Source organism: Paraburkholderia sp. 22098, from assembly GCF_052045935.1.
GTDB lineage: Bacteria > Pseudomonadota > Gammaproteobacteria > Burkholderiales > Burkholderiaceae > Paraburkholderia > Paraburkholderia caledonica.
In genome coordinates, this window is record NZ_JBQEPV010000002.1 from 343,552 (window position 1) to 458,894 (window position 115,343).

92 protein-coding genes and 3 pseudogenes (2 of these 95 only partly in view) are annotated in these 115,343 nt (G+C 63.1%); 58 read left to right on the top strand and 37 right to left on the bottom strand.

Annotated elements, in window-relative coordinates:
• Positions 1–1,112, bottom strand: partial view of an ammonium transporter gene (locus ACTJLB_RS04945; protein WP_440782645.1) — the 5' portion only. The gene continues 91 nt to the left of window position 1, outside the view; 1,112 of the gene's 1,203 nt are visible here — the first part of the coding sequence; its start codon is at positions 1,110–1,112; its stop codon lies off the left edge, out of view.
• Positions 1,113–1,516: 404 nt separating this feature from the next.
• Here ACTJLB_RS04945 and ACTJLB_RS04950 point away from each other — a divergent pair, with 404 nt between their 5' ends.
• Entirely contained in the window at positions 1,517–3,199 is a 1,683-nt protein-coding gene (locus ACTJLB_RS04950) for a sensor histidine kinase (RefSeq protein ID WP_440782646.1), read from the top strand.
• A 96-nt stretch (positions 3,200–3,295) separates the two neighbouring features.
• Here ACTJLB_RS04950 and ACTJLB_RS04955 read toward each other — a convergent pair whose 3' ends face one another.
• Together ACTJLB_RS04955 and ACTJLB_RS04960 are read right to left on the bottom strand one after the other, a co-directional pair.
• Positions 3,296–3,622, bottom strand: a complete 327-nt coding sequence (locus ACTJLB_RS04955) for a hypothetical protein (RefSeq protein WP_020070087.1) — start codon at positions 3,620–3,622, stop codon at positions 3,296–3,298.
• A gap of 114 nt (positions 3,623–3,736) precedes the next feature.
• Positions 3,737–4,318 (bottom strand): DJ-1/PfpI family protein, encoded by a 582-nt coding sequence (locus ACTJLB_RS04960; protein WP_020070088.1) that lies wholly within the window; start codon positions 4,316–4,318, stop codon positions 3,737–3,739.
• 219 nt (positions 4,319–4,537) lie between these two features.
• Here ACTJLB_RS04960 and ACTJLB_RS04965 point away from each other — a divergent pair, with 219 nt between their 5' ends.
• From ACTJLB_RS04965 to ACTJLB_RS04985, 5 genes are all read left to right on the top strand, one after another.
• Complete coding sequence (locus ACTJLB_RS04965) at positions 4,538–5,014, top strand: hypothetical protein (protein ID WP_020070089.1); 477 nt, start codon at positions 4,538–4,540, stop codon at positions 5,012–5,014.
• Positions 5,015–5,021: 7 nt separating this feature from the next.
• A complete protein-coding gene (locus ACTJLB_RS04970) occupies positions 5,022–5,159 on the top strand; it encodes a hypothetical protein (protein WP_440782648.1) in 138 nt (45 codons plus the stop codon).
• Entirely contained in the window at positions 5,156–5,611 is a 456-nt protein-coding gene (locus ACTJLB_RS04975; protein WP_392393395.1) for an Rrf2 family transcriptional regulator, read from the top strand. Before ACTJLB_RS04970 ends, ACTJLB_RS04975 begins: the two co-directional genes overlap by 4 nt.
• Before the next feature lie 149 nt (positions 5,612–5,760).
• Positions 5,761–6,408 carry an NAD(P)-dependent oxidoreductase gene (locus ACTJLB_RS04980; protein WP_408410779.1) on the top strand — a complete coding sequence of 216 codons (648 nt, stop codon included), beginning with the start codon at positions 5,761–5,763 and terminating at the stop codon, positions 6,406–6,408.
• 241 nt (positions 6,409–6,649) lie between these two features.
• Complete coding sequence (locus tag ACTJLB_RS04985) at positions 6,650–9,319, top strand: mechanosensitive ion channel family protein (protein WP_440782651.1); 2,670 nt, start codon at positions 6,650–6,652, stop codon at positions 9,317–9,319.
• A 10-nt stretch (positions 9,320–9,329) separates the two neighbouring features.
• Here the strand turns inward: ACTJLB_RS04985 and ACTJLB_RS04990 are convergent, their stop codons facing one another.
• Complete coding sequence (locus tag ACTJLB_RS04990; protein ID WP_440782653.1) at positions 9,330–9,959, bottom strand: cysteine dioxygenase; 630 nt, start codon at positions 9,957–9,959, stop codon at positions 9,330–9,332.
• Positions 9,960–10,097: 138 nt separating this feature from the next.
• Here ACTJLB_RS04990 and ACTJLB_RS04995 point away from each other — a divergent pair, with 138 nt between their 5' ends.
• The gene (locus ACTJLB_RS04995; protein WP_020070096.1) at positions 10,098–10,565 is read left to right on the top strand and encodes an Lrp/AsnC family transcriptional regulator; all 468 of its coding nucleotides are present in this window, start codon (positions 10,098–10,100) and stop codon (positions 10,563–10,565) included.
• Positions 10,566–10,725: 160 nt separating this feature from the next.
• On the top strand, positions 10,726–10,953 hold the full coding sequence (locus ACTJLB_RS05000) for a hypothetical protein (protein ID WP_020070097.1): 228 nt from the start codon (positions 10,726–10,728) through the stop codon (positions 10,951–10,953).
• A 159-nt stretch (positions 10,954–11,112) separates the two neighbouring features.
• On the opposite strand, the gene ACTJLB_RS05005 is transcribed toward ACTJLB_RS05000, so the two are convergent.
• A complete protein-coding gene (locus ACTJLB_RS05005) occupies positions 11,113–13,608 on the bottom strand; it encodes an FUSC family protein (RefSeq protein ID WP_440782839.1) in 2,496 nt (831 codons plus the stop codon).
• Between the two features lie 225 nt (positions 13,609–13,833).
• Between ACTJLB_RS05005 and recC the strand changes: the two genes are divergently transcribed.
• The 4 genes from recC to arfB all read left to right on the top strand — a co-directional run bounded on the left by recC (position 13,834) and on the right by arfB (position 23,811).
• Complete coding sequence (gene recC / locus ACTJLB_RS05010) at positions 13,834–17,211, top strand: exodeoxyribonuclease V subunit gamma (RefSeq protein ID WP_440782656.1); 3,378 nt, start codon at positions 13,834–13,836, stop codon at positions 17,209–17,211.
• Positions 17,208–20,909 (top strand): exodeoxyribonuclease V subunit beta, encoded by a 3,702-nt coding sequence (recB, locus tag ACTJLB_RS05015; RefSeq protein ID WP_440782657.1) that lies wholly within the window; start codon positions 17,208–17,210, stop codon positions 20,907–20,909. Before recC ends, recB begins: the two co-directional genes overlap by 4 nt.
• The gene (locus ACTJLB_RS05020; protein WP_440782658.1) at positions 20,906–23,206 is read left to right on the top strand and encodes an AAA family ATPase; all 2,301 of its coding nucleotides are present in this window, start codon (positions 20,906–20,908) and stop codon (positions 23,204–23,206) included. Before recB ends, ACTJLB_RS05020 begins: the two co-directional genes overlap by 4 nt.
• A 200-nt stretch (positions 23,207–23,406) precedes the next feature.
• Positions 23,407–23,811: an alternative ribosome rescue aminoacyl-tRNA hydrolase ArfB gene (arfB, locus tag ACTJLB_RS05025; RefSeq protein ID WP_020070103.1), complete on the top strand. Its 405-nt coding sequence runs from the start codon at positions 23,407–23,409 to the stop codon at positions 23,809–23,811.
• Here the strand turns inward: arfB and ACTJLB_RS05030 are convergent.
• Positions 23,808–25,133, bottom strand: a complete 1,326-nt coding sequence (locus ACTJLB_RS05030; RefSeq protein WP_020070104.1) for an EAL domain-containing protein — start codon at positions 25,131–25,133, stop codon at positions 23,808–23,810. The genes arfB and ACTJLB_RS05030 overlap by 4 nt on opposite strands.
• A 550-nt stretch (positions 25,134–25,683) precedes the next feature.
• Between ACTJLB_RS05030 and ACTJLB_RS05035 the strand changes: the two genes are divergently transcribed.
• A complete protein-coding gene (locus tag ACTJLB_RS05035; RefSeq protein ID WP_020070105.1) occupies positions 25,684–25,974 on the top strand; it encodes a putative quinol monooxygenase in 291 nt (96 codons plus the stop codon).
• Between the two features lie 96 nt (positions 25,975–26,070).
• Here the strand turns inward: ACTJLB_RS05035 and ACTJLB_RS05040 are convergent, their stop codons facing one another.
• From ACTJLB_RS05040 to ACTJLB_RS05050, 3 genes are all read right to left on the bottom strand, one after another.
• A complete protein-coding gene (locus tag ACTJLB_RS05040; protein WP_006052974.1) occupies positions 26,071–26,328 on the bottom strand; it encodes a hypothetical protein in 258 nt (85 codons plus the stop codon).
• 221 nt (positions 26,329–26,549) lie between these two features.
• Positions 26,550–26,789, bottom strand: a complete 240-nt coding sequence (locus ACTJLB_RS05045) for a hypothetical protein (protein ID WP_020070107.1) — start codon at positions 26,787–26,789, stop codon at positions 26,550–26,552.
• A 215-nt stretch (positions 26,790–27,004) separates the two neighbouring features.
• Entirely contained in the window at positions 27,005–27,682 is a 678-nt protein-coding gene (locus ACTJLB_RS05050; RefSeq protein WP_027804961.1) for a YdcF family protein, read from the bottom strand.
• 308 nt (positions 27,683–27,990) lie between these two features.
• Between ACTJLB_RS05050 and ACTJLB_RS05055 the strand changes: the two genes are divergently transcribed.
• Positions 27,991–28,314, top strand: a complete 324-nt coding sequence (locus ACTJLB_RS05055) for a hypothetical protein (RefSeq protein ID WP_027777282.1) — start codon at positions 27,991–27,993, stop codon at positions 28,312–28,314.
• Between the two features lie 383 nt (positions 28,315–28,697).
• Here ACTJLB_RS05055 and ACTJLB_RS05060 read toward each other — a convergent pair whose 3' ends face one another.
• Together ACTJLB_RS05060 and ACTJLB_RS05065 are read right to left on the bottom strand one after the other, a co-directional pair.
• Entirely contained in the window at positions 28,698–28,952 is a 255-nt protein-coding gene (locus tag ACTJLB_RS05060; protein WP_027777281.1) for a hypothetical protein, read from the bottom strand.
• A gap of 560 nt (positions 28,953–29,512) precedes the next feature.
• Positions 29,513–29,908: pseudogene (locus ACTJLB_RS05065) on the bottom strand (transposase); the annotation flags it as partial.
• Positions 29,909–30,316: 408 nt separating this feature from the next.
• On the opposite strand from ACTJLB_RS05065, the gene ACTJLB_RS05070 reads away from it, so the two are divergent.
• The 9 genes from ACTJLB_RS05070 (at position 30,317) to truB (ending at position 43,171) form a co-directional block, all read left to right on the top strand.
• On the top strand, positions 30,317–31,219 hold the full coding sequence (locus ACTJLB_RS05070) for a LysR family transcriptional regulator (RefSeq protein WP_392393387.1): 903 nt from the start codon (positions 30,317–30,319) through the stop codon (positions 31,217–31,219).
• A gap of 249 nt (positions 31,220–31,468) precedes the next feature.
• Entirely contained in the window at positions 31,469–32,695 is a 1,227-nt protein-coding gene (locus ACTJLB_RS05075; RefSeq protein ID WP_440782659.1) for a pyridoxal phosphate-dependent aminotransferase, read from the top strand.
• 348 nt (positions 32,696–33,043) lie between these two features.
• Positions 33,044–34,162 (top strand): SMC-Scp complex subunit ScpB, encoded by a 1,119-nt coding sequence (gene scpB, locus ACTJLB_RS05080; RefSeq protein ID WP_087752124.1) that lies wholly within the window; start codon positions 33,044–33,046, stop codon positions 34,160–34,162.
• Between the two features lie 64 nt (positions 34,163–34,226).
• Positions 34,227–36,113, top strand: coding sequence for a 23S rRNA pseudouridine(2605) synthase RluB (gene rluB / locus ACTJLB_RS05085; RefSeq protein ID WP_204521010.1), 1,887 nt, complete (start codon positions 34,227–34,229; stop codon positions 36,111–36,113).
• Positions 36,114–36,598: 485 nt separating this feature from the next.
• Positions 36,599–37,057, top strand: coding sequence for a ribosome maturation factor RimP (rimP, locus tag ACTJLB_RS05090; RefSeq protein WP_007182297.1), 459 nt, complete (start codon positions 36,599–36,601; stop codon positions 37,055–37,057).
• Positions 37,054–38,529 (top strand): transcription termination factor NusA, encoded by a 1,476-nt coding sequence (gene nusA, locus ACTJLB_RS05095; protein WP_020070115.1) that lies wholly within the window; start codon positions 37,054–37,056, stop codon positions 38,527–38,529. The genes rimP and nusA overlap by 4 nt, the downstream gene beginning before the upstream one ends.
• Before the next feature lie 94 nt (positions 38,530–38,623).
• Positions 38,624–41,569 (top strand): translation initiation factor IF-2, encoded by a 2,946-nt coding sequence (gene infB / locus ACTJLB_RS05100; RefSeq protein ID WP_310064978.1) that lies wholly within the window; start codon positions 38,624–38,626, stop codon positions 41,567–41,569.
• 195 nt (positions 41,570–41,764) lie between these two features.
• Entirely contained in the window at positions 41,765–42,130 is a 366-nt protein-coding gene (gene rbfA / locus ACTJLB_RS05105) for a 30S ribosome-binding factor RbfA (RefSeq protein WP_027777275.1), read from the top strand.
• Between the two features lie 105 nt (positions 42,131–42,235).
• A complete protein-coding gene (gene truB / locus ACTJLB_RS05110) occupies positions 42,236–43,171 on the top strand; it encodes a tRNA pseudouridine(55) synthase TruB (RefSeq protein WP_440782660.1) in 936 nt (311 codons plus the stop codon).
• 150 nt (positions 43,172–43,321) lie between these two features.
• Here truB and ACTJLB_RS05115 read toward each other — a convergent pair whose 3' ends face one another.
• From ACTJLB_RS05115 to ACTJLB_RS05130, 4 genes are all read right to left on the bottom strand, one after another.
• The gene (locus ACTJLB_RS05115; protein ID WP_020070119.1) at positions 43,322–44,884 is read right to left on the bottom strand and encodes a DHA2 family efflux MFS transporter permease subunit; all 1,563 of its coding nucleotides are present in this window, start codon (positions 44,882–44,884) and stop codon (positions 43,322–43,324) included.
• Positions 44,885–44,915: 31 nt separating this feature from the next.
• A complete protein-coding gene (locus ACTJLB_RS05120) occupies positions 44,916–46,172 on the bottom strand; it encodes an EmrA/EmrK family multidrug efflux transporter periplasmic adaptor subunit (protein ID WP_020070120.1) in 1,257 nt (418 codons plus the stop codon).
• A gap of 100 nt (positions 46,173–46,272) precedes the next feature.
• The gene (locus ACTJLB_RS05125; RefSeq protein WP_440782661.1) at positions 46,273–47,841 is read right to left on the bottom strand and encodes an efflux transporter outer membrane subunit; all 1,569 of its coding nucleotides are present in this window, start codon (positions 47,839–47,841) and stop codon (positions 46,273–46,275) included.
• 49 nt (positions 47,842–47,890) lie between these two features.
• Positions 47,891–48,406 carry a MarR family winged helix-turn-helix transcriptional regulator gene (locus tag ACTJLB_RS05130; RefSeq protein ID WP_087753238.1) on the bottom strand — a complete coding sequence of 172 codons (516 nt, stop codon included), beginning with the start codon at positions 48,404–48,406 and terminating at the stop codon, positions 47,891–47,893.
• Between the two features lie 346 nt (positions 48,407–48,752).
• Between ACTJLB_RS05130 and typA the strand changes: the two genes are divergently transcribed.
• The 6 genes from typA to ACTJLB_RS05160 all read left to right on the top strand — a co-directional run bounded on the left by typA (position 48,753) and on the right by ACTJLB_RS05160 (position 58,594).
• Positions 48,753–50,579: a translational GTPase TypA gene (typA, locus tag ACTJLB_RS05135; protein ID WP_020070123.1), complete on the top strand. Its 1,827-nt coding sequence runs from the start codon at positions 48,753–48,755 to the stop codon at positions 50,577–50,579.
• Positions 50,580–50,886: 307 nt separating this feature from the next.
• Positions 50,887–53,748 (top strand): 2-oxoglutarate dehydrogenase E1 component, encoded by a 2,862-nt coding sequence (locus tag ACTJLB_RS05140; RefSeq protein ID WP_440782662.1) that lies wholly within the window; start codon positions 50,887–50,889, stop codon positions 53,746–53,748.
• 144 nt (positions 53,749–53,892) lie between these two features.
• Positions 53,893–55,182, top strand: a complete 1,290-nt coding sequence (odhB, locus tag ACTJLB_RS05145) for a 2-oxoglutarate dehydrogenase complex dihydrolipoyllysine-residue succinyltransferase (RefSeq protein ID WP_020070125.1) — start codon at positions 53,893–53,895, stop codon at positions 55,180–55,182.
• 151 nt (positions 55,183–55,333) lie between these two features.
• Positions 55,334–56,764 carry a dihydrolipoyl dehydrogenase gene (lpdA, locus tag ACTJLB_RS05150; protein WP_440782664.1) on the top strand — a complete coding sequence of 477 codons (1,431 nt, stop codon included), beginning with the start codon at positions 55,334–55,336 and terminating at the stop codon, positions 56,762–56,764.
• 87 nt (positions 56,765–56,851) lie between these two features.
• Positions 56,852–57,949 (top strand): cell division protein ZapE, encoded by a 1,098-nt coding sequence (gene zapE / locus ACTJLB_RS05155; RefSeq protein WP_020070127.1) that lies wholly within the window; start codon positions 56,852–56,854, stop codon positions 57,947–57,949.
• Positions 57,950–58,120: 171 nt separating this feature from the next.
• A complete protein-coding gene (locus ACTJLB_RS05160) occupies positions 58,121–58,594 on the top strand; it encodes a transposase (RefSeq protein ID WP_408130267.1) in 474 nt (157 codons plus the stop codon).
• 102 nt (positions 58,595–58,696) lie between these two features.
• Here ACTJLB_RS05160 and ACTJLB_RS05165 read toward each other — a convergent pair whose 3' ends face one another.
• On the bottom strand, positions 58,697–59,182 hold the full coding sequence (locus ACTJLB_RS05165) for a DUF2147 domain-containing protein (RefSeq protein ID WP_440782665.1): 486 nt from the start codon (positions 59,180–59,182) through the stop codon (positions 58,697–58,699).
• Between the two features lie 1,031 nt (positions 59,183–60,213).
• On the opposite strand from ACTJLB_RS05165, the gene ACTJLB_RS05170 reads away from it, so the two are divergent.
• On the top strand, positions 60,214–60,954 hold the full coding sequence (locus ACTJLB_RS05170) for a DUF2968 domain-containing protein (protein ID WP_440782666.1): 741 nt from the start codon (positions 60,214–60,216) through the stop codon (positions 60,952–60,954).
• 156 nt (positions 60,955–61,110) lie between these two features.
• Here ACTJLB_RS05170 and ACTJLB_RS05175 read toward each other — a convergent pair whose 3' ends face one another.
• Positions 61,111–61,305: a hypothetical protein gene (locus ACTJLB_RS05175; protein WP_027804963.1), complete on the bottom strand. Its 195-nt coding sequence runs from the start codon at positions 61,303–61,305 to the stop codon at positions 61,111–61,113.
• Positions 61,306–61,631: 326 nt separating this feature from the next.
• Here ACTJLB_RS05175 and ACTJLB_RS05180 point away from each other — a divergent pair, with 326 nt between their 5' ends.
• Positions 61,632–61,856, top strand: coding sequence for a hypothetical protein (locus ACTJLB_RS05180; protein ID WP_020070132.1), 225 nt, complete (start codon positions 61,632–61,634; stop codon positions 61,854–61,856).
• A gap of 29 nt (positions 61,857–61,885) precedes the next feature.
• Here ACTJLB_RS05180 and hfq read toward each other — a convergent pair whose 3' ends face one another.
• Positions 61,886–62,353, bottom strand: a complete 468-nt coding sequence (gene hfq / locus ACTJLB_RS05185) for an RNA chaperone Hfq (protein WP_020070133.1) — start codon at positions 62,351–62,353, stop codon at positions 61,886–61,888.
• A 630-nt stretch (positions 62,354–62,983) separates the two neighbouring features.
• Here hfq and ACTJLB_RS05190 point away from each other — a divergent pair.
• From ACTJLB_RS05190 to ACTJLB_RS05210, 5 genes are all read left to right on the top strand, one after another.
• Entirely contained in the window at positions 62,984–63,121 is a 138-nt protein-coding gene (locus ACTJLB_RS05190; RefSeq protein WP_179214194.1) for a hypothetical protein, read from the top strand.
• 14 nt (positions 63,122–63,135) lie between these two features.
• Positions 63,136–63,663, top strand: a complete 528-nt coding sequence (locus tag ACTJLB_RS05195; protein ID WP_020070135.1) for a sigma-70 family RNA polymerase sigma factor — start codon at positions 63,136–63,138, stop codon at positions 63,661–63,663.
• Positions 63,660–64,523: an anti-sigma factor gene (locus ACTJLB_RS05200; protein ID WP_440782667.1), complete on the top strand. Its 864-nt coding sequence runs from the start codon at positions 63,660–63,662 to the stop codon at positions 64,521–64,523. The genes ACTJLB_RS05195 and ACTJLB_RS05200 overlap by 4 nt, the downstream gene beginning before the upstream one ends.
• A gap of 65 nt (positions 64,524–64,588) precedes the next feature.
• Complete coding sequence (locus tag ACTJLB_RS05205) at positions 64,589–66,166, top strand: FAD-binding protein (protein ID WP_440782668.1); 1,578 nt, start codon at positions 64,589–64,591, stop codon at positions 66,164–66,166.
• 82 nt (positions 66,167–66,248) lie between these two features.
• Positions 66,249–66,659, top strand: coding sequence for a hypothetical protein (locus tag ACTJLB_RS05210; RefSeq protein WP_440782669.1), 411 nt, complete (start codon positions 66,249–66,251; stop codon positions 66,657–66,659).
• On the opposite strand, the gene ACTJLB_RS05215 is transcribed toward ACTJLB_RS05210, so the two are convergent.
• The 8 genes from ACTJLB_RS05215 to ACTJLB_RS05250 all read right to left on the bottom strand — a co-directional run bounded on the left by ACTJLB_RS05215 (position 66,656) and on the right by ACTJLB_RS05250 (position 78,487).
• Positions 66,656–67,684, bottom strand: a complete 1,029-nt coding sequence (locus ACTJLB_RS05215) for a DUF1571 domain-containing protein (protein WP_440782670.1) — start codon at positions 67,682–67,684, stop codon at positions 66,656–66,658. The two genes, ACTJLB_RS05210 and ACTJLB_RS05215, sit on opposite strands and share 4 nt — an antisense overlap.
• Positions 67,685–67,733: 49 nt before the next feature.
• Positions 67,734–69,566 carry an AMP-binding protein gene (locus ACTJLB_RS05220; protein WP_440782671.1) on the bottom strand — a complete coding sequence of 611 codons (1,833 nt, stop codon included), beginning with the start codon at positions 69,564–69,566 and terminating at the stop codon, positions 67,734–67,736.
• 91 nt (positions 69,567–69,657) lie between these two features.
• Complete coding sequence (locus ACTJLB_RS05225) at positions 69,658–70,959, bottom strand: acetyl-CoA C-acetyltransferase (protein WP_440782672.1); 1,302 nt, start codon at positions 70,957–70,959, stop codon at positions 69,658–69,660.
• Between the two features lie 80 nt (positions 70,960–71,039).
• Positions 71,040–71,975, bottom strand: coding sequence for a MaoC/PaaZ C-terminal domain-containing protein (locus ACTJLB_RS05230; RefSeq protein ID WP_440782673.1), 936 nt, complete (start codon positions 71,973–71,975; stop codon positions 71,040–71,042).
• A 2-nt stretch (positions 71,976–71,977) separates the two neighbouring features.
• Positions 71,978–73,432 (bottom strand): 3-oxoacyl-ACP reductase, encoded by a 1,455-nt coding sequence (locus tag ACTJLB_RS05235; protein WP_440782674.1) that lies wholly within the window; start codon positions 73,430–73,432, stop codon positions 71,978–71,980.
• A gap of 116 nt (positions 73,433–73,548) precedes the next feature.
• Positions 73,549–76,047, bottom strand: coding sequence for an acyl-CoA dehydrogenase (locus ACTJLB_RS05240; RefSeq protein WP_440782675.1), 2,499 nt, complete (start codon positions 76,045–76,047; stop codon positions 73,549–73,551).
• Positions 76,048–76,148: 101 nt separating this feature from the next.
• Positions 76,149–76,982, bottom strand: coding sequence for a TetR/AcrR family transcriptional regulator (locus ACTJLB_RS05245; RefSeq protein WP_440782676.1), 834 nt, complete (start codon positions 76,980–76,982; stop codon positions 76,149–76,151).
• A gap of 254 nt (positions 76,983–77,236) precedes the next feature.
• On the bottom strand, positions 77,237–78,487 hold the full coding sequence (locus ACTJLB_RS05250) for an MFS transporter (RefSeq protein ID WP_088175188.1): 1,251 nt from the start codon (positions 78,485–78,487) through the stop codon (positions 77,237–77,239).
• 393 nt (positions 78,488–78,880) lie between these two features.
• Here ACTJLB_RS05250 and ACTJLB_RS05255 point away from each other — a divergent pair, with 393 nt between their 5' ends.
• Positions 78,881–80,041 carry a hybrid sensor histidine kinase/response regulator gene (locus ACTJLB_RS05255; RefSeq protein ID WP_020070147.1) on the top strand — a complete coding sequence of 387 codons (1,161 nt, stop codon included), beginning with the start codon at positions 78,881–78,883 and terminating at the stop codon, positions 80,039–80,041.
• A gap of 10 nt (positions 80,042–80,051) precedes the next feature.
• On the opposite strand, the gene ACTJLB_RS05260 is transcribed toward ACTJLB_RS05255, so the two are convergent.
• Both ACTJLB_RS05260 and ACTJLB_RS05265 read right to left on the bottom strand, forming a co-directional pair.
• Positions 80,052–82,769 carry an ATP-binding response regulator gene (locus ACTJLB_RS05260; protein WP_440782677.1) on the bottom strand — a complete coding sequence of 906 codons (2,718 nt, stop codon included), beginning with the start codon at positions 82,767–82,769 and terminating at the stop codon, positions 80,052–80,054.
• Between the two features lie 28 nt (positions 82,770–82,797).
• Entirely contained in the window at positions 82,798–84,012 is a 1,215-nt protein-coding gene (locus tag ACTJLB_RS05265; protein WP_020070149.1) for a hypothetical protein, read from the bottom strand.
• A 168-nt stretch (positions 84,013–84,180) separates the two neighbouring features.
• Between ACTJLB_RS05265 and ACTJLB_RS05270 the strand changes: the two are divergent.
• The 4 genes and pseudogenes from ACTJLB_RS05270 to ACTJLB_RS05285 all read left to right on the top strand — a co-directional run bounded on the left by ACTJLB_RS05270 (position 84,181) and on the right by ACTJLB_RS05285 (position 86,644).
• Positions 84,181–84,437: pseudogene (locus ACTJLB_RS05270) on the top strand (copper-binding protein).
• 146 nt (positions 84,438–84,583) lie between these two features.
• Positions 84,584–85,177 carry a cytochrome b/b6 domain-containing protein gene (locus ACTJLB_RS05275; protein ID WP_440782678.1) on the top strand — a complete coding sequence of 198 codons (594 nt, stop codon included), beginning with the start codon at positions 84,584–84,586 and terminating at the stop codon, positions 85,175–85,177.
• 2 nt (positions 85,178–85,179) lie between these two features.
• Positions 85,180–85,971: a molybdopterin-dependent oxidoreductase gene (locus tag ACTJLB_RS05280; RefSeq protein WP_088175192.1), complete on the top strand. Its 792-nt coding sequence runs from the start codon at positions 85,180–85,182 to the stop codon at positions 85,969–85,971.
• 58 nt (positions 85,972–86,029) lie between these two features.
• Positions 86,030–86,644: a hypothetical protein gene (locus ACTJLB_RS05285; RefSeq protein WP_020070153.1), complete on the top strand. Its 615-nt coding sequence runs from the start codon at positions 86,030–86,032 to the stop codon at positions 86,642–86,644.
• A 149-nt stretch (positions 86,645–86,793) separates the two neighbouring features.
• Here ACTJLB_RS05285 and ACTJLB_RS05290 read toward each other — a convergent pair whose 3' ends face one another.
• From ACTJLB_RS05290 to ACTJLB_RS05300, 3 genes are all read right to left on the bottom strand, one after another.
• The gene (locus ACTJLB_RS05290; RefSeq protein WP_440782679.1) at positions 86,794–87,636 is read right to left on the bottom strand and encodes an EamA family transporter; all 843 of its coding nucleotides are present in this window, start codon (positions 87,634–87,636) and stop codon (positions 86,794–86,796) included.
• A gap of 6 nt (positions 87,637–87,642) precedes the next feature.
• The gene (locus ACTJLB_RS05295; protein ID WP_440782680.1) at positions 87,643–88,377 is read right to left on the bottom strand and encodes an ABC transporter substrate-binding protein; all 735 of its coding nucleotides are present in this window, start codon (positions 88,375–88,377) and stop codon (positions 87,643–87,645) included.
• 234 nt (positions 88,378–88,611) lie between these two features.
• The gene (locus ACTJLB_RS05300; protein WP_087753214.1) at positions 88,612–89,109 is read right to left on the bottom strand and encodes a low affinity iron permease family protein; all 498 of its coding nucleotides are present in this window, start codon (positions 89,107–89,109) and stop codon (positions 88,612–88,614) included.
• Between the two features lie 219 nt (positions 89,110–89,328).
• Here ACTJLB_RS05300 and ACTJLB_RS05305 point away from each other — a divergent pair, with 219 nt between their 5' ends.
• Positions 89,329–90,189 carry a class I SAM-dependent methyltransferase gene (locus tag ACTJLB_RS05305; protein WP_440782681.1) on the top strand — a complete coding sequence of 287 codons (861 nt, stop codon included), beginning with the start codon at positions 89,329–89,331 and terminating at the stop codon, positions 90,187–90,189.
• Positions 90,190–90,237: 48 nt separating this feature from the next.
• On the opposite strand, the gene chrA is transcribed toward ACTJLB_RS05305, so the two are convergent.
• The 3 genes from chrA to ACTJLB_RS05320 all read right to left on the bottom strand — a co-directional run bounded on the left by chrA (position 90,238) and on the right by ACTJLB_RS05320 (position 94,488).
• On the bottom strand, positions 90,238–91,566 hold the full coding sequence (gene chrA, locus ACTJLB_RS05310) for a chromate efflux transporter (protein ID WP_440782682.1): 1,329 nt from the start codon (positions 91,564–91,566) through the stop codon (positions 90,238–90,240).
• A gap of 222 nt (positions 91,567–91,788) precedes the next feature.
• Positions 91,789–93,267 carry a UdgX family uracil-DNA binding protein gene (locus tag ACTJLB_RS05315; protein ID WP_440782683.1) on the bottom strand — a complete coding sequence of 493 codons (1,479 nt, stop codon included), beginning with the start codon at positions 93,265–93,267 and terminating at the stop codon, positions 91,789–91,791.
• 6 nt (positions 93,268–93,273) lie between these two features.
• Complete coding sequence (locus ACTJLB_RS05320; RefSeq protein ID WP_204520987.1) at positions 93,274–94,488, bottom strand: putative DNA modification/repair radical SAM protein; 1,215 nt, start codon at positions 94,486–94,488, stop codon at positions 93,274–93,276.
• A gap of 256 nt (positions 94,489–94,744) precedes the next feature.
• Here ACTJLB_RS05320 and ACTJLB_RS05325 point away from each other — a divergent pair.
• From ACTJLB_RS05325 to ACTJLB_RS05375, 11 genes and pseudogenes are all read left to right on the top strand, one after another.
• A pseudogene (locus ACTJLB_RS05325) lies at positions 94,745–95,351 on the top strand (2'-5' RNA ligase family protein).
• A 634-nt stretch (positions 95,352–95,985) separates the two neighbouring features.
• Positions 95,986–96,417, top strand: coding sequence for a DnaJ family domain-containing protein (locus ACTJLB_RS05330; protein WP_440782840.1), 432 nt, complete (start codon positions 95,986–95,988; stop codon positions 96,415–96,417).
• 83 nt (positions 96,418–96,500) lie between these two features.
• Complete coding sequence (tadA, locus tag ACTJLB_RS05335) at positions 96,501–97,184, top strand: tRNA adenosine(34) deaminase TadA (RefSeq protein ID WP_440782684.1); 684 nt, start codon at positions 96,501–96,503, stop codon at positions 97,182–97,184.
• A 49-nt stretch (positions 97,185–97,233) separates the two neighbouring features.
• Positions 97,234–98,160, top strand: a complete 927-nt coding sequence (gene ldcA, locus ACTJLB_RS05340; RefSeq protein ID WP_440782685.1) for a muramoyltetrapeptide carboxypeptidase — start codon at positions 97,234–97,236, stop codon at positions 98,158–98,160.
• Between the two features lie 310 nt (positions 98,161–98,470).
• Entirely contained in the window at positions 98,471–99,259 is a 789-nt protein-coding gene (locus ACTJLB_RS05345; RefSeq protein WP_440782686.1) for a GntR family transcriptional regulator, read from the top strand.
• A 354-nt stretch (positions 99,260–99,613) separates the two neighbouring features.
• The gene (locus ACTJLB_RS05350; RefSeq protein WP_087753206.1) at positions 99,614–101,095 is read left to right on the top strand and encodes an NCS1 family nucleobase:cation symporter-1; all 1,482 of its coding nucleotides are present in this window, start codon (positions 99,614–99,616) and stop codon (positions 101,093–101,095) included.
• A 91-nt stretch (positions 101,096–101,186) separates the two neighbouring features.
• Positions 101,187–102,014, top strand: a complete 828-nt coding sequence (locus ACTJLB_RS05355) for an aspartate/glutamate racemase family protein (protein ID WP_408171681.1) — start codon at positions 101,187–101,189, stop codon at positions 102,012–102,014.
• A 193-nt stretch (positions 102,015–102,207) separates the two neighbouring features.
• A complete protein-coding gene (gene puuE, locus ACTJLB_RS05360; RefSeq protein ID WP_020070169.1) occupies positions 102,208–103,158 on the top strand; it encodes an allantoinase PuuE in 951 nt (316 codons plus the stop codon).
• Positions 103,155–103,676: a 2-oxo-4-hydroxy-4-carboxy-5-ureidoimidazoline decarboxylase gene (gene uraD / locus ACTJLB_RS05365; RefSeq protein WP_440782687.1), complete on the top strand. Its 522-nt coding sequence runs from the start codon at positions 103,155–103,157 to the stop codon at positions 103,674–103,676. The genes puuE and uraD overlap by 4 nt, the downstream gene beginning before the upstream one ends.
• A gap of 145 nt (positions 103,677–103,821) precedes the next feature.
• On the top strand, positions 103,822–104,835 hold the full coding sequence (gene alc, locus ACTJLB_RS05370) for an allantoicase (RefSeq protein WP_020070171.1): 1,014 nt from the start codon (positions 103,822–103,824) through the stop codon (positions 104,833–104,835).
• Positions 104,832–105,344 (top strand): ureidoglycolate lyase, encoded by a 513-nt coding sequence (locus ACTJLB_RS05375; RefSeq protein WP_020070172.1) that lies wholly within the window; start codon positions 104,832–104,834, stop codon positions 105,342–105,344. The genes alc and ACTJLB_RS05375 overlap by 4 nt, the downstream gene beginning before the upstream one ends.
• Before the next feature lie 367 nt (positions 105,345–105,711).
• Here the strand turns inward: ACTJLB_RS05375 and ACTJLB_RS05380 are convergent, their stop codons facing one another.
• The gene (locus tag ACTJLB_RS05380; RefSeq protein ID WP_408416827.1) at positions 105,712–106,905 is read right to left on the bottom strand and encodes a urate hydroxylase PuuD; all 1,194 of its coding nucleotides are present in this window, start codon (positions 106,903–106,905) and stop codon (positions 105,712–105,714) included.
• A 185-nt stretch (positions 106,906–107,090) separates the two neighbouring features.
• Entirely contained in the window at positions 107,091–107,444 is a 354-nt protein-coding gene (uraH, locus tag ACTJLB_RS05385) for a hydroxyisourate hydrolase (protein ID WP_020070174.1), read from the bottom strand.
• A gap of 537 nt (positions 107,445–107,981) precedes the next feature.
• Here uraH and ACTJLB_RS05390 point away from each other — a divergent pair.
• Positions 107,982–109,379, top strand: a complete 1,398-nt coding sequence (locus ACTJLB_RS05390) for an 8-oxoguanine deaminase (RefSeq protein ID WP_440782688.1) — start codon at positions 107,982–107,984, stop codon at positions 109,377–109,379.
• 111 nt (positions 109,380–109,490) lie between these two features.
• Here ACTJLB_RS05390 and ACTJLB_RS05395 read toward each other — a convergent pair whose 3' ends face one another.
• Complete coding sequence (locus ACTJLB_RS05395; RefSeq protein WP_007181594.1) at positions 109,491–110,423, bottom strand: LysR substrate-binding domain-containing protein; 933 nt, start codon at positions 110,421–110,423, stop codon at positions 109,491–109,493.
• 249 nt (positions 110,424–110,672) lie between these two features.
• Here ACTJLB_RS05395 and ACTJLB_RS05400 point away from each other — a divergent pair, with 249 nt between their 5' ends.
• From ACTJLB_RS05400 to ACTJLB_RS05415, 4 genes are all read left to right on the top strand, one after another.
• Positions 110,673–112,274, top strand: a complete 1,602-nt coding sequence (locus ACTJLB_RS05400) for an ABC transporter ATP-binding protein (RefSeq protein WP_027777221.1) — start codon at positions 110,673–110,675, stop codon at positions 112,272–112,274.
• Between the two features lie 66 nt (positions 112,275–112,340).
• A complete protein-coding gene (locus tag ACTJLB_RS05405; protein ID WP_440782689.1) occupies positions 112,341–113,447 on the top strand; it encodes an ABC transporter permease in 1,107 nt (368 codons plus the stop codon).
• 28 nt (positions 113,448–113,475) lie between these two features.
• Positions 113,476–114,405, top strand: a complete 930-nt coding sequence (locus ACTJLB_RS05410; protein WP_020070179.1) for an ABC transporter permease — start codon at positions 113,476–113,478, stop codon at positions 114,403–114,405.
• 69 nt (positions 114,406–114,474) lie between these two features.
• A protein-coding gene (locus ACTJLB_RS05415; RefSeq protein ID WP_087753197.1) for a BMP family ABC transporter substrate-binding protein crosses the window boundary here: on the top strand, positions 114,475–115,343 show its 5' portion. It continues 226 nt past the right edge of the window; the window shows 869 of its 1,095 coding nt (coding positions 1–869); it begins with the start codon at positions 114,475–114,477; its stop codon lies beyond the right edge, outside the window.

Genomic DNA, 115,343 nt, shown 5'->3' on the forward strand with positions numbered 1-115,343 from the left:
CCCACCGTCAGGCGGATGGCGCCGTAGACGAGCGTGCCGCCGAGCGAAGCCACGACGATACCGCCCAGCGTGCCGAGCACCTGTGCGCCGAACGAGACGCCGCCCAAGCCGCCGAGCGCCCGCAAACCGAAGATGCCGGCTGCGATGCCGCCCCACGCGCCGCACAGGCCGTGTAGCGGCCAGACGCCGAGCACGTCGTCAATGCGCCAGCGGTTCTGCACGCACGTGAACATGTAGACGAACAGCGCGCCGGCGATGCCGCCCGTGACGAGCGCGCCGAGCGGATGCATCAGGTCCGAGCCGGCGCACACGGCGACGAGCCCGGCGAGCGGCCCGTTGTACGCGAAGCCGGGGTCGTTGCGTCCCGCTAGCCAGGCGGTCAACGTGCCGCCGACCATCGCCATCAACGAATTGACGGCGACGAGGCCGCTGATCTTGTCGACCGTCTGCGCGCTCATTACGTTGAAGCCGAACCAGCCGACGGCCAGCACCCACGCGCCGAGCGCGAGAAACGGAATGTTCGATGGCGGATGCGCGGCAATACCGCCATCGCGGTGATAGCGGCCGTGGCGCGCACCGAGCAGCAACACCGCGGGCAGCGCGACCCAGCCGCCAAACGCGTGAACGACGACGGAGCCCGCGAAGTCGTGGAACGGCGCACCGAACGTCTGGCTGATCCAGTTCTGCACGCCGAAGCGCTCGTTCCAGGCAATGCCCTCGAAGAATGGATAGACGAAGCCGACCAGAACGAACGTCGCGAAGAGTTGCGGATTGAATTTCGAACGCTCGGCGATGCCGCCGGAGACGATTGCCGGAATGGCGGCGGCGAACGTCAACAGGAAGAAGAAGCGCACCAGCGCGTAGCCGTTGTGAGCCGCGAGCGATTCGGCGTTGCCGAAGAACTGCACGCCGTAGGCGATCGTATAACCGATGAAAAAATAGGCGATCGTCGAGACGGAGAAGTCCACCAGAATCTTTACCAGCGCGTTGACCTGGTTTTTCTTGCGCACCGTGCCCAGTTCAAGGAACGCAAATCCTGCGTGCATCGCGAGCACCATTGCGGCTCCGAGCAGGAGAAAGAGGGTGTCGGTCCCGGATTTGAAGCTTTCCATCGATTATTTCCGCTTGTGCCAAAAAGCCGCGCAAGAATGCAAGAAGCGGGCCAAAATGGTGCTATTTAGCGCTGTACCGGTGCAACGAGCACTGCGAGTGAGCTGCACGCACGCGGTCGCGTCGTTTTCCTTCTCAATACGCACCTTCTGCACACATTGAAAGCACAATAGATGTGCGTAAGCGTTCTGTTTTGGCAATGCATGAACCAAGTTGGTTCGTAATTTTTCATCCTGCTTACGGATGCTGCAGAATGTCGAATCGTCCCCGCCGTCCCGTTACCGGTTCCTCGATGCCTTAGCAGGTGACGCTCAGCCGGTGGTGCGCCGCTTTGTTTCGTAAGCAAACGCCGACATAATGTGCCGTACCGCGCACATCTGCCGGCCCACACCTCCAACGCGTGCGCATGCGACTTACCACTAAAGGCCTGCTGCTGATTGCGATTCCTGCTGTCTTCGAACTGGCCCTTCTGTCCGGCCTGGTCAAGGCGCAGTCCGACGCGGCCGAAGCCGAGCGCAGGGCCGCTCACGGCCAGGAGGTGATGCGCCAGACCACGGCGATTCTGGATCCGGTGCTAGGCGAGTCCGTCGCGTTGCGCGGCGCGGTGCTCGCCGCCGACAACCGGTTCGTGACGCCGCTGTCCGTATGGGTCGACGTCGATCGACGCATAGATCAACTCGCCGAACTCGTGTCGGACAATCCGTCGCAGGTCGAACGCGTGGTCCAGGTGCGTCAGGCGGTACAGGCCTATCGGCAATGGTCCGATCGCACGCAGGACATGTTGCATTCGGGCCGTCGCAAGGACGTTGTCAACCGGTTCAGCGAGCTGGCTCAGGCCGACGTGCTCGATCGCTTTCGTCAGCAGTTGGCCGCCTTTCAGACGGAGGAACGGCGTCTGGAGGCTCAGCGTGCGAGCGACGCCGATGCCGCCCGCGAACGGCAGCAGACGCTTGTGGTAGCGGCAGTGTTCGGTTCGTTGCTGTTCGTGGCGCTCTCCGTGTGGCTTTTCACGCGTGGGGTGCGCGGACGGCTTGCGCTTCTCTCCGACAACGCCGGGCGCCTTGCAGGCAACGAGCCGCTTGCGCCCATCGAGCCGGGCCACGATGAAATCGCGCGCCTCGATCTGACGCTGCATGAGACCAGTCGACGTCTGCTTGAAGCGGAGCGAATCCAAGCGCGTTTTCAGGCCGACCTTGCGCGCCGTGCGGACGAACTGTCGCGCATCAACGAAAGCTTGCGGCAGCAGACGCAGGAAAACGAAATGTTCATTTACAGCGTGTCGCATGACCTGCGCGTGCCGCTTGTTAATCTGCAGGGCTTTTCAAAGGAACTGATCCGCGCCTGCGAGGAACTGCGAGCAGCCGTTAGCGACTCGTCGCTCCCGGCGCAGACCCGGCAGCGCATCGAACGGATAGTCGACGAGGATATCGGGGAAGCGCTCCACTATTGGCAGACGGCGGTGCTGCGCGCGTCGCATATCATCGACGCGTTGTTGCGGCTCTCCCGCATTGGACGCGTTGAATACAGGCAGCAGAAAGTCGAAGTGTGCGATATCGTGCAGCGCGTGATCGATGCAATGCAAGGCTCGATTCGCGCTCGCAACGCGCAAGTGCATGTAGGCGAATTGCCGGCTGTGTGGGGCGACCCGACCGCGCTCGAACAGGTGTTCGCCAATCTGATCGGAAATGCGGTGAATTATCTCGATCAGTCGCGAGAAGGCCGGATCGAGATTGGTACGACGCCTGCGCCGCCCGGCGTGCAATCGCTGCGGATTTTCTACGTGCGCGACAACGGGCTGGGCATTCCGGCAATCGCGCTGCCCCGGCTATTCAACGCTTTTCAGAGATTGCACGGCACCGCGGTGGCGGGAGAGGGGATCGGCCTCGCGCTCGTGCGGCGCGTCGTGGAGCGGCATGGTGGACGCGTGTGGGCGGAGTCGACGGAAGGTGTGGGCACGACGTTCTATTTGTCGCTGCCCGAAGCCGGCGCACGGTTGGCATTGGCGGCTGCCGAAGTCCGCGCCGGGGCGCATGCCGCGAACGATCAGGCGATGGCCGATGAACAAGGGAATCTGCGGATGGGGCGTTGAGGCGGGCTGGCAGGTTTCGTCGTGAAGCCTGGCCCGTGAGCGCGGCGTGTGGCGTGCGGCGTGTGGCGTGTGGCGCAATTCAAGCGCCGTCGCCGGTTAGCAGGAGATAAACAGACGGCGCGGTTTCAGGAGCCGCCGGCCGCGCACCGACCAGTAGCAGCCGCACGCAAGCAGAATAGCGACGACGGCGAGCACTTCCTGAAACGTTGGACGCAGCCCGAGCAAACCGTCGAGCGCGAACACACAACGCGCCACGATCAGCAAAGCTGCCCACACGGAGCAGGCGGCTTGCACCAGCATCCTCGTTCCCGCGAGGCGCCGCGCGCGGTTCTCTCGCGACCAGCCGGCCGGCGTGTGCGCGCAGCGAAAAGCAATCGTCATCAGCGTGATGGCGAGAATCACAATCCAGTCGGTTAGTTCCATCGAAGAGCGCTCCCAAGTCAGCCCGTGACTATAGGAAGGCCCTCCAACGCGAACTATAGGACGACTCTCAAATGCCGCGCTTGCCAGCAATAGCCGCGCGGCGCTTGAACTGGCTCAAAGCTCGATACGCGTGCCCAGCAAAACCAGGAACTGACGAAGCCACTCGGGATGAGCAGGCCACGCGGGAGCGGTCACGAAGTTGCCGTCGGTGATGGCGGCGTCGACCGGAATGTCGGCGAACTCGCCGCCAGCGAGTTTGACCTCGGGCGCGCAGGCCGGGTAAGCGGAAATGCGCTTGCCGCGGATCACGTCGGCGGCGGCCAGCAGTTGGGCGGCGTGACAGATGGCGGCGATCGGTTTGCCGGCTTCCGCGAACTGCCGCACGAGTTCGATCACTTTGGGATTGAGCCGCAGATACTCGGGTGCGCGCCCGCCGGCGATAGCGAGTGCATCGTATTGACGCGGATCGGCGTCTTCGAACGACGCGTTCAGCGCGAACAGATGGCCCGGCTTTTCCGTGTACGTCTGATCGCCTTCGAAATCATGAATCGCGGTCTTGATCCGATCGCCTGCTTTCTTGTCGGGGCACACGGCGTCGACGACATGGCCGACCGCCTGCAGTGCCTGAAATGGCACCATCGTCTCGTAATCCTCGGCGAAATCGCCGGTGAGAAACAGAATTTTCTTTGCCGCCATCGTATGCCTCCGATTGATCAATGGAACACAGCTAACCCTGGACGGACCTTGATTGCCCGCAGCCAGTCTACCGCACAACGTTTGACAGAACGGCGACTGCCGCGGCCGGCGAGCCGCGTCGATCCGTCCTGCATGACTGCTTGCGGGGCGCTTCGCGGCAACGGCGTATGATGGGCGCGTTTTCGTCAGCTACGCCGCCTCCGGCGGTTCAAAATACACATGACTTCATCTTTCCGTTCTCCGTTGCTGCGCCGTGCCGCCGTGGTCCTCTTCGTATTCGGCGGTCTCGCGGCTTGCCAGAAGAACGATGCGTCGGCGGGGCAGGTCGCCGGCAAGCTCAACGACGCGGCGCAGGCCGCCGGCCAGAAGCTCGATCAGGCGGCGAGCTACGTCGGCCAGAAGGTCGACGAGACGAAATCCGCCGCGCAGCAGAACCTCGAATCGGCCTCGGCGCCGACGGTCACCATCGACCCGAATGCGCTCGCTTCCAGCGCGCAAGCCAACCTGCAAAACGCGGCCAGTACAGCCAACCTGCAACTCGGTAAAGCGGCGTCGCTGACGGGCCAGAGCCTGGAGAACGCCGGGCGCAAGCTGCAGGAGTGGTCGGCGCAGAGCACGGCTTCGTCGACGAACGCCGCTGCTTCGTCGTCTGGTTCGAACTATGGCGGCGACGCGCAAAAGCAGATGGACAAGTGAGATGCGCATGAGCACGCTGAACCGCGTGCGCCTGCTCGGCCGCGATAACCATGCGTCCAGCAGCGTGTTTGACAGCGCGTTTGACAGCGTCCATAAATGTAATTACCATGGTTACACATTGTCGTCGCAGGACGGGTTGTTGTGAACACGAGTAGCCGGTTTGCGTTTGCGGTGCATGTGCTCGCGTTGCTGTCTCTTCAGGAGGGCGCGCCGCTTTCGTCGGAAATGATCGCGGGCAGCGTGAATACGAATCCGGCGCTCATCCGGCGGCTTCTGACCATGCTTGCCGAGGCGGGCCTCACCACGTCGCAACTCGGCGCGGGCGGCGGCGCGCTGCTGGCTCGCGCACCCGAGCAGATTTCCTTGCTCGACGTGTACCGCGCGGTGGACGACGCGCAGCTGTTCGCGCTTCACCGCGAGGAGCCGAATCCGGCATGCATGGTGGGGCGCAATATTCAGGTCGTGCTGCGTGGAATCATCGACGAAGCACAGCAGGCCATGGAGGCGTCGCTCGCGCAACGAACGCTGGCCGATGCGACCGCGGACCTGTTGCGTGCCGAGCGCACGAGGGAGCGCAAGCGGCGACCGTCTGCGTGACGAGGGCGCTTTCTGCTGCGGCGAGCGTCATTCGGAATGAATGTTTTTCAATAAATGTTTTGCAGGAACCCCGGGGGCCAAGCCCCTGTTTTTTTCGATATATATGTAATCAAGACGGTTACATATAAACCATGACAGGAGCAGTTGAAATGAGCAAACAGTTGAAGATCGCGTTGTTCGGCGCCACTGGCATGATCGGTTCGCGGATCGCGGCAGAAGCAGCGCGTCGCGGGCATCAGGTGACGGCGCTGTCGCGCAACCCGGCGCGCGTGCCGGCCGACGTGCCGAACCTGAAAGCGGCACAAGCCGATCTGCTCGACGCGGCGAGCGTCGGCGCGGCGGTGCGCGGTCACGACGTGGTGGCGAGCGCGTATGCGCCGCCGCAAACCGATGTCGGCTCGCTGGACAAGGCGAGCCGTGCGCTTGTCGAAGGTGTGCGCGCGGCGGGGCTCAAGCGTCTCGTCGTGGTGGGCGGCGCAGGCTCGCTCGAAGTCGCTCCGGGCAAGCAGCTCGTCGACACCGAGGGTTTCCCGGACGCCTACAAAGCTGTCGCGCTGGCTCACCGCGAGGCGCTGAACTACTACCGCAGCGTCGCGGATCTCGACTGGACGTTCTTCTCGCCGGCCGCGATCATCGCTCCCGGCGAGCGCACCGGCACGTTCCGCACCGGCACTGACTCGCTGATTGCCGACGCCCAGGGCAACAGCCGGATTTCCGCCGAGGATTACGCAATCGCGTTCGTCGATGAGTTAGAGCAGGGCCGTTTCGTCCGCCAGATCGCAACTGTCGCTTATTGAGCGTGAGCGTGTGTTTTGTCGCGCGGCACCGGCGGCATCGCGCAACAAACGCACGCCGCACGGCGGGCGATAGCCGATCAGGCGCCGCCTGCAACGGCCGCAACGCGCGTCAGCCCGACCGGCGCCGCGCACGCGGCACACAAGAACGCATGCAAGCGTCCTAACAATCGGTTACGCATGTCCGGTTGCAGGCGGGCAAACTGGGGCTACACTGGCGTCTCCCGTTTTCTCACGGATTGCCATGCAGTCATGCCCGTCGCGGCGTGAGTCTGAGGCTGCGCCGTCAAACGGCGGGCTTTTCGCGATTCACGCTGCATTTCCTCGTGTTTTTGCCCGGATTGGATTCCTGATCCGTCGCGGCGCGTGCCCGCCCGGCGCGAGCCGGCTCAGCGTATGGCCGGTCGCGCTCCTCGTTGCGCTTTTTCTTTGGACCGCGTGGCTTCCCACCAGCGCGCATGCAGCCGACGCGGGCGCCGGCACGCCCGTCATCCCGGCGTTGCAAAGCCTGATCAACAGTGCGACCGTGGCGCCCGCCTCGTCGGCGTCCGGCGCGTCGGCTGCGGAAGCCGCGTCGGCACCGTCGCCCGCTAGCCAGGCGGAAATCGCGCGTTCGCTCGACAGCGTGATCGCCACGCTCGACAACGACCGGCAGCGCAGCGCGCTCGTCGCCCAGTTGAAGAAACTGCGCGACGTGTCGCGAACCGTCGGCCCGCTCGCGCCCGCGCCGGCGCAGCAGAGCCCTGGTCTGCTCGGCGCGATCGCGTCGGGCATTGCGTCGTTCGAATCGGACGTACATGAAGGCCGCACGCCCGTGCGCTACTGGGGCGGGCGCTTCAACGCGGCCGGCAACGAGCTCTACACGATCATCTCGGGCCAGGGCCAGGAAAGCCTCGGCAGAATCCTGTTTTCGATGTTCGCGATGCTGGCCGGCTGGGGCGCATGCGCAGCCGCGCTGATCTATCTGCAGCACAGGCTCTACCGGCGGCTTGGCATCGTGATCGGCCTCAATCCGAATCCCACCACGCGAGAGTTGCTGATCTTCGCGTTGCGGCGCGTCGGGCCGTGGGTCATTGCGTTCGTCGCCGCGCTGCTGTTCGTGCGCGCGATGCCCGATGCGCTCGGCCGCACCCTCGGCATGGTCGTCGCGTATGCGATTGTCGCGGGCGCCGTGTTTTCGGCGATCTGTCTGATCATGTTTTCGCTGTTCGGCTCGGGACACCGGCGAACCGCGGTACGTTTGCTGATCGATCACGCGCGGCGCCTGCTGTTTGCCGTCGGCGTCTGCGGCGCGCTCGGCGATGCGGCCGTGAATTACGACGTTGCGCATCAGATGGGCTCGAATCTGGCCGCGCTGGTTTCGACCGCCGCCAACATGACGGCCGCCGTGCTGACCGGCTATTTCGCGCTCGCGTTTCGCAGGCCAGTCGCCCATCTGATCCGCAACCGGCCTTACGACCAACGCAACGATCATAAAGCCGCGACTGATGCTTTCGACGTGCTCGCCGCGCTCTGGCACGTGCCCGTTCTCGTGCTGGCGACGGCCTCGGTCGTCGCCACACTCGGCGGCTCGGGTTCGAGCGAAAACGTGCTGCAAATTTCGGTGGTGACCGCACTGCTGCTGGTGCTGGCGTTTTTCCTGTCGGCCATCGTTTTACGCATGACGCGTCCACGCAGCGCACGCGCGCGGCGACGCTCTCCGTATCTGACGCGGTTGCTGCGTTTTTGCGGCACTTTGCTGACGCTTTTCATCTGGCTGTTTTTCTTCGAGCTGGCGGCCCGCTTGTGGGGCGTTTCGCTCGCGGCGGTCGTCGAGGAAAACGTGGCCGCACGCGGTATCGCGCATGCGGTGACAGCGATCGTGGCCACCGTGTTCATTGCGTGGCTGCTGTGGATTCTCGTCGACACCGCGATCACCGAGGCGCTCAACCCCGGCAGTGCGCGCAACAAGTCGCGCGGTCCGAGCATGCGGGCGCGAACGATGTTGCCGCTCGTGCGCAATGTGCTGCTCGTCAGCATCATGACGATAGCGGGCATCGTTACGGCGGCGAATCTCGGCATCAACGTGACACCGCTGCTCGCGGGCGCCGGCGTGATCGGCCTCGCGATCGGTTTCGGCGCGCAGTCGCTCGTGACCGACCTGATCACGGGGCTTTTCATCATCATCGAAGATACGATTTCGGTGGGCGACTGGATCGACGTGGACGGCGGCCATGCAGGCACGGTCGAGCATTTGTCGATCCGCACCGTGCGGTTACGCGACGGCCAGGGCGCGATCCATGCAATTCCGTTTTCGCAGATCAAGATCGTCAAGAACCTGTCGCGCGACTTTGCCTACGCAGTGTTCGAAGTGCGGATGTCGTTCTCGACCGACGTCGATGAAATTACTCAATTGATTCGCGAAGTCGGTGCCGATCTGATGGCCGACTTCCGTTACCGTCGCGAGATGCTGGGGCCGATCGAGGTGTGGGGGCTCGACCGTTTCGACCCGAACTGGATGGTGGTCAAAGGGCAGATCAAGACGCGGCCGCTGCAGCAATGGAGTGTGGCGCGGGCGTTCAATCTGCGCCTCAAGCGCAAGATGGACGAGGCCGGCATCGAGATCCCGGTGCCGCAGATGCGCTTGTTCACGTCGTCTAAAGACAGCGAGGGGCAGCCTTTGCACGACGAAGACGTGCTCGGGGCCAGGCCGCATGAGCATGCGAATGCCCGGGCTGATGCCCACGCGGAAGCACGTGCGGGTCAGCACGAGCATGCAGTCGGGCATCAGGAGAAATCGCCGCCGATGCGCGGCGCGCATCCGGCTGTGGTCGCGCGCGATGTGTCGCATGAGCCGCGGCCGGCGCCGCCGCCGACGGGACAGACCGCGCCGATTCCGCCGCAGATTCCCACGGCGGGCGAGGGCAAGGCTTGATTCTCAGGCGCTAGACAAGCGCGGGTGCGACGCGCACTACATCGTTCACATGCGTTCCGATGCAAGCACCCGGCACGCCATACACGTGCAACGACACCGCGGGGGCATCGCTGCAATTGCCCAGCCGATGAATGTTGCCCCGGCCGCTGCGCACAAAAGAAATCGCGCCGCGCGGGCGAGCATGCGAGCGTGTCGCGATGGCGATGTCCTCCGGGCCGTTCCATTCGAAAACAGTTTCGTTCAACGTGCCGTCGAGCACCGCGTATCCACACCACGTGTGATGCGCATGCACTGGACTCGCCTGATGCGGCAACCAGACGAGTGCGGCGATGGTGTAGCGGCCTTGCGGATCGGCGGCGAGCAGATGCCGGCGGTAGTTATCCAGCGATGCCTCACGCTGCCCTGGCTTCAGCATCGCGGGGTCGGCCGCGGCTTGCGCGAGCGCGATTCGCATGCTGCGTGCGAAGAAACTGGAATGCGAAGGCTCCGCAGAAGTTGTGCAGGCGTCGAACATCGCGTCGAGTGCGTTGCACAGTCGTGCGAGAGGCTCGTGATGCCCGGCGTGCCGCGAAGCATGGTGTCCGTGAGGCTGTGCGAACTGATCGGGGAGGCGGGCGGGGGAACGGAGGTCGTGGTCCAATTTCGTTGAGCGGCGTGGCTTGCCGACGTTTTTCAGGTTGGAACATTTATACCGTTTTGTCCGGAGAAAGAGTTTCCATATAATTCCCCGTGCAGTTTGAAAAGTAGAATAATTTCCTAAAGGGGCGAGACGGTGGGAATGGATATCATCGACCGGAAGTTGCTGGAACTGTTGCAGGAAGACGCGACCATGCCGATTGCCGAACTGGCACAGCGCGTGAATCTGTCGCAAACGCCTTGCTGGAAGCGGCTGCAGCGTCTGAAGGAGACCGGCGTGATTCGCGCGCAGGTGGCGCTGTGCGATGCGCGCAAGCTCGGGGTCGGCACGACAGTATTCGTCGCGGTGCGCACGAATCAGCACACGCAGGCGTGGGCGCAAAGCTTCACGCAGGCGGTGCAGGACATTCCCGAGGTCGTCGAGGTGTACCGGATGAGCGGCGAGACGGACTACCTGCTGCGCGTGGTGGTCTCGGATATCGACGACTATGACCGCGTGTACAAGCAGTTGATTGCGGCGGTACCGCTGTACGACGTGAGTTCGAGTTTCGCGATGGAGCAGATCAAGTATTCGACGGCGCTGCCGGTGCGGCCCGCCGCAGTCGTGTAAGGCGAGCCTCGGGCGAAGTGCGCGTTCTCCGCGTACGGGCCGTGGCGGCTCGCTAAGTCTTTCCGCGCTGTCGGCTGCAAGGCGAGTGCAAGGTGGGTCGGCGTAGAATGCCGCCTTCTCCGCTATCTTCCGCGATTCGCCTCGCGGTCCGAGCCGTCTCATGAACAAACCGCCGCGCAAGAAAAATCCGACGTTGGGCATTGCCGTATTCATCGTGGTCGCGGTGCTGCTGGTGATTGCCACGCTGTTCTACAACGCGATCAAGGAAAAGCGCGAGTTCGACAGCAGCAATGCGCCGGCGGTGTCTATTTCATCGGGCGCGGCTGCAGCGACGGCAACGAGCGCGGCGGCCACCGCCATGAAGCCTGCGAGCGGCACAGCACAGTGAGGTTAGGGCGCTCAGCGTGTCTGAGCGCCGGTCTGGCTATGGCGCGGCAAGTCGCGCGAGACGGAAAAGCCGCGATTTGCGTCTCGTAGCCATCGTCGGAGTCATGCCGAAGCCGTGCCGAACAGAGGGCGAGCCAAGGTCGAACTTCAGTCGGCCACGTCACTCATCGGGCAGGCGAATCACACTTGCATCCTTGCGAATCAGCGCCGCCGCTGCCAGCATCTGCTTGCATTGATGCACGAGCAGCTTCATGTCGTGCACTGCTTCCGCCGAGTATTCCTTCGATTTCTCCGCTTCGACCACCATCTTGTCGAGCTCGCGGGTGAGTTGCCTGATCTGCTCGGCCTGATCCGGGGGCGGCGCAGTGCCGGCCTCGGCTTCGGTGAGATTGTCGCGCACGAGGCTCAACGCCCGTTGCAGCGGTTGTAGCGACACGCCGTCGGCCTGTTGCGCGGACGTGCGCAGCAGCGGCGCGGCCGCCGTGATTTGCGAAGCGAGCACATGGCTGCGCACGAGCAGGTCGTTTAGTTCGGGCACGAACTTCTGCGCCGATTTCGGTTCGAGCATCATGCGCTGGAACGCCTGCCCCAGATTCGCAAATGCCACGTGGACGTTCTTGCGCGCGAGTCGATAACGGTAATCGCGATCGAGTGCGGTTGCCGCAGCCGCGGCCGCTGGCGACGCGCCTGCAACGGGCTTTGCCGGTGTGTTGCCGAGCGTCGAAACGCCCGAGCCGGCCAACCCGTGTGATTCCTTGCCCGTGTTTGCGGGAGTGCCGGCCGGTTCTCCGGTCTGCAAACTGGCTTGACCGGCGCCTTCCAGTACCTGGCCGGCAACCGCCAGCATCGGCTTGCCGAATTCGATGGCGGGATCGGCCATTGCCGCGGCCGGCGCCCGCGCGCCGGCTTCTGTCACCGTGGCGACCGAGGCAGCGGCCGGCTTGCCGCTCCACCACCAGCTTGCTTCGAGAAACTGGCGCGTGGCGCCGATCATGTTGTTGACCAGCTTGCCCATCAGGCGATATTCCCAGTACGGGAACAGGTGGCTCGCGGCAATCGCAATCGCGCAGCCCACCACGGTGTCGATCGCGCGTTCACCGATGATGCGCATGCTGCCCGGCGCGAGCAGATGGAACATCAGCAGCACATACGACGAAGTGAACACCACGCTCGCCGTGTAGTTGAACAGCAGCAGGCTATAGCTCATCACCATCGACGCGAACATCACCACCAGCAGAATGTGCGGCTCTTTCACGAAGATCATGAGCGCGATGCTCGCCGTGCAGCCGATCAACGTCCCTACGATCCGCTGCCCGTTGCGCTGTTTGGTCAGCGAGTAGCCCGGCTTCAGAATGATGACGGTGGTCATCACGATCCAGTAGGCGTTGGTGAGCGGCAGCAGGCGGCCGAGCCAGAAGCCGACCGCCACCGCGATCGTCACGCGCAACGCGTGACGGAAGCTGGGCGAGGCCATGGTCAGGTTCGAGAAGATCTGGCCGAACGGCACGCGGCGGCTCGACACGAAACGGTTCAGCGCCTGGTCGAGGCGCAGTTCGGTTTCCGTCGTGCTCGGATCGCTCGACAGACTCCTGCGCATCTTGTCGATCAGACGCGTGGCGCTCCAGACACGGCGGAACGTGGACGACACCGCCGAATACGCCTCGGGATTCTTCGCCGGCAGTTCCTGCTTGCGCATCAGTTCGATCTCGAACTCGATCGCGCGCAGTTCCGCCTTCACGTTGACGCGCGCCCTTGGCGCATGGTTTTGCAGGACAGCGAGTCCTATCTCTTCGAGATCGCTCGCGGCCTTGCGAATCAGGTCGCGGTAGAACACCAGCAGGTCGGTGCCGCCGAAGGTATTGCGCACGAGCGGATAGTCCGTATGCGCACCGACGAACAACTCGTGCAGGTCGACCGTATTGATGAACAGATTGAACAGCATTGCCCGGCGCGGCTCGAGCTTGCCGCTCTTTAACTTCGGCAGATTACGCAGCACGATGTCGCGCGCCGCATCCTGCCGCTCTACCGCGGCGATCTGCTTGTCGATGAGATTGCGATAACACTCGTCCAGGTCGTTGTCGAGGTCGTAGAACGCGGCCCGCGCGAGCAGATAATCGGCGCAGGCGAAAACGCTCTCGGCCAGCGCCTGCTGTTCGATGCGATGCATCATCCAGCGGCTGACGGCAGTCGACCAGTACGTGTACCAGAGACCGCCGAGAAGAATCCACGACGCGTTGACAAGCGCCTGCATCGGCGTGAAATGCTCTTCCAGCGTCATGATCATCATGAACAGCGTGGCAAAGCTGATCTGCGGCCAGCGGTTGCCGTACACCACGATCAACGACAGCACGAACGTGAGCGGCACCACCGTGCACCACAGCGCCACCGGGTTCACGGTGGCAAGACCGGTGGCAAGCGCGGACAGAAAACCGATTACCGAGCACGCCAGCATTTCGTTGTGCTTGTACTTCAGTGGGCCCGGCATATCGACCACACAGGCGCCGAGCGCGCCCGTTGCAATCGTGAAGCCCAACTCGCGGTTGTGGAACACGATCAGGCACAGCATCGCCGGCAGGGACACGCCGACCGCGATGCGCAGGCCGCCATAAAAGTACTGGCTATAAAGGAATTTTTTTATTTCAACCGAATAGCGCATCGACTGCCTGATTCCCATTCACTGACAAGAAGCGGTTGAAGGCGCGAGCCCAGGGACAGCCCAAAACTGCCGACGAGTCTAACTGATTTTGCACCTGATCTGACCTCGTCCATTCGGCCAGGTTCTGCGCGGCGAGCGGCTTTGTTATGCTGTCGCTTCAATGTCTGCCGCGGTTCGCGCGCTTGTCGCAAATGCGGCAACGCCACACCGCCTTGTCCGGGATCCATGCTCCAGCTCTTCTACTCGAACCGCTATCAAACGCTTGTCGGCGCGCTGCTCGACGACCTCGCGCAAGCGCCGTCCGACGCCTGGACCGCGCAGCCGGTGATCGTCCCGAGCGCCGCTGTGCGGCGCAGGCTCGAACTCGATATCGCCGCGCGCCAGGGCGTCTGCGCGAACGTGAGCTTCGGCTATCTCGCGCAATGGTTGTGGGCGCAAATCGGTGGCGTGATCGAAGTGCCGCGCCATTCGCCGTTCGCGCCGGACAGGCTCGTGTGGCGCTGTTATCGCCTGCTGGGCGATGCGCACGGGTCTCTGCCGTGGAACGCGTCGCCGCGTCTTCGCACCTATCTCGATGCCGCGGATCCGTCGATGCGCTACGAACTGGCGCGGCGTGTGGCAACCGTGCTCGACCACTATCTGACCTATCGTCCGGAATGGCTGCTGCAATGGCAGAAGGGCGGCTCCATCTTCGCAGGCGGCGGGGCGGACGACACAGGCCCGCGACTCGTCGGCGCGAGCGATGCGGCGCGCGAGGACGAACGTTGGCAAGCCGCATTGTGGCGCGCTGTGCTGACCGAACTTGCCGGCAACGAACAAACGCCCGACGCCGCGTTGCCGCCCGCATACCGTTTTCTCGATGAGATCGGTACGCTCGACCTGGACGCCATTGCAAAAGCAAACTGGCCGGAAGCGGTGAGCGTTTTCGCGCTGCCCACCATGCCGCCGCTGCACGTCGCATTGCTGCGTGCGCTGTCGCGTTGGGTCGACGTGCGTCTCTACGTCATGAACCCCTGCCGCGAATTCTGGTTCGACGTGGTGAGCGAAGGCCGCGTTCAGGCGCTCGACGCGGCAGGACAGCTTGACTATCAGGAAGTCGGTCATCCGCTGCTTGCGGAGTGGGGTCGTCAAACTCAGGCGCAGTTGCATATGCTGCACGAACTCACCGAAAGCGCGGCTTCCGGCGAGACCGGCGAGTTCTCTGAGAATCCGGAACCGAGCTGGCTTGCCGCCGTGCAAAACGGCATTCTCGATCTGCGCCCGGAGACCGAAGCCGACGAGTTGCCGTACGAGCGCGGCATTGAAGTTCACGTGTGTCACAGCCTGTCGCGGCAGCTCGAAGTGCTGCACGACCGGCTGCTCGGCTGGTTCGACGAATTCGACGATCTGCAACCGTCCGACGTGCTCGTCGCCGTGTCCGATCTGGCCGCTGCCGGTCCGTTGATCGACGCGGTGTTCGGCACTACACCCAGTGGCGATACGCGCCGCATTCCATATCGGATCACCGGCTTACCGCCTTCGCAGGCCAATCCCGTCGCGCGCCTCGTGCTCGACTGGCTGGCTTTGCCCGAGCGCAGCGTCGGTGCACCGGACCTGATCGAATGGCTGCGCGTCGACGCGGTCGCCGTTCGTTACGGCATCGATGCGAGCTCGCTGGAAGCCGCGCAGGAATGGCTCGCGGCGGCCGGCGCGCGTCGCGGACTATCGCCTGCGGAGCCGAGCGGCGAACACGTGCCGGTCGCGCGACATACCTTCGCGGATGCGCTCACCCGTCTGTATCTCGGCTATGCGATGCCGGAGGGCGGGGAGCCGGTCGACGCGTGGCTGCCCGTCGAGGGCGCCGACGGTTCAGACGCGGAGTTGCTCGGCCGCCTGTCGCGTTTCGTCGACGACATCGACAGTTTCGCGGTGCGCTGCGCGACGGAACAGACTCCGGCCGAATGGACTCAATTGCTGCTCGAAACGCTTGCTCAGTGTTTCGACGGCGGCGTCGAATTCGCGGAGTCGCTCGCCGCCGTGCGCGACGCGATCGACAAGATGAGCGACGCCATGCAGGCGGGCGCGCATGACGTCGCGATGCCCGCGGCAGTCGTGCGCGTTGCGCTCACCGAAGCACTCGACGACCCCGCGCGCGGCGGCGTGCCTTGGGGAAGCGTGACGTTTTCGTCGCTGACGAGCTTGCGCGGTTTGCCGTACCGCGTGGTCTGTCTGCTCGGCATGGACGACGGCGTATTGCCGAGCCTCGCCCGTGCGGACGAATTCGATCTGATGGCCGCGTTCGGCAAAGCCGGCGACCGGCAGCGCCGCGACGACGAGCGCAATCTCTTTCTCGATCTGCTGCTCGCCGCGCGCAGCCGGCTCTTTATCGCTTATACCGGCCGCAGCATCCGCGACAATGCACCGTTGCCGCCGGCCGCTCTCGTCGACGAACTGCTCGACCACCTCGCGCAGGTGTCGGCGGGCGAGGGCGCAAGTCCCGCGCAACTTCAAGAAGCGCGCCAGGCGTTTATCGTCGATCACCCGTTGCAGGCGTTTGCGTCGGAGTACTTCACCGCGCAGCCCGATCTGTTTACCTACGACGCCGATCGCGCGGAACTTGCCACCTTGCTAGCGGCGCCGCAGCAGCGAACCGCCGCGCCATTTTTCGATCACCCGTTGCCCGCTGAAGATGCCGCGCCCGTCGGATTCGACGAGTTCGTGCGCTTCTGGCGTCATCCGGCGCGCGCGCTGCTGCGTGACCGCCTCGGCATTGTGTTGTCGGACGCCCAAGGCGAATTGCTCGACACCGAGCCGTTCGAACTCGATTACACAGGACGCGATGCATTGGCCGGGCGCCTGTTGCCCGTGCTGCTCGACGCTGACATAGAAGACGACGATCTCATGTTCGACCGCGTTCGGCGCGTGGCCGAGGCGAGTCCCGAGTTGCCCGGCGGCGCGACCGGCGCCGTGTGGCGCGCGCGAGAACTGGGCGCGTTGCGCCAGCTCGCCGACAGTGTGCGCCGCGAGGTGGCATCGGGCGTCGAACGCTTGCCGTTCGTGCTCGACATCGCGCCGCGTTGGCCCGATAACGCGGACATTGCGGGCGAGCTTTTCGGCGTTCATGACGCGGAGCTTCGCGAGGCCGCGCTGACGCCGCTGCAACTGCACGGCACGTTGAATCTGCTGACTGAAACCGGACAAGTGATTTTTCGCTACGCCAAACCTACTGCACGCGACTATCTTTCTGCATGGCTCGCGCATCTCGCCTATTGCGCGGCGCTGCCCGACGGTCCGCGTCGCACTGTCTGGCACGGCAGCGGTGAGAGCTTCGAGCTCGCGCCCGTCGCTGCCCCGCTCGAAGAACTCGCGCCGCTCGCCGCGCTGTTCAGGTCGGGGCGCAGGCTGCCGCTGCGTTTTTTCCCGAAGAGCGCGTGGGCGAAGGTGAGCGAAAGCGATTCGGCGGCGCAGGGCGTATGGATCAACGACCGCGTGCGCGGCGAGTCCGACGACCCTGCATTGCGCATCGCCCTGCGAGGAACGCCGCTTACGCTCGACGAACCGTTTGGCAGCCTCGCGTCGATCGTTTTCAAGCCGTTGCTGCAGCATCTGCGGAGCGTGTCATGAGCGGCGCGCTGCATCGTCATGCGCTAGCCGCTGAAGAGCTCGATGTATTTGCGTGTTCGCTCGACGGCGTTAATCAGATAGAGGCGTCGGCAGGTACGGGCAAGACGTGGAACATCTGCGCGCTCTACGTGAGGTTGCTGCTTGAGAAGAATCTGAACGCTGACCAGATTCTCGTCGTGACCTTTACGAAGGCCGCGACCGCCGAACTGCACGAGCGCATTCGCGGGCGGCTCGCCGAGTTGCACCGCGCGATTGAAGTGGACGACGACGGAGGCGATCCGTTCATTCGCCGCCTCTTCGAAACGACGCTCGCCCCGGAGCGTGGCATCGACCGTGAAGCGGCGTTGAAGGTGGTGCGTCGAGCGCTGCGCACATTCGATCAGGCGGCGATTCACACGATCCACGCGTTTTGCCAACGGGCGTTGCAGGAAGCTCCGTTCGCTGCTGCAATGCCGTTCGCGTTCGAAATGGAAGCCGACGACGCCGCTTTGCGCTTCGAATTGGCGGCCGATTTCTGGCGCGAGCAGGTCGAGCCTGTCGCGCATGCGCATCCGGCGTTCGCGGCCTGGCTGGTGGCGAAGCGAGCCGGCCCGGCGTCGCTCGACGAACAACTCGCGCGGCGCCTCAAAAAGCCGTTGGCGCAACTGCGTTGGGGCGTGATAGACGCCGAGGCGAGCGCCGATCCGCGAGCCGGCTTCGACGCTGCATGCGAACTGTGGCATGCGGAGCGCGATGCGATCATGGCGCTGCTCGAACAGGCGCAAGACCGTTTGAGCAAGACCACGCATAAGCCCGATCATGTGAGCGCCGCGATCGCCGCCTGGACCGAGTACTTCGCGCAGGGCGATTGCCATGCGCCGCCGCCGCGGGCTGCGCTTAAATTGACGGCTTCCGCGTTGAAGAAAGCCACCAAGGTCAAGTTCGAACCGCCGGAGCATGCGTTCTTCGAGCATGCGGAAGCGCTGGCGGCAGCTGTGGTTGCGGCCGAAGCGGCGCAACGCGTGCGCTGGCTTGCGTTGATGCAGACATGGCTCGACTATGCGCCCGCCGAACTGGTGGCGCGCAAGCGCACGCGCCGCGTCGTTTCGTTCGACGATCTGCTGTCCAATCTCTACCGCGCGCTCGCAGCGCATCCGTGGCTCGCCGATGCGCTGCGAGCACGTTATCCCGCTGCGTTGATCGACGAGTTCCAGGACACCGATCCGCTGCAGTTCGCAATCTTCAGCCGTATTTTTGCGCCGGCAGGTCCGCTCTTTCTGGTCGGCGATCCAAAGCAGGCCATCTACAGTTTTCGCGCGGCGGATTTGCATACTTATCTGGCAGCGCGCGCGTCGGCTTCGGCGCGCTACACGCTTGCCGTCAACCAGCGCTCGACGGCGCCGATCGTCGAAGCTTGCAATCGGGTCTTCGAGGCAAACCCACAGGCGTTCGTGCTCGACGGCCTCGACTATCAACCGGTGCGAGCCGGCGAACGGCGCAGGCCGCCGTTGTCGGACCCGGACGCCGAGGCTGGCGATTTCCGCGTCTGGACGTTGCCGCAAGGCGAGAGCGCATTGACCAAACGCCAGGCCCAGCGCGAAGCGAGTGAAGCGTGCGCGGCCGAGATCGTGCGGCTCCTGCGCGGTGCTCGCGAAGGCACCGTCACGATCGGCGACGCGCCGCTCGCGCCCGGCAACATTGCGGTGCTCGTGCAGACGCACAAGCAGGGCAGTCTGATCAAACGCGTGCTGGCGGCATGGGGCGTCGGCAGTGTGGAACTCGCGCAGGCCTCGGTGTTCGCGACGCTCGACGCAGAGCAGATCGAGCGGGTTCTCGCAGCCGTCGATACGCCTGGCGACCTGCGCCGCTTGCGCGCCGCGCTTGCGACCGATTGGCTTGGTCTGGACGCCGCGGCGCTGTGGCGTCTGGAACAGGTCGCCGACGCACCCGCTGTCGCCGACGATCCCGCGCACGCGGCGGACGCAATGGGCTGGGTCGAACGTTTTTCGCGCTACCGCACGCTCTGGCATGAGCGCGGCTTTGCCGTCATGTGGCGCACCCTGATGCGCGAACTGCGCGTCGCGCAACGGCTCGTGGCAGCGCCGGACGGCGAGCGGCGTCTTACCAACGTCAATCACCTTGCCGAACTCGTGCAGGCGCGGGCGGCCTCGCAGCCGGGCATTGCGCCGACGTTGCGCTGGCTCGCCGCGCAGCGCACCCAAGGCGGCGGCGAGGAGGCGCAACTGCGGCTGGAGTCGGACCGCAATCTCGTGCAGATCGTTACCGTGCACAAGTCTAAGGGGCTGGAATACGCGGTCGTGTTCTGTCCGTTCCTGAACGACGGCGGCTTGCGCGAGCCGCCGTCGTCGGGCTTACCGGACGCACGCGAGTATCACGATGCCAGCGGCGACGCGGTGCTGCACTACGGTTGTGACGACGACGAGGCCGAACGCGCGACCCGTCATGCGGCGCGCGAGCAGGCGGCCGAACGGGCGCGGCTCGTCTACGTTGCGCTGACTCGCGCCGTGTACCGCTGTTATCTCGTCGCGGGCACGTACCTGTCGTCGCGCTCCACGAAAGAGTCGCGACGCAGCGTGCTGAACTGGCTGGTGGCGGGCGGTGGCTACGAGTTCGACGGCTGGCTCGCCGAGCCGCCCGACGAGGCCGCGTTGTCCGCGCGCTGGCAAGCGCTGGCGGGTGGTCCGATCGCATTGCAACCGTTGCCGAAGGTCGAGCGCCGCACGCCGCTCGAAAGCATGCATGAAAGCAGCGCTGACAAGCGCGCGCGCAGCAATCGCCGGCCCTTGCGCGATCAGTGGCGCATGGCGAGCTTCAGCGGTCTGATTGTCGCGGGCAGTAAGGCCGAAGACGCGCAGCCGCCGGTGGAAGAAGTGCGGCCCGATCACGATGAAATCGCCGATGCGCTCGTGGCCACGCCGGTCACGGTGTCCGAGCCGGCGCTGGAGGCGCAGTCCCTTGCCGCCGACGACATTCTCGCGTTTCCGCGCGGAGCCGCGGCGGGCGAATGCCTGCATCGAATGTTCGAACTCGCGGATTTCAGCGATCCGCAAAGCTGGCCGGATGCGATACGCGGCGCGTTGCACGAGCGTCCCGCACCGGCGTCGCCAGAGCTTGCTCCGCGTTTGCCGGCGATGATGCACAAACTTCTCGCAGATGTCGTCAGCACCGAACTCGTGCCCGGCATGACGCTGGCGCGACTCGATCCGCGGCGGCGCCTGAACGAACTCGAATTCCTGTTCGCGGCACCGTCGCTCGACTTCGCCGCGCTGCGCGAATTGCTGGTCGCACACGGCTATCCGGACGTCGCGCTCGAGCCCGGTGTGCTGCGAGGTTTCGTCAAAGGATTCATCGACATGATCGTCGAGCACGACGGGCGGTTCTGGATTGTCGACTGGAAATCCAACCATCTCGGCGATACCGAGCACGATTACGCCGCCGCACCGGTCGAAGCGGCGATGGCGAGCCATGCCTATCACCTGCAGGCGCTGCTTTATACGGTCGCGCTGCATCGTTATCTGAAGACTCGCGTGCGCGATTATTCGTACGAGACGCATATCGGCGGCTATCTGTATCTGTTTGTGCGGGGCGTTCGTCCGCATTGGCGCGACACGGAATCCCAAGCCGGTGTGCACGTGAGGCGGCCTGCGTTCGAACTCGTTGCGCTGCTCGATGCGGCGATGATCGGAGGTGCCGCATGAGCACGTTTAATCAGACTGTGTCGGCGCCGCTTCAACTCGACGATCTCGGTGTCAATCTGCCCGCGCCGGCGGACTTCAGCATTGCGCTGGCGGAAGGCTTCGCCCGGCGCATCGGTGTCCTGGCGCGACGCGGCGGGGCGTCGACGGAAGCCGTCAGATGGGCAGCGCGCGCGGCATTCGCGGCGAGCCGCGCGACCGCGGAAGGGCACGTGTGCGTACCACTGGCCGCGCTCGCGCGTCGGTTCGAGGCGTCCACGGCCGAAGTGCGGATGGCCTTGTTTGCGAGCGGCATGGCGAGCGACGGGTCGCAAGCGGCGTCCGCACTACGTCCTTTGGTGATTGACGCGCAAGGGCGGTTGTACCTCGCGCGTTACTACGAGTACGAGCGGCGTCTCGCGCGGGCGCTGGTCGCGCATGCGGGTGCACCGATGCGTGCGGGTGGGTTGCATAGCGGACGGGGCGTTATTAGCGCGGCGGAGCATGCCGCCGGCACGTTGCCAGCAAGCGTTCGCGGCCGAGCCGGCGGGGAAAAGGGCACGGCCTTCGATAGTGAGGCCGCCGTCGATACGAGCGCGAACGCCGACACCGCCCAAGCCCTCTATCAACGGCTCGTGCGCTACTTCGGCCCCCCCAAAGACGACCAAGTCGACTGGCAGCGCGTGGCCGCTGTCATGGCATTGTCGGGGCGTCTCACCATCGTTAGCGGCGGCCCGGGCACAGGCAAGACTACAACTGTGGTCGGCGTGCTCGCGTGCCTGCTCGACGCGCGCGCCGATCTGCGAATCGCGCTCGCGGCGCCCACCGGCAAGGCGGCGCAACGCATGCAGGAAGCGCTGCTGGCGCGCGCCGGAGATTTGCCGCCTGAACTCGCCGCGCGTTTGCCGCAAACTTCGTACACGCTGCATCGTCTGCTCGGCTCAGGGCCCGGCGGGCGCTTCCGGCATCATCGGGATAATCCTCTGCCTTATGACGTGGTCGTGATCGATGAAGCATCCATGATCGACGTCGCGATGGCTGCCCATCTGCTCGACGCCATTGCACCGCACACGCGGCTCGTGATGCTTGGCGATAAAGATCAGCTCGCAGCGGTAGAGGCCGGCGCTGTGTTCGCCGAACTCAGCGCGCGGCCGGCGTTCAGCGCGCAGGGCGTGAAGCGAATCGCCGGTGCGCTCGGCATCGGCGAGGCGCGACTCGCGCGGTCGCTGCCACGACTGGCCGAAGACGTCGACGAAGAGACGGAGCGCCTTCGGCAAGCTGATCGTTCGGCGCATTACGGGTCGGGCCTTTTCGATGCACCGCCCGACGACCTGTTCGCCGCGCCGGACGTGGCAGGCAACGTCGCCAGCAACTCAGCGAGCAACTCAGTCAGCAACTCAGTCAGCAACGTCGCCGACCCTCGCAGCGCAGATCCATACGGCGCCGATGCATCAGCCGCCAGTGCGCGATTCGGAATGCCTGGCCACGAGTCGCAAAGCCCACTCGCGGATTGCGTCGTCTGGCTGGAGCGAAATTATCGATTCGGGCTGGAATCGCCGATTGGCCGTTTGTCGCTGGCGATTCGCAACGGCGCGGCAAGCGCGGCGCTCGATGTGCTGCTCGACGATGCCACCCAACACTCCGCGTCGCTTTACGAAGACGCCCATGTTGCGCTGGCCGAACGCACTGTCGAGCGCCTCGCGGCCGGCTTCGCACCTTATGCCAATGCGCTTGCCGCAGCGCTCTCCGCGGAAACTCCGGACCCGCTGCCGTTATTCGACGCGTTGAATCGCTTCCGGGTTCTATGCGCGACCCGCTTGGGACCGCGCGGCGTCGATCAGGTGAACGCGCTAATGGCCGCGCAGGTGCGGCGCTCGGCCGGCGTAACGCTTGCCGTCGGCGCGCAGTGGTTCGCCGGGCGGCCGGTGATGGTCACACGCAACGACTACGCGCTGGGGCTCTTCAATGGCGATATCGGAATCGCGCTGCCCGGAACGGGCGGCGCGCTGCGCGTCTATTTCCGGACCGCGGACGGCGGTCTGCGCGCGGTGTCGCCGGCCGCGCTGCCGCCGCACGACACCGCGTTCGCGCTGACCGTGCACAAGTCGCAAGGCTCGGAGTTCGAGCATGCGGTGTTGATGCTGCCGTCCACGTTCAGCAGGGTGTTGTCGCGCGAGCTGGTTTATACGGCGATCAGCCGCGCTCGCGAGCGCGTCGAAGTGATCGGTGCTAGCGCGGTGCTAGCTCAGGCCATCGCCACGCCGACACAGCGAGACTCCGGTCTTGCCGCGAGAATCGAGGAGGCGTCGCGCGGCCGTTAGCCAATGAATCGCGATACTGCCGGCGAGCGCTGCATCGCCAGCCAGGCGCGGGACATGCGTCTGTCCGTTCACGCCGCACCGTTCGGGCTGCGCTAGCCGATGCTGCAGATGCCCCGGCACCTCCCGAATCGCGCGCCAGAGCGCAAAGGTTGCGCCGCTCCCCGCCATCCACATTTGAGTGTTTTCTTCAATCTAGCGTCATGACATCCCGCTATTTCATTCCGCCGAACGAGATCGAACTGACCGCAGTACGTGCGCAAGGAGCGGGCGGTCAGAACGTCAACAAGGTGTCGAGCGCGATCCAGCTGCGCTTCGACGTGCGCGCTTCGTCGTTGCCCGAAGTGCTCAAGATGCGCCTGCTCGCGTTATCCGATCGCAGGATCACGCGTGAGGGCGTGGTGGTCATCAAGGCGCAGGAACACCGGACTCAGGAACTGAATCGGGCGGCGGCGCTCGCGCGGCTCGATGAACTCGTGGAAAGCGTCAGCGTGACGCGCAAGCCGCGCGTTGCGACGCGGCCGACACGCGCATCGAATGTACGGCGTCTCGAGAGCAAGCTAAGGCGCAGCGAGATCAAATCGGGCCGCAGCCGCGTGGACGACTAACGAGGCCGTCCGCCCGCGCGCAACCCTATTGCGGGACCGGCCGGCATCGTCGGCACGAAGTCGACGCACAGCACGTGCGTCTTGCCGTCGCGGTCGAAGGCGAGCGCCGCGGTATAGCAGTCTTCGCCGTCCGCGAGCGAGTAGTGCGGACCCATCATCGCGACGCGTCCGCGTGCGGCCAGCGCGTGCTTGAGATAGGCGCGCCGCGACCAGTTGCTGCAAGCGCTGCTCGCGATCGGTGCGAGCCGCTGGGGCGGCGGCGGCACGAAGGCGGCGGTGACGGATGCCTGGGTCTGCTGACCGTGCTCGTCGGTGATGAACACCCGGCGCGCCTCGCCCAGGTGCCACACGTTGTGCGCGGCCTGCTGCAGGTCGCCCGTCGTCCGGTAAGCCTCGGCGGCGGCCATGACCGCTTCGGCGAAGCCTTCGAAGCCGAGTTGCTTGTGACGCGCATGCGCGCGCTCGTATTCCGCGAACTTGCCCCACATCGACTCGATCTGCGCCGGCACTCTCGCAATGGCCGCCTCGACCGAACCATTGGGTTGGCCGAGCCAGAAACCCTGGACGAAATCGACGTCGGCCTGCATCAGGATCATCAGTTCCTCGTCCGTTTCGACGCCTTCGGCGAGCACCAGCGTGCCGGACTGATGCAGCATCGCGATCAGATGGCCGATCATCGAGTCGTCGCCTTCGCGTTTGCCGGCTCGCGCAACGAGCGAGCGGTCGAGCTTGACGATGTCCGGCCGGAAGCGCCACACGCGGTCGAAGTTCGAGAAGCCGGTGCCGAAGTCGTCGATCGCGATCAGAAAATCGCGAGGCTGCGATGCGGCCAGCATGCTGGCGACGGCGGACTCGTCGTCGGCGGGCTGCTCGAGCACTTCGATCACGATACGTTCCTGCGGCAGGCCGAAGTGCGCGGACAACTCGTCGATGAAAGTGCGCTGCGGCCAGCCGGTCTCGAACACCTGCGGCCGCGTATTGAGGAACAGCCATCCGCTACTGATGCCTTGCTCCATGAAATTGGCGACGTGCAGGCAACGCGCGATGCGGTCGAGTTCGCGGGCGTCGGCCGCCGAGCGGGTGCCCGAAAAGAGAACCTCGGGCGAAACGGGCAGGCCGACCGGATCGAATGCGCGCAGCAGTGCCTCGTAGCCGACCACGCACTGATGCGTGACCGACAGCACCGGCTGAAACACGCTATGCAGCGTGAGCGCGCGCCACGTTGCGGTCCAGCCCGATTCGTCCCGGACCAGATGAGGAAGCAGGCCGCTCAGACTGACGTCGCTGACGGATGGCATAAATACGGGCGAGAGAGCGGACATGGTGGCATCGCGGCAATCGGGTGACGGGGTGCGCACGCAGACTCGGCGCACAGCGGATGCGCAACGTAATACTCAACGCGGACGCCCGCACCGCGCAGTGGGACGAACCCTGGAACGCTGAGAGCAGTGCCAGCCATGCGAACTCCGCGGAGTGGTCAAAATGAGTCTAGCAGCTTGCAAATTGCATGAATGTGCGGGCTGTCACAGAGGAGCGAACCAGCCAGGCCACCTGTGAGATCACGTGGCCACTCGCCGATTACGCAGGCCGCGGCGTCGGGTTTGGCTCGCCGCCGTTCCGGGCTGTGCCGCCTCGCGTCAATCCGGACCGACGGCCATCCGGCATTCGAGAGCTTGCATGAGCCGAGGGTAGCAGGGCGGGCCGTGTATGCCCGCCAAACTTCAGTTCCTGATGCTTATTGCATATTGAACCGATTCGGGCGCGGGTGTTCCTGGGCTGTTCCTTGATCGCACGCGGTGCACGTTGCGGGGTCGCCTGCAGCACCGGCGAGCGGCGGGTATGCTGCTGCTTTTCGTGAGATGGAGAGAAAGGATGTCGGAAATCGCGGTGGTCGCAATTTCAGTGGCGAAACCTGGCTATGAAGAGCAGTTGCGCGAGGCGCTCGAAGGTATTGTCGGACCGACGCGCAACGAGCAGGGCGCGCTTCAGTACGACTTGCATCGCGACGTTCAGGAGCCGCGCCGCTTCGTATTTTTCGAGCGTTGGGAAAGTCAGGAGGCGCTGGCCGCGCACGCCAGATCCGCGCACATCACGGCCTACAAGGCGGCAGTGGCGGACTGGGTGGAACACGCGGAAATTCGCGTTGTGACGAAGATTCTGTAAGTCTTCCGCGCACCCGCAGATTGTCAGGGCGCGACACGTTCGTACGGCGAGTGATTGCCGGGCCGGTAGAGGCCCGAGCGACGCTCGCCGTCGACGTTAATGCGTGGCTTGCGGCACGTCGAGAATCAGGATGATGGTCCAGTCCGCTTCGCCGTCGTGATGATATTGGCGCTCGGCGACGATAAACGGTTGCTGCTTGCCGTCCGGGCCGAGAAACAGCACGTCGCCTTCCATCGGCAGGCATTCGACGGGAGGCAGCGCAAGGAACGCTTCCTGACCGCCGCGCGGCATCAGTTTTTCAATTTTGCGGGATGCTGCTTCGGTCCATTCGATATCAAGCTGGATGTTGCTCATGCTGTCCTCCGCACCAGGGTGCGCACGGTTAGATTCCGGCACGGCGCCGGTCGGTGCGCGACTTTAGCATACCGGGCATCGCGCGCCGGCCGGTGCATCAGACAATAAAAAAGCCGAAACCGGCGATGCCGGCTTCGGCTTTTTCACCTTCGCGGCGAGGCCGCAGGTGCACTCACCCCGTGCGCCAGAAAGCGCCGGCTGCCGGCGTGTCAGACGACCGCTTACGAACTCGACGCGTCGGACTTCATGCCTTTCTTGTGATGCGGCGAGCTCTTGTGATGCTTCATGGGTGCAGGCGCGCTTTCCATGGTTTGCGGGCGATTTTGCAATTCCTGCGCGCGCTGCTCGACGTCGGCTGCCCGTGCCGGGTCGGTGCTCATCGTCACGCCGCTTTCCTGCGCGTAAGCCGCGCCGGTTACGGCACCGAGGGAAATCAGGATCGCGAGGGACACTTTCTTCATTGCTACCTCCGCAGAGTGGTTGTGGACCCAGGTACGTGTCTGTCCATGGGAAGGACAGTTCATTCTAGTCAGCAATATGCGCTCCAGCGGGGTGCTTTGTAACCGCGAACGCGCGGGCTTACATCTTGTTACTTGACGCGTATGCATAGCGCCTGGATATGCGCTCGACGCTTCGCGGTGTTCTCGTCGCGGGGCAGATCGGCAAGCACCTCGCGTCAGAAAAGACCAATGGCGCTGTACACGTGATATTGCGCAATGCCGATAAGCTCGTGTAGCGCGATCTCCGCGTTCACCAGGTTGGAGTAGCGCGGCAGCAGGCCGAGATGGGCGCGGCGCGAGCTGGAGATCAGCGGCTGTGGAAAGAGGCCGAAATGCTGGAAGTCGAGCATCGCGCGCGGCATGTGGTACGCCGAAGTGACGAGTATCAAGGAATCGTAACGTGACTGGCCGACAATAGCGGATACGTTGCGCGCATTTTCGTAGGTCGTCCGGCTACGGTTTTCCAGCACGATGTCAGAGCGCGGCACCTGTTCGCGTAGCAGGTACGGCAGGTAGGTGTCGGCTTCCGTCGCGGGATGCCGCTGCGGATTGCCGCCGCTAATAATCACGCTGCAGACGCTTGCGGCGCGCTTGCACGCCGCGTAGTTCTTAGCGCTGACGTCGATGCGCGTCATCACGTCGCGCGGCGGCACGAGCACCTTGTCGCGGTTGTACACGGTGCCGCCGCCGAGCAGGATGATCGCGGTGCGCGGGGCGAACTGTGCGGGCGTGCTGGTTTGCGCCTGCGGCTGGGCGAGGCGCAGTAAGGGTGCTGTTAGCCACCCGGCCGAAACCAGCCAGAAAAAGGCAATTGTGCAAAAGGCGAGAGGGCGTCGAGCGCGCTTCCATATCACGATTGCTGCAAAAAAAAGCGCTAATAAAATGAATAGAATCAATTTAGATGGGGTAACGTATGTCTTTCGGGATTAAATCTTCGAGCCTGCTATCGCGCCGCAGCGGTTGCATCGTCGGCTCGCAGGTAGAACGCTAACATGCCGTTCTGACGGGGGTTCCGAATCAAGACCAAGGCAGCACCTGGCGGAATTCGGCCGTAGCACTTGCGGCCAGCTTCCAGCCACGGGCGGGTGCCAGGCGCGTCACTGGTGGCGCGGTGACGTGTTGGCATAGATGTGTCATAGCTGCACTTTAAGAAAGAAGTGAGATGACCACGTATTCCAACGAAGCGGTACTCGAAGCGCTGCGGCGAGCGCAATATCGCCAGGTGCCATGGGCCAGACGGCCCGGCGTCTTCCAATATCTTCGCGCGCTAGGCCTCATGGACACAGTTCGGCAGCGCACTGTCGCGCCGGCGCCGGGCTTTCATGCCCCTGTCGACATTGCCGTCCTCACAGAGCGAGGCCGCGCAGAATTCGCCCGGCTCTCACACGACGAGGGCCTTCTCACCTGGACCGCGCAGCGCATGAACGACTACGTTCTTGCCGCAGTAGAAAGCCGTTCCCCGATGCCGCTCGAAGCTCGCACGTAGCTGTTCAGCGCAGCTGGAGCAGGCCTCTACGATCCTTCATGGCCATAACGTCCCTGTTGACCGAATGGCTTGTTGGCCTGCGCGGCTACACGTTCTAGTCGGCCTCCTATGCTTCCGGTCTCCGGCCGCGCCACGCGGACGGAGACCTGTCACGTCTTCCTTGAATCCTCAACCATTCCGCGCTTGCAAGCGCAGATCCGGCGCGAGCAAAAAAAAGCCCGTATCACGAAGATACGGGCGTACCGGAATTACTGCTGCCACGCTGTGCTAATGGCGTTAAGTCAGACCGGTGACGCGAGCCGTGGTTCCCCGATATTCGCTGTCCATTCGCGGCGCCTTCGCTTTCACTTGTGCGCTCGCTGGCGCGCCGCGCACGCCGCGACCTAACGGCGGCGCGACGGTTCACCGTGCGGCGCTTCAGGCCGCGCGCGCACATTGCTCGCGATATCGCCGCGCAAGTCGCCCCGCGGCGTGGGCGGCGTGAACTCGCGGCTACGCGCAGCGCTTTGCTGCCATGCCTCCATCGAAGCCGTCCGATCAGGGCGCCAATTCCAACCTTGCGGGCGTTCTTGCGCGAGCGTCGATGCGGCCATTGATGAAAGCACAATGCCGCACAAAAGCAGTGACATTGGTTTCATGCTGAGCTCCCGTCCAAGCCCCGTGCATACCAGGCATGTTTGCATACCCATAAGGTATGTCCGCAGACGAAAGCGCGCTGTAAGTAATGGTAAATGGATGTTTCATCCGCAACTCCCGAGTTGGTTCGGACGTCTGAGGCAGGCGCAGGCGGAGTCGAACAGGTGGTCGCAACGGCAGTGGAAGCTCGCTCGTCGCGCTAGTGTTTTGCCAAGGGAAGGGGAGCCTGTCGCAGCTGTCGTGAAGAGGCGTGCGAAAAGGGTCGGCGGAAGGAGTCGCTGAAACGCGGAGCCGAGCGACGCCGCACGAAGTGAAGCCGTGGTACCAGGCCGGCTCGAACAGCCGTCCTAATGCAATGTCGGCAGTCAGCCTGCCGGCAATGAAGCCGTCGGAACCGAAGTCCCCGCAACGAAGCTACCGGAACGCAAACCGTCCGAAGCACTATCGTCGTGAATGAAGCCGCCGAACCGAGGCCGTCGAAGAAACCCGCCGGGCAGTCGCCGGGCGGTTCCAGATATGCTTCGGGCGCCCGCAGGCGCCCGGAGACAGACGATTTCGCTTAAGCCATCTTGACCGGCGCGCGCCACGATTCCGGATTGGTCCAGAATGCGCCGCGCAGACGGTCACGGCTCGGCGGTGCCGGCGGCTTCGCCGCGGTCGCGCCAATGCGTCCGCGCAGCGAGATTTCGCGTCCGCTCGTGCCCAGTCGCTTAACTATTTCGGCGAGCGTACCATCGGCTTGCCACTCGTCGAAACGGCGGCGGCAGGTCGGCGGCGACGGATAGCGGCCCGGCAGTTTGGACCAGCCTTCGCCTGTCGACAGCACCCACAGCACGGCGTTGACGACGGCGCGCGCTTCGACGCGCGGTCGACCGCGACGCTCGCTCCGTGCAGGCTCCGCACAGAACAACGCCTCGACCAGCGCCCACTCGTTGTCTCTCAAATCGTCGAACAGCATCATGTTTCACCTCAGCGAAGCTAACTCCGGTGCGCTGCCCCGCGCCGCGCACTCTCCACGCACTCGATAGGCGAGTGCCAAGGGGGTCGGGTTTGCCACGGTCTGCTATGCAGTCAGAAGTCATGGCGCCGACCCTGTGAGCATGTAAATGCAGGATGTGTGCCAAGTTGAGTCCAACCGCCTGAAAGCCCCGTGACAGCGGGCCAGCGCGGGCGCTAGCTAGGGCCGTATGAGAATCCAAAAAACCCATCTCGCAAATCGGGACAATCACCAATCTTGTGCAGCCAGGCCCGCAGCGCGTGCGTTTGCGCCTTATTGCTGCATTGCAGCGGTGTCGTGAAATGGGGTGCTGGGCGGCCACGGACGGGTACAATGCGCATCAAACAATGCCATTGATGAGCCGACTAAATGAATGTCACGCTGCGCCAGCTAAGGGTTTTCATCGAGGTCGCGCGCCTGCAGAGCTTTAGTCGCGCGGGCGATGAGATCGGCTTGACGCAATCCGCGGTGAGCCGTTGTGTGCGTGAACTGGAAGGGGAAATCGGCCTGAAACTGATCGACCGGACAACCCGCGAGGTGCAGCTCACCGACGTGGGCGGCAATCTGGTCGCGAGCGTATCGCGTCTTCTGATCGACCTGGACGACGCATTGCGCGAAATTCGTGAAATCGGCGAGCAGCGTCGTGGGCGCGTCGTCGTGGCCGCAAGTCCGACCGTCGCGTGCCGGCTGATGCCTGGCGTGCTGGCGTCGTGCAGCGAGCGCTTTCCGCACATTGCGCTCGGCTTGCGCGACGACGTGCAAAGCGACGTCGTGCGCAAGGTCAAATCCGGAGAGGTGGATTTCGGCATGGTCATCGGTCCGTTTTCCGCCGACGATCTGTTGAGCGAATCGCTCATGACCGACTCTTTCTGCCTCGTGTGTCGCGACGATCATCCGCTCGCGCGGCAGAAGGAAATAGGCTGGGCCGATCTCGAGGGCCAGCCGCTCGTCATGCTCGATTACGCGTCCGGCAGCCGGCCGATCATCGATGCCGTCATGCACGAGTACGGTGTGAACGCCAACGTGGTGCAGGAACTGGGGCATTCCGCGACGGTTTTTGGGCTCGTCGAGGCGGGCATTGGCGTGAGCGTATTGCCATGGCTCGCGTTGCCGTTGCCCGCGGGCGCCGCACTGGCCGCGCGGCCCCTGGTGCCGCGGGCTGAGCGCACGGTCGAACTGGTGCGGCGTCGCGATCGCTCGTTGTCGCCGGCAGCTGAGGCAGTATGGGATTTGATCCGCGAATTACCGGCGCGGGCCGAGGATCTGACCTGATTTGATCAATGGACAGCACCCTTTCGAGGCTTGCGGCGGCACGAATCTCGGATGCTCGTGACCGTCGCCTTCGTGGCTCGGTGCCCGCGACGTGTGCGTGGCTCGGCGTCTGGACGCTGGACGCCAGGCTAAACTCCCGTCTGCGCTCGCTGCCGGTTGTGCCCGCCCGGAGCGCTCTAGCTGACATTCCCGTTGACGCTTAGCCCTTTGCTTAGCCCTTATCTATCTCGACATCACCTGGAAGCCTCGATGAGCGAATCGGAATTCTCCGTGCCATCCGTCCCTAACGCGCGCGATGCGGTGCGCGCGCTGCGTCCCTCGCAGATCCGTGAAGTGGCCAACGCCGGCTTTGGCGTCGCCGACGTGCTGCCTTTCTGGTTCGGAGAATCCGACCGCGTGACGCCGGCCTTCATCCGCGACGCCGCAAGCGCCGCGCTGTCCGCGGGCGCGACGTTCTACACGCACAATCTCGGCATTGCGCCGCTGCGCTCGGCGCTCGCGGACTACGTGAGCGAACTTCACGGCAAGACGACGCCGGACCATATCGCCGTGACGAGCGCGGGCGTGAACGCGCTGATGCTCGCGGCCCAACTGGTGGTGGGTGCTGGCGACCGGGTGGTCGCTGTCACGCCGCTGTGGCCGAATCTCGTCGAAATTCCGAAAATTCTCGGCGCGCATGTCGAAACAGTCTCGCTCGACTACGGCGAACATGGCTGGCAGCTCGACGTGGAGCAATTGCTGGCAGCGCTCACGCCCGACACCCGCATGCTGCTCGTCAACTCACCGAACAACCCGACCGGCTGGGTAATGACCCGTGAGCAGCAGCAGGCGGTGCTCGCACATTGCCGACAGCACGGTATCTGGATCGTCGCAGACGAAGTCTACGAGCGTCTCTATTATCCGGACCATTCCGACGACGGCGAAAGCGCAGTGGGCGCGCGCACCGCACCGTCGTTTCTCGATCTCGCCACGCGCGACGAGCGCGTGATCTGCGTGAACTCGTTTTCAAAGGCGTGGCTGATGACCGGCTGGCGGCTCGGCTGGATTGTCGCACCGGTGAGCCTGATGGACGATCTGGGCAAGCTGGTGGAGTACAACACGTCGTGCGCGCCGGCTTTCGTGCAGCAGGCGGGAATCGTTGCAGTCGAGCAGGGCGAGCGTTTCACGCAGGAACTGGTGCGCGAATTGAAGGCGTCGCGCGACCATCTCGTGCGGGCGTTGTCGGCCGTGCCCGGCATCGACGTCAAGGCGCCCGCCGGCGCCATGTATCTCTTTTTCTCGATGACGGGCGCCTCGCGCAGTCTGGAACTCTGCAAAGCCATGGTACGGGAAGTGGGCTTGGGGCTCGCGCCGGGCAGCGCATTCGGTCCGCAGGGCGAGGGGTTCCTGCGCTGGTGCTACGCGTGCGACGTGGCGCGGCTCGACGCCGGCGTCGAGCGCCTGAAGCGGTTTCTGACATTGCATCGAACGTCGTAGTCTGCGCGTGGCGCGCGGAAGAACCTCGACGGCAAGCGCACTCCGGCAAATGCAGGCGCGTTGCGCAGGCAGGCGTCGGCTCATGCATTACGCGCCGACGCGGCGGGCATTTTGTCCTTGGGTTCGGCTTTACGCACCGATTGTTTTTGCGTAATATGGCGCTCAGTCACGCGATTCCTGTCCGGAATATCGCTGCTCCGTCCGGCTGGGTTTGGCTCGATAGTCTGTTTCGCCTCCCCCCGGTGCGTGCTCCCATCAATATGACCGATCAGAATCGGGCGAGCGCGTCTTCAGTTCCACATCGTCTGTTTGATCCGGTTCTTTGACCACAGGGTCTGACCTAGCTGCATGAATACCCAAGAGGCGAAGATCGTCCTCGAGACAGCCTTGATCTGCGCGCAGGAGCCGTTAAAACTCGGCGATTTGCGCAAGCTCTTTGCCGACGGCGTGTCGGCAGACACCGTTAGGACTTTGCTCGAAGACCTGAAACAGGATTGGTCGGGGCGCGGTGTGGAGTTGGTCGGGCTGGCGTCGGGCTGGCGGTTTCAAAGCAAGCCCGCGATGCGTTCGTATCTGGATCGTTTGCATCCCGAGAAACCGCCGAAATACTCGCGCGCGGTGCTCGAAACGCTCGCGATCATTGCGTACAGGCAACCGGTTACGCGCGGCGACATCGAAGAGATTCGCGGCGTCACGGTGAACACGCAGGTCGTGAAGCAGCTCGAAGACCGTGGCTGGATCGAGGTGATCGGGCATCGCGACGTGCCGGGACGTCCCGCGCTGTACGCGACAACGCGCCAGTTCCTCGACGACCTCGGTCTGCGGGCGCTAGACGAGTTGCCACCGCTCGCCGACCCGTCGGCGCAACTGAATGCGGATCTGCTGGGCCAGCATGCAATCGAGTTTTCCGACGTCGAATCCGCGGAGACACCGGCGTCGAACGAAGCGAGCGAGCACATCGCGCTCGAACAGCCTGAGGTGACCGGCGCAGAAGCAGCAAGCGGTGCGGATCTGGCGGCAGGAACGGAAATCGCTGCGGAAAACGGTGAGGCACACGAAGCGCAACATGTCGATGGCGTGCAGCTGGATCCCGCTGAGCGGCTGGAAGCGGCGGCTGAGAGAACCGCGAGCGTCGACAGCTACGAGAGCGTTGACCACGTCACACCCGAATTAAAGGCAGCGCCTGAAACGGCGGGCGAACCGGGCGAGGTGGCTACGCCGACGCCTACCGAAGCGGCAAACGTTGCACCGCTATCCGGTGCCGCAGAGTCTGAAGTGAATCAAGATCCGGTCTCCCAGGCCGATCCGGCAATACCCGCGCACGGTTCGGGCGTACTCCGCGATACGGAGCACGCCGCCGAACCGAACTCGACCACGGCGGCGCGCGGCGATCAGGAAGATCGTCGCGATGCTGCACAGGACGCAGGCATTCTGACCGACGACGAACCCGAGTCGCGCAGCGCCTGACGTAACCGAACTTTTTTTGCCGCGCCCGCAATGGGCGCGCGCGACCTGACATTTTGAGGTTGTTTTGACACATACCCACGACACCGATTCGTCCGAATCCGAGCGCGCCGTGCCGTCGGCGCGCGCTGACGAAACGCGCACCACGCAAGCGTCGGCAGGCGAGAGCGAGCGCCCGGCGCAGACCACGGAAGCAGACGGCGAGGACCGTCCGCGCCGCGGCCTGCGTCGCGGACCGCGCAGCCTGATCGCCCGGCGCCGCGCCGGAGCCAAGACGAAAGCCGCGGAAGGTGCGCCTGGGCAGGCCGCGCCGGTCGTCGCAGAGGCTCCGCCGGACGGCGAAGTCGTGGCGAAGGTGCGCATGCCGCGTAAAGAGGCGGGTGCGAAAGGTCAAGGGCCGCGCCGCAATGCGGGCGGTCAGAAACGCGAAGGCCAGCGCGAAGGCGCGCCTCGCGAAGGCGGCTCCCGCGAGACCGCTGCTCGCGAAGGTCAGCGCGAACGCCAGCCGCGTGCAGGCGGTCAGCGCCAGAACCGGCGAGGCGGCGAAGCCCCGACGGCAGCGGCCGACGCGACTCAGGACGACTTGTTCTCGTACGTGACGTCGCCGGCGTTCGACGCCGACAACAGCACGACGGGCGGCGTGCGCGCACCCATGCTGCGCGGTGGCAAGCCGGCCGCGCCCAAGCGCGTGCTGGCTGCCGACGACGACGCGCCGAAGCTCCACAAAGTGCTGGCCGAAGCCGGCATGGGTTCGCGACGCGATATGGAAGAGTTGATCGTCGCAGGCCGTGTGTCGGTCAACGGCGAGCCGGCTCACATCGGCCAGCGCATCATGCCGACCGATCAGGTGCGCATCAACGGCAAGCCGGTCAAGCGCAAGCTCGCCAACAAGCCGCCGCGCGTGCTGCTGTATCACAAGCCGACCGGCGAGATCGTGAGCCACGCCGATCCGGAAGGCCGGCCGTCGGTGTTCGACAAGCTGCCGCCCATGAAAACCGCCAAGTGGCTCGCGGTCGGCCGCCTCGACTTCAATACCGAAGGTCTGCTGATGCTGACCACTTCGGGCGATCTCGCGAACCGCTTCATGCACCCGCGCTACAGCGTCGAGCGTGAGTATGCGGTGCGCGTGGTCGGCGAGCTCGCCGAAGGCATGCGTCAGAAGCTGCTGCACGGCGTCGAACTCGAAGACGGTCCGGCCAACTTCCTGCGTATCCGCGATGGCGGCGGCGAAGGCACGAATCACTGGTATCACGTCGCGCTTGCTGAAGGGCGTAATCGCGAAGTGCGCCGTATGTTCGAAGCCGCGGGCCTGATGGTCAGCCGCCTGATCCGTACGCGCCACGGCCCGATTTCGCTGCCGAAGGGCTTGAAGCGCGGCCGTTGGGAAGAACTCGAAGACAACCAGGTGCGTGCGCTGATGGCGTCGGTGGGACTCAAGGCGCCGAGCGAGGAGCGCGGTAGCCGCGGCTCCGCGCCGGAGCGCAAGCAGCCCGATCCGATGCAGACGTCGATGGGCTTCATCAGCCGCGAACCGGTACTGATGTCGCATAGCCGCTTCGAACAGCAGCCGCGCGGTCAAGGCCGGCGCGGTGCGGCGGGCGGCGGCTTTGGCGGCGGCGCGGGGGCGGGTTTCGGCGGCGGTTACGGCAATCGCGGTGCCGGTCGTGGCGCTGGCGGCTTCGGCGGTCCCGGCGGCGGCACGGGTGGTGCCGGTGGTGCGCGGGGCGGGCGTGACATCGACGGTAATCGCGCGCCTTCCGGCGGCGGCAATCGAGCGGCGGGCGGCGGCAAGCGCGCCGGCGGCAATGGCCCGAACCCCGGCGGCGGCAATCGTGCGCCGGGTGGCAATCGTCCGAATTCGGGCGGCGGCAACCGCGCGGGTGGCGGCAACGCCAGCCCGGGCGGTGCTAACCGAGGTGGCGGCGCGCCTCGCGGCCGTTCGCGCGGGCGGTAATCTCGCGGCATCGGCTGGCGTTGCGCATGCGTTATAACGATATGCAACGCTCGCCGTCATGACTCGGTGTACGTCTTCCGTTGCCTGGAAACGCTTGGACACGTGACGCACGAGGGCTGTGCAGGCGGAAGTAGGGGCAGGTTGTCTCGCCCCAGCTTGCAAAAGTCGCGAGGCGTCGCCATATCGTCCAAAGATCCCCATGAAATCAGGCGGAAATGCGCTTGGCACGGCGTTCTGCGGTTTGCGTTTGTCCTGAAAAATGGCTACAATCGCGAAGTCGCTGGGCGTGCGGCTTTTCATGTGCGGCTCAGGTGCGACCACCGGTAATAAGATGATGGGCGTTTAGCCCATTTTTTTTTGCCGCTCAGTTCATCGTGGTTCGTCATCTCGGGTAGCACGAACGTGCGCCGGCCAGGCGCGCGGCCCGCATTGGTTGTTTGCAGAACAAGCGGCAGGCTCGCTGCGCGAACATCTAAGAGGGCACTGTGCAACTGACGGAACTGATTGAAACCACGGTCGTGGGACTCGGCTACGAGCTCGTCGATCTCGAGCGCACCGGGCGCGGCATGCTGTGTATTTATATCGACCAGCCGGCCGGCATCGCGATCGAAGACTGCGAGAAAGTCACGCGTCAGCTCCAGCACGTACTGACGGTCGAAAATATCGATTATGAGCGGCTCGAAGTATCGTCGCCGGGGCTCGACCGTCCGCTGAAAAAACTGGCGGATTTTGAACGCTTCGCAGGCAGCGAAGTGGTAATCACATTGAAAAAGCCATTGGACGGACGGAAATCGTACCGGGGTATTTTGCATGCTCCGCAAGGCGAGACCATCGGTCTGGAATTTGAAGGGAAGGAAGGCGCCGCGATGCTCGATTTCACGCTCGCGGACATGGACAAAGCACGCCTCGTTCCGAAAGTTGACTTTAGGAGCCGCAAACAATGAGTCGCGAAGTGTTGATGCTGGTGGATGCGCTGGCACGCGAGAAGAACGTCGATAAAGACGTGGTATTTGCCGCGCTCGAAGCGGCCCTCGCTTCGGCCTCCAAGAAACTCTTCGACGAAGACGCGGATATTCGCGTCCATATCGACCGTGAAAGCGGCGAGCACGAAACGTTTCGTCGCTGGAAAGTGGTGCCTGACGAAGCCGGTCTGCAAGAGCCCGATCAGGAAATCCTGCTGTTCGAAGCACGCGAGCAGAAGCCCGAAATCCAGCTCGACGAATACATCGAAGAACCGGTGCCGTCGATCGAATTCGGCCGTATCGGCGCGCAGGCAGCCAAGCAGGTGATCCTGCAGAAGGTGCGGGACGCTGAGCGTGAACAGATCCTGAACGACTTCCTCGAGCGCGGCGAGCACATTATGACCGGCTCGGTGAAGCGTCTCGACAAGGGCAACTTCATCGTCGAAACCGGCCGTGTGGAAGCACTGCTGCGCCGTGACCAGCTGATCCCGAAGGAAAACCTGCGCGTGGGCGACCGCGTGCGTGCCTATATTGCCAAGGTCGATCGCACTGCGCGCGGTCCGCAGATCGAACTGTCGCGTACGGCGCCCGAATTCCTGATGAAGCTGTTCGAGATGGAAGTGCCGGAAATCGAACAGGGACTTCTCGAAATCAAGGCGGCGGCGCGCGATCCAGGCGTGCGCGCGAAGATCGGTGTGGTCGCTTATGACAAGCGCATCGATCCGATCGGCACCTGCGTCGGTATTCGCGGTTCGCGAGTGCAGGCCGTGCGTAACGAGCTCGGTGGCGAAAACGTCGACATCGTGCTATGGTCGGAGGATCCCGCTCAGTTCGTGATCGGCGCGCTCGCGCCGGCAGCCGTCCAATCGATCGTCGTCGACGAAGAAAAGCATTCGATGGACGTCGTCGTGGACGAAAACGAACTGGCGGTCGCGATCGGCCGCAGCGGCCAGAACGTGCGTCTTGCCAGCGAACTCACCGGCTGGCAGATCAACATCATGACGCCGGACGAATCTGCACAAAAGCAGAATCAGGAACGTGGCGTTTTGCGTGACCTGTTCATGGCGCGTCTCGATGTCGACGAGGAAGTTGCCGACATCCTGATCGACGAAGGCTTCACGAGCCTCGAAGAGATTGCCTATGTGCCGCTCAACGAAATGCTCGAAATCGAAGCGTTCGACGAAGACACCGTCCACGAACTGCGTAACCGCTCGCGCGACGCGCTGTTGACGATGGCAATCGCGAATGAAGAAAAGGTCGAAAATGTAGCGCTCGACCTGAAGAGCCTGGACGGCATGGACGCCGACCTGCTCGCGAAGCTGGCCGAACATCAGATCCAGACGCGCGACGAACTCGCGGAGCTGGCTGTAGATGAACTGGTCGAGATGACCGGAATGGAAGAGGATGCCGCTAAGGCGTTGATCATGAAAGCACGTGAACATTGGTTCCAGTGAGAAATGACCATGGCGCACTAAATTGAACGCGGCCGTCAGGCCGCATGACCCGATGCTAACCGCAAGGAATCGGTCCTTGCATTAAGAGGAATGAATGGCGAGTAACAACGTAGCCCAATTTGCCGCGGAACTGAAAATGCCTGCAGGCGTGCTGCTCGAGCAGCTGCAGGCGGCAGGCGTCACAAAAGCGAGCGAAGCCGACTCCTTGTCCGAAACGGACAAGGCGCGTCTGCTCGACCACTTGCGCAAGTCTCACGGCTCGACTGATGCAGACAAGCGCAAGATCACGCTGACGAAACGGCATACGTCGGAGATCAAGCAGTCCGATGCGACGGGCAAAGCTCGCACCATTCAGGTCGAGGTGCGCAAGAAGCGCACTTTCGTCCGCCGCGACGAAACCTCCGCTGATGGCGGAGATGCATCGAATCATGTGGCCGAGGCCGCCGAAGTCGACGATCTGGAACTTCAGCGTCGTGAAGAAGAAGCGCGTCACGCAGCCGAGTTGCTCGAGCAGCAGGCTCAGGAACTGAAGGCGCGTCAGGAGCAGCTCGAACGCGAAGAGGCCGAGCGCCAGGCACGCGAGCAGGCTGCGGAAGCCGAGCGCCGTCGCGCCGAAGAAGAGGCGGCGAAGAAGCGCGCAGCGGCTGCGGCCGAGGCGGCAGCTCGCGAGAAGGCGCAGCCGGCACCGCAAGTTGCGAAGGTCCAAACGGCGCCTGCCAAACCGGCGGAGCCGGTCGTCGCGAAAGACACCGAGCAGGACGACGAGCGAGCCGCTGCGGAGCGCGCCGCGCAACGCGAAGCCGCCAAGAAGGCGGAAGATGCAGCACGTCAAGCTGCGGAAAAGGCGCGCGCCGAGCAGGAAGAAATCGCCAAGCGCCGCGCGGCGGCCGAAGCCGAAGCGCGCGCGATTCGCGAAATGATGAACACGCCGCGCAAGGCGCAGGTCAAGGCACCGGAACCGGCACCGAAGCCCGCAGAGCCGGCCAAGGCTGCTGAAGCCAAGGGCACGCTGCACAAGCCGGCGCGTCCGGCTGGCGAAGCGCCGGCACGTCCGGCTGCCAGGAAGCCGGCTGCCGCGGCTCCGGCCGCCACGACCACGCCGTCCGTTGGCGACAAGAAGAAGCCGGGCGGCAAGGGCGGCTGGCAGGACGACGCAGCCAAGCGCCGTGGAATCAAGACGCGCGGCGATACGAGCGGCGGCGTCGACCGCGGCTGGCGCGGCGGCCCGAAGGGTCGCGGCAAGCATCAGGACCAGAACACTACGTTCCAGGCGCCGACCGAACCGATCGTGCGTGAAGTGCACGTGCCGGAAACCATCACCGTGGCCGATCTGGCGCACAAGATGGCAGTGAAGGCGTCTGAAGTCATCAAGTCGATGATGAAGCTCGGCCAGATGGTCACCATCAACCAGATGCTGGACCAGGAAACGGCGATGATCATCGTCGAAGAACTGGGCCATCACGCGGTTGCGGCCAAGCTGGACGATCCGGAAGCCATGCTGGTCGAAGGCGAAGTGTCGGATGCGGAAGCATTGCCGCGTCCGCCGGTCGTCACGGTCATGGGTCACGTCGACCACGGCAAGACCTCGCTGCTCGACTACATCCGCCGCGCAAAGGTTGCAGCGGGCGAAGCCGGCGGCATTACGCAGCACATCGGCGCTTACCACGTCGAAACGCCGCGTGGCGTGATCACGTTCCTCGACACGCCGGGCCACGAGGCCTTTACGGCCATGCGTGCCCGCGGTGCGAAGGCAACGGACATCGTCATTCTGGTGGTCGCCGCCGACGACGGCGTGATGCCGCAAACGAAGGAAGCGATCGCTCACGCGAAGGCAGGCGGCGTGCCGCTCGTCGTCGCGATCAACAAGATCGACAAGCCGGATGCGAATCCGGACCGCGTCAAGCAGGAACTCGTCGCAGAAGGCGTCGTGCCGGAAGAATACGGTGGCGATTCGCCGTTCGTGTCGGTGTCGGCCAAGACCGGCGCGGGCATCGACGATCTGCTGGAAAACGTGTTGCTCCAGGCGGAAGTGCTGGAACTGAAAGCACCGGTCGAAGCCCCGGCCAAGGGTCTGGTTATCGAAGCGAAGCTCGACAAGGGTAAGGGTCCTGTTGCAACGATCCTCGTCCAGTCGGGTACGTTGAACCGCGGTGACGTGGTGCTGGCAGGTAGCGCTTACGGTCGTGTGCGAGCCATGCTCGACGAAACCGGCAAGCCGACCAAGTCCGCTGGTCCGTCGATCCCGGTCGAAATCCAGGGTCTGTCGGAAGTCCCGCAAGCAGGCGAAGAAGTCATCGTCATGCCGGACGACCGCAAGGCGCGTGAAGTGGCGCTGTTCCGTCAAGGCAAGTTCCGCGACGTCAAGCTGGCCAAGCAGCAGGCCGCGAAGCTCGAGAACATGCTGGAGCAGATGGGCGAAGGCGAAGTGGCGTACATGCCGCTCATCGTCAAGGCCGACGTGCAGGGTTCGCAGGAAGCGTTGGTGCAGTCGCTGCTCAAGCTTTCCACCGACGAAGTGCGCGTGCAGATCGTGCACGGCGCCGTGGGCGGCATCAGCGAGTCCGACGTCAACCTGGCAACGGCTTCGAAGGCGGTCATCATCGGCTTCAACACCCGTGCTGACGCGCAGGCTCGCAAGCTGGCGGAAGCCAACGGTGTCGACATTCGCTACTACAACATCATTTACGACGCAGTGGATGAGGTGAAGGCCGCGATGTCCGGCATGCTGGCTCCGGAGAAGCGCGAAGTCGTCACCGGGACGGTCGAAGTGCGTCAGGTCTTCAAGGTGCCGAAGATCGGCGCGGTGGCCGGCTGTATGGTCACGGACGGCTACGTCAAGCGCTCGTCGTCGGTGCGCGTGCTGCGCAACAACGTCGTCATCTTCACGGGCGAGCTCGATTCGCTCAAGCGTTTCAAGGACGACGTGAAGGAAGTCCGCCAGGGCTTCGAGTGCGGTATGTCGATCAAGAACTTCAACGACATCGTCGAAGGCGACCAGTTCGAAGTCTTCGAGGTCACCGAAGTCGCGCGTACGCTGTAAGTCGCGCGTACGCTGTAAGTCACGCGGCACGGTTCCACGGGGCGGAGCGGGCATCAACGCCCACTCCGCCCGTTGTTTTTTGGAGCCGCCGTTTCGCCTGTCCGCGGCCGTCGCGCCGCGCGAATGCCGCGATTTGTCGAGTTTCGCGGCCGCGAACCAATTTTTTGCATCCGCCAAAACGGATCACACAACACCATGCCTAAAAAACGTTCTTCACCCAATCGCAACGTGCAGATCGCCGATCAGATCCAGCGCGATCTGTCGGAACTGCTGCGCGAGGTCAAGGATCCGCGCATCGGCATCGTCACGATTCAGAGCGTCGAACTGACGCCGGACTACGCACACGCGAAGGTCTATTTCACGACGTTGACGGGCGACCCTCAACAGACGCTCGCAGCGCTCACGCATGCGGCGGGTCATCTGCATAATCAGCTGTTCAAGCGCCTGCATATTCACACGGTGCCGACGCTGCATTTCCATTACGACCAGACGATCGAGCGCGCCGTTGAAATGTCCCGTCTGATTGACGAGGCGAACGCCAATCGCGCGAAAGACGACTAAGCGCAGTCGGCGCACGCGTCCCAAGCCGCGCCACGCTGCGTGCAAGGCTCGGGTCGTCAAGGCGCAATATGCTGCTCCGGATTCCATAGAAACCCGTCTTCCCACATGACCGCACCTCAACGTCCCCGCGTGCCGCGCCGCGCGCTCGACGGCGTGCTGCTGCTCGACAAGCCGCTCGGCCTGTCCAGCAACGACGCACTGATTCGCGCGAAGCGCCTCTATCTGGCTAAAAAGGCTGGACATACCGGCACGCTGGATCCGCTCGCGACCGGCCTGCTGCCGCTGTGTTTTGGCGAGGCCACCAAGTTTTCGCAAGATCTGCTCGAGGCCGACAAGACCTACGAGGCCACCATGCGCCTCGGCGTTCGCACCACCACTGGCGACGCCGAAGGGGAGCCAGTCGACACGCGCGCGGTGACGTGCGACGAGGCGGCGGTTCTTGCGGCCCTGCCGGCATTTGTCGGCGAAATCGTTCAGGTTCCGCCGATGTACTCGGCGCTCAAGCGCGACGGCAAGCCGCTCTACGAATACGCGCGGGCCGGGCAGACAGTCGAGCGGGAAGGGCGCCAGGTGACGATTCACTTGCTCGAGTTGCTCGCTTGCGCGCTGCCCGATGTGACGTTCCGCGTCACCTGTAGCAAAGGCACGTATGTGCGTACGCTGGCAGAGGACATCGGAGAGGCGTTGGGTTGTGGGGCTCATCTGATTGCCCTGCGGCGCACCGGCGTCGGCGCGCTGACGCTTGAGCATGCGGTGACGCTCGACGCGCTTTCAGATGCAACGGAAAGCGAGCGTGACGCGTGGCTGCAGCCGGTCGACGCCTTGCTGTCGACGTTCCCATCGGTGTATCTGGACGAAGATGCAACGCGGCGCTTTTTGCACGGTCAACGGCTGAAGCTTTCCGAGCTGAGTCTGAGCGGCGAAGCGGCGAATGCGCAGCGCGTGAGGGTCTACGCCGCGCAAGGGCGTCTGCTGGGCGTCGCAAAACAGGGTGAGGGCGTGCTCGCGCCTGAACGCCTCGTCGTGACGACGGCGAACTAGTCCCGTCACGCAAACCGAAAGCGCGTCAGATACGCGTTCCGGCACGCAACTCGATCGAGCTGATTGCGCCGCTGCAATGAAAAAGGCGGGACCGTTATAAAGCGGCCCCGCCTTTTTTGCATCTCGTCGTTCAGGGAATGAAACGCGAGATCAATGCGCCGCCGCGGCAGCGGCACCGGCGTCGCCGCCGGCCTTCTCCGGTTTCGTGACCCAGATCAGCGCGATCAGCGCCACGAAAATTCCGGCGGAAATGAAGAAGATGTCGTTCACGCCGAGTTGCGCGGCCTGTTGCGTGGCCATCGAATTGAATAGCCCATACGCTTGCGGCTGACTGAAACCCGCAGCGCCCATCTGGCGGATCGACTCGTCGAACACCGGGTTGTAGGCGTTGGCGCGCTCGGTCAATTGCGCGTGATGCATGATCGTCCGATGGTCCCAAGCCGTCTGGAAAATCGACGTGCCAATGCCGCCGCACATAATCCGCACAAAGTTCGACAAGCCCGATGCCGCCGGTATGCGATTACCCGGCAAACCGGACAATGTGATCGAAACCAGCGGAATAAAGAAGCCGGCCATGCCGATGCCTTGAATCAGCGTGGGCAGTAGCAGCGAGTAGGTGTCCACGCCAGTCGTATAACGCGAGCGCATCCAGAAGCACAGCGCAAATACGAGAAACGACAACGTCGCGATATAACGCGGATCGGTGCGCGGCAGGACCTTGCCTGTGATCGGCGACAGCAGCACGGCGAAGAGACCAACCGGCGCCATGACGAGACCGGCCTCGGTAGCCGTGTAGCCGATATCGGTTTGCAGCCACAGCGGCAGCAGAACCAGATTGCCGAAGTAAAGCCCGTAGCCGACCGACAGCGCAATGGTGCCGCCCGTGAAGTTTCGCTTGCTGAAGAGCGACAGGTCGACCACCGGATGCTCGGCCGTCAGTTCCCACACAATGAAGAACGCAAGCGCGATCACCGCGACCAGCGTCAACACGACGATGGTCGTAGACGAAAACCAGTCGAGGTCCTTGCCCTTGTCGAGCATGACCTGCAACGAGCCGACCCAGACGATCAGCAGGCCGAGACCGACACCGTCGATCGGCGCCTTTCTGACGACGGAATCGCGGTTGCGAAAGATCATCCACGTCGCGAGCGCGGCGATCGCGCCGACCGGAATGTTGACGTAGAAAATCCAGGGCCACGAGATGTTGTCCGAAATCCAGCCACCAAGGATAGGGCCGGCGACCGGCGCGATCAGCGTGGTCATCGCCCACATCGATAACGCCATCGGCGCCTTGGCGCGCGGATAACTCGCGAGCAGCAGCGTTTGCGACAGCGGAATCATCGGGCCGGCCACTGCGCCTTGCAGCACGCGCGAGGCGAGCAGGAAGGGCAGAGTCGGCGCGAGGCCGCACATCCATGACGAAATCACGAACAGTACGATCGACGCCATGAACAGGCGCACCTGGCCGATGCGGTCAGTGAGCCAGCCCGTGAGCGGCACGGAGATCGCGTTGGCGACCGCGAACGACGTGATCACCCACGTGCCCTGATCGGCCGACACGCCGAGGTCGCCTGATATCGACGGAATCGAAACGTTCGCGATCGACGTGTCGAGCACGTTCATGAAAACGGCGAGCGACACCGCGATGGTGCCGATCACCAGTTGCGCGCCCTCGAGCGGCGGGTGAGGGGCTTGCGCCTGAGCCTGAGCCATTCAGAAAGCCTTGTATGAGTCGCCGCGCGGCTTACATCAATTTTGCAGATGCGGGCTTGCTGGATCCGGACTGCGCGGCTTTATGCGTGCCTGCATTCGGACCGGCGTTTTCCGCGATGATGCGAGCGATTTCCGCGTCGGCTTCGTCGCCATATTTAGCAAACACGTCCGTCTGATAGACGGTGTTCTGTGCGTTGCCCAACTGGCCGCCGTTCTCGTCCTTGATGCTCACGTCGGCCTGCATCGACAGGCCGATACGTAGCGGATGCTTTTCCAGTTCCTGCGGATCGAGCGCGATTCGCACCGGCAGACGCTGCACCACCTTGATCCAGTTGCCAGTGGCGTTCTGCGCGGGCAGCAGCGAGAACGCCGAACCCGTGCCCGCCGAGAAACCCACCACCTTGCCGTGATAGACGACCGACGAACCGTAGACGTCGGCCGTCAGTTCGACCGGCTGGCCGATGCGCATGTGCTTGAGCTGCACTTCCTTGAAGTTGGCGTCGACCCAGACGGCGCCGAGCGGCACGATGGCCATGAGCGGCGTGCCCGGCGAGACGCGCTGTCCGACCTGGACCGAGCGTTTCGCGACATAGCCGGTGACCGGCGCCGGCAGCGTGTTGCGCGCATTGTTCAGATACGCGTCGCGGACCTTCGCGGCGGAGGCCTGCACGTTCGGGTGATTCGCGATCGTGGTGTTGGCGGTCAGCGCGCGGTTCGATGCCAGTTGCTGCTGAGCGGCTTCGACGGCGGCTTGCGCGCTCTTGACGGCGTCACGTGCGTGCGAAATTTCTTCCTGCGACACCGCGCCGGTTTGCGCAACCGTCAGACGGCGCTTCAAGTCGTCCTGAGCGCGCGAGAGGTCGGACTGGCGCTGCGCAACTTGAGCCTGGTACTGGTTGTCGTCGGCGAAGAGACCGCGCACCTGGCGCACCGTCTGCGCAAGATTGGCTTCTGCCTGATCCAGCGCGACGCGGGCGTCGGCCGGATCCAGCACGACGACCGGGTCGCCGGCCTTGACCGTTTGCGTATCGTCGGCGTTCACCGCGACCACGGTGCCCGTGACTTGCGGCGTGATTTGCACGACATTGCCGTTCACGTACGCGTCGTCGGTGTCTTCGTGAAAGCGCGCCACGAGGAAATAGTACAGGCCATAGGCGATCGCGGCGATCAGGATCACGATGACGAGCAGCGTCATCATGCGCTTGCGTTTGCCGCTGTTCGCCGGTTGTGCCGGTTTGTTCGGCTGTGCCGGTTGGTTGTTAGCCGCGGGCTGTTGGGGGGTGCTCATTGATGTGCTCCGGGTTCTCTCAAACGTCGTCGTTTATTTGGATGTTCGTGTGTGGTCTGTTGCGGTCGATACGGTTGCGTGACGGCGCGATCAGTTCGCGTCAGTTCACAGCGGCGGTCGTAGCCGGGGCGGATGACACGCCCGCCGCCGACGTGGAGACCGGTGCCGCTGAGCTCGATGCTGCTGCGGCCGGTGCCGGCGCGTCAGTCGGCACAACCAGGCCTGTCTGCGTCGCGTCGAAACCGCCGCCCAGCGCCTTGACGAGCCCGATCTGCATGTCGCGGCGACGCATCTTGAGCGTGGTAACCGTCTGTTCGGCGGAAAGGCGGTTCTGGTCGGCGGTCAACACCTGCAGTTGCGGAGACAGGCCGGCCTTGTAGCGGATCACGGCCAGTTCGTATGCCTTCGTCGATGCGTCGAGTGCGCGTTGAGCGTCGCCCGCTTGCTGGTCGATCGAGCGGATCGACGACACCTGCGTCGCGACATCCGACAACGCACTGATCAGCGTCTGGTTGTAGTTCGCCACGTTCAGCTCGAAATCCGCATAACGGCCCTTCAATTGCGAGCGCAGCGCGCCTGCGTCGAAGATCGGAAGGTGAATCGCCGGACCGAACTGGATCTGACGGCTGCCGGCTGTGAGGAATCGGCCCCAGCCGAACGCGTCGAAGCCGAAGCCGGCTGCGAGGTTCACGTCCGGAAAGAATTCCGCCTTCGCTTCCTTGACGTCATGCATCGCCGCTTCGACTTGCCAGCGCGCGGCGACAATATCCGCGCGACGCGCGACCAGATCGGCCGGCAGATTGTCCGGCAGCGCGACTGTATTGCCGACGCCGAGCGCAGGCTGTGCAATTTGCAGGCCGCGATCCGGGCCCTTGCCGAGCAGCGCGCCCAATTGATAACGCACCACGGTGATCTGGCCGTCCAGATCGCTCAGGCTCGCCTGGCTCGACGCGATATTGCCCGTTGCGGTCTGACGCTCGACGTTCGTATCGAGACCGGCTGCAACGCGACCGTTCGTGATGCGGCCGATATCCTGGCGGTTGGCGATTTCGCGTGCGGCGATGTCGCGCAGCGCATAGAGCTGGGCAAGCTGGTTATACGTGCTCGCCACGGACGCCGCGAGCGTCACGCGCGCCTGCTGCATGTCGGCCTCGGCCGCTTTTTCCTGCGACACAGCCTGGCCGAGGCGCTGACGGTTCTTGCCCCACAGGTCTAGATCCCACGAAGCGCTCGCGAGCACGTTGTTCTCGCTATACCAGGTGCCGCCGTACGGAGGCGGGTAGAGCGCGTTGCCCGAGAACAGTTCGCGTGTCCACGAATAGCTGCCGTTGATTTTCGGGTAAAGCGCCGAGCGCGAGGTTTCGATGTACGACGACGCCTTTGCGAGACGCGCCTGCGCCTGCGCGATTGACGGGCTGCCTTCCAGCGCTTCGGCAATCAGCTTGGGCAACTGCGGATCGCCGAACTGGTTGGCCCAGTCGAGCGACGGCCACTGGCCGCTCTGGCCCGCGAGGCTCTGGGTGGACTCATATTGCGCCGGCGACGAAATCTGCTTGTCGCTTTTGACACCGAAGTAGTTCGCGCACCCAGTGAGGGCGAGCGCTGCCACCGCGGCGGCGACAGCGGCCCGGCTCGAAAACGCGGGCGCGGACAGGGAAAGGGATTTCATCGCTCGACTCTTTGAGTGGAATGTAATGATGGACGCTGCAAGCAATTTCTTACGATTTGCTGTCGTAATTGCTTGCCGCATCACGGGTCAGTCCCGTTTGTTCGCCAGAATTGAGCAGCACGCGACGTAGCATGCTCTTCAGAAAGCCCACTTCTTCCGGAGTGAAGCCGGAGAGCAGGTCATCCAGTACACCGTTGAAGATCTTCGGCATTTTGGCCGCGATCGCATGCCCTTCCGGCGTAAGTGCAAGACGTACGACGCGCCGGTCTTCGTTGCTGCGCACCCGCGTGAGCAGGCCGCGCTTTTCGAGGCGATCGATCAGGCGCGTGACGGCGCTTGCGTCAATGCCGTATTCGCGCGCGAGTTCGGCCGCCAGCAGGCATTTCCCGCTCGCCACCATGAACAGGATGCTGCCTTGCTGACTGGTGATGCCAAGCTCCGCCATGCTGCGCTGGGTAACCAGGTTCGACATGGTCGATTTCACGCGCGACAGCAGATAGCCGACACTTTCGCCTAGCTGGTATTCGCTGATCTCAGGCGCTGGGGTGGTGGACGGCTCCGTCATGATTCTCGTGCGAATGCAATGGTTGACTAGGCACAATTATAAGAGTCGGATGATTGACGCGGCAAGCGTTATTACAGCTTAGGCAAGGAAATATCCGCGCTCAAGCAAGAATCGGCGCGTTTTCGCGTAGGGGTGAGGACAATTGGACGTCAGATCTACTCATGCGGGAGTGGGGCCGCAGCGCTTCCTATCAGGGAATACCAGAAAGCTTCACCGGTGCGTGCTATAATGTTGGGTTCCCAAAAGTGCGCATTGGGCTTGTCGTGGTTTTTATCCTCACATTGCTCTTATACGAAGAGCGAAGCGGCATGAGCAAGCGGCGCACTCAACTGTCTCCAGGTTTCCTATGACCCGCGCCCTACGCAACATCGCCATCATTGCCCACGTCGACCACGGCAAGACTACGCTCGTCGACCAGCTCCTCCGCCAGACCGCCACGTTCCGTGACAACCAGCAGGTTGCCGAGCGTGTGATGGACTCGAACGACATCGAAAAAGAACGTGGCATCACGATTCTTTCGAAGAACTGCGCGGTCGAATATGAGGGCACGCACATCAACATCGTCGACACCCCGGGCCACGCGGACTTCGGCGGTGAAGTGGAGCGCGTGCTGTCCATGGTCGATTCGGTGCTGCTGCTGGTGGACGCCGTCGAAGGCCCGATGCCGCAAACGCGCTTCGTGACCAAGAAGGCACTGGCGCTCGGTCTGAAGCCGATCGTGGTGATCAACAAGGTGGATCGTCCGGGCGCGCGCATCGACTGGGTGATCAACCAGACGTTCGACCTGTTCGACAAGCTGGGCGCGACCGACGAACAGCTCGACTTCCCGATCGTCTATGCGTCGGGCCTGAACGGCTATGCCGGTCTGACCCCGGACGTGCGTGAAGGCGATATGCGTCCGCTGTTCGAAGCCGTGCTCGAGCACGTGCCGGTTCGCGCGGCCGACCCGGAAGGCCCGCTGCAACTGCAGATCACCTCGCTCGACTACTCGTCGTATGTCGGCCGTATCGGCGTGGGCCGTATCACGCGTGGTCGCATCAAGCCGGGCATGGCCGTTGCCGTGCGTTCGGGTCCCGATGGCGCGATTCTGAACCGCAAGATCAATCAGGTCCTGTCGTTCAAGGGTCTCGAGCGCGTGCAGGTCGAGTCGGCTGAAGCTGGCGACATCGTGCTGATCAACGGTATCGAAGAAATCGGCATTGGCGTGACCATCTGCTCGCCGGAACAGCCGGAAGCGCTGCCCATGATCACCGTCGACGAACCGACGCTGACCATGAACTTCCTCGTCAACTCGTCGCCGCTCGCCGGCCGCGAAGGCAAGTTCGTCACGAGCCGTCAGATTCGTGACCGCCTGATGAAGGAACTGAATCACAACGTCGCGCTGCGCGTCAAAGAAACCGGCGACGAAACCACGTTCGAAGTGGCGGGCCGCGGCGAACTGCACCTGACCATTCTCGTGGAAAACATGCGCCGTGAAGGTTACGAGCTGGCCGTGTCGCGTCCGCGCGTGGTGATGCAGGAAATCGACGGTGTGAAGCACGAGCCGTACGAGAACCTGACCGTCGACATGGAAGACGCGCATCAGGGTGGCGTCATGGAAGAACTGGGCCGCCGCAAAGGCGAAATGCTCGACATGGCGTCGGACGGCCGTGGTCGCACGCGTCTCGAATATCGTATTTCGGCGCGCGGCCTGATCGGCTTCCAGTCGGAATTCCTCACGCTCACGCGCGGTACGGGCCTGATGAGCCACACGTTCGACTCGTATCAGCCGGTCAAGGAAGGCTCGGTTGGCGAGCGCCGCAACGGCGTGCTGATTTCGCAGGACGACGGCGCAGCAGTCGCTTATGCGCTGTGGAAGCTGCAGGACCGCGGCCGTATGTTCGTGTCGCCGGGCGAGCCGCTGTACGAAGGCATGATCATCGGCATTCACAGCCGTGACAACGACCTGGTCGTGAACCCGATCAAGGGCAAGCAACTTACCAACGTCCGTTCATCGGGCACCGACGAAGCAGTGCGCCTCGTGCCGCCGATCCAGATGTCGCTGGAATACGCGGTCGAATTCATCGACGACGACGAACTGGTCGAAGTCACGCCGCAATCCATCCGTCTGCGTAAGCGCTACCTGAAAGAGCACGAGCGTCGCAGCGCGAGCCGCAAGGGCGCGGTAGATTAAGCAGCGCGCAACGGCCTCTGGCCTTCGCTTGAGCTGTTAGTGAAAAGCCACCTTCGGGTGGCTTTTTACATTTCCGGAGCGCATTCGCGTTATTGGAAATTGCCGCTGAAGCCCGTCGCTGAAGGCCCGGGCGGCGATCCGTCTGCTATCTGCGATATCCGTTATGTGATATGCTCCCCGGGTGCAAAGTTTTAGGTCCTTCCAAGCAAGACTTGATTCGCGCAATCCGCTAAACGGTCAGGCCGTGTCGCGGAAGGTTCTGTAACCCGCTATTTCTCGAGAAACTCGAAGAAAGGTGAGCGTAAAAATGATGAAGCAATTCCAGTCGAACTCTTATCTGTTCGGCGGCAATGCTCCGTACGTAGAAGAAATGTACGAAGCATATCTCGACAACCCGGCGTCAGTGCCCGAGAACTGGCGCAGCTATTTCGACGCGTTGCAGAACGTTCCTGCATCGGATGGCACCAATGCCAACGACGTGGCCCATGGCCCGATCGTCGAATCGTTTGCACAACGGGCCAAGGCCAACGCCTTCATCCCGCGCACGGCAACCGGTGGCGAAGACCTCGCTACCGCGCGAAAGCAAGTCTATGTGCAGTCCCTCATCGGCGCATATCGCTTCCTCGGCTCGCAATGGGCCAATCTCGATCCCCTGAAGCGCCGCGAACGTCCCGCTATTCCCGAGCTCGAACCCGCGTTCTACGACTTCACCGAAGCCGATATGGACGAGGAATTCAGCGCCACGAATCTGTATTTCGGATTTGAGCGCGCTTCGCTGCGCGAGATCGTCAAGGCATTGCGCGACACGTATTGCGGCACGATCGGCGCCGAGTACATGTACATCAGCGATCCGGAACAGAAGCGCTGGTGGAAGGAAAAGCTGGAGTCGATCCGCTCCACGCCGAATTTCTCGAACGAGAAGAAAAAGCACATCCTGAATCGCCTGACGGCCGCTGAAGGCCTCGAGCGCTTCCTCCATACCAAGTACGTCGGCCAGAAGCGCTTCTCGCTGGAAGGCGGCGAAAGCTTCATCGCGTCGATGGACGAAGTCGTGCGTCACGGCGGCGCACGCGGCGTGCAGGAAATCGTCATCGGCATGGCTCACCGTGGCCGTCTGAACGTGCTGGTCAATACGCTCGGCAAGATGCCGGCTGACCTGTTCGCCGAATTCGAAGGCAAGCACGTCGACGACCTGCCGGCGGGCGACGTGAAGTACCACAAGGGCTTCTCGTCGGACGTCTCGACCGAAGGCGGCCCGGTTCACCTCTCGCTCGCGTTCAACCCGTCGCACCTCGAAATCGTCAACCCGGTGGTAGAAGGTTCGGCGAAGGCGCGTATGGACCGTCGCGGCGACGACAGCGGCCTGCAAGTGCTGCCGGTGCAGATCCACGGCGACGCGGCTTTTGCCGGTCAGGGCGTCGTGATGGAAACGCTGAACCTCGCGCAAACGCGCGGTTACGGCACGCACGGCACGTTGCACATCGTCATCAACAACCAGATCGGCTTCACGACGTCGGACCCGCGCGATTCGCGCTCCACGTTGTACTGCTCGGACGTCGTCAAGATGATCGAGGCGCCGGTGCTGCACGTGAACGGCGACGACCCCGAAGCGGTGGTTCTGGCCACGCAACTGGCTATCGACTTCCGGATGCAGTTCCACAAGGACGTCGTGGTCGACATCGTCTGCTTCCGTAAGCTGGGTCACAACGAGCAGGACACGCCGGCTGTCACGCAGCCGCTGATGTACAAGACCATCGCGAAGCATCCGGGCACGCGCGCGTTGTACGCCGAGAAGCTGGTGCAACAAGGCGTGATCACAGCCGAAGAAGGCGAGGAATTCGTCAAGGCCTACCGCAAGGCGATGGACGAAGGCCATCACACGGTCGACCCGGTGCTCTCGAACTACAAGAGCAAGTACGCGGTGGACTGGGTGCCGTTCCTGAACCGCAAGTGGACCGACGCGGCCGACACGGCTGTGCCGCTCGCGGAACTGAAGCGCCTCGCTGAGCGCATCACCACCGTCCCGAAAAACTTCAAGGTTCACCCGCTCGTCGAGCGCGTTCTGAACGACCGTCGCGCAATGGGCCGTGGCGAAGCGAAGCTCGACTGGGGTATGGGCGAGCACCTCGCGTTCGCGTCGCTGGTCGCCTCCGGCTATGCGGTGCGCCTGACCGGCCAGGACTCGGGCCGCGGCACGTTCACGCACCGTCACGCGGTGCTGCACGATCAGAACCGCGAGCGCTGGAACGACGGCACTTACGTGCCGCTGCAGAACATCGCCGAAGGTCAGGCGAAGTTCACGGTGATCGACTCGGTGCTGTCGGAAGAAGCGGTGCTCGGCTTCGAATACGGTTACTCCACGGCTGAACCGAACACGTTCGTCGCATGGGAAGCGCAGTTCGGCGACTTCGTGAACGGCGCGCAGGTTGTGATCGACCAGTTCATTTCGTCGGGCGAAGTAAAGTGGGGCCGCGTCTCGGGCCTGACCATGCTGCTGCCGCACGGCTATGAAGGCCAGGGTCCGGAGCACTCGTCGGCGCGTATCGAACGTTTCCTGCAACTGTGCGCAGATCACAACATGCAAGTGGTCCAGCCGACCACGCCGGCGCAGATTTTCCACCTGTTGCGCCGTCAGATGATCCGGTTGTTCCGCAAGCCGCTGATCGTTGCTACGCCGAAGTCGCTGCTGCGTCATAAGGAAGCCGTCTCCGATCTGTCGGAACTGGCGAAGGGTTCGTTCCAGCCGGTGATCGGCGAAGTCGAAGAAACCATCGACGCGAAGAAGGTCAAGCGCGTGCTGGTGTGTTCGGGCCGCGTGTACTACGACCTCGTCGCGCATCGCCGCGAAGCGAAGGCGAACGACGTTGCGATCGTGCGTATCGAACAGCTGTATCCGTTCGCTCACAAGCAGTTCGAAGCGGAGATCAAGAAGTACGACAACGCGACGGAAGTGGTCTGGGTGCAGGACGAGCCGCAGAATCAGGGACCGTGGTTCTACATCGAGCACCATCTGAAGGAAGGCATGAAGGAAGGACAGAAGCTGGCATACAGCGGCCGTCCGGCTTCGGCTTCGCCGGCAGTCGGTTACTACGCGAAGCACTACGAGCAGCAGAAAGCGCTGGTCGAAGGCGCTTTCGGCCGCCTCAAGAGCGCGTCGATCGCTAAATAAAGAGAACAGACGAACCGGGAAAGCGCAGCGCGCTTTCCCGCGCCGCGTTCAGCGACCGCATAAAGGTCCAGACGCGGTAGACATGGTTCGCAGGCGGTCGTCGTTCACCGCGCCGTCACCCGATACGTATTCAGGATATTCATAATGGCTATTGTTGAAGTCAAGGTTCCCCAGCTGTCCGAGTCGGTCTCGGAAGCCACGATGCTGCAGTGGAAGAAGAAGCCCGGCGAGGCTGTTGCCCAGGACGAAATTCTCATCGAAATCGAGACCGACAAGGTCGTGCTCGAAGTGCCGGCACCCTCGGCCGGCGTGCTCGCGCAAGTCATCGCGAACGACGGCGACACCGTCACGGCCGATCAGGTCATCGCCAAGATCGACACGGAAGGCAAGGCAGGCGCCGCCGCTGTCGAAGCGGAAGTGAAACCGGCTCCGGCCGCCACGCCCGCTCCGGCCGCCGCACCGGCGCCGGCTGCTCAAGCCGCATCCGCAACGGGTGCGAACACCGCTGCTTCGCCGGCTGCCGGCAAGCTCATGGCGGAGAAGGGCTTGTCGTCGGGCGACGTCGCCGGCACGGGCCGCGACGGCCGCATCACCAAGGGCGACGTACTGACGGCAGGCCAGGCCGCTCCGGCTGCGAAGCCCGCCGCGCCTGCACCGGCTGCCGCACCGAAGGCCGCCCGGCCGTCGCTGCCGGACGTCAAGGGCCCGGCATCGGCCGACCAGTGGCTGAAGGACCGCCCGGAGCAACGCGTGCCGATGTCGCGTCTGCGTGCGCGTATCGCCGAGCGTCTGCTCGAGTCGCAGCAAACCAACGCCATCCTGACCACGTTCAACGAAGTGAACATGGCGCCGGTGATGGACTTGCGCAACAAGTACAAGGACAAGTTCGAAAAGGAACATGGCGTGAAGCTCGGCTTCATGTCGTTCTTCGTGAAGGCGGCTGTTCACGCGCTGAAGAAGTTCCCGCTGGTGAACGCGTCGATCGACGGTAACGACATCGTCTATCACGGCTATTTCGACATTGGTATTGCTGTCGGTTCGCCGCGCGGTCTGGTGGTGCCGATCCTGCGCAATGCAGATCAGCTGAGCCTCGCCGAAATCGAGAAGAAGATTGCCGAATTCGGCCAGAAGGCGAAAGACGGCAAGCTGTCGATCGAGGAAATGACGGGCGGTACGTTCTCGATCTCGAACGGCGGTGTGTTCGGTTCGATGCTGTCGACGCCGATCATCAACCCGCCGCAGTCCGCGATTCTCGGCGTGCACGCAACGAAGGAACGCGCCGTGGTCGAAAACGGCCAGATCGTGATCCGCCCGATGAACTACCTGGCGCTCTCCTACGACCACCGGATCATCGACGGCCGTGAAGCCGTGCTGTCGCTCGTCGCCATGAAGGATGCGCTGGAAGACCCGGCGCGCCTGCTGCTCGACCTGTAAGCGCTGCTTTTATCGGTGCCGGCTTGCGATCGCGCGAGCCGGCGCCATATAAAGCATCAGGCAAGCACCACGTCTTTCGCATTCCGCAGTACAGGAACGACCCGCGCCACGAAGTGTGGCCGCGCGCCGTTCCGTCATCAAAAGGATTGTCATGTCCAAAGAATTTGACGTCGTCGTGATCGGCGCAGGCCCTGGCGGTTACATCGCCGCCATCCGCGCAGCGCAGCTCGGCAAGACCGTCGCATGTATCGAAAAATGGAAGAACCCGGCCGGCACGTTGAAGCTCGGCGGCACGTGTCTGAACGTGGGTTGCATTCCGTCGAAGGCGCTGCTCGCGTCGTCGGAAGAATTTGAAAACGCATCGCATCACCTCGCTGACCACGGCATCTCGGTGGAAAACGTGAAGGTCGACATCTCGAAGATGATGGCCCGCAAAGACGGCATCGTCGAAAAGATGACGAAGGGCATCGAATTCCTTTTCCGCAAGAACAAGATCACGTGGCTCAAGGGTCACGGCAAGTTCACCGGCAAGACGGACGCCGGCGTGCAGATCGAGGTGAGCGGGGAAGGCGAAACGGAAGTGGTTACGGCGAAGAACGCGATCATCGCCACGGGTTCGAAAGCACGCCATCTGCCGAACATTCCGGTCGACAACAAGATTGTCGCCGACAACGAAGGCGCACTCGCTTTCGACACGGCACCGAAGAAGCTCGCCGTGATCGGCGCAGGCGTGATCGGACTCGAACTCGGCTCGGTGTGGCGCCGTCTGGGCGCGGAAGTGACCGTGCTCGAAGCGCTGCCGGAATTCCTCGGCGCGGCTGACCAGGCGCTCGCGAAAGAAGCGGCCAAGCAGTTCAAGAAGCAGGGTCTCGACATTCACGTCGGCGTGAAGGTCGGCGAAGTGTCGACCACGGAGAGCAGCGTCACAATCAATTACACGGACAAGGACGGCAACGCGCAGAAGATCGAAGCCGACCGCCTGATCGTGTCGATCGGCCGCGTGCCGAACACCGACAACCTCGGTCTCGAAGCGATTGGCCTGAAGGCCAACGAACGCGGCTTTATCGATGTCGACGATCATTGCGCGACGGCCGTGCCGAACGTCTACGCGATCGGCGACGTGGTTCGTGGCCCGATGCTCGCGCACAAGGCCGAAGACGAAGGCGTGCTGGTCGCTGAGATCATCGACGGTCAGAAGCCGCATATCGACTACAACTGCATTCCGTGGGTGATCTACACGGAACCGGAAATTGCGTGGGTCGGCAAGACGGAACAGCAACTGAAGGCGGAAGGCCGCGAAGTCAAGACGGGCCAGTTCCCGTTCATGGCGAACGGCCGCGCGCTGGGCATCAACAAGGCGGACGGTTTCGTCAAGATGATCGCCGACGCAAAGACCGACGAACTGCTCGGCGTGCACATCATCTCGGCGAACGCATCGGACCTGATCGCGGAAGCCGTGGTGGCGATGGAATTCAAGGCGGCGTCGGAAGACATCGGCCGCATTTGCCATCCGCACCCGTCGCTGTCGGAAGTCATGCGCGAAGCGGCACTCGCCGTGGACAAGCGCGCACTGAACATGTAATCGCGCACGCCTGACTGAACGTACTCTGGCATCACCACAAAGGCGGGCGGGTTCACTCCCTCCCGCCTTTCTTTTCGCAGCAACACGATGAACGTCACCGAATACTACGAAAAAGAACTGCAGACGCGGGGCTACCAATCCGACCCGGCGCAACGCGCGGCGGTCGACCGTCTGCAGCGGTGCTACGAAGAGTGGGTCGAGTACAAGTCGCGCCGCTCGAATGCGTTGAAAAAGCTCATCAACCGCCCGGACCCGCCGCGCGGCGTGTACATGTGGGGCGGAGTAGGGCGCGGCAAAAGCTTCCTGATGGACAGCTTCTACATGATCGTGCCGGTGCAGCGCAAAACGCGGCTGCATTTCCACGAATTCATGCGCGAAGTGCATCGCGAACTGGAAGAACTGAAAGGCCAGGCCGATCCGCTCGACGAACTCGCACGACGCGTTGCGAAGCGCTACCGGCTGATCTGCTTCGATGAATTTCACGTGTCGGACATTGCCGATGCGATGATCCTGTACCGCCTGCTCGACAAGCTCTTTGAAAACGGCGTGCAGTTCGTGATGACGTCCAACTACGACCCCGACACGCTGTACCCTGACGGCCTGCACCGCGACCGCATGCTGCCGGCCATCGAGCTTATCAAGGAGAAGCTCGACGTGATCAACGTCGATGCAGGCATCGACTACCGGCAACGCACTCTCGCTCAAGTGGAGGTGTATCACACGCCGCTCGGCGCGGCCGCCGACAAGGCGTTGCGCGACGCGTTCGCGCGCCTCGCCGCGGTCCCTGACGAAAGCCCGATCCTGCATATCGAAAAACGCGAGTTGAAGGCGCTGCGCAAGGCCGACGGCGTTGTCTGGTTCGATTTTGCGACGTTGTGCGGCGGTCCCCGTTCGCAGAACGACTACCTTGAATTGGCGAGCCGTTTCCACGCGGTGATTCTGTCAGCGGTGCCGCAGATGTCGGCGCGCATGGCGTCGGAAGCGCGCCGCTTCACGTGGCTGATCGACGTGTTCTACGACCACAAGGTGAAGCTGCTGATGTCGGCGGCGGTGCCGCCCGAGGAGCTTTACGTCGATGGACCCATGGCTAACGAATTCACGCGCACGGTGTCCCGGATCGTCGAAATGCAGAGCAAAGAGTATCTCGATGCGCCGCGCCGGATCGTCGATACGTCGCTGACCTGAGCAGGGCCCGGTCTGTTTTTGGAAACCCGCGGGCGCTCCTTTTGCGATAGCTCACGCCGCTTCGGCCTAGCGGACTAGGTCGAAAGGCGTATTTTCAGGATTCGGATTGCTCTGATGTTCCGTGTTTGGGCGAGTGGCTATCTTTGTCGAGTATCTGACAAAGGAGAAACCATGAACCCCTACCGCGATATGAACGACGAAGAGTGGCAACGCATTGCGCCGTTGCTGCCCGAACTGCGCCCGCGCTCTGAGCTACGCGGACGCCCGCTTGCCAATACCCGTTCTGTTCTGAACGGCGTGTTGTGGGTAATGTATAGCGGCGCTACCTGGTCTGCCATGCCGCGCAAATACCCGTCTTATCAAACCTGTCATCGCCGCTTCAAGGCCTGGTACGAATCAGGCGTATTAAAGCGCGTCATGGAGCAGTTGTTCGGCACAGCGAGTGAAGAACTTTGCGCAATGATGGAGGCGCGCATGCGCACGCACCTGAGCGCGGAACAGAAAAGCGTGGTCGCAGTAGAAAAGGCGCCGGTGCCGGCAGCGCCCACGGCGCATACGTCGCCCACGTTGCAAAAGCCGGCACCGGCCAAGCCCTTGCCGTCTTCCCCGTTTGCTTTCGCGTCGCCCTTCAAACACGCTGCATGACGACTTCAATCACGCGAGATCTCGTAAAAACGGCCGCACGATAATATCGTCGGCCGTTTGTCTTTGTCTTTTGGATTGATCAGCGCGGGCCGCGCTCATTCATTATTGCTGACGAACCCACGTTTGCGATCGGCCAAGCAACGACACGCCGATGTATCCGCGCACTACGAGCTTATTGCCGCCTTCTTCCAGACGCATTTTGCACTTGTATAGCTTGCCATTTTCGGGGTCGAGGATCTGCCCGTGATCCCAGGCTTCACCGTCCTTTCTCATGTCGCTAATAATGGTCATGCCGAGAATAGGCTGGTCCTTGCTCGCGTCGGTACATGCAGTACAGCGGCGATCTGGCTGGTCGTTCGGACCGAGACCCTTGATTACCTTGCCGCTTAGCGTGCCACTGCCGTCCTGGGAAATCTGCACGAGTGCCTTTGGCTGGCCGGTGTGATCGTCGATAGTCTGCCAGGTGCCTACCGGAGTGTCCGTTTGCGCCATCGCGGTGACGGCGCTGGCGAGAAGTACGCCGGCAAACGCTGCATGTTTCGCTGTGCGAAGCGCGACCGCGCGAGCGCGTTGAGTGAACTGCATCATTGTCTTCCTCCTTGTTAAAAGACAGCGCGATCGTGGTCGCGCAGCGTTTTTGGCATCGCGTGAAGCCGTATCACGAGACCTTGGACTCGCGATCTCGCGTGATGCTTCGGGTTCTCCTGACGCCAGCGGCGCTAGCCCGGTTTGCGGCTTCGCATGGCCGCTTCGTGTCGTCAGCGCAGAATACGTTAAGTGTGCGTCAAAGTGCGGCTGTCGTTTGATAGTGGAACCTCTAATCAGACTGCGGCACTTTGCGGCTGTATTGAACTGATACCAGAGCATGGCTTCGATATGCGGCCTGAGCGACGTGCTTTCGACGGGTGTTTTTGCCGGACGCTTGTAGCACCTGAAGGTCCAGCACTGCAGTGGTTCGTATCGTCGGTCGGAGGGCTGAAGTGATCGACGAAGCTCTCAGCGGCGGGTGAGGGCCCGCATGCAAATAAACGTGCGTCGTATCGAACGAAACAGACGGCGTAACACTGTGCGCAGGCACGCGAAGCCTGTGTGAACGCAGGGCAGCTCTGCGACATTGGACTTAGCCCGAGTGGCCCGATGCCTCGCCCGTTAATCGCGTTAATGCGGGATCCTTATCAATTACGGGTTCCGAAGCTGCATGGCGATGTCATGAACCGGCTCGTCAACGTGTTCAAGAGTTCTGGAGTCGCTGGAGCTGACTGAGTCGACCGTCACCACACCCGAGACGCCCGTCAGTTCCAACAGTAGGGCGCTGACTGGATCAAACGGCCGACTGTATCTGCGCCGAACCGTGCGACACGGTGAGGCAGTCCACGTTGAGAGCGCATGCCCCGCGCGGCGACCCGGTCCTGACGCAACCATTGCAACCTCGGTCGTTTGCAGCCGCTGAGGCCGCACAATCCCACATCTTCACCAATTTACAAGACAGCCTCCGCCGGAAGGCCCAACTCAAAAACACCGGTCGGTACAAATTTTCGACGAACGGCCCGAAGTTCGCGAAAGTGAGTAATAATGAGATGATCAGGAACTAAAATTAAAACTATCGAAGCAGGAATGACATGGACCAAAAGTCGAAATTACGACTGATCGCCGTCGCCGCGATCATGGCGTCGGGGATAGCACAAGTCGCGTGCGCACAGGCTCAGCCGGAGGCCGATATCAGCGCAACGCCCGGGTTGGTTGCCGAACCGGCCACAACAACCGCACTGGCGTCCGCTTTGCTGCCGGCGCAGGCCCAAGTGCAGACGCAAGTGCAAACATCCGCGCTTACGCCGGACGAGGTCAAGCAATCCGCCGCGGGGAACGTCGCGGAACTGCAGCAGTTGATCAAGGGCTCGGAACTCAGCGAGTTGCGCACCACGTACAACGCCAGCTATGGAACGAGCTTGCTATTCCACGGCAAGGAAATGACGTACTACGTGGCGCTTTTCCAGCAGAAGAACTTCTGGCGCGTGATCAAGACGCAAGACGCGGCGCGCGCCGAAATGATCTATCGCGATTTCGTGCGCCAGACTGTGCAATTGTCGAACGTAGAGATTCGCCGCACGCAACTCGAAGCGCAGAAGGCGTTCACCGAACGCATGATCGCGTTGTCACAGGGCCGCGCCAACCGTCTGCAAGCGGATCTTGACGTAGCCCGCCAGCAGCAGACGATCGTTGCGAACCAGCAGCAGCAAACGCGCGCGGAAGCACTGGCACTGGCTCAGCAGAAGACTGCCGCGCAAGAGCAGCTGCGCGTCGCCCAGCGCCAGGTGCGCGACCTGCAGCGCCAACTCGAAAGCGGCTTGCCCGCGCACTAACCGGGACTGGGTCGAACGGCCCATCTCAAGGCCGGGCGTAGCGGTGCTTTACCGCAGCCCGGCCCGCCGAAACGACGCGTTGCGACGCGCCGGCAATTCCATTCGCGCGGACTGCGCTGGTCTTCGTAGCATGCGCCTTCCTTCTTGCCGCGCGCGCTAGCGCCGCTTCTTTTCTGTCACCGGCTGCTCGTTTTCCGATGCGCGACGCGGCTCGTGCTCGTGGACGGCGATCGGGTCGCTAGCGGGAAAGCTCTCTTCCAACGCCTCGTCGAGGCGACTATCCGTCGAGTCTATCGACGGTTCCGCCTGCTTTCCGGCAGCGGGCAACGCAGTGTGCTTCTTGCTCGTCATGACAGGCTCCCAATGAACGAAGTCGACGGTTGAGCATAACGCAAAGGGAGCATCGGCGACATCGGCCGAACGGTATAGGACGCGCTTGCGCACTCGTCCGAGAATCGCGGAGCGACATGCCGCGGGCGCGCGCCAATCTGAATAAATAAAAACTTCAAACGTGAGCCTGCCCGCTCGTTTTCCGAGTGTCGCAGGTATGCAGTGCGGAAAAATAGAACAATGACCGGTCGCGTGGACCGGCCCATCAGACCGCCTGCGCCAAACCTGCAATGCTCAGCTCGGGAGGAGCGCAAACACGATCGGCGAACGACAAGGCAGCAAACACCATGGACAAGAAACCCGTGCGCGCCAAGCGTTTCAACGCTTCACACGTGGTGGAGGCAGAGCTGGAACATCTGGATTGGGCAACGAAGCAGCCGGCGCAACGGATGTTGGACGCAGGCTACTGGCGGCGTCGCGTGTTGGCGGTTAAAAGCAAGTTCGAGCTGACGGACCAGCAGGTGGCGAGGGTAGAAAAAATTCTGCAGCGGCTCGGTCCTCTCGCGAAGTGACCGGCGCCGCTCCGCGGGCACGTCGACGCTTACGCGTGACCGCCGCCGCCATGATTGCCGTGGTTGCCGCCGTCGCCGCCCGTGCCGAACAGGCGCCGGCGGCGCGTCACCACTACGGGCGCGTCTGACGCGCTGCCGCGCTCTGGCGCAGGGCGGTCGGATGACGGCGCACCATACGATTCGCGCGGTTCACGCGGTTCCCGATGCTCGCGCGGCTCCCGCGAGCCGTGCGGGCCGCGCGTGGTGTGCTCGCCATGCGACGGACGGCCCGCGCGCGGAGCCGGACGGGTTCCGGTATCGAGCTGGATCGTCGAGATGGCGCGCTTGTAGATGCCTTGCAAGCCGACGGGCGTGCGCAGCATCACCAGATACTGATCGAACGACTCGATGCACCCTGTCAGGCGGATGCCATTGACAAGGTAAATCTCAACGCGCTTTCGTTCTTTGCGCGCAGCGTTCATGAAGTCGTTTTGCGGATGCGATTCTGCGGAAGCCATGGACAATTCAGGTTAGAAAGACGGTTGTTCGCCGCGATTCTACCCTGTGTGGGGGCAGAACGCGTCGACGGGCGAACTGCGTCCACTATAACGGCTTGCGCTCACATAAGCACCTGATAACTATTGGCTGTAACGTTGAGTTACGAAATCCGCCGACCATTGACCGGCTTCTTCGGCCACGGCCCGCGTTTGCTCCCGTCGATGGCGGAAAATGCCGGCATTGCGAGCGCGTCGGTGGAATAAATTCCGGGTCCAACGCGTTTAGTCAAGGACAGGGTTAAGCACTGAGAAGCAGGAACCGAAGCGCTAACGCTGGTCGAGACAGATTTGCATGGGGCTGAAGTAAACGCTAAAGCGCTAACTCCGGTCGACCGCTTCACATGGGACCGGACTAAGCGCTAAAGCGCCAACTCCAGTCGACCGCTTTGCATGGGACCGGACCAAGCGCTAAAGCGCTAACTCCGGTCGACCGCTTTGCATGGGACCGGACTAAGCGCTGAAGCGCTAACTCCGGTCGACCGCTTTGCATGGGACCGGACTAAGCGCTAAAGCGCTAACTCCGGTCGACCGCTGTGCATGGGACCGGAGTAAGCGCTAAAGCGCTAACTCCGGTCGACAAAGGAGACTCGTATGAAAGCAACTCTCAGCATCGTCGCGATGATATTCGCACTCGCAGTGGCGTCGCTCGCGACCAGCGCCTGCTCCTCCACCGCCGACAATAGCGCGTCCAGCTCCAGCGGCGGCAACAGTAGCGGCGGCGGCTACTGAGAGCCACGCGCCGCGTGAGCTTTGAAGCAGAAGTGATCTCGTGGCTCCCGCAGCTGCGCCGCTACGCGCGCGCGCTGACGGGGGACCGCGCATGGGCCGACGACCTGGTTCAGGATACGGCGGAGCGCGCGCTTGCGCGCTGGGCGGCGTTCCGGCCGAACAGCAACCTGCGCGCGTGGCTGCTCACCATTCTGCGGCATCTTTATATCGATCAGTTGCGCGGCCGCCGCGAGATTGCCGTCGATGAAGAAAGCGCGCCCTGGCGCAACCTCGAAGCGCCGCAACGCGAGGTCGACGGCCTCGTGCTGCGCGATCTGCAGCGCGCGCTGTATTGCCTGCCGATCGAGCAGCGCGAGGTGCTGTTGCTCGTCTGCGTCGAAGAGCTCAGTTATCAGGAGACGTCGAAGGCGCTCGGCGTGCCGGTCGGCACGGTGATGTCGCGACTGTCGCGCGCACGCGAACATCTGCGCGGGTTGCTGGAAGGACCCGCTCAGGAGCCGGCGCGTAAGCCGCCGCTGAAAGTAGTGAGAAACCCGCGATGAATGACGACCACGATTCCAGCTTGCCCGACGGGGTAGACCTGCAAGCGCTATCGGCGTTTGTCGACGGTGAAATGTCGGATGCGGAACGCGAACGCATCGCGACGCTGCTCGCCGCGCATCCGCAAGCCGCTGCGCGCGTCGCCGCATGGCGGGCGCAAAAAGCAGCACTGCAGGTGTTGTGCGGCGCGCCGCAGGACGACGCGCGTCGCTCGCCGGCTGGCCAGGCTGCCGATACGGCGCGCAGAACCGACGATGCCGATGAGCCCACCGTCATCGTCCTGCGTCCGCGCACGCCGTGGTGGCGGCGCGCGGGGATCGCCGCGTGCTGGCTCGCGGCGGGCGCCGGGCTCACGCTGGCGTTGGGGCCGCTGGCGCCGCGTCTGACCGGCGGCGCGTGGAACGGTCTCGGTGCGCAGGCGCCCAGCTTCGCCGAACGCGCCGACGTAGCGTATGCGGTTTATACGCCTGAGCGGCGTCATCCGGTAGAAGTCGCGGCGAGCGAAGAAGAGCATTTGATCAGCTGGCTTTCCAAGCGTCTGAACCGGTCGCTTTCCGTGCCGTCGCTGCAGGAATACGGCTACTCGCTCGTGGGCGGCCGTCTGTTGCCCGGCGAAGCGGGGCCGGCCGCGCAATTCATGTACGAGAACCGCGCCGGCGCGCGGCTCACGCTGTATGTGACCGGCACTGCGCGCGACGAGACCGCGTTCCGCCTGCTACGCGACGGCAACCGGCGCACCTTCTACTGGATCAGCGACGGCATGGGTTATGCGTTGTCAGGGCCGATCGCGGAAGGCAAGCTACGCTCGATTGCGGTCGACGTCTGCAGTGCGCTCGGTGGCAAGCCGGAAGCGTGGCAGTAGCGTGACAATAGAGCGGCTGTTGCTGGGCGAACACCACGCAAGCCTTCCCCGCTGAAGGAGAACCCTTGATCCGCCACTTGCCGCCGGGAGTTTCCGCCGCGCAGTTCGACCGGGCGCTCGCCGCCTGGCGCTTGATTGTCGGCGAGCCGCATGTCGTGGATTCGGCGGCCGGACTCTCCACCTATCTCGATCCCTTCGCGCCGGGCGAGCGCGAAGCGTTCGCGGCGAGCGCCGCGCTCTTGCCCGCATCTGTCGATGAAATCCGCGCGGTGCTGCGCGTGGCGAATCAATATCGCATTCCGTTGTGGACCGTCTCCACCGGGCGCAATTTTGCGTACGGCGGCGCGGCGCCGCGTCTTACCGGTTCGGTCGTGCTCGATCTGCAGCGGATGAACCGCATCGTCGAAGTGAACGAAACACTCGCCTATGCGCTCGTCGAGCCGGGCGTGAGCTACTTCGATCTTCATGCGCACCTGCGCGATAAGGGCTACAGGCTGTGGGTCGATCCGCCGGCTGCCGGCTGGGGCAGCGTGGTGGGCAACACGCTCGAACGCGGCTTCGGCTACACGCCGTACGGCGATCATGCGGCGACGCAATGCGGAATGGAGGTGGTGCTGGCAAACGGCGACGTGTTGCGAACGGGCATGGGCGCAATCGACACCAGCACCGCATGGCAGCTTTACCAGCCCGGTTACGGACCTTCGTTCGACGCTATGTTCATGCAGTCGAACTACGGCATCGTGACCAAGCTCGGCGTCTGGCTGATGCCCGCGCCGCCCGCGTATCTGCTCGGCGAAATCCAGTTCCGCGATGAAGCGGATCTGGAGCCCATCGTCGACATATTGCGGCCGTTGCGGCTCGATGAAACTATCCATAATCACGCGGTGATCGAGGGCGGCTTGCGGCGCGCGGCAGGATTGTCGGCGCGCGCGCAATGGTACGACGGGCCCGGCGCAATGCCCGAAAGCGCGGTCGCCGCGATGCTCGACAAGCTCGATGTGGGCCGCTGGAATCTGCATTTTGCGCTGTACGGCACGCCCGAGGTGGTCGATGCACACTACGCAATCGTGCAGCGCGCGTTCGCGCGCGTGCCTCACGCGCGGCTGCTGGCGAAGCGTTATGCGGGCGACGCGCAGCCCACCGCCGGCGGTGACCGTAATCTCGCCGGCATTCCCGCAATGAGCGCGTTCCGCATGCTCGACTGGCGCGGCGGCGCGGGCGCGCATGTGGACTTTGCGCCGGTGTGTCCGGCAACCGGACGCGACGCGCTGCGCCAATACTCGATGGTGAAGGCCCGCGCGGCCGAGTACGGTTTCGACTACTACGGCGGCTTTACAGCGGGCGTGCGTCATCTGCATCACATCTTTGCGGCGATTTTCGATCGCGACGATACGAACCAGGTCGAGCAGGCGGGCGCCTTGTTGCGCTCGTTGATGAGCGATGCGCGCGCGGCCGGCTACGGCCAATATCGCACGCACCTCGCGTATATGGATTTCGCGGCCGCTCAATACAACTTCAACGACGGCGCATTGCTGCGACTGTCGGAAACGATCAAGGACGCGCTCGACCCGAACGGCGTTCTCGCGCCGGGCAAGCAGGGCATCTGGCCTGCGGCGTGGCGCGATCGGCGCGGCTATACATAGCGTCAGACGACGTCGGTCGGGCATGGCGCAACTGTCCGGTGGGCATTGCGCTCGCTGACCAAACCAGGAGGCGGACCAGCACATGGACCGGCGCACCTTCATGATGACGAGCGCATGGCTTTCCACCACGGCAGGTTCCGCGTGGCCATGGCTCACGCACGCCGCCGCGCGTCGCGACACGTTGGCGATTGCCGATTCCACGCTCACGTTCAGCGCTGCGTTTGCCCGCTACGCGGCGGCGATGAAGTTGCCGGTATTCGAAACCGGCAACGACATCGGCCTGTTATGGCACACGGCGCTTGCACCGATGCTTCGAGCGTCGACTAGCGAGCAGCCGACGCCGTGGCTAATCGGCGTAACGCGCGCATCAGACTATTTCGTGCTCAAAGAACTCGCCACGCATGCAACGCATCGCATCGAGCACGGCCACGAACGGAGCGGCGAGCAAGGCACGCAGTCAGCCCACGTTAGCTTCGTCTTTGCGCCGCGTTAGAACTTATATGCCTTGTTCTTGGGATCGAAAGTGGAATCGTCGAAAGTTTTCGGCGTGATCGTTTCGAACACGATCTTCTCGAAGATGCGGCCGTCGTTGTCATAAGACTCGACAGTGCGGAAATACGGATGCCGCAAATCGAGCCCGAGCGTTTCCCTCTTTGCGTAGAACTGCGGCTGGCCGGTCGGTGTCTCGAACGTGAACGCGACGACACGCACACCGTCGATCGTCTTCACTTCGATCTGCGTCGAGCGGGGCAGGCCGGCTTCGGTAAATTTTTTGCCCTCGGCCAGGTATTGCTCTGCAATGTATTCGGTCCCGAGATCGCGCACGTCGTGATTCGATTGCGAGCGGGCGAGGGCGCCGTTCAACGACGTCCATAACGGCATCACGTTCATGATGCCGCCCAGATGTCCGTACATTTCGTCCGCGCGTTTGGACTCGTCGTAAAGGATTTCCTGGCCGGCGTGCGCACCGTCGGGCAGCCACTTCGCGTAGATGCGAAGCGGGTCGTGCGCGACCCGCACGAGCATATGGTCCGGCTTGTCGGGCCACTGGCCGCGAATGCGTTCCGAACGCGACATCGTCATTTCATACGACGCGTAGCCGTTCGGCCCTTCCTTGATATAGCGCGGCAACGCGAGCGGATCGAGCGACTTGAAGAGCGCGACAAGCTGCGCGTCGCCGAGCGCTTCGAGCGCGCCGCTTTGTTGCGCGGCGCGCAGCCATTTGACCTGCTGATCGAGCGTCAGCTTGCCGACCTGCGACGCAGGCGTGGATGGCGCCTTGACAGCGCTCGCGGCTTCGAGCGGCGGCGGCTTGTCGTCGTTTTGCGCGAACGCGGGCACTGTCGCGGCGCTCGCTGCGCCGGCCATCAACGCGCCCAGCAGCAGCCTGCGGATACCGGACCGGTGCGATGCGCTGTGAGACGCTGCGAGCGCCGGCGCGGTGCCGCCAGCGATAACGTGAGCGTCGGGCCGCACGAAACGGGCAATGCGCTGACGTGCGAACAGGCGGTGCGTCATCGAACTCTCCGAAAGGGTGGCGCAAGACATCATGCGAGCGCCTTGCCTCTCAGGCAGTCTTTTGCTTCGCGAGTTCCTCGTCCCGTAGCGCACGGCGCAGAATCTTGCCGACGTTGGTTTGCGGCAGCTCGTCGCGAAACTCGACCACCTTCGGCACCTTGTAGCCCGTCAGATTCTTGCGGCAATGTGCAATCACCTGCTCGGCGGTCAGCGACGGATTGCGCTTCACGATGAACACCTTCACGCGTTCGCCCTGGGCGTCGTCGGGCACACCGATTGCAGCCACCTCGCGCACGTCCGGGTGCGCCGCGATGACATCTTCGATCTCGTTCGGGTAGACGTTGAAGCCCGAGACCAGAATCATGTCTTTCTTGCGGTCGATCAGCCGGATGAAGCCGCGCGAATCCATCACGCCAATGTCGCCGGTCGCAAGCCAACCTTCGTCGTCGATCACCTTCGCCGTTTCTTCCGGCCGGTTCCAGTAGCCTTTCATGACCTGCGGCCCCTTCACGCACAATTCGCCCGCTTCGCCGATGTTGGCCCAGCTGCCGTCGTCTTTTCTGAAGCGGACTTGCGTGGAGGGCGCGGGCAGGCCGATCGAGCCTTCGAAGTCGCGCAGGTTCGAGATGTCGACGGGGTTCATCGACACGATGGGCGAGCATTCGGTCAAGCCGTAGCCTTCGATAATCGGCTTGCCGGTGACGGCCTTGAAGCGCTCGGCTACCGAGCGCTGCGTTGCCATGCCGCCTGCCATTGCCAGTTTCAGGTCGGAGAAATCGCGCTTGCAGAATTCCTCGTTCTCGAGAAACGCGTTGTAGAGCGTGTTGACCGCGGTCATGCCGGTGAATTTCTCGTGACGGATAATCATCATTACGCGCTTCATGTCGCGCGGATTGGCGATCAGAATGTTGCGTCCGCCGAGACCCATGAAAATCAGCGCGTTCACCGTCAGCGAATAGATGTGATAGAGCGGCAGCGGCGTGAGTACCGTTTCCACTTCTCCGCTCAATTGACCTTCGGCCCACGCCTTTGCCTGCAGCAGATTGGCGATGATGTTCCGGTGCGTGAGCATCGCGCCCTTCGCGACGCCGGTCGTTCCGCCGGTGTACTGAAGAAACGCGATATCGTGATGCGTCGGCCGAACAGGCGTGAGCGGCCGCGTATAACCAATGGCAAGCGCCTTCAGCAACGGAACGGCATTGGGCAGACTGTACGCGGGCACCATCTTCTTCACGTGGCGCAGCATGAAATTGAGCACACGTCCCTTCAGATTCAGGCCGTCGGCGAGCAGGTCGCCGAGTCCTGTCACGATCATGTTCTGCACCTTGGTGCCCGGCAGCGCGTCTTGCACCGTCTTCGCAAAGTTCTCGAAAACGATGATGGTCTGCGCGCCGCTGTCCTTCAACTGATGCGCGAGTTCGCGCACGGTGTAGAGCGGATTGACGTTGACCACCACCGCGCCGGCTTTCAGTACGCCGAACAGCGACACCGGGTATTGAAACGTATTGGGCAGCATGATCGCGACGCGCTCGCCCGGTTTCACGCCGATGCTTTGCAGATACGCGGCGAAGGCGGTCGCCTTGCGGCCGAGTTCGCCATAGGTCATGCTCGCGCCGACGCTGACGTACGCAACGCGCTCACGGAATTGCGCAATGCATTCGTCGAAGAAATGCACGACAGATTCGTATTTGCCGACGTCGATCTCATGCGACACGTCGGCGGGATACGACGCGTACCAGATGCCGTCGGTGTTGGGGGCGTGGTTAGTGGGCCCCGTTGCGTCTTGCGTCGAGTGAGGCGTTGCCGCCGCATCGGCATGAGCGGGCCCGGTTGCCTGGTTCGCAGCGGCGGGCGAGAGCGAGGCTTGAGTGGGCTGGGTCATCGGTCGTCTCCTGAAGCCTTGGCTTCAATGGTTTGTGTGCTGGTTGAAGCGGTCCAGCATGTTGCTGCATTTGCTACGGCCACCATGAATCTCAGCGCTCGATGATCGCCACCACGCCCTGGCCGCCCGCCGCGCAGATCGAAATTAGCCCACGCGCCGTGCCCGCCGGCTTGTCGAGTTGAGCGAGCATCTTCGCCAGAGCCGCGACGATGCGCCCGCCCGTCGCCGCGAACGGATGCCCGGTTGCGAGCGAGCCGCCGTTCACGTTGAGCTTCGCGCTGTCGATCGAACCGAGCGGCCCGTGGAGGCCAAGCTGCGTGCGGCAGTATTCGTCATCCTGCCACGCCGCGAGCGTGCACAGCACCTGCGCCGCGAACGCTTCGTGGATCTCGTAGAAATTGAAGTCCTGCAGCGTGAGTCCGGCTCGCGCGAGCATGCGCGGCACCGCGTAGGCGGGCGCCATCAAAAGGCCTTCTTTCTTGTCGAAGAAGTCGACTGCCGCGGTTTCCGACCAGCTCAGATAGGCGAGCACCGGCAACCCGTGGCGCGCGGCCCACTCCTCGCTTGCAAGCAGTACGGCCGAGGCGCCGTCGGTGAGCGGCGTCGAATTGCCTGCGGTCAGCGTGCCCGCGTCGCGATCGAAGGCGGGCGAGAGCGCGGCGAGCTTGTCGAGCGTGAGGTCCGAGCGCAGATTGTTGTCGCGCGCGAGGCCGCGATACGGCGTCATCAGATCGTTGACGAAACCGCGCGCGTAAGCTTCGGCCAGCTTGCGGTGGCTCTCGTAAGCCAGCACGTCCTGCGCTTCGCGCGAAATGTTCCAGCGCTTGGCCATCAGTTCGCAGTGCTCGCCCATCGAAAGGCCGGTGCGCGGTTCGCCGTTGCGCGGCAGGAGCGGCTTGAAAAACATGGCGGGCCGCAGCTTCGCGAGCGCGCCCACTCGCTCGCCCGTACTCCTGCCGCGATTCGCTTCGAGCAGAATCTTGCGCATCTTTTCGTTGACGCCGATGGGCGCATCCGATGTCGTATCGACGCCGCCCGCGATACCCGCTTCGATCTGTCCTAACGCGATCTTGTTGGCGACGAGTATGGCGGCTTCGAGCCCCGTACCGCAAGCCTGTTGAACATCGTACGCGGGCGTTTCCTTCGCGAGTGTGGTGGACAGCACAGATTCGCGCGTCAGATTGAAGTCGCGCGAATGCTTGATGACCGCGCCCGCCGCAACTTCGCCGAGACGTTCGCCGTGCAGGCCATAGCGGTCGATCAGTCCTTGCAGCGTGAAGGTCAGCATGTCCTGATTCGACGCGCTCGCATACGCGGTGTTCGAGCGTGCGAACGGAATCCGGTTACCGCCGATTATCGCGACGCGGCGCACGGGTGGCAGCGGGTGGGACATGCCTGGCTCCTTCTGGTTGCGTATGTTTCATGGTCGGTGGAACGAGTGCGCGCGCCGTTATCGGGCAGACGGCGCGCGCTTCATTGCAATCTCCATTGCATGCGCCCGCGCAAATGCGGCTTTTCTCCGGCGATGTCGCGCACCTCGATATCGCGTTCGATCAGCGAAGACGACGCGCTCCACAACGACGCTTCGCCGGGCAGCAGCATCGGCAGTTTGAATTCGGCACTGAGCGTTGCTTCGGCCAGCGGCTTGGGCGGCTGCAAGGACGATGCCGCGCGCGCGAGCGTCCACATGCCGTGTGCGATCGCGCGCGGGAAACCGAATGCTTTGGCAGAGAGCGCGCTCAGATGGATCGGGTTGTAGTCGCCCGACACGCTCGCGTAATCGCGGCCGAGTTGCGAGGCAAGCTGCCAGCGCGCGATGCGTTGCAGCGCTGCCGAATCGACCTGAAGCGGTTCGAGTTGCGCGCCGCTCGCGGGCACGCCGCGCTTCAGATAAACGCTGTCGCCGTCCCACACCGCTTCGCCGCGCCGGTAAATGCGGGTATGCAGCAAAAACGCCTGGCCCTTGTCGTGATGTAGCAGCGCGCCGAATTCGACCTCGACGCGCAGCAGGTCCTTGTACGCGAGCGGCCGGCGCAGACGCACATGATTGGCCAGATGCAGCAGGCCGACCGCGGGCCACGGGAACGCCGGGTCGGTCAGCATCAGCAGATGCAAGGGGAACGCGAGCAGATGCGGATACGTGAGAGGCACGCCATGTTCCGGGATGAATCCACACACGCGTGCATAACGCCACGCGGGCCCGGGGTCGAGCGCGACAGCGGGGCGCACGAGGCGCAATGCGGGCAACTGCGTCGGGCGTGCGCGTTTGACGATGCCCGACAAAGCTCGCGCATAGAGCTTCGCCGGCGTCGGCAAGGTTTCGACGACGACAGTTCTGGGTCGCACCGCGTGGTGCGGCGCGAGCTGCGATGCATGATTCCCGCCAAACGGATCCCCGGGTTCATCCATGCTTATGCTCCGATCAGGCTTTGTCCGCACACGCGCACGACCTGGCCGCTGATGCCGGCCGATCCTGGATGCGCGAGCCACGCGATGGTCTGGGCGACGTCGACTGGCAGGCCGCCCTGGCCGAGCGAATTCATCCGGCGGCCTGCCTCGCGAAGGGTCAGCGGCATCTTCGCGGTCATCTGCGTTTCGATGAAACCCGGCGCGACTGCGTTGATCGTGATGCCGCGCGGGCGCAGCAGCGGCGCCATGCTTTGCACGCGGCCAATCACGCCGGCTTTCGACGTCGCGTAATTGGTCTGGCCGGGATTGCCCGCGATCCCGCTGATCGACGACACGCCGACAATTCGCCCGCCGTCGCGCAAAATGCCTGCCGCGAGCAGCGCGTCGTCGATGCGCTCCTGCGCGCACAGGTTGATGTCGATCACGCTTTGCCACGCGCCGCCTGTCATCTTCGCGATGGTTTTGTCTTTCGTGATGCCGGCGTTGTGCACGACGATATCCACGCCGTGATCGTCGAGCGCGGCGGCGATCTGCGCGGGCGCTTCGGGCGCCGCAATGTCGAAGGCGAGGGCGGTGCCGTTCAACTGGCGCATGGTGGCTTCGAGCGCGTCGCGCGCGGACGGAATGTCGATCCCGATCACGTGCGCGCCTTGCGCCGCGAGCACTCTTGCAATCGACGCGCCGATGCCGCGCGCGGCGCCGGTCACGACCGCGCGCCGGTTCGCGAGCGGCTGGTTCCAGTCGAACGGCGATGCGGCGTCGTTACCGCCCTCATGGGTTACGGCAACGCGATTCACGACGCCATGCAGACCGTCTGCGGCGATCCGCACCACCTGGCCCGACACATACGCCGAACGCGGTGACAGAAAGAAGCGCAGCGTGGCTTCCATTTCTAGCTCGGCGCCTTCGCCGACATAGACCAGATTCGCCGTGATGCCGCGCCGCGCTTCCTTGCCAAGCGAACGCGTGAGTCCTTCCAGCGCACGTTGCGCAGTCCATTGACGCGGACTCGCGCATGCTTCGGGCGGCCTTCCCAACACGACGATACGCCCGCATTTTGCAAGCGAGCGCAGCGTGTCGTGAAAGAACGCGTGCAGCGGTTCCATCTGAGTGCTGTCGTCGATACCGCTCGCGTCGAAGATCAATGCGCCGACGCGCGCGGCCGAGCCCGACTCCGCGGGTTCGAAGCGCCCCGTCAGCAGACCGTGACGATGTGCGAGGGGCATCCACAATCCGGCGCTTTCATGCGCGACGCTCGTCACGCCGATGCTCGCCACCAGGTCCGCCAGCGAATCGAGCAGATGCGGCTCGCGCCCGGCGCCAATCGCGACCAGGCCGCCGAACTCGGGCTCGTCGGCGCGATAGCGTCGCAGCACCTCGGGCTTCGGAAGACCCAGAGAACGCGCAACGCGCGCGCCGAACGGCGAATTGACGAAGTTCAGGTAAGAGTCGTTCATATTGTTCGTTGCTCCGCTGGACACGCCCGCACGTCTGTCAGTGTGCACTGAGTTTGGCGCATCGGCGTGTCGCGCAGCGAGGTTTTTTCATGCGGTCGCACAGGCGTCCATTGAAATCACAGCGCGGCTTCCATCACCTTTTCGAGCGTCTCCTTGCGTTGTTGCAGTTTGGCGAGGATGTCGAAATCGGCGGGGAAATCGTCCACTTTCACGACCTGTGCGGCATAGCGCGCGTAGTCGCCGAGCACGCGCCGCTCGTCGGCGTCGATCAGGCCTTGTTGCAGCGCGGCGTCGGCCCACGCGGCGAGTTGCACGACGCTCTGCGGCATTGGCTCGATGCGCCGCGCCTTCACCGCTTCGCGCAGCTTCTGCTCGATTTGCGTAAAGCGCGGATTCAGCTCGAACACGAGTTCGCCGTAGCCGAGCGCGTCGACGTCCGGGTGCGGCACGTAGGAGTCCGACACCAGCCGGTTGCGCGCGGCGCCAGGCGTCTGCATCAATTCGGCGATGTCGCTGCCGAGGCGGTCGGACGGTTCGCGATGCGGCAGTCCCAACGGGAACGCCAGCGCACGCACGAGGCCTGCGGCGAAGCGGTTCGGATAGTTCGCGAGCACGCCGTCGAGCGCCTGTTGCGCGCGATAGAGCGAATCTTCGACGCCCCAGCGCACGAGCGGCAGATCGTCTTCCTGACGGCCTTCGTCCTCGAAACGCTTGAGCGTTGCGGAGATCAGATAGAGTTGCGAGAGCACGTCGCCAAGGCGCGCCGAAATGCGTTCGCGGCGCTTCAGGTCGCCGCCGAGCACGAACATGGAGACATCAGCGAGCAGCGCGAAAACGGTGGCAAGCCGAGTGGCCGCGCGGTAATACGCATGAAGCGGCGCATGCGCGGCGCGCGGCTTCGCAATGAATGCGCCGCCCGTGATGCCGTAGACGAAGCTGCGTACCACGTTCGAAAGCGTGAAGGCGACGTGGCCGAAGAACGCGTCGTCGAAATCGCGCAGCGCTTTGCCGCCGTCCGTCTCGCGGGTCGCGCTCATCTCCTTCAGCACATACGGATGGCAGCGAATCGCGCCCTGGCCGAAAATGATCAGGCAGCGCGTGAGAATGTTCGCGCCTTCCACGGTGATCGCAATCGGCACCTGCTGATACGCGCGCGCCAGAAAGTTAGACGGCCCCATGCAGATTCCCTTGCCGGCGGCGACGTCCATCGCGTCGTTGATCACCATGCGGGCACGTTCGGTGATGTGATACTTGGCGATTGCCGAAATCACCGAAGGCTTTTCGCCGAGATCGACCGCATGTGCGGACAGGCGGCGCGCGGCATCCATCACATAGAGATTGCCGCCCATGCGTCCGAGCGCTTCCTGCACGCCCTCGAATTTGCCCACAGCCGTGCGGAACTGGCGACGAACCGCGGCATACGCGCCCGTGCCGCGCACCGCGAGCTTCGCCATGCCGACATTCGACGACGGCAGCGAGATCGCGCGGCCCGCCGCGAGGCATTCCATCAGCATGCGCCAACCGTTGCCGACCTGAGCGCGTCCGCCGATCACCCAGTCGAGCGGAATGAAGACGTCCTTGCCGGAGTTCGGGCCGTTCTGGAACACGGCGTTCAGCGGCCAATGACGACGACCGATGTTCACGCCCGGATGGTCGGTTGGAATCAATGCGCAGGTAATGCCGGGTTCATCGGCCGAGCCGAGAAGATGCTCGGGATCGAGCGCCCGGAACGCAAGGCCGAGCACGGTCGCGATCGGGCCGAGCGTGATATAGCGCTTATCCCATGTGACGCGAAAGCCGAGCGTCTCGCGTCCGTCGAACATGCCCTTGCAAACGATGCCGACATCGGGAATCGCGGCGGCGTCCGAACCGGCGTACGGGCTCGTCAGCGCAAAGCATGGGATTTCCTCGCCACGCGCGAGACGCGGCAGATAGTGGTTCTTCTGCTCTTCGGTGCCGTAGTGCATCAACAGTTCGGCCGGACCGAGCGAGTTCGGCACCATCACCGAAACGGCTGCCGCGGAGCAGCGCGTGGCCAGCTTCATGATGACCTGCGAATGCGCGTATGCGGAGAACTGTTTGCCGCCGTAGCGCTTCGGAATGATCATGCCGAGAAAGCCGCGCTCCTTGACGAACTGCCATGCTTGCGGCGACAGGTCCTGCCACACCATGGTGGTTTCCCAGTCGTTCGCGAGATCGCACAACTGCTCGCATTCGTTATCGAGGAACGCCTGCTCTTCCGCCGTCAATGTCGCTGGGCCATAGCCGAGCAGTTTGTCCCAATGAGGCCGTCCGGAGAAAAGTTCGGCGTCCCACCAGACCGTACCGGCTTCGATCGCGTCGCGCTCGGTCGGCGACATCTCCGGCAGGATCTTGCGAAACACGTCGAGCACCGGCTTCGTGAGCCATGCGCGGCGCAGCGGCTTGACGGCGAACACGAGGGAAGGGAGAACCAGCACGATGGCCCAAAGCGTGGTTGCAGCAACGCCCGCCGCTCCGCTCACTCGTACCGCCGCAACCCAGACGATCATGAAGGCAAGCCACGATAATGCGCGCGCCTCTACGTAGACAAGCGCAAGAGCGCCGGCAACCAGCAGCAGGATGAACCACAGCATGACGTTTCCTCCCTGTTTTCATGATGCGTGCAAACGCATCCACGTTGCGTGGACGGTTCACGTTGTTGTCGATGTTGTGCGAGCGGCCCGGCGTCTTTGCGCTACGTTTGCGACGCGCCGTGCAACGCCTGCTGGAACGAGCAGGCTTCGATCGTGCCGCCGCTGTGTGCTTCACTCGGCGCATCGCCTGCGTTATGCGTGCTGCCGTCGAGAGCGCTGTCCGCGCCTGTATCGTCGGCATCGCCCAGCACGGCGGCGAACATCGCCAGTTGCGATGCGTCGGGCAGCGGCGCTTTCAGCGCGGCGACCATTAGCGAGGCAAGCCGTGCGATCAGTTGCAGATCGTTCATCGACTTGCCTTGCGAGAACTCGGCAATGAGGCTGTCCGTGTCGGCGCCCGCGAGCACGCCCGACAGCGCGCCGATGGCGAAGTGCAGCCGCCAGCCCAGTTCCTCGCGCGGCAGATGCGGCAGCGCGCGTTGGAACGCGTCGAAAAAGCGCACGGCCACCGACGCATAGTGGGCGCTCAGAAAGTCGCGAATGAAAGCAGAGGGGTCCGTATATGCGCGGCCGAGCAAACGCAGAAAAGCTTTGCCGCCGACGCGCGGATCGCGCGAGAGCCGCAGCGCTGGAATGAACATCGCGCCGAGCACATGCTCACAGGTCAGACGTTCGCCGAGCATCCGGTCGAAGCGTTCGAGCAGCTTCACACGCTCCTGGTTGAGACGGTCGAGACGGCGCGACAGCATCGCGTGAATCAACGACTCCTTGCTGCCGAAGTGATAGTTGACCGCTGCAAGATTGACCTCGGCGCGCGAAGTGATCTGGCGCAGCGACATGGCCTCGTAACCACAATCGATGAAGAGCGCCTCAGCCGCATCCAGGATGCGTGACTTCGTATCGCCGGCGTGCCGGCCTGTTGTGCGACCTGCCATTTGCGTCTCCCAGTTCTCGGCGCCCGCTCTGCGAACAGGCGATTCAAATAGGCATTTGAAACAGCCGTTTTTTTCAGGATAAGAAGGAAGGGCGAGTTGGGCAAGGGTCGGATGTCGATTAACTCCTCTAGAAGACTTCACGCGTGGCGCCTGTCATGCGTTCGCTATGCGTTTGCATGACGGGAATAAAAAAGCCGTTCCGAGGAATCGGAACGGCTTCATGTGAAAGAAGAACTGTGGTCGGCTTCTAGTGCTTAAACCTGTCGTCCAACCGCACTTCCTTGCGCAGGATGGGCGCCGACATGTCTCGCCGACTGGGTCATGTCGATGCCGCGGCGCTCCCGGCTAAACGGAATCAGCGCGCAAATAACGGCGGCGACGATGCCGATCACGACCGCCATGACGAGCGCATAGTTGTTGCCGTGCGCTTCGGCGGCGCTCGCCTGCAGCGGACCGTTGACCGAAGCGATCAGATTGCCCAACTGATACACGAGACCGGGGAAGGTCGCGCGGATTTCGTCGGGCGAGATCTCGTTCAGATGAACCGGAATGACGCCCCATGCGCCTTGCACCGAGATTTGCATCAGGAACGCGCCGAGCGCGAGCAGCACCGGCGTGCTCGAAAAAGCCCACAGCGGGAGCACCGGAAATGCGATCAGCGCGGCGATGAAGATCGCGCGCTTGCGCCCGATCTTCTCCGACAACATGCCGAAAAAGAGCCCGCCGCAGATCGCGCCGACGTTCAGCGTGATCGTGATCCACGACACCGTATGTGCGTCGAACTGATGCTGGACGCGCAGGAACGTCGGATACAAGTCCTGTGATCCGTGCGAGAAGAAGTTGAACGCGGTCATCAGAACGATTGCGTATAGCGACAGCTTCACGTTCTGCTTCAGCGTTGCGACAAGGCCAGGACGCGCCTGCTTCTCGAGCGTCTTGAAGGCCGGCGATTCCGGTACGTGCGCGCGGATGTACAGCACGAGCAGCGCGGGCAGCACCCCGACAAAGAACATGCCGCGCCAGCCGATGTACTGATAGAACACGCCGAACACGACCGAGGCGAGCAGATAGCCGCTCGGATAGCCCGCTTGCAGCAGGCCGGAAACGATGCCGCGCGATTTCGGCGGCACGGTTTCCATGGTCAATGCGCCGCCCACGCCCCATTCGCCGCCCATCGCGATGCCGAATAGCGCTCGCAACACGAGCAGGGTGGCCAGGTTCGGTGAAAAGCCCGACAGCAGTTCGAGCAGGGAGAAGCACGCGATGTTGACCATCAACGTGGGCCGGCGGCCGTAGCGGTCCGCGAGCCAGCCGAAAATCAGCGCGCCGACCGGGCGCATCATCAGCGTCAGCATTATGCCGAATGCGACTTCGGGGATTTTCGTATTGAATTCCGCCGCGATATCTTTCAATACAAACACCATTAGAAAGAAATCGAATGCGTCGAGTGTCCAGCCGAGATAGGCGGCAATCGTGACGTTTCTCTGTTCCCGTGTCCAGTTCATTGATGTTCTCCTGGTCTCCAATAACCCGCGGTCGATGTCGAGGTGCCCGGTACGCCCTATGGCATGGGCTTCGAGCGCGAGTGTACGCTCACCGTTAAGCGGCTGCAGGAAAGAGCGCCGCTTTGTCGGTGTTAATCCTGGGAGCAATTATCGTGCTGAATGCAGGGTCGAAGCTAATCGTCGGTTGAGTGTAATTATTGTATTGTGAATGTCTGCGGAAGCGTCGGTAATCTGTAATGGGATTTATTGCCGAGTGCCTTTATGCCGGTCGAATTGACTTAGTCGTTTTACGCCTGGCCGATGGCTTTCGGGTTTCGGTCCGGCCTTGTGCGACGGTAGAATGCGAGCGAACCCCGACTGTCGACGTCCGCCAATGGAACCGCCCGAAACACGATGAGTGACACGATACAAGCGCCGTTTTCCATCCTGTTCGTCGACGACGACGAGATGTCGCGCACCCACTTTGCGCGCGCCGTGCGTGACGATTACCGCGTGCACCTCGCGCAGGGCGCCGACGAAGCCATGGCGCTATTGCAGGAATTCGGTTCAGAAGTCGCCGTGCTCGTCACCGACTTTCGCATGCCGGGGCGCGATGGCGGTCATCTGCTGCGCGAGGTTGCACAGGCGTATCCGCAGACCGTGCGCATCCTCGTCACCGCCTATGCCGATAAGGACATGCTGCTGCAGACGTTCAATACCGGCGACCTGTTCCGCATCATCGAAAAACCGCTTCGCATGGAGTCGGTGCGCGAGGTGCTGAAGCAGGCGGTGGCGCGCTACGTCGAGCGCGAGACGCGCCAGCAAAGGCTGCTTGCAATGGACGAGACGCTTGCGTTCCTCGCTCACGAACTCAACACGCCGCTGGCGGCGATATCGCTCTTTGCTCGCTCGGTCGAAAACGATGTCGCCCAGGAATACGACCCGCAGCGTCAACAGGAAATCGGCACTGCGGCTACCTCGATGCTGAATAACGCGCAGTATTGCCTGACGCTGATCTCGTCGTTCTGGGCGACGGTGCACAAAAGCGGCGGCCCGCAACCCGCGACCGGCAGCGCCGCGCGCGAGGTCAGGGCGACACGCCTCGTCGCCACGCTACTCGACTCCTATCCGTTCGCGGGTTCGCAGCGCGAATGGATCGGCCTGGAAATGCGAGGCGATTTTGTCGTTCACGCTATGCCGAATTGCGTGGCGCTCGTACTCTCTTCACTGCTGTCGAATGCGTTGCGTGCGCTCGACGGTTGCCCGGCGCCTTCGTTGCGGATCGAAGTGATGAACGGGCCCGAGCCCGAAATCCGCCTGCACGACAATGGCCCGGGTATCGCGCCGGAGATCAAGGCGCGCTTGCTGCTCGATCCTGTCACGACGCACGCGGGTCGTGGCGGCCACGGCATGGGCATGATCTTTTGCAACCGCATCATGCAGTCGTTCGGCGGCGGGTTGCGGATCGAATCCACCGTCGGTGAGGGCACCACCGTGACAATGCGCTTCCCCGGCATCAGAGGCCGGGTGCATGACGGCGTGAACGAAGCGGCGTCGGACAGTCACGCCGCCTGAGCAATGCGCGCTAGTTCTCGCGCACGGCGAGTCCGTTCGCGGGCGTGGTCGTCGGTGTAGTCGTGCCTGTGCTCGTACTCATGCTCTTACGTGCAGTGTCGCCCGGTTCTTCGGGCTGGTCTCGCGCGGCGTTTGCAGACGCCAGATAGCGATACAGCGCATCAGCCGAACGCTCGCTCAACGCATCGATCCGCTCGAGCCAGTCCGATTCCGCGGGCCATTCGCCTTCCAGCATGCGTGGATAAATGTGCCGCGTGAACTGGTGCAACGCCTTCGCTCCGACGTTGCCGCTCGCGCCGAGCAGCACGTGCAACGCGCCATGCGCGGCGTCAATGTCGCGGTCCGCGGCGTTCACGCGAAGCTGCGAAGTCAGCGCGCGGATCTGCTCAATCCCATTCGCGAACGATTCGTCGATCAGCCCGAGTGCCGCCAATTCTTCAAGATGAGTGGCGTCGAGCAGATCGTTCTCGCGCACCACGGCGAGACCGCCCGTGCCTACCGACGCAGCTTGCGCAGGCAACGCCGCCGGGCCTGCCGGGCTGGACGATGATGGCACCTTTGCCGACACCGGCGAGCGCGGCGCCTCGGCCGGCGCACTGCCGCCACTGCCGCTGCCTATGCCACTACCGCTGCGCTGCTGCGCGAACTGCCTCGTCAGGCATGCATAGAGCGCGCCGACCTGCACGGGCTTGATCATGACTTCGTTCATGCCCACGCTGATGCACGCCTGTACCGAACCGATATCCGACTGGCTCGTCAACGCGATGATCGGCACGCTCGCGTAGCCGTCGGTGCGGGCGCGAATCGCCGCCGCCGTTTCGAGGCCGCCCATTCCCGGCATGTTCATGTCCACCACGATTGCGTCGATGACGACCTCTTCGTCCAGCCGGTCCAGCACGGCCTGACCATGTTCCGCCTCCACGACGCTCGCGCCGAAGCGCTCCAGATAGGCCTTGGCGACGAGCCGGCTGTAGTTGTCGTCGTCGGCAACGAGAATCGACTTGCCGGAGAAGTCGTCGAACCGCTGGTTCAGATGACGCCGGTTGCCGTTCTCGAAAAGCGCCTGCAGCGACGTGAACAGCTCCATCGCGCTGGAGGACTTGCTGATCATGTCGTCCATGCCGGCCCGGCGTGCCAGCACGCGCGCGATGTTGCCGGGCTCGGACGTGTAGGCGGCAACCAGCACATTCCAGTTCGGATGATCGCGCTCGGCGCGCAGTTGCTCGGTGGCCGAATAGCCGTCGAGCACCGGCATGTTGACGTCCATCAGCACGAGGTCGTATGCCGACGCTTCGCGCAGCATCGCCAGAGCAGCCGCGCCGTTTTCGGCTTCGCTCACCTCGGCGCCCACTTTTGCCAACGTGCGCCGTGTGCGGGCGCGCAAAGCGGGGTCGTCGTCGGCGAGAAGGATGCGTTTGCCGTTGAGCACGCCCGTGGCGCGCTCGACGATTGATCGCTCGTGCGCCGCTACCTCGCTCTCGGTGACGGGCGGAAATTGCAGCGTGAATTGCGTGAACTTGCCGAGCTCCGACTTGCACGCGATGCTGCCGCCAAACGCGCGCATGGCACGCTGACAGTAAGCGAGCCCGAGGCCCGTACCCGCCGAGTTGCCGGCGGTACGGAACGGCTCGAACAGATGCGGCAGTATCTCAGGGGCGATGCCGCTGCCGGTATCGCGAACGCTGACGCAATGCCGGTCCACCGTCAGCGTGAGCGTGGCGGATGGAAGCGGTGCGATGTGATGCAGCGCGTTCTTGATCAGGTTGAAGAGGGTGAACAGGTAGACGGTTTCGTCGACCTTGAAGGTGAAATCTTCCAGCACCGCAAGGCGGACCTTGCCACGTTCCTTCCTGTCGGCGAAGCCGTACTCGTCGAGCGCCTTGCGCGTGGTCGCGCCCGCGCTCAGGTAAGTGAGGGAGTCGGAGCGGATCTGTTTGGCACTCACTTCGTCCAGCGTCATTGCGATCACGCGCAGGCCGCGCTCAATCGACAACTGCCCGTGCGCGAGATGCCGGTAAAGCAGCGCTGCGCCCGCACCCGACGGCGCGGGTGCGCGGCCATGTTCGGTAAGGGCGGGCAGCGTTTCTTCCACGCGATCCAGAACGTGTTTCAACTGGCTGAGCGGGTTGCGCATTTCATGCGCAATGGATCCGGCCAGTGCCTGCAATGCGCGGTTCTTCTCGACGAAGATGCGCCCTTTGCTGATCGCATGACTGAAGGCCATGCTGCACAGGACGACGACCGGAAGCACCGCGAGGTCCGACTGATTCGCCGTGCTCAGCACGATTGGAGCCGGTGAACTGGCGACCGCAGCCAGACCGCCGGACAGCATGCCGATGCCGATACAGCCCATGAGCAGAAATGGATTGTCGATGCAGAGCGCCATGATGAAGATCATCATGACCTCGGTCATCATCCACATGGTGGAGAATGAATTCCTGATCGCGAGGAACGTGCAGACGAACGGCAGCACGTAGATCAGACACAGGTGCCAGTAGATCAGCAGGTACTGATTGAACCGCTTCGGCCAGCGCGCCTGAAAGATCAATGGCACACAGATGAGCGCCGCGCTCAGACGCAGTGGCAGATTGTCGTACGGCTGCGGCAGGATGTAAGTCCAGACCAGGTAATAGACGGGGTGGCACACGAGGCCGAGTGCGCCTCCCCATCGAATTGCAAACCGGCTTCTTTCCAGCACGTCCTGCATGCTTTCGCGCGGTATTAGCATCTGGCCTCCAGTGACATTTACGAGCCCGTCAATTCATAGTTGCTGTCACACCGAGATCGAGGTTGATCGCCGAGCCGTCCTTTCCGTGAAAAGGTCCGACCGTAAATCCGTACTTTTTCAACAGGCTGTGAGTGTAGGAGACCGACCACACAGGCGGGCTGCCGATGATGAAGTCGGAAGCGATGCCTTCCTGCCAGGCGGCATAGCCCTCGGCGAAACAGGTATAGCAGTCGCGCGTGCTCGGCAGCCTGAACGGGAATCTGGAATCGAGGCCTGCCGGCCCGCGCGCGAAACATTCAATATATAGCGTATGTCCGCGAGACGCGAGTTCCGCTTCCACGCTCGCCGCGCGTGGGTGCGAGTCGTCGATCCAGAAGCGCGCCCGCTTGAGGTCCGAGGCGGTGAGATACGGCACGCTGGTGCTGCTCGCGAGGATCGCGCCGTCGAACTGCGGTAAGGCGGTGTCGGGGCTGAACGTATGGACCGACACCTTGGTGCGTCCGAGCAGGTCCGCCGCCATCAGCTCGCGTGCCTGGTCCGCGAGCAGGTTGACCTTGTCGGGCAAGTCGATCAGCACGAGTTCCTTCGGCGCTTCCTTGTACAGCAGGTACTTGGCGACCGTCGTGCCGAGCCGTCCGGCCGCGCCGAAGAGTGCGAGCTTCGTGTTGCCGAATTCCAGATCGAGCTCGTTGCAGCAGTGCATTGCCCAATCTTTGAGCATTGCCGCGGTGGCCGCGTGGCCGGTCGTGATATGCGGCGGCTTTGTTTGCCTTGGCAGCGCGCCATAGTTGCACGCATAGGGCGTCGAGGCTCCCATCGCGACCATGTTCAAGCCGGCCTGCCGCGCCAGTTCGAGCGCCGGGAAGAACTGCGTCTCGCGAAACCGCTTGATGCCGCGAGGGCTGCCGAGCCAGAGTTCGAGCGGCACCGGACACGCGATGTTCGCGCCGATCATCTGCGAGCCCGAATAGATTGGCGATGCAATGAACGGCTTGGTGCGCCACAGCTCTTCTTCGAACGACTCGTTTCTTGTTTTTACGTTGTGGAAAGAGAAGGAAAGCGTATCCCAGTCTGTAGCGTGAAAGAGAAACCCGACACCGCCCTGGCCCGCGGGCAGATTGTCGCGAATCTGCTCCGGGTGGATCGTGTGTTTGAGCGCCAATGGCGCACCGGACGAGGGCAGGCTGGTTGTGCTGCGCCGGTCGTCAATGGTCGATATTTCGTTGTAAAGAGACGTTCCCATTTGGTTTTCCTTTGATTTTCCTTAGGTTGACCCGCGCTGCGAGTCAGCGCGGCTTCGTCAGCCCGCATTGGCCGACGATCCATCAACTCTAGAGAAAACCAATAGTTTTTGTCCGTGTGTTCGTGCGCATCGTCGGTCGGGAAGGGAATTGAGTGGCGCCGGCCTGATATGAACGACATGAGCACGACGGGCGGCGCCCACGAGCGCAGCGGCGCGAAGAGCAGCATGTCGCATGGCGAAGTTCGGAAAAGTGGATGCGGCAGCCGGCAAGCTGACCATCCGGCATGGGCCCCTCGAGAATCTCGGCATGGGACCGATGACATGGTGTTCAAGGTCAAAGCCCGGCGATGCTGTCTCAAGTCAAGGTGGGCGACAGCATCGACTTCGTGGCGGAGGAACGCGACGGCGCGCTCACCATGACGTAGCTGCGCAAGCAGTGAGCTTGCCTTGGGCGAGCGGGGCAGCCATTCGCCGCAAAAATAAATTTCTCATGCGATGGAATACCTGCCCGCCGGCGATGTTTACGTCGGTAACCCGCTCGTTTCTTCCAGCTACCAACCACGAGGCCGCTTTGAGTTACACCACGATTCAACCCGCCTGGGTCCGCATCGCACACTGGGTCAACGCGTTAGCCGTCGTGCTGATGGTGATGAGCGGCTGGCAAATCTATGACGCATCGCCCATCTTTGCGGGCTTACAGTTTCCTTCCGCGATCACCTTGGGCGGCTGGCTCGGCGGCGCCTTGCAATGGCACTTCGCGGTCATGTGGCTGCTGGTCGTCAATTTTCTCGTCTATGTCGGGCTCAACATCGTATCCGGGCGCCTGCGTCGCAAACTGCTGCCGGTGAGCATCGGGTCGATCGCAGAAGATCTCACGGCGGCGCTGCGCGGCAAGCTGGAGCACGAAGACCTTTCACGCTACAACGCGGTGCAGAAGTTCGCCTACCTCGTGGTGATCGTCGATATTGCGCTCGTCATTCTGTCGGGGCTCGCGATCTGGAAGTCCGTGCAGTTTCCGCTTCTGCGCACGCTGATGGGCGGATACGACAACGCACGAGTCGTGCATTTCGTCGCGATGAGTGTGCTGGTCGCATTCTTCGTCGTGCACATTGCGATGGTCGCGCTGGTGCCGCGCTCGCTGCTCGTGATGATTCGGGGACGCTAACCATGACCCTTCGCAACAAGTCCACAAAACTCAGCGCGTTTGCGCAGTCTCATGCAGAGACCATCATCAAGGATGCGCGCGGCGAACTCAAGAATCCCGCACGCCGCCTGCTGGGCCAGCGCATTCTCACGCTCGGCGGCATTGCGCTGCTGTCGGGCTGCGATCTGTCCAACGACAAATCCGTGAATACGATGCTGCGCAAGATGTCGTCCTTTAACGACGACGTGCAGGCATTGCTCTTCAGTCCGAACACGCTTGCGCCGACGTACCCGGAGTCGATGATCACGCGGCCGTTCCCGTTCAACGCGTTCTACGATATCGACGACGTGCCCGAGGTCGACGCCGCCGGCTACCGGCTGGAGGTGAGCGGACTCGCGAACGGCAAGCGCGTTTGGACGCTCGACGAACTGCACGCGTTGCCGCAGGAAAGCCAGATTACGCGCCATATCTGCATCGAAGGGTGGAGTGCGATCGGCCGTTGGGACGGCGTGCGCTTTGCCTCGTTCCTGAAGCAGGCGGGCGCCGACATCACGGCAAAGTACGTGTCGCTGCATTGCGCGGACAACTACTGGACGAGCATCGACATGCCGACGGCGCTTCATCCGCAAACGCAACTCACGCTTGGCTACGACGGTGGCCCGCTGCCGCCGAAATACGGCTTCCCCATGAAGCTGCGCATGCCGACCAAGCTGGGCTACAAGAATCCAAAGCATATCGTCGCGATCAGCGTGACGAACGATTATCCCGGTGGGTACTGGGAGAACCAGGGCTACAACTGGTTCGGCGGTTCCTGATGTTCATTGGCCCGTTCAGGGCTTTGCAGTCCTCTCAACCGTTTCTCATGGAGTATTCATGTCTATTCGCCTGAAACTCGGCGTCACGCTTGCGGCGCTGTCTTTTGCCGGTGCCGCGCTTGCGCAGACGCCCGCCGCCAAACCGTCGCGCATCCGTGGCGATATCGTCGCGCTCGACGGCGACGTCCTCAAGGTGCATCGCCGCAGCGGCGACACGGTGTCGATCGAACTGAAACCCGCCGTCACCGTGTCGGCAGTCAAGGCGATGCAGCTTTCCGACATCAAGCCGGGCTCGTTCGTCGGCACGGCCGCCACGACCGGCACCGACGGCAAGCTGACGGCAACCGAGGTGGTGGTTTTCCCGGAAGCCGCGCGCGGCACGGGCGAAGGCCACTATGACTGGGACCTCGGCCCGAACAGCACGATGACCAATGCGAACGTCGACACGGTCGTTCAGGGCACGAGCGGCCGGAACCTGAAGCTGTCGTACAAGGGCGGCAATAACGAGGTGACGGTGCCGCCGAACGTACCTATCGTGACCTTTACGACGGCCGCGCGCACCGACCTGACGCCGGGCAAGAAGGTGTTCATCGTGGCAACGGCGGCGTCGCAGGGTACGTATGTCGCTCAACGTGTGGTTGTCGAGAAGGATGGCGTCGCGCCGCCGATGTAAAGCGCATTCAGGTATGGAAGGCCGACCGCATTGGGTGTGTCACCAACGGGTACGGCCTTCCAGCAAGCAGCGCAGGTAACTTCCGGGAAACAGCCCGGCGAATCACCCACGCAAGCGCATTGCCACTCGCCCGATCAGCGAGGGCCGGCTCACAGTCCGAGGCAAATCGCACCGGCCGCCACGACCACGCAGGCGAGCCAGCGCTTGCCGCTCACCGCTTCGCCGAGAAACATCCGCCCGATCAGCACCGCGAACACCACGCTGGTCTCGCGCAACGCCGACACCGTTCCCATCGCGCCCGACTGCATCGCCCATATGACGATGCCGTATGCCGCCACCGATACAACGCCGCCCATTAGCGAGGAGCCGACCGCCATTGGCGTCGAGCGTATCGGTGTCCATAGCGCGGACACACCGCGCATCGCGACGAACAGCACGGGCATCAGCCAGTAGAACAGGAACATCCATGCGGTGTAGGCAAGCGCTTCGCCGCCCGACAGGCGCACGCCGATGCCGTCGATCACGGTGTACAGCGCGATCGTCGCGCCGGTAGTGAGCGCGGCCAGCACGCCGGCGCGCGACACGCTTCCCGCTTCGAGCGCGATTGCAATGATGCCGCCGGATATCATCACGATCCCGATAGCACGCAACGGGCCGATCGCCTCGTGCGCGAAGAGCGCTGCGCCGAGCGTAACCAGAAGCGGTGACGAGCCGCGGGCGATCGGATACGCTTGCGCCAGATCGCCACGGCGGTAGGCCCGGACGAGGCTTGCGTTATAGCCGATATGCACGAGGCCCGACGCGACGATATACGGCCATGCCGCGGCCGCCGGCAGCGGCGTGAATGGAATGATGAGCGTGGCGATCGCCGCGATGGCGATGCTCATCCACGTCATGGAAAGGAAGCGGTCGCGATTGCCGTGCAGTAACGCGTTCCAGCTTGCGTGAAGCAACGCCGCGAAAAGGACCAGGCCGCCCGTATAGCTGAGCATGCGCGATCAGGCCGCGGGCGCGACCGATGCGCCCGCAATCCGATGGCGCGCGAGCGATTCGGCCACGAACCCCGACGCCTTCATTTCCTCGACGAAGCTGCGTAGTGCGGAAGCCGCCGCTTCACCGCGGCTTTTCGGCGTGCCCATTGCCTGTTGAATGACCATGAAGCGCTCATCGAGAAGCCGCAGGCCGGATGTATTGCGCGAATCGGCTTCGAGTTGCTGCTTCACGCCGGCCGCGACTTCGAGACCCTGTTCGAGGAACGTCTGCACGACCGTCGGCGAGGTAGGTGCACGAACGATCTGCGCGGCCTTCAGTTCGCGTGTAAGGAAGAGGTCATAGGCGCTGCCTTTGCCGACCGCGACGCGGTTATGCGGCTGATCGACGTCCTCGTTCGTTCGGACGGGGGAGTCGTCGCGCACCAGATAAAAGCCTTCGATCAGCACGTACGGCGCGGTAAATGCAATCGTCTCACCACGCAACGGATCGACAGCGAAGAAGCCGAAGTCGGCACGCTCCTCGCTCACGGCCTGCACCGATTTGCCCGCTGCGTCGAACACCACCAGTTCGAGTTCGACGCCGAGCTTTTGTGCGAACGCCCGCGCGAGGTCGACCGATACGCCGAACGGCTCGCCGGTATGCGGGTCCTTGTTAGCGAGAATGGGGTTGCCCAGATTGATCGATGCCCGCACTTTGCCGGCAGGCGTGAACGACGAGACAACGGCTTGATCGATGGTCATGGTGTTCCCGTATGGTGTTCCGCAACGTGTTCCCGGTATGCGCGGGCCGTATGCGTTGAGGAAACGGTTCAAGCATCTTGCTGATGCGAGGATAGTGCGTCGAGCGTTCCGTTCCATCTTAAAGGGAATTGGCGGACTTGCCCAGGCGGCCGGCAACGCGCCATGGCACCTTTGATTGCCGGCTGACTCCAGCGTCCAATCATTGCAAACTCTGTAAGCGATAACCGGCCCGAGCTAGTCTTTGCGCTCACGTTTTGCGGGCTTGTTATGGGCGGCATCGTTGTTGTCTGTATCACGCCGTTTTTCGTCGCCCACTTCGCGATTGGCGACGAACGGCGAATCGGTATCGCTGCCGCCTTCGCGCAGCGCGGTTCGCGCTTCCTTGGCGAGGTTTTCATACTGCTTGCGAAAGCGCGTCAGGTCTTTCTCCTCCAGTTCCTCCAGATCGAGCAGTGCGTTATGGGCGCCTTCGATTGCGCGGATCAGTTCGTCGAGCTTGATCTGCATGGCGGCCGTGTCGCGGTTCTGTGTGTTTTGTATCAGGAAAACCATCAGGAACGTGACGATTGTGGTCGACGTGTTGATCACGAGCTGCCATGTGTCGCTGTAATGAAAGAACGGCCCCGTGATTGCCCACACGATCACGAGCGACGCAGCCACGACGAAAGTGCCGGGACGGCCGGTCATTGTCGACAGATAGCTGGCGAAGTTCGAAAACCATTTGCTGTTCATGGCGATCTCCGTTGTTGGTCTGGTTCATACGATGATCGCATAGGACAGGTGATCGGGCTCGGTCTGGTCCGGGGGTGTTCCGCGTGGATGCCGTTGACGGTGTCTGTCTGCTCGGTGATATTCTTTTCGTTGCCTGGTTTGCGTTTGCTCCGTGCTTGCGAAGGCAGCGACGCTTCCCTCATTGCTTGAAGACAGCACGAACGGCAAGGACCGGCGCTCATGAACGATCAGCGATATCTGGCACCCGACAGCACCGCGGCCCGCGTTGCACTCTGGCGGGCGCTGCACAAGGAAGTCGACGCCGCGCCGCATGTTTTCGACGACTCGATCGGCCTCGAACTGCTAGCTCCCGGCGACGACTGGCGCCAGCGCGGCGACATGGACCCGCAGTTCACGCGTCCGTTTCGCGCGTCGATCGTGGCACGCGCTCGTTTCATCGAAGACCTGGTGGTCGAAGAGGCGGCGCGCGGGATCGGCCAGTATGTGATTCTTGGGGCGGGGCTCGACAGTTTTGCGCAGCGCAGGCCGGAGATTGCTTCGCGCCTCACAGTATTCGAGGTCGATCAGCCGGTGCCGCAGGAGTGGAAACGTCAGCGGCTCGGCGAGCTTGGTTTCGGCATCCCGCCATGGCTGCGCTTCGTGCCGGTCGATTTCGAGGCTGGCGAAGCATGGCAGGACCGGCTCATGGCGCACGGTTTCGACGACAGGAAGCCGGCAATCGTCGTCTCAACGGGCGTGAGCATGTATCTCACGCGCGATGCAAATGCGGCCACGCTGCGCCAGATCGCGGCTTTCGCCCGCGGATCGACGCTCGCCACGACGTTTCTGCTGCCGCTAGACATGGCGGATCCAGAAGTCCGCCCTGGGCTGAAAATGGCAGAGAAGGGCGCGCGCGAAAGCGGCACGCCCTTTCTCAGTTTCTTCACGCCGGCCGAGATGCTGGCCCTTGCCCACGAAGCCGGCTTCGCGCAGGCGCGGCACGTCTCTGCGGCCGACCTTACGCAACGCTACTTCGTCAACAGAAGCGATGGCTTGCGTCCGCCGGACAATACCGAGGAATTGCTAATAGCGAATGCCTGACCACGGTCCCCCACGAGCGTCACGGTAAGGCCGACGACTTGCTGAGCGTCACACCAGCAACCGGATCGCGAGCCCTGCCACGCCGCACACCAGCACTACTGGTATCACGCCGACCTTGAAGCGGAAGAGCGCGATCGCAGCCGCCAGCCCGATGACGAGCGACAACCAGTCGAAGCCCCCATGCAGGCCATGCGGCCATAAAACGTGCAGCGCAAAGAAGACGGCAAGATTCACGATTACGCCGACGACCGCGGCCGTGATCGCAGTGAGCGGCGCGGTGAATTTCAGATTGCCGTGCGTGGTCTCGATGAACGGGCCGCCCAGCAGGATGAACATGAACGAAGGCAGAAAAGTGAAGAACGTCACGATCGTTGACGCGACGACAGCGGACAGAAGTAGCGCGTCCGGACCGAATATCGCTCGCGTCCATCCTCCGACAAAGCCGACGAAAGCGACGACCATGATCAACGGGCCGGGCGTCGTCTCACCGAGCGCAAGACCGTCGATCATTTGAAGCCCCGTGAGCCAATGCTGATGCTCGACCGCGCCCTGGTAGACGTAAGGCAAAACCGCGTACGCGCCACCGAATGTAAGCAGCGCTGCCTTCGTGAAGAACCAGGCCATTTGCGTGAGTGCGCCGTTCCATCCGAAAAGAGCGGCTAGCGTACCGATCGTCACCAGCCATATGAGGACAAAGCTTGCCAGGACGATGAAAAAGCGCTTCCAGGTAAAGAGCGCGTGACGAGGCGTCGGCGTGTCGTCGTCGATCAGCGCCGGGCCGTGAAGCTGCGCAGCGGCGCCGTGCTTGCCGCCAATCACGAAAGTGCCGGGCGCATATTTCCCGCCGACGTAACCGATCACGCCAGCCACGAGAACAATCAACGGGAACGGCACCTTCACGGCGAAGATGGCAATAAACGCCGCAGCGGCGATAGACCACAGCCAGGCGTTCTTAAGCGCGCGTGAGCCAATGCGATACGCGGCGAACACGACGATCGCAGTCACGGCCGGCTTGATTCCGTACAGGACGCCGGCCACAGCCGGGACGCTGCCGAACACCAGATAGACCCACGACAGGCCCATCAGAATAAATAGCGACGGCAGCACGAAAAGCCCGCCCGCGATCACGCCACCCCACGTGCGATGCATGAGCCAGCCAATGTAGGTCGCAAGTTGCTGCGCCTCGGGCCCGGGAAGCACCATGCAGTAGTTCAACGCATGCAGGAAGCGCTTTTCCGAAATCCAGCGCTTTCTCTCGACGAGTTCCTGGTGCATCAGCGCTATCTGCCCGGCCGGACCGCCAAAGCTCATGAAGCCGAGTCGCAGCCAATACCAGAATGCAGTGGAGAGCGGAACGCGGGCGACGTCGTCTTTCATCAAATGGTCCTGTTCGTTTTGCCTCGTGCTGGAGCGCGAGCTTCGAGCGGTCGCAAGTATCTTTTGGCTAGCGAGGGTCTCAAGGGTGTTTGGGCGATGACGATTCGCCACTCAGGATCGGCTTGCTGACTTTCAGCTTTCCGGTCACTGACGTTCCGGTCATTGCCCCCGGTCATTGATTCCCCTTAACCGCATGACGGAACGTGCGGCGCAGTCTAGCAGTTAAGGCACGCTGCGCGGTTTGGCTTGTACCGATGCCGCCAGTTTCCGCGCTTCGACGAGTGCCTCGCTGATGGCGCTCAGCACTTTGTCGCGCGCGGCGTCGTCCTGCTGACGCAACGCGAACGAAGGATGATATGTCGCGATTCCCCAACCGCCTTCGAGTTCGAACGGCTTACCCATATAGTCGCGCAAGCTTGCCTTTTCGCGCAGCAACGCGTTGAGCGCCGTTGCGCCCAGCGCGACGACGACCGATGGCCGAACGGTTTGCAACTCCTGCTCCAGCCAATACGAGCATGCTTCGACCTCGCGCTGCGCGGCGGTTTTGTGCAGCCTGCGCTTGCCGCGAGGTTCCCATTTGAAGTGCTTGACCGCGTTCGTCAAATAAAGCTGCTCACGCGACAGGTCGGCGCGGACGATCGCGAGATCTAGCAACTGTCCCGCCGGCCCGATGAAAGGCTCGCCGCTCAGATCCTCCTGATCGCCGGGCTGCTCACCGATCAGCATGATGCGCGCGTCACGAGGCCCCGAACTGCCCACGGCTTGCGTCGCATTGCGCCACAGGTCGCAGCGTCGGCAGGCGTCCAGCGACGATGGCTGATCGCGGGCAGGCTGAGCGAATTCAGCTTCGACAGGAATGGACTTGCCGCCTAGCGCCGCGACCCCGCTCGCTTGCGCAACGCGCCGCGCGCCGCTCTTTGCTTCACTGATCATGGCGGGAATCAGATGGCCTTCCGGCAGCCCTTTCCAGAACCGCACCGGCATGTGCTGTTCGAGCGCAGCTTCGTTCAGACGCGCAGGATTGAATGTGCTGCGGTAGTACGCGAGCCACAACGCCTCGGCCTCGTCTTCAGTGTCGCAGCGATGCTTGTGGCGCAGCGCAGGGCGCGCTTCGATATGTAGTTGCTCGCCGTTCCAGAACGCGGCGCCGTGAGGCGTCGCGATAATCCACGACGAGCGCCCCATGCGTTGCGCGAAATGTTCCGCGGCCCATGCGAGAACGTCGTGTTCCGGTTCGTACCAGGCTATGTACTCTGGGGTTTGGGCGTCCGGCCTCTGCTTGCGAAAGCGCACGTACGCGATCATGTCGTGCTTCGCACGGCGCACCGCTTTAGCCATCCGGTAGAGCCGGGCGCCGTCGACGTCGGCTGGCGACGCCACCGCGCGATCGCCGCATTGCCAGCGCCAAAGCACCTTGTAGAGGAATGCCCACCGGTCAGGCTCACGATACAGCGCCGCATCATGCAGCAGCGCTGACAGTTCTTTCGAGACGTGAACGGCCGGGGCGTCCGACCCGAGCGCCGCGTTGCGGGACGTGTCGCCGTAATCGAGCGCCGTTTGACTAGACAGCGAACCATGACCACCGGCGCCTTCTTTAATGCGCCATTCGATCGACTCCGGCGCAAGCCCTTGAGCCAGCGCAACGAGAGTGGCTGTACGCCAGGCGGCAAAATGGTTTTCGATCTCGATGCAATGAAGCACGACACGTCACCACAACTGCATTTGCGTTTGCATTGGCGGCGTCAGGATTCGCCGCAGATGAGCCGACGACGCGTCGTGCATGGCCGCCCGATAGTCTTGCGTGACGACGAACGGCTTGATCTTTTCCAGCGGACACCGCAGGCGCACCAGATCTTCATAGCGCACCCGCCGGGAGCGTCGCAACTCGACCAGCCGCTTGGCATTGCGCATGCCGATGCCCGGCACCCGCGCGATCATGCGAAGCGGCGCGCGGTTCAGGTCGACCGGGAACTGGTCGCGATGCCCGAGCGCCCATGCAAGTTTCGGATCCATGTCGAGCGGCAGGTTGCCTGGCTGTTCGAACAGTTCCGCGACGTTGAAACCGTAGCCGCGCAGCAGAAAATCTGCCTGATACAGACGATGTTCGCGCAGCAGCGGCGGCGCCTCGCCGGGGACTGCCGAAGGACTGTCAGGGATCGGGCTGAATGCCGAGTAATACACGCGCTTCAGCTTGTACGATCCGTACAGCGTTTCCGCGGTCTGCAGGATGGTGCTGTCGTTCGTCTGATCCGCGCCGACGATCATTTGCGTGCTTTGGCCGGCCGGCGTGAACCGGGGCGCTTTTGCGTCGCCCAGCGCCTCTTCCTGCGCGAGCCGGATCGACCCCATGGCGAGCTTGATCGTGCGCACGTCTTTCTCCGGTGCAAGGCGTGCGAGGCTGCCTTCGGTCGGCAGTTCGATGTTCACGCTCAGACGGTCGGCATAGCGGCCGGCTTTGGCGATGAGTTCGGGGTCGGCGTCGGGGATGGTTTTCAGGTGAAGGTAGCCGCGGAACTGGTGATCTTCGCGCAGCGACTGCGCTACCCGCACCAGTTGCTCCATGGTGTAATTCGACGACCGGATGATGCCTGAACTCAGAAACAGTCCGTCGATGTAGTTGCGCCGATAAAAGTCGAGCGTGAGGTCCACGACCTCCTCAGGCGTGAAGCGCGCCCGTGGCACATTGCTCGAACGCCGGTTGACGCAGTACTGACAGTCATACAGACAGAAATTCGTGAGCAGGATTTTCAGCAGCGACACGCAGCGCCCGTCTGGCGTGAAGCTATGGCAGATACCGGCGCCGGTGCTGGCGCCCAAACCTTCCGTGCCGCGCGAGGCGCGCTTAGGCGCGCCACTACTGGCGCACGATGCGTCGTATTTGGCCGCGTCGGCCAATACTTCGAGCTTTTTCTGCAATTCCACGTTGCCGCCGATACTGTATGGATGTACAGTATTGTACGTGGGCAATTCGTAAGCGCAAGCGTTTTTTGGCAGGGCCGGCGGTTGGGTTTGGGTGCTGGCTTGCTGGCTTGCTGGCTTGCTGGCTTGCGGTGCGGTTGCTGCCTTGTTGGTTGCTGCCTGGTTGCTTGTTCATTGCTTGTTTTCCGCTGGCGTCCGCCAGTTCGTTCATGTGAAGGGGGATTCGCGTAGATGCCGGATTTCAGCACGCAGGAGCAAGATGCCTGAACAACTGTGGTTGCCCGGGCTCGAGGCGCCGCCAACGCCAACCGACGGCCTCTTTTTCGCTGTCTTCCCGGATGCGAATACCGCGGCCAGCATTTCAAAGCTAGCGCAAGAGCTTTGCGGGGAGGCGCGCGCCCGCAGTAAGCCGCTTGCCGCCGGTCGTTTGCACGTCACGCTGCGTCATCTCGGCAATTTCGCGGGCGGTCTGCCGCCGGAACATGTGGAGGCCGCAATGCAAGCGGCTGCCGCGGTTCGCATGGCGCCGTTCAGCGTCGAGTTCAATACGGCGGAGAGTTTCGCGTCGAAACCGCGGCCGGGCCCGTTAGTGTTGACGGGGAGTGAGGGCGTGGTGGGTCTGCATCGGCTTCATGACGCATTGGCGGAAGCGCTGCACGTCAAGGGCATTGAAAGCCGCGCCGGTTCCGCGGCAGTGACTTATACGCCGCATGTCACGTTGGCTTACGGCTTGCCCTTGGGCCGCCACGCGTCCGGTAGAGCCGGTTTGCTGGAATGTGCGTGGTTTCGCGTTGATACACAGCTTATTGGGGCGTACCCGGCATATTGTGCTTGCGCGCTGGACGCTTGAAGGGGCCGCGCCCTAGTGGCATTGGCGCGACGATTAGCTGGTCGTGAAGAGGAACATGAAAGGAGGGTGGGCCGCGACGCGTGATCTGTGGCTTTCGATTCTGTGGGGGATCTGGCGTGCGTCTAGAAGCGCATACCAGTAGCGCAAACGCCGCCGAAACCACTGCCGCTTCCGCCGGCTCCGGCGCAGAATACTGCGCAGCCGGAAAGCAACGCGGACATCGCTGCGGCTACACATACAGTGCGTAGGGTTGTATTGAATGAGCGCCTGTCAACGCGGGCGCGGCTCGCGAGCGCTGAAGCGCAGCCCGCGCACGCCCGGACTGCGGGCTGCGGGGCAGTGCTTGTGGCAGTGATTCGTGCTGCGTTGTCAACGCGTGAGTGTGTCATTTGCAATTGCATGATCGGTGGCAAAAAAGCAGGAAACAGAGAAGCGAAGTAGGTGAGCGACGTAGCCAAACGAAGCGAACCAAGCAGGCGGCCAAAGCACGCCGCGAGCGCGACTCGCAAAAAGTGTCGAAGCCTAGCTTGCATCCATCCAGGACTCCAATACGCAAAATCCGAAAAGCCGGCGGGCCGGGTGAATCCGGCGGAAGGAACCCTCGTGCGCTCCCTGATAGAATGCTTGGGCCGCAACGTAGTGGATTGCAGATGAGATTGCTTGATGCGTTAGTCGAACAGCGTATTGCCGCCGCCGCCGCACGTGGCGAATTCGACGATTTGCCGGGCGCAGGCGCGCCGCTCACCCTGGACGACGATGCTTTGGTCCCGGAAGAAGTGCGCGTCGCCAACCGGATTTTGAAAAACGCGGGGTTTGTGCCCCCCGCAATGGAGCAGTTGCGCGCGTTGCGTGACTTGCAGTCCGAACTGAGTGCCGTGAGCGATCAGGCTACGCGGTGCCGTCTTCAGGCTCGCATGCTGGCGCTCCATATGGCGCTGGAATCGTTACGTGGAGGCCCGTTGGTGCTTCCGCGCGAATATTGCCGCCGGATTGCGGAGCGATTGTCCGAGCGGGCTTCCAACAGCGATGTGTCCGCGGTGGAAGGCTCTCCCGCGAATGTCGCCGGCTCGGGGACACAGTGAGCGAGCCCGTCGTTGGTCGCGGGGCCATGGGCCCGAACTTGGGTTTGAACTTGGACTGGATCGAGGCAGGAAAGGAGCCGGAAATGCCGCCTGTTACTGTCGGTGGTGTTGTCACCATCGCCGGTGACTTCGCAAATGGCGAGCCGGGTGTCGCTGCCGCGGCGCCCATCGCCTCGTCCGATCCCCCCGAGCCGCTCGCAACCGCCGCCAACCCCATCGCCAACCTCGCCGCCAACCCGACCGTCTCCGACCGCGATCGCCGATTCATGGCCTTGGCGCAAGCTGCCGCCGAAGAAGCACGGGCGGCTGGTGAAGTGCCCGTCGGCGCAGTGCTCGTGCGTGGCGACGAAGTGATCGCGAAAGGTTTCAACCATCCGATTGGCGCGCACGATCCTTCGGCGCACGCGGAAATGGTCGCGTTGCGTGCCGCGGCACAGATCGCGCAGAACTATCGCTTGCCGGGCTGCGAACTGTATGTGACCCTCGAACCTTGCCTGATGTGCGCAGGTGCCATCATGCACGCCCGCATTGCCCGCGTGGTGTTCGGCGCTCGCGATCCGAAAACGGGCGCATGCGGCAGCGTCGTCGACGCATTCGCAAACCCGCAGTTGAATCATCACACTCAGGTGACCGGCGGCGTGCTCGAAAGCGAATGCGGCGCTGCGCTGAAGTCGTTCTTTGCCGAGCGGCGGCGCGCGAGCCGCGAAGCACGCGCGGCGGCACGTGCGGCCGTCGTCGCGGAAAAAGACCCGTCCGGCACACCCTGAATCGCAACGCTCTCCAAACCGCGCGGAACACTTAGACCAGAGCCTATCGATGAGCGTCCACCGTACCTTCAACCTGATTGCGCCTTCCGGCTATCCGCAAGAGGCGGAGGTGCTCAACCGCGCGTTGCAGCGCCTGCGCGCACAAGGGCATCGCGTGGAAGGGGTAGACGCGACGCGGCGTCGTTATCAACGCTTCGGCGGCACCGACGGCGAGCGCGCGGCGGATTTGAACCGGCTCGCGGATGCTTCCCGCGCGTTGCCGGACATCGTCCTCGCCGTGCGCGGCGGGTACGGCGCGGCGCGGATTCTGCACGGCCTCGATTACGATGGGTTGCAACGTCGTCTGAGCGGCGAGCCGGTTGCGCTGGTGGGCCACAGCGACTTCACGGCGATTCAGCTCGCTCTGCTTGCGCGCGCCGGCTTGAAAACGTTCAGCGGCCCGATGCTCATGAGCGACTTCGGCGCGGAACATGTCAGCGACTTCACCATGCAGCACTTCTGGTCCGCGCTGACAAAGCCGACGCTAACCATTGCGAGAAACGTGCCGCAAGCGCACGCGGTGGACGTCTCGGGCACCTTCTGGGGCGGCAATCTGGCGGTGCTCACGTCGCTCGTCGGCACGCCTTACATTCCGTCGGTGCAGGGCGGGGTGCTGTTTGTCGAGGACGTCAACGAGCAACCGTTTCGCATTGAGCGGATGCTTTATCAACTGCACCTGTCGGGCATTCTCGGCGAGCAGCAGGCGCTCGTGCTTGGCGATTTTTCGGGCGGCAAGTCGTACGACTACGACAACGGCTATGACCTGCAAGCCATGATCGATCAGATGCGGTCGGTGATCGGCATTCCGATCGTCACCGGCTTGCAGTTCGGCCACGTGCCGGACATGCTTACGCTGCCTGTGGGCGCCGACGCGCACCTGGTTGCAGATGCGAACGGCTTCAAGCTGACCTTGTCGAATTACCCCTGCCTGCGTTGAACGACCGCTAGCGAAGAGGTGCAGGCGAGGCCGCCTTTTCGCCGGTCCTTTACGTAGCCCAGGTCGGCAACTGCGGCTTTTCAGTGAAGGCCGAAAACCCCCGCGCTCGACTATTTTGTCGACAAAATGCGCCGCGCCAGCGACGCCAATCGTCATATCGAATCCAGCTCCCCCAGTCGCTGCAGGGCTTCCAGCCAGGCAGCCTGTCGTCGCCGCACGCCGTGCCGCAAAGATTGTCGATGATGCCAACAAAAATTGTTGACAATCTTTATGTCCATCCTATTATGACCTTCATACCGAGACACATATCATGTCCGACACCGAATCAGTCAACGCAAATAGTTCGAAGCCCGAAGCAATTGCCGAGCGCATTCGCGCCGCGATTCTCGAGCATCGGCTGGCGCCGGGCGCGAAGCTGACCGAAGCGCAGTTGTGCGAAGTGTTCGGTGTGAAGCGTGGGCCAATCCGGCAAGCGCTAGCGCAACTCGCGACCGATCATCTGGTGGATCTCGAACCGAACCGCGGCGCGTTTGTGGCAAGCCCGTCGCTTCAGGAGGTGCATGAGGTGTTCGAGATGCGCCGCATCATCGAGTTGGCAGTCGTCGAAAAGATCTGCGGCGGGCATGGCATGCGGCGGTTGAAGAGCATCGGCAGCATGATCGGCCGCGAACGCAAGGCGTTCGAAACACGCGACTTTTCGTCGTGGATTCGTCTGTCCGGCGAGTTTCACACGGAACTCGCTCAGCTGACCGGCAACACGGTGCTGTGCGACTGCCTGAACGGACTCGTGGCGCGTTCCACGCTGATTTCAGCGTTGTACGAGTCATTGGGGCGAAGCCCGTGTTCGTTCGAAGACCATGAAGCGATTCTCGCCGCGCTCGACGCCGGCGATGCAAAAGAGGCGGCGGCGCTCATGTCGCGCCATTTGCAAAGCGTCGAGTTGAAGATGCTGGAGCGGCCCGCGCGTGGCGCAGCCGATCTGCACGAGGTATTCGGCGCGTTTCACGGCGCCGGCAAGGCGTCATCTAAAGACTCGCCTGAAGAGTCATCTAAAGCATCATCGAAAGCATCACTCAAAGCCAGGTCCGCGCCAAGCTGAGGCAAGCGGCCGGCGTGCGCCCGTTGCTGGTGCGCGCCGCACTGAACTGAACGGATTGATCGAGCGTTGCGAGGCGGCCCTGCGCGGGCGCTGCCGGCTTGCGCGCGCACGTCCGTCGCCTGCGCGACGGGCCACGAATGCAGTAACGCATTGCCGGACATCCGCGGAAGGGCGGCAATGCGATAACCACAAGTACTTCAGTACGGAGACAACCGCGGCGTGGCCATGGCGGCGGCTCGAGCCTCGTTCGTCCAGAACGACGCGAAGCGCGAGCGAGACGCCAGAGCCGCAACTGGCATGGCCAATGCAATGCCCTTCGATTCGCAATCGACGGTTCCATCACAAGGAGGAATCATGGCTCAGTTCAGCGCAGCGCCCGGCAGTCCCGCAATCCCCCCTTATGCAGACGGTGACGCAACCGGCGATGTGTCCATGCCGGCCGGTTACAGCGAGCGGTTATACAACAAGGACCTGGCGCCGCTGCGTCACCAGACCTGGGGCGCCTACAACATCTTTGCGTTCTGGATGTCGGACGTGCACAGCGTTGGCGGTTATGTGTTCGCCGGCAGCCTCTTCGCCCTCGGGCTGACGAGCTGGCAAGTGCTGATTGCGCTGCTGGTGGGCATTGGGATCGTCAACCTGTTGTGCAACATGATTGCGAAGCCGAGCCAGGCCAACGGCGTGCCGTATCCGGTTGCGTGCCGTGCGACTTTCGGTGTGCTCGGCGCCAATGTTCCCGCGGTGATTCGCGGTCTGATCGCGGTCGCGTGGTACGGCATTCAGACGTATCTGGCCTCGAGCGCGCTGGTGATCGTCGTGCTGAAGTTCGTCCCGCAGTTGCTGCCCTATGCGGACGTTCATCGACACGGCTTCATGGGCCTGTCCACGCTCGGATGGTGCGGCTTCATGTTGCTGTGGGTGCTGCAGGCACTGGTCTTCTGGCACGGCATGGAGACGATCAAGAAGTTCATCGACTTCGCGGGTCCGGCCGTTTATGTCGTGATGTTCATTCTGGCCGGCTACATGGTGTATCGGGCCGGCTGGCGCAACATCGGCATCAACCTGGGCGGCGTAAAGTATCACGGCATGCAGGTATTGCCGGTGATGATCACGGCGACCTCGCTGGTCGTCTCGTACTTCTCCGGGCCGATGCTGAATTTCGGCGACTTTTCGCGCTACGGCAAGAGCTTTCGCAGCGTACAGCGCGGCAATTTCTGGGGGCTGCCGGTCAACTTCCTCGCGTTTTCGCTCGTGACGGTGATCACAACCGCGGCGACGCTGCCGGTGTTCGGTCAACTGATTACGGACCCGGTGGAGACGGTGGGCCGCATCGACTATCCGACGGCGGTGATTCTCGGCGCGCTGACGTTCACGATTGCGACCATCGGCATCAATATCGTCGCGAATTTCGTGTCGCCGGCTTTCGACTTCTCGAACGTGGCGCCGAAGCTCATCAGCTGGCGTGCTGGCGGCATGCTCGCGGCGGTCGCTTCGATCTTCATCACGCCGTGGAATCTGTTCAACAACCCGGCAGTGATTCACTACACGCTCGACGTGCTCGGCAGCTTCATCGGACCTTTGTACGGAATCCTGATCGTCGATTACTACCTGGTGAAGCGCCAGAAAATCGTCCTCGACGATCTGTACACCGTGGCGCCGACGGGAACTTACTGGTATCGCAACGGCGTGAACTACCGCGCGGTTGCTGCACTGCTGCCGGCTGCGGTCATCGCGGTGCTGTGCGTGATGGTGCCGTCGCTCGACGGTATGGCGAATTTCTCATGGTTCATTGGCGCGGGCCTCGGGGCACTGTTCTATCGCGTGCTCGCTCGCTGAGCATCGAGGCGCGGGCCATGCTGTGACAGCAGTGACAGGTGGCGGCCGACGGTGACAGCGCCGCGGTCATCGCAGTCGAAAAGGAGACGAGATGCGCATCAAACTGATCAACCCGAACACGACCCAACGCATGACCGACGCAATGGGCCGTTGCGCGCGTGAAGTGGCCGCGCCGGGCACCGAAGTGATTGCGGTCAGTCCGACAATGGGGCCGCCGTCCATCGAAGGCTATTACGATGAAGCCCTTGCCACGCCCGGTCTGCTCGCTGAAGTGATGGCGGGCGAGCGCGAACACTGCGACGGCTATGTCATCGCCTGTTTCGGCGATCCAGGACTGTACGCCGCACGCGAGCTCGCACGCGGGCCGGTGATCGGCATCGCGGAGGCGGCCATGCACGCGGCGAGCGTGCTGGCGCCCGGTTTCTCGGTGGTGACGACGCTCGCGCGCACCTGCGGGATGGCGTGGCATCTGGCCGAGCGCTACGGCATGCGGCGTTTCTGTCGCAACGTGCGGGCGACCGACGTCGCGGTGCTCGACCTCGACAAGCCCGGCTCGGCGGCGCGCCGCATCATTCTCGACGAGTGCCGGCGCGCGCTTGCCGAGGACGGCTCCGACGCGATCGTGCTCGGTTGCGCGGGCATGGCCGAGCTGTGCGCGGAGATTGAGGACGCGCTCGGCGCGCCGGTGATCGAAGGCGTGACGGCAGCCGTCAAATGGACCGAGGCGCTGATCTCGCTACGTCTTTCGACGGCCAAGCGCGGCGACTACGCTCGCCCCTTGCCCAAGCGCTATGACGGCGCGCTCGAATCGTTCAGTCCTGGCGCGACGGATCCGAATCCTGCGCCGCCGCGTGTCGTCAATGCAGATTCGCTGCGGGTAAACACCAGCGAATCCGAGCCGCACATACATTCAGTCTGACACGCACTATCTGCCCGGGTGTATGGGCGCACCCGGGCGTTTTCGCTACACTGGTCCAACTCGGCGCGGGCTGCCCGACGTGTTTTCCGACGCTGACCGGCTATTGCCGCTGTAACACGAAGCACGGCCTCCGGGCAGCTTTCACAACGCACCTTGCCAGCACAACGTATCGTCACCACGCATTCGTCAAACCATGGCACTCGACCCCAACTATCCACGCGATCTGATCGGCTACGGCCGCCACCCGGTGCAAGCGAACTGGCCAGGGCGAGCGCGCGTCGCAGTGCAATTCGTCCTTAATTACGAGGAGGGCGGTGAGAACTGCGTGCTGCACGGCGATCCTGGCTCGGAGCAGTTCCTGTCGGAGATTGTCGGCGCAGCGGCGTATCCGGCGCGTCACATGAGCATGGAGTCGATCTACGAATATGGCTCGCGTGCAGGCGTATGGCGCATTCTTCGCGAATTCGAAAAGCGCGGGTTGCCGCTTACGGTGTTCGGCGTCGGCATGGCCATTGAACGGCATCCCGAACTCGCGCGCGCGTTTGTCGAACTCGGTCATGAGATCGCGTGTCACGGCTATCGCTGGATTCACTATCAGGACGTATCGCCGGAAAAGGAAGCCGAGCATATGCGGCTCGGCATGCAAGCCATCGAACGTGTCACGGGTGAGCGGCCGCTTGGCTGGTACACGGGCCGCGACAGTCCCAACACGCATCGGCTGGTCGCCGAATATGGCGGCTTTCTGTACGACTCCGACTACTACGGCGACGACCTGCCGTTCTGGATGGACGTTGAAGTGACAGGCGGCACGACTGTGCCTCAACTGATCGTGCCGTACACGCTCGACACGAACGACATGCGCTTCGCGAGCCCGCAGGGCTTCAACACGGCAGACCATTTCTTCACGTATCTGCGCGACGCGTTCGACGTGCTTTACGAAGAAGGCGACGAAGCGCCGAAAATGCTGTCCATCGGCATGCACTGCCGGCTGCTCGGACGCCCCGGGCGTTTTCGCGCGCTGCAGCGCTTTCTCGACCATATCGAGCAGCACGATCGCGTGTGGGTGACCCGGCGCGTCGATATCGCGCGGCACTGGCGCGAACATCATCCCTATCAGCAACATAACCGCGGGGCTGCGGCATGAAGGCGATGCAATACACACTGGACCAACTCAACACCGTTTCGACCGACGCGTTCGTGGCGGCTCTGTCGGGTATCTTCGAGCACTCGCCCTGGGTCGCGGAAATTGCGGCGCATGAGCGGCCGTTTGCGAGCGTCGACGAACTGCATCGCAAGATGTCTAAGATCGTCGAGACGGCGGGCGAAGAGAAGCAGCTCGCGCTGATCAACGCGCACCCGGAGCTGGCGGGCAAGGCCGCGGTCCGCGGCGAACTCACGGCCGAATCGACGCGTGAGCAGAGCGGCGCCGGTCTCTCGCAGTGCACGCAGGAAGAGTTCGACAAGCTCCTCGCGCTGAATGCCGCGTATCGCGAGAAGTTTGGCTTTCCGTTCATTCTCGCGGTGCGTGGCTACGACCGTCACGGCATCATCGCGAACTTCGAGGCGCGCGTGAACAATAGCCGCGCCGACGAGCTACGCGCGAGCCTCGATCAGATCTACCGTATTGCGCGGTTCCGGCTGGAAGATCTGATTGGCGCGTGATGAACGCGTGACGAACGCGCAATGAACTGACGATCGCCGAACTGACGATCGCCGCCGCGCTTCAAGGTTCGGCATGACGTTGCAGCTTTGCGCTGCGGCTTCGCCGGGAAATTTCTGGCACTAACAAACATCAAGGAAGACACAGATGGCACTCCCGATTCTCGACCCCAACGCACCCGAATTCACGCGCCGCTACGTGAACCTGGCGGACCCGCGCCTGGGCGCGCAGGCGCTCGAGGCCAGCGACGACTTCTTCGCCCCGAAGGAGCGCATGCTGAACCCGGAGCCGGCCGTCTTCATTCCGGGCAAATATGACGAACACGGCAAGTGGATGGACGGTTGGGAAACGCGCCGCAAACGCGTGAGCGGCTACGACTGGTGCATCGTCAAGCTGGCGCGCCCCGGCGTGATCAAGGGGCTCGACCTCGACACGAGCCATTTCACGGGTAATTTTCCGCCGGCGGCGTCGGTGGAAGCGGCGCGCGTGGTGGACGGCGTGCCAAACCAGTCGACGCAATGGACCGAGATCGTTCCGTCCACCACGTTGCAAGGCAACAGCCACCACTACCTCGACGTGAGCGACGCAAACGCCTATACGCACTTGCGCGTGAACATCTACCCGGACGGCGGCATCGCGCGTCTGCGCGTGTACGGTCAGCCGCAAGTCGACTGGGCAGGCGCGAGCCGCACGGAACAGTTCGACCTCGCCGCGATGGAAAACGGTGCGTACCTGGTGGCGGCGAATAATCAGCACTTCGGCGCTGCATCGACCATTCTGATGCCAGGCCGCGGCGTCAACATGGGCGACGGCTGGGAAACGCGGCGCCGCCGCGAACCCGGCAACGATTGGGCGATCGTCGCGCTTGCGCAACCGGGCGTCATTTCGAAGATCGAAGTGGACACTGCGCACTTCAAGGGCAATTATCCCGACCGCTGCTCGATTCAAGCCGCATATGTGACCGGCGGCACCGACAGTTCGCTGATCACGCAAGCAATGTTCTGGCCTGTACTGCTCGGCGAGCAAAAGCTGCAAATGGACAAGCAGCATTATTTCGAAAGCGAGATCGCGGCGCTCGGGCCGGTCACGCACGTGCGCTTCAACATCATTCCGGACGGCGGCGTGTCGCGTTTGCGCCTGTGGGGCACGCTCGCATCATGAAGACGCTTGCAATCGAACCGCTGACGAAAGAATCGTTTGCCGCCTTCGGCGATGTGATCGAACTCGAAGGCGCGAAGCAGATTCCGATCAACCTCGGCACGACGATCCGTTATCACGATCTGGCCAACGTGGACGTGACCGACGAGAACGGCCGCGCGCTCGTGAACCTGTTTCGTGGACAGCCGCGCGTGCTGCCGTTCGAGGTGAAAATGCTCGAACGCCATCCGCTCGGCAGCCAGGCGTTCGTGCCGCTGAACGACAAGCCGTATCTTGTGGTGGTCGCGCCGGCCGGCGAGCTCGACGAATCGAAAATCCGCGCCTTCGTCACGAGCGGCTGGCAAGGCGTCAACTACGCGAAGGGCGTGTGGCACCATCCGCTGATTGCGTTGGGCGACGTGAGCGACTTCATTGTCGTGGATCGTGGCGGGGAGGGCCTGAATCTGAACGAGCAGGATCTGACGGAGTCGCTCTGGCTGACCGAAGACGCGTTGAGCGCGGTGACGGTTTAAGGTTCATGCTTCGGCGTGAGGACCCGCCGATGTTCAGAAAGCCCACGGCAGCAATGTCGTGGGCTTTTTGTTTTTGCAATGCCAGCGTGCGTGCTTGCGTACCCTGGCGTGGTGCGTCCTCACATGTACGTCCCGCCTGCACGCGCGGGACCAGTGCAAGCCGAAACAAACGACGTTCTCGTGCCGCACTGCTCGACGCAACCCTCAGCGGGGCAGGCGAGCCCGCTATCCATGCGCACTTGATCCCGGCAAACGGCAACCAGCAAAGAGAAAAGAACCCGCCAATAAAAAGCGGGCTTCCCGCTTCCGCGAAAAGCCCGCTTCATGACGCGCGACTACAGCCGGCCCAGCAAAGGCCAGAGTTCGACTATTTCGCCGCGCCACCCTGGAACCAGGCAGCGATCTTCATCCGTTCGTCTTCGGTCATGTGGGTTACGTTGCCAAGCGGCATCGCCTTCAGCGTCACTGCCTGCTGATAGATCCGCTGTGCGTTCTGGGAGATTTCATCCGGCGTATCGAGCAGCACGCCGGCGGGGGCGCTGCCCATCATCGTCGGATGCGCGGAGTGACATGCCACGCAGCGCTGTTGCAGCACAGGCGCAATGTCGGCCACTTTCAGCGTCGGCGCGTTGGCCGCCTGGGCTTGCGGCACCATCGGCTTCGGCATGGTCCAGAAGAGCGCGCCGAACATCAGCGCAATGCCGGCGAGCGGCAGATACCACAGCACCTGGCCGCGATGACGCATGACGAAGAACTGACGGATCAGCGCGCCGGCCAGCATGATGACAACGAGCACCGCCCAGTTGTACGGATGCGTGTAGGTCATCGCGTAGTGGTTCGACAACATCGCGAACACCACCGGCAACGTGAAATACGTGTTGTGCACCGAGCGCTGTTTGCCGCGCTTGCCGTAGATCGGGTTCGGCGTGTCGCCCTTGAGCATCGCGTCGACCATCTTGCGCTGGCCGGGGATGATCACGAAAAACACGTTGGCCGACATGATCGTCGCGAGCATCGCGCCCATGATCAGATACGCCGCGCGTCCCGCGAAGATGTGACACGCGAGCCAGGCCGCGATCAGCACGTACACGCCGACGCAGATGCCGAGTACTTTGTCCTTGTTGCCGAGAATGCGGCACAACGAGTCGTACACGATCCAGCCGGCAGCCAGAAAGCCTAGCGCGGATGCGACGGCAACCACCGGTCCCATATCGAGCACATTCTTGTCGATCAGATACGTGGACGGAGAAAACAGATACAGCACGGTGAAGAGACCGAAGCCCGACAGCCACGTGGTGTAAGACGGCCACTTCGACCAGTGCAGGTCGTCGGGCATTTCAGGCGGCGCGACAGTGTACTTCTGCATGTTGTAGAAGCCGCCGCCGTGTACGTGCCACAGTTCGCCGAACACGCCGCGCTTGCGCTGGTTCGGGTCGTGCGGCGGCTTCAGGCTGTTGTCGAGTGCGACGAAATAGAACGACTCGCCGATCCATGCAATCGCGGCGACGACGTGGAACCAGCGAATCGCAAGATTCAACCAGTCGGTGATAAAGCCTTCCATGAAACTCCTCCACTTCTGATTCGTTGTACGCGCGGCGACGTTCGACGCCTTTTTGCACCCGGCCGATAGACGAGGGCGGGCAGAGCGTCACCGCGCGGACTGCGGGGTGAAAGACGCAGTGCGCTCAGTTCGCACGACGTCGTTGTTGTTAGGGGTTATTGAGCGGCGCCGTTCGGCGATACCTGTCAACTGCCGCGATACGTGCTGTAAGACCACGGCGACACGAGCAACGGCACGTGATAGTGCGCAGCGGCGTCGGCGACGCCGAAGCGCAACACGACGCGATCCACGAAACGCGGCTCGGGTACCTTGGTACCGATCGAAGCGAAGTAGTCGCCGGCGGCGAACACCAGTTCGTACTCGCCTGCAACGAGCGCGTCGCCTTGCAGCAACGGTTCGTCGCAGCGGCCGTCGTCATTGGTGATGGTGGTTTTCAGCGCGCGGCGCGTGTCGCCCGTGAGCGCGAAGAGTTCGACCTTGATGCCCGCGCCGGGACGACCGTTCGCGGTGTCGAGCACATGGGTAGTGAGCTTTCCCATTCGCAATTTTCCTTGTGTGTTTGCGAGGTTTCGGCGGCAGCCCGATCCAGATACGTTTGCGGCGGATCGAGGCTCCACGTCAGTGGCTACATACCCGTCGGCGAATTGAAGCGAGCGCCGTTGCAGCCATTGTAGAAAGTTGTTCCGTCCAGCGCGGGCGCGATAAGAAAGATAATAGCTGGCGCATGACGCACAGTCTGCCGAAAGGCGCAGCGAGCAATCTCGCGCAGCCGTTGCAGCACATAGCGGTTCCGTTCGATCGTACCGGCGTCAAAAATGCCCCACTATATCGGCAGCCTGAAGATGGTTATCGCAACGGCGCGTGTTGTCAGCGTTATTTTGACGGCCGAAGGTTACGCCTGTGCGCCGCAGCAACGGCAGGCCCGAGAGGCTTTGAGCGCGGCACACGTCCCGAAGACGGCGCAATACGCTGGGTAACCGGGCCAACGGCGTTCGACGGGACGCGGCGGCGCGGCTTACGCGCCGTCACATCGCGTTCGGACGACTTTGCACGGAAGCAATCAGGCGGAGAAACGGATGACGATGGAACACGCAGCACAACAAACGGGCAAGCCGAACAGAACAATGCTGGTCAAGCACGCAGACGTGCTCGTCACGATGGACGGCGCACGGCGCGAACTGCGCGACGGCGGTCTCTATATCGAGGACAACCGCATCGTCGCGGTAGGTCCGACAGCGGACTTGCCGGAAACCGCCGACGAGGTGCTGGACATGCGCGGGCATCTGGTGATTCCCGGTCTCGTGAACACGCATCACCACATGTATCAGAGCCTGACGCGCGCGATTCCGGCCGCACAGAACGCCGAGCTGTTCGGCTGGCTCACGAGCCTCTACAAAGTGTGGGCGAATCTCACACCGGAGATGATCGAAGTCTCCACGTTGACGGCAATGGCCGAGTTGTTGCTGTCGGGTTGCACGACGTCGAGCGACCATCTGTATATCTATCCGAACGGCAGCCGGCTCGACGACAGCATCGCCGCGGCGCGCCGCATCGGCATGCGTTTTCATGCGGCGCGCGGCAGCATGAGCGTGGGTCAGAAAGACGGCGGCTTGCCGCCCGATTCGGTGGTCGAGCGTGAAGCGGACATATTGAAGGACACGCAACGCCTCATCGAGACGTATCACGACGAAGGGCGTTACGCGATGCTGCGCGTCGTCGTCGCGCCATGCTCGCCGTTTTCAGTGAGCCGCGATCTGATGCGCGAGTCGGCGGCGATGGCGCGGGAATACGGCGTGTCTCTGCATACGCACCTTGCCGAAAACACGAACGACGTCGCGTATAGCCAGGAGAAGTTCGGTATGACGCCCGCACAGTATGCGGAAGACCTCGGCTGGGTCGGACGCGACGTGTGGCATGCGCACTGCGTGCAACTCGACGACGCGGGCATCGAACTGTTTGCGCGTACCGGCACGGGTGTCGCGCATTGTCCGTGCTCGAATATGCGGCTCGCGTCGGGTATTGCGCCCGTCAAGCGGATGCGGCTTGCGGGTGTGCCGGTGGGACTGGGTGTGGACGGCTCGGCGTCGAACGACGGCGCGCAGATGGTCGCCGAAGTGCGTCAGGCGCTGTTATTGCAGCGAGTCGGCTTTGGTCCGGACGCGATGACGGCCCGCGAAGCGCTGGAGATCGCCACGCTCGGCGGCGCGAAGGTGCTCAACCGCGACGACATCGGCGCGCTCGCACCTGGCATGGCGGCGGACTTCGTGTCGTTCGACTTGCGTCAGCCGCTCTTTGCCGGCGCGTTGCACGACCCGGTCGCGGCGCTGGTGTTCTGCGCGCCGTCGCAGGTAAGCCATAGCGTGATTGGAGGCAACGTCGTCGTGAGGGACGGGCAATTGGCGACGCTCGAACTCGGTCCGGTGATCGAGCGGCATAACCGGCTGGCAAAGACGCTTTACGAAGCGGCGGCATAACATGAAGCGGAGCGGCGCCTGCGCACAATCACACACGCAAGCTCCGCCAGTGGTCAAACGTCTAACGTCTAACGTCTAACGTCTAACGTCTAACGTCTAACGTCTAACGTCTCAAGGTTTGTCGATCAGTGTCCTGGTCGCTTCGGCGACGAGGCTGCGCAGCCAGCGCACTTCATCGGAGTAATGCACGCGCTCGTGCCACAGCTGGTAGTACTGCATCGGCGGAAAGTCGAGCGGGGCGGGCACCACGGTCAGCGGCAGGAACTTGGCGTAGTAATCGGCGAAGAGGCGCGTCGTCGTAAAGATCAGGTCGGACTTGATCAGCACGTACGGCGCGAGATTGAAGTACGGCAGCGTGACGACCACGTGGCGTTTGAGCCGCTCGCGCGCGAGGTGCACGTCGATCGCGCCGCGCTGACCCACCGAGTAAGGAGTCGGCGCGAGATGCGGGGCGTTCAGATATTGGTCGAGCGTGAGCCCGCCGCGTTTGGCGAACGGATGCGCGTTGCTCATCAGGCAGACGATCTGATCGACGAACAGGTTCGACAGATGCAACTGCTCAGGCGGCTCCGGCCAGTTGCCCACGACGATGTCGAGCTTGCCGTCTTCGAGCGCGAGTTCGTAGTCGAACGCGGGACCGAGCGAGTGAAACTCGAGCGTCGCATTCGGCGCCGCCTGGCGAAACCGCTCGACCACCGTCGGCACGAACAGCACGTTCAGGTAGTCCGGGCAGCCGATGCGGTAGCAGCGAATCGAAGTGGCCGGGTCGAAATTGTGTTGCTGGAACTTGATGCGTTCGATCTCGCGCAGCGCGTTCTGCACCGGTTCGAGAAGGCGCAGGCCGTATTCGGTGGGCACCATGCCGGATTTGCCGCGCACGAGCAGCGGGTCGCCGGTAATGTCGCGCAACCGGCGCAGCGCGGCGCTGATAGCGGGTTGCGACTGGTTCAGTTTGACGGCCGCGCGCGTGACGCTGCGTTCCATCAACAAGGTGTGCAAGACGCGCAGAAGGTAGGTATCGATCGCCTCGCGTTGCTGACTCATGACTTCTCCGAAATATATGTTCTGGCTGATCGAGTGGGGGCGTGGGTATATGCGTTTTAATATGAACGAAAAACGGCGTCAAGAGAGACATACCCGCAGAGCTTGCTGTGGCGCGGGTTTGCGGGAATTTTGGCCGCTCGACTGAGCGGGTCGAATTAGGTATTGTCATCCGGTTGTGGTGACGGATCGACCGCCGGCAAGGTGGACGACCTCGCAGCAACCGCAGTCACCGACGCACTATGGAATCACATGAGCGACTCTTTTTATAGCGACGGCGCCGCCGCGCAGCCGGCAACGAGGCCGGAACAGGCGGCGCCCCGGTTGATGCTCAAAGGCATCACCAAACAATATCCCGCCGTGCGGGCCAACGACGACGTCACGCTGATCGTCGCGCCGGGCGAGATCCACGCCGTGCTCGGCGAGAACGGCGCGGGCAAGAGCACGCTGATGAAGGTGATCTACGGCGCGGTGCGGCCCGATGCCGGAGAGATTCAATGGGAAGGCGAAGCGGTCGACATCGCGAGCCCCGCGGCCGCGCGCAAGCTCGGCATCGGCATGGTGTTTCAGCACTTTTCGCTGTTCGAAACGCTCACGGTCGGCGAAAACATCGCGCTTGCACTCGACGAACCCTTCGATCTCAAAGCGCTGTCCAAACGCATTCGCGAAGTCTCCGCCGACTACGGCCTCGACATCGACCCGCAGCGTCACGTGCATAGCCTGACGGTGGGCGAGCGGCAGCGCGTCGAAATCGTGCGTTGCCTGCTGCAGAACCCGCGTTTGCTGATCATGGACGAACCCACGTCCGTGCTCACGCCGCAAGCGGTGCGCAAACTCTTCGCGACGCTGCGGCGGCTCGCGGCCGAAGGCTGCAGCATTCTCTACATCAGCCACAAGCTCGATGAGATCCAGGAACTGTGCGACACGGCGACGGTGATGCGCGGCGGCCGTGTCACCGGCCACGTGAAGCCGAAAGAGGAAACGCATGCGTCGCTCGCGCAGTTGATGGTCGGCCATTCGCTGCCCGATTACACGCGTCGTGAGCATAATCCGGGCGCGGTGCTGCTCGATGTAAAGGCGTTGTCGGTGACGAGCGACGACCCGTTCGGCACGTCGCTCGAGAACGTGTCGTTCGCGGTTCACGCGGGCGAGATCTTCGGCATTGCGGGCGTCTCGGGCAACGGTCAGGCGGAATTGCTGTCGGCGCTCTCAGGAGAGAAGCGCGGCCTGCGAGCGGACGCCGTCACCATTTGCGGCAAGCCAGCGGGGCGGCTCGGCGCAGGCGGCCGGCGCGCGCTCGGCTTCGGCTTCGTACCGGAAGAGCGCCTGGGCCGGGGTGCCGTGCCCGCAATGACACTGTCCGAAAACGCGCTGCTCACCGCGCATCGTCAGAAGATGGTCAACTCGGGCTGGATCAACTCGGGCGCGATGCGAGCATTTGCCCGGCGCTGCATTGAAGCCTTCGATGTGCGATGCGGCGGCTCCGAGGCGCTCGCGCAAAGCCTGTCGGGTGGCAATCTGCAGAAGTACATCATGGGCCGCGAGATACTGCAGGCGCCGAAGGTGCTGGTGGTCGCGCAACCCACATGGGGCGTCGACGTGGGCGCGGCGGCCTTCATTCGCCAGCAGTTGCTCGATCTGTCGGCAAGCGGCGTAGCGATCCTCGTGATTTCCGAGGAACTCGAAGAACTGTTCGACATCTGCGATCGCATTGCGGTGCTTGCGGGCGGCAGGCTCTCGCCGGTGCGCGCAACCGGCGCCACCAACGCCGAGGAAATCGGCCGCTGGATGGCGGGCCTTTTCGGTGGCCGCGAGGGCACGGCGCCTTCAGCGGAACAGCCGGCGCATGTTTGAGCCGCGGTATCTCCCGGCATCTGTCTCCGCGTCCGTTATCAGAACCCGAAAAAACACACGCTACCCATGATTCTTCCGTATCGACTCGAAGCGCGCACGACGCCCTCGCGCACCATGCAACTCGCCGTGCCGCTGATCGCGGCATTGCTCACACTCGCCATTGGCTTCGTAATTTTCGGCCTCGTCGGCCGCGATCCGCTGCAAGCGATGCACGCGTTCTTCGTTGAACCGCTGTCGAGCGTGAACGGCTGGTCGGAGCTTCTGCTCAAGGCATCTCCGTTGTGCCTGATCGGTCTCGGGCTTGCGATCGGATATCGCGCGAATGTATGGAACATCGGCGCGGAAGGGCAGATGCTGCTCGGCGGCATTGCCGCGAGCGGCGTCGCGATCTATTTCGATCAGGCGACCGGCTGGTGGATTTTGCCGCTGATGATGATCGCCGGCGTAATCGGCGGCATGTTGTGGGCGGCGATTCCCGCGCTGCTGAAAAGCCGTTTCAACACCAACGAGATTCTCGTGAGCCTGATGCTCACCTACGTGGCCACGCAGCTGCTGATCTATCTGGTGAGCGGCCCATGGCGCGATCCGCAGGGCATGAATTTTCCGCTGTCGGAAATGTTCAGCGGCGACGCACTCTATCCGACCTTTTACGGCGACTGGCACTGGAAATGGCTGCGCGGCACGCGTCTGAATGCGTCGGTGTTCGTCACGCTGATTGCGATCCCGCTCGTCTGGCTCTTCATGCGCAAAAGCTTTGCCGGCTACCGGATGAACGTCGGCGGTCTTGCGCCGCTTGCCGCCCGTTATGCAGGCTTTTCCGATAAGAAAACTATCTGGATGTCGCTTCTGATCAGCGGCGGACTCGCGGGCCTCGCGGGCATGGGCGAGATCGCCGGGCCTATCGGCCAGTTGCAGGCGACCTGGTCGCCGGGTTACGGCTTCACGGCAATCATCGTCGTGTTCGTCGGACGGCTGCATCCTGTCGGCATCGTGCTCGCAAGCCTGCTGATGGCGTTGCTGTATCTCGGCGGCGAAGCAGTGCAGACCTCGATGCAGTTGCCGCAGGCGCTCTCCGGCGTGTTCCAGGGACTGCTGCTGTTCTGCCTGCTCGGCGCCGATCTGTTCGTAAATTACCGCGTACGCCGGCGCTCCGTTGCCGCGCAAGCCCACTGACCCGTCTAACGCTTCGCTGCCGCAATCCATGGATATTCAACAAGCCAGCGCGCTCACTTCGAGCGCCGTCACCGCCGCGATTCCGCTGATGTTCGCGGGCGCGGGTGAACTCGTCACCGAAAAGTCGGGCGTTCTCAATCTCGGCGTGGAGGGCATGATGCTGATGGGCGCCGTGACCGGCTACGCGGTTACCGCGATCACCGGCAGCCCCTGGCTCGGCGTGCTCGCCGCGATCGGCGCGGGCCTCGCCATGTCGCTGCTGTTCGCGTTTCTCACGCTGACCATGCTCGCCAACCAGGTCGCCACGGGCCTGTCTCTAACCATCTTCGGCATCGGCCTGTCCGCGTATGTCGGCAAGCCGTACACGTCGGCGGCGGTACGCGCGACCATCGACACATGGACCATTCCAGGTCTCTCGAAGATTCCGGTGCTCGGTCCCGCGCTTTTCAGTCTCACGCCGCTCGATTACCTCGCGTTTCTGATGTTCGCGGTAATCGGCTGGTTTCTGTATCGCACGCGCGCGGGGCTCGTGTTGCGCTCGGTCGGCGAGTCGCCGCAGGTCGCGCATTCGGTAGGCTTCCCGGTGGTGGGCGTGCGCTATGGCGCGGTCGCATTCGGCGGCGGCATGGCGGGACTGGCCGGCGGCTATTATTCGATCGTCAATCTGCACCTGTGGCAGGAGCAACTCACATCGGGCCGAGGCTGGATCGCGCTCGCGCTTGTCGTGTTCGCGACGTGGCGCCCGGGGCGCCTGCTGATCGGCGCGCTGCTGTTCGGCGCCGTGACCGGCCTGCAGTTCTACGCGCAGGCGATCGGCGTGCCGGTGCCCACGCAATTCCTCGCGATGCTGCCGTACGTCGCGACGGTCGTCGTCCTGGTGCTGATCTCGCGCAACCCGAACACGATCCGCCTGAACGCGCCGGCATCGCTTGGCAAGCCGTTTTTCTCGGCAGGCTGAGGATCGTCGGCACCGTCGGCAAGTGGTCCCCAAATCTCAAATCAATCGATAAACACGACAGGAGAAAACATGAAGAGAAGAAATCTGCTGACCGCTTTTGCCTGGGGCGCGGCGTCGCTCGGGCTGGTTGCGTCGCTGCCGCAGGCCGCGCAAGCCGCGGACGCGCCGGGCGTGGCGTTCGTCTATCTGGGCAATCCGGGCGATGCAGGCTGGACGTTCGCGCACGACCAGGGTTCGAAGGAAGCCGAAGCGAAGTTCGGCAACAAGGTCAAGATCACGCGTATCGAGAACGTGCCGGAATCGGCCGACTCGGAGCGCGTATTCCGCGATCTGGCGAACAAGGGCAACAAGATCATCATCGGTTCGAGCTTCGGCTATCAGGACTTCGAACTCAAAGTCGCGAAGGACTTTCCGGACACTGTTTTCCTGCACGCAACCGGTTACAAGAAGGCGCCGAATTTCGGGACTTACGACGTGCGCATGTACCAGGGCGCATACCTCGCCGGCGTGGCCGCCGGTTACGTGACGAAGACGAACACGCTCGGCTTCGTCGCTTCGGTGCCGATTCCGGAAGTGGTTCGCAACATCAATGCGTACACCCTCGGCGCGCGCTCGGTGAATCCGAAAGTGCATACGAAGGTCATCTGGATCAATAGCTGGTTCGATCCGGGCAAGGAGAAGCAGGCCGCCGAAACGCTGATCGGCCAGGGCGCGGACGTGCTGTTGCAAAACACGGATTCGAGCGCGACGCTCGCGACCGCATCCGAGAAACATGTGCACGCGTTCGGCTGGGATTCGGACATGAAAAAGTTCGGCCCGAGCGCGCATCTGGGTTCGGTGGTCGCGCACTGGGGCGTGTACTACAACGCGGCGATCCAGCAGGTGCTCGACGGCAAATGGAAGAACGACCCGGTGTGGTGGGGCATTCCGCAGAAGGC

Excerpts from the sequence above, each read along its gene's own strand:
- ACTJLB_RS05395 (WP_007181594.1), bottom strand. The coding sequence starts at position 110,423 with ATGAGTCAGCAACGCGAGGCGATCGATACCTACCTTCTGCGCGTCTTG.
- ACTJLB_RS05160 (WP_408130267.1), top strand. The coding sequence starts at position 58,121 with ATGAACCCCTACCGCGATATGAACGACGAAGAGTGGCAACGCATTGCG.
- zapE (WP_020070127.1), top strand. The coding sequence starts at position 56,852 with ATGAACGTCACCGAATACTACGAAAAAGAACTGCAGACGCGGGGCTAC.
- ACTJLB_RS05075 (WP_440782659.1), top strand. The coding sequence starts at position 31,469 with ATGAGCGAATCGGAATTCTCCGTGCCATCCGTCCCTAACGCGCGCGAT.
- ACTJLB_RS05060 (WP_027777281.1), bottom strand. The coding sequence starts at position 28,952 with ATGAAACCAATGTCACTGCTTTTGTGCGGCATTGTGCTTTCATCAATG.
- ACTJLB_RS05410 (WP_020070179.1), top strand. The coding sequence starts at position 113,476 with ATGGATATTCAACAAGCCAGCGCGCTCACTTCGAGCGCCGTCACCGCC.
- ACTJLB_RS05040 (WP_006052974.1), bottom strand. The coding sequence starts at position 26,328 with ATGAGCAACATCCAGCTTGATATCGAATGGACCGAAGCAGCATCCCGC.
- arfB (WP_020070103.1), top strand. The coding sequence starts at position 23,407 with ATGACATCCCGCTATTTCATTCCGCCGAACGAGATCGAACTGACCGCA.
- ACTJLB_RS04985 (WP_440782651.1), top strand. The coding sequence starts at position 6,650 with ATGCAGTCATGCCCGTCGCGGCGTGAGTCTGAGGCTGCGCCGTCAAAC.
- ACTJLB_RS05215 (WP_440782670.1), bottom strand. The coding sequence starts at position 67,684 with ATGACGCACCGCCTGTTCGCACGTCAGCGCATTGCCCGTTTCGTGCGG.
- typA (WP_020070123.1), top strand. The coding sequence starts at position 48,753 with ATGACCCGCGCCCTACGCAACATCGCCATCATTGCCCACGTCGACCAC.
- alc (WP_020070171.1), top strand. The coding sequence starts at position 103,822 with ATGGCACTCCCGATTCTCGACCCCAACGCACCCGAATTCACGCGCCGC.
- ACTJLB_RS05005 (WP_440782839.1), bottom strand. The coding sequence starts at position 13,608 with ATGCGCTATTCGGTTGAAATAAAAAAATTCCTTTATAGCCAGTACTTT.
- ACTJLB_RS05225 (WP_440782672.1), bottom strand. The coding sequence starts at position 70,959 with ATGTCCCACCCGCTGCCACCCGTGCGCCGCGTCGCGATAATCGGCGGT.
- ACTJLB_RS04955 (WP_020070087.1), bottom strand. The coding sequence starts at position 3,622 with ATGGAACTAACCGACTGGATTGTGATTCTCGCCATCACGCTGATGACG.
- scpB (WP_087752124.1), top strand. The coding sequence starts at position 33,044 with ATGAATACCCAAGAGGCGAAGATCGTCCTCGAGACAGCCTTGATCTGC.
- ACTJLB_RS05400 (WP_027777221.1), top strand. The coding sequence starts at position 110,673 with ATGAGCGACTCTTTTTATAGCGACGGCGCCGCCGCGCAGCCGGCAACG.
- ACTJLB_RS05350 (WP_087753206.1), top strand. The coding sequence starts at position 99,614 with ATGGCTCAGTTCAGCGCAGCGCCCGGCAGTCCCGCAATCCCCCCTTAT.
- ACTJLB_RS05405 (WP_440782689.1), top strand. The coding sequence starts at position 112,341 with ATGATTCTTCCGTATCGACTCGAAGCGCGCACGACGCCCTCGCGCACC.
- ACTJLB_RS05305 (WP_440782681.1), top strand. The coding sequence starts at position 89,329 with ATGAACGATCAGCGATATCTGGCACCCGACAGCACCGCGGCCCGCGTT.
- ACTJLB_RS05220 (WP_440782671.1), bottom strand. The coding sequence starts at position 69,566 with ATGACCCAGCCCACTCAAGCCTCGCTCTCGCCCGCCGCTGCGAACCAG.
- ACTJLB_RS05285 (WP_020070153.1), top strand. The coding sequence starts at position 86,030 with ATGTCTATTCGCCTGAAACTCGGCGTCACGCTTGCGGCGCTGTCTTTT.
- ACTJLB_RS05280 (WP_088175192.1), top strand. The coding sequence starts at position 85,180 with ATGACCCTTCGCAACAAGTCCACAAAACTCAGCGCGTTTGCGCAGTCT.
- ACTJLB_RS05375 (WP_020070172.1), top strand. The coding sequence starts at position 104,832 with ATGAAGACGCTTGCAATCGAACCGCTGACGAAAGAATCGTTTGCCGCC.
- ACTJLB_RS05175 (WP_027804963.1), bottom strand. The coding sequence starts at position 61,305 with ATGACGAGCAAGAAGCACACTGCGTTGCCCGCTGCCGGAAAGCAGGCG.
- ACTJLB_RS05020 (WP_440782658.1), top strand. The coding sequence starts at position 20,906 with ATGAGCACGTTTAATCAGACTGTGTCGGCGCCGCTTCAACTCGACGAT.
- ACTJLB_RS05230 (WP_440782673.1), bottom strand. The coding sequence starts at position 71,975 with ATGGATGAACCCGGGGATCCGTTTGGCGGGAATCATGCATCGCAGCTC.
- rbfA (WP_027777275.1), top strand. The coding sequence starts at position 41,765 with ATGCCTAAAAAACGTTCTTCACCCAATCGCAACGTGCAGATCGCCGAT.
- ACTJLB_RS05300 (WP_087753214.1), bottom strand. The coding sequence starts at position 89,109 with ATGAACAGCAAATGGTTTTCGAACTTCGCCAGCTATCTGTCGACAATG.
- ACTJLB_RS05030 (WP_020070104.1), bottom strand. The coding sequence starts at position 25,133 with ATGTCCGCTCTCTCGCCCGTATTTATGCCATCCGTCAGCGACGTCAGT.
- ACTJLB_RS05260 (WP_440782677.1), bottom strand. The coding sequence starts at position 82,769 with ATGCTAATACCGCGCGAAAGCATGCAGGACGTGCTGGAAAGAAGCCGG.
- ACTJLB_RS05210 (WP_440782669.1), top strand. The coding sequence starts at position 66,249 with ATGGACCGGCGCACCTTCATGATGACGAGCGCATGGCTTTCCACCACG.
- ACTJLB_RS05295 (WP_440782680.1), bottom strand. The coding sequence starts at position 88,377 with ATGACCATCGATCAAGCCGTTGTCTCGTCGTTCACGCCTGCCGGCAAA.
- uraD (WP_440782687.1), top strand. The coding sequence starts at position 103,155 with ATGAAGGCGATGCAATACACACTGGACCAACTCAACACCGTTTCGACC.
- ACTJLB_RS05245 (WP_440782676.1), bottom strand. The coding sequence starts at position 76,982 with ATGGCAGGTCGCACAACAGGCCGGCACGCCGGCGATACGAAGTCACGC.
- ACTJLB_RS04950 (WP_440782646.1), top strand. The coding sequence starts at position 1,517 with ATGCGACTTACCACTAAAGGCCTGCTGCTGATTGCGATTCCTGCTGTC.
- truB (WP_440782660.1), top strand. The coding sequence starts at position 42,236 with ATGACCGCACCTCAACGTCCCCGCGTGCCGCGCCGCGCGCTCGACGGC.
- recB (WP_440782657.1), top strand. The coding sequence starts at position 17,208 with ATGAGCGGCGCGCTGCATCGTCATGCGCTAGCCGCTGAAGAGCTCGAT.
- ACTJLB_RS05235 (WP_440782674.1), bottom strand. The coding sequence starts at position 73,432 with ATGAACGACTCTTACCTGAACTTCGTCAATTCGCCGTTCGGCGCGCGC.
- tadA (WP_440782684.1), top strand. The coding sequence starts at position 96,501 with ATGCCGCCTGTTACTGTCGGTGGTGTTGTCACCATCGCCGGTGACTTC.
- ACTJLB_RS05200 (WP_440782667.1), top strand. The coding sequence starts at position 63,660 with ATGAATGACGACCACGATTCCAGCTTGCCCGACGGGGTAGACCTGCAA.
- ACTJLB_RS05055 (WP_027777282.1), top strand. The coding sequence starts at position 27,991 with ATGACCACGTATTCCAACGAAGCGGTACTCGAAGCGCTGCGGCGAGCG.
- ACTJLB_RS05355 (WP_408171681.1), top strand. The coding sequence starts at position 101,187 with ATGCGCATCAAACTGATCAACCCGAACACGACCCAACGCATGACCGAC.
- ACTJLB_RS05165 (WP_440782665.1), bottom strand. The coding sequence starts at position 59,182 with ATGATGCAGTTCACTCAACGCGCTCGCGCGGTCGCGCTTCGCACAGCG.
- odhB (WP_020070125.1), top strand. The coding sequence starts at position 53,893 with ATGGCTATTGTTGAAGTCAAGGTTCCCCAGCTGTCCGAGTCGGTCTCG.
- ACTJLB_RS05390 (WP_440782688.1), top strand. The coding sequence starts at position 107,982 with ATGACGATGGAACACGCAGCACAACAAACGGGCAAGCCGAACAGAACA.
- ACTJLB_RS05045 (WP_020070107.1), bottom strand. The coding sequence starts at position 26,789 with ATGAAGAAAGTGTCCCTCGCGATCCTGATTTCCCTCGGTGCCGTAACC.
- ACTJLB_RS05170 (WP_440782666.1), top strand. The coding sequence starts at position 60,214 with ATGGACCAAAAGTCGAAATTACGACTGATCGCCGTCGCCGCGATCATG.
- infB (WP_310064978.1), top strand. The coding sequence starts at position 38,624 with ATGGCGAGTAACAACGTAGCCCAATTTGCCGCGGAACTGAAAATGCCT.
- ACTJLB_RS05380 (WP_408416827.1), bottom strand. The coding sequence starts at position 106,905 with ATGGAAGGCTTTATCACCGACTGGTTGAATCTTGCGATTCGCTGGTTC.
- ACTJLB_RS05255 (WP_020070147.1), top strand. The coding sequence starts at position 78,881 with ATGAGTGACACGATACAAGCGCCGTTTTCCATCCTGTTCGTCGACGAC.
- chrA (WP_440782682.1), bottom strand. The coding sequence starts at position 91,566 with ATGAAAGACGACGTCGCCCGCGTTCCGCTCTCCACTGCATTCTGGTAT.
- ACTJLB_RS05180 (WP_020070132.1), top strand. The coding sequence starts at position 61,632 with ATGGACAAGAAACCCGTGCGCGCCAAGCGTTTCAACGCTTCACACGTG.
- ldcA (WP_440782685.1), top strand. The coding sequence starts at position 97,234 with ATGAGCGTCCACCGTACCTTCAACCTGATTGCGCCTTCCGGCTATCCG.
- ACTJLB_RS05330 (WP_440782840.1), top strand. The coding sequence starts at position 95,986 with ATGAGATTGCTTGATGCGTTAGTCGAACAGCGTATTGCCGCCGCCGCC.
- ACTJLB_RS05130 (WP_087753238.1), bottom strand. The coding sequence starts at position 48,406 with ATGACGGAGCCGTCCACCACCCCAGCGCCTGAGATCAGCGAATACCAG.
- ACTJLB_RS05000 (WP_020070097.1), top strand. The coding sequence starts at position 10,726 with ATGAACAAACCGCCGCGCAAGAAAAATCCGACGTTGGGCATTGCCGTA.
- uraH (WP_020070174.1), bottom strand. The coding sequence starts at position 107,444 with ATGGGAAAGCTCACTACCCATGTGCTCGACACCGCGAACGGTCGTCCC.
- ACTJLB_RS05345 (WP_440782686.1), top strand. The coding sequence starts at position 98,471 with ATGTCCGACACCGAATCAGTCAACGCAAATAGTTCGAAGCCCGAAGCA.
- ACTJLB_RS05035 (WP_020070105.1), top strand. The coding sequence starts at position 25,684 with ATGTCGGAAATCGCGGTGGTCGCAATTTCAGTGGCGAAACCTGGCTAT.
- recC (WP_440782656.1), top strand. The coding sequence starts at position 13,834 with ATGCTCCAGCTCTTCTACTCGAACCGCTATCAAACGCTTGTCGGCGCG.
- ACTJLB_RS05240 (WP_440782675.1), bottom strand. The coding sequence starts at position 76,047 with ATGCTGTGGTTCATCCTGCTGCTGGTTGCCGGCGCTCTTGCGCTTGTC.
- ACTJLB_RS05250 (WP_088175188.1), bottom strand. The coding sequence starts at position 78,487 with ATGAACTGGACACGGGAACAGAGAAACGTCACGATTGCCGCCTATCTC.
- ACTJLB_RS04960 (WP_020070088.1), bottom strand. The coding sequence starts at position 4,318 with ATGGCGGCAAAGAAAATTCTGTTTCTCACCGGCGATTTCGCCGAGGAT.
- ACTJLB_RS04980 (WP_408410779.1), top strand. The coding sequence starts at position 5,761 with ATGAGCAAACAGTTGAAGATCGCGTTGTTCGGCGCCACTGGCATGATC.
- lpdA (WP_440782664.1), top strand. The coding sequence starts at position 55,334 with ATGTCCAAAGAATTTGACGTCGTCGTGATCGGCGCAGGCCCTGGCGGT.
- nusA (WP_020070115.1), top strand. The coding sequence starts at position 37,054 with ATGAGTCGCGAAGTGTTGATGCTGGTGGATGCGCTGGCACGCGAGAAG.
- hfq (WP_020070133.1), bottom strand. The coding sequence starts at position 62,353 with ATGGCTTCCGCAGAATCGCATCCGCAAAACGACTTCATGAACGCTGCG.
- ACTJLB_RS05290 (WP_440782679.1), bottom strand. The coding sequence starts at position 87,636 with ATGCTCAGCTATACGGGCGGCCTGGTCCTTTTCGCGGCGTTGCTTCAC.
- ACTJLB_RS05190 (WP_179214194.1), top strand. The coding sequence starts at position 62,984 with ATGAAAGCAACTCTCAGCATCGTCGCGATGATATTCGCACTCGCAGTG.
- ACTJLB_RS05265 (WP_020070149.1), bottom strand. The coding sequence starts at position 84,012 with ATGGGAACGTCTCTTTACAACGAAATATCGACCATTGACGACCGGCGC.
- ACTJLB_RS04995 (WP_020070096.1), top strand. The coding sequence starts at position 10,098 with ATGGATATCATCGACCGGAAGTTGCTGGAACTGTTGCAGGAAGACGCG.
- ACTJLB_RS05125 (WP_440782661.1), bottom strand. The coding sequence starts at position 47,841 with ATGAAATCCCTTTCCCTGTCCGCGCCCGCGTTTTCGAGCCGGGCCGCT.
- puuE (WP_020070169.1), top strand. The coding sequence starts at position 102,208 with ATGGCACTCGACCCCAACTATCCACGCGATCTGATCGGCTACGGCCGC.
- ACTJLB_RS04965 (WP_020070089.1), top strand. The coding sequence starts at position 4,538 with ATGACTTCATCTTTCCGTTCTCCGTTGCTGCGCCGTGCCGCCGTGGTC.
- ACTJLB_RS04970 (WP_440782648.1), top strand. The coding sequence starts at position 5,022 with ATGAGCACGCTGAACCGCGTGCGCCTGCTCGGCCGCGATAACCATGCG.
- ACTJLB_RS05120 (WP_020070120.1), bottom strand. The coding sequence starts at position 46,172 with ATGAGCACCCCCCAACAGCCCGCGGCTAACAACCAACCGGCACAGCCG.
- ACTJLB_RS05140 (WP_440782662.1), top strand. The coding sequence starts at position 50,887 with ATGATGAAGCAATTCCAGTCGAACTCTTATCTGTTCGGCGGCAATGCT.
- ACTJLB_RS05115 (WP_020070119.1), bottom strand. The coding sequence starts at position 44,884 with ATGGCTCAGGCTCAGGCGCAAGCCCCTCACCCGCCGCTCGAGGGCGCG.
- ACTJLB_RS05070 (WP_392393387.1), top strand. The coding sequence starts at position 30,317 with ATGAATGTCACGCTGCGCCAGCTAAGGGTTTTCATCGAGGTCGCGCGC.